The 115,343-nt window shown below is 42.6% G+C and carries 113 protein-coding genes and 2 pseudogenes (1 of these 115 running past the window's edge); 19 read left to right on the top strand and 96 right to left on the bottom strand.

The window, feature by feature from the left end; all coding sequences use genetic code 11:
* The 3 genes in view from DWX43_RS16500 to DWX43_RS16490 are tightly spaced (at most 48 nt apart) and all read right to left on the bottom strand, a layout consistent with a single transcriptional unit that may run on beyond the window.
* On the bottom strand, positions 1–1,035 hold the 5' portion of the coding sequence (locus DWX43_RS16500; RefSeq protein WP_118621073.1) for a hypothetical protein. It extends 186 nt beyond the left edge of the window; the window shows 1,035 of its 1,221 coding nt (coding positions 1–1,035); its start codon is at positions 1,033–1,035; the stop codon falls past the left edge of the window.
* 48 nt (positions 1,036–1,083) lie between these two features.
* Entirely contained in the window at positions 1,084–2,070 is a 987-nt protein-coding gene (locus DWX43_RS16495) for a hypothetical protein (protein WP_182440737.1), read from the bottom strand.
* An 11-nt stretch (positions 2,071–2,081) separates the two neighbouring features.
* The gene (locus tag DWX43_RS16490; RefSeq protein WP_118621071.1) at positions 2,082–3,587 is read right to left on the bottom strand and encodes a sugar ABC transporter ATP-binding protein; all 1,506 of its coding nucleotides are present in this window, start codon (positions 3,585–3,587) and stop codon (positions 2,082–2,084) included.
* Positions 3,588–3,817: 230 nt separating this feature from the next.
* On the opposite strand from DWX43_RS16490, the gene DWX43_RS16485 reads away from it, so the two are divergent.
* Complete coding sequence (locus DWX43_RS16485) at positions 3,818–5,044, top strand: helix-turn-helix transcriptional regulator (protein WP_118621070.1); 1,227 nt, start codon at positions 3,818–3,820, stop codon at positions 5,042–5,044.
* 76 nt (positions 5,045–5,120) lie between these two features.
* Here the strand turns inward: DWX43_RS16485 and DWX43_RS16480 are convergent, their stop codons facing one another.
* From DWX43_RS16480 to DWX43_RS16380, 25 genes and pseudogenes are all read right to left on the bottom strand, one after another.
* A complete protein-coding gene (locus tag DWX43_RS16480; protein ID WP_243099348.1) occupies positions 5,121–5,624 on the bottom strand; it encodes an aminotransferase class I/II-fold pyridoxal phosphate-dependent enzyme in 504 nt (167 codons plus the stop codon).
* Positions 5,573–6,172 carry a cyclophilin-like fold protein gene (locus DWX43_RS16475; RefSeq protein ID WP_243099347.1) on the bottom strand — a complete coding sequence of 200 codons (600 nt, stop codon included), beginning with the start codon at positions 6,170–6,172 and terminating at the stop codon, positions 5,573–5,575. Before DWX43_RS16475 ends, DWX43_RS16480 begins: the two co-directional genes overlap by 52 nt.
* A 3-nt stretch (positions 6,173–6,175) precedes the next feature.
* Positions 6,176–6,304: a hypothetical protein gene (locus DWX43_RS27670; protein ID WP_330582273.1), complete on the bottom strand. Its 129-nt coding sequence runs from the start codon at positions 6,302–6,304 to the stop codon at positions 6,176–6,178.
* Positions 6,301–6,846, bottom strand: a pseudogene (locus DWX43_RS16470) (DUF3737 family protein). The gene DWX43_RS27670 and the pseudogene DWX43_RS16470 overlap by 4 nt, the downstream one beginning before the upstream one ends.
* A gap of 138 nt (positions 6,847–6,984) precedes the next feature.
* Positions 6,985–7,542 carry a hypothetical protein gene (locus DWX43_RS16465; RefSeq protein ID WP_118621068.1) on the bottom strand — a complete coding sequence of 186 codons (558 nt, stop codon included), beginning with the start codon at positions 7,540–7,542 and terminating at the stop codon, positions 6,985–6,987.
* On the bottom strand, positions 7,539–8,171 hold the full coding sequence (locus DWX43_RS16460) for a hypothetical protein (protein WP_118621067.1): 633 nt from the start codon (positions 8,169–8,171) through the stop codon (positions 7,539–7,541). Before DWX43_RS16460 ends, DWX43_RS16465 begins: the two co-directional genes overlap by 4 nt.
* A gap of 225 nt (positions 8,172–8,396) precedes the next feature.
* Positions 8,397–8,774, bottom strand: a complete 378-nt coding sequence (locus DWX43_RS27665) for an ATP-binding cassette domain-containing protein (RefSeq protein WP_330582272.1) — start codon at positions 8,772–8,774, stop codon at positions 8,397–8,399.
* Complete coding sequence (locus DWX43_RS27660; protein WP_330582271.1) at positions 8,734–8,946, bottom strand: hypothetical protein; 213 nt, start codon at positions 8,944–8,946, stop codon at positions 8,734–8,736. The genes DWX43_RS27665 and DWX43_RS27660 overlap by 41 nt, the downstream gene beginning before the upstream one ends.
* A gap of 608 nt (positions 8,947–9,554) precedes the next feature.
* Entirely contained in the window at positions 9,555–9,887 is a 333-nt protein-coding gene (locus tag DWX43_RS27415; RefSeq protein WP_243099345.1) for a hypothetical protein, read from the bottom strand.
* Positions 9,888–9,970: 83 nt separating this feature from the next.
* Positions 9,971–10,429, bottom strand: a complete 459-nt coding sequence (locus DWX43_RS27410) for an AMP-binding protein (RefSeq protein ID WP_243099344.1) — start codon at positions 10,427–10,429, stop codon at positions 9,971–9,973.
* Entirely contained in the window at positions 10,404–10,733 is a 330-nt protein-coding gene (locus DWX43_RS27405; protein WP_243099343.1) for a hypothetical protein, read from the bottom strand. Before DWX43_RS27405 ends, DWX43_RS27410 begins: the two co-directional genes overlap by 26 nt.
* A 15-nt stretch (positions 10,734–10,748) precedes the next feature.
* On the bottom strand, positions 10,749–11,270 hold the full coding sequence (locus DWX43_RS16445; RefSeq protein ID WP_243099342.1) for a carcinine hydrolase/isopenicillin-N N-acyltransferase family protein: 522 nt from the start codon (positions 11,268–11,270) through the stop codon (positions 10,749–10,751).
* 124 nt (positions 11,271–11,394) lie between these two features.
* Positions 11,395–11,631, bottom strand: coding sequence for a hypothetical protein (locus DWX43_RS16440; RefSeq protein WP_147356310.1), 237 nt, complete (start codon positions 11,629–11,631; stop codon positions 11,395–11,397).
* 91 nt (positions 11,632–11,722) lie between these two features.
* Complete coding sequence (locus DWX43_RS16435) at positions 11,723–12,793, bottom strand: uroporphyrinogen decarboxylase family protein (RefSeq protein WP_118621064.1); 1,071 nt, start codon at positions 12,791–12,793, stop codon at positions 11,723–11,725.
* 50 nt (positions 12,794–12,843) lie between these two features.
* Complete coding sequence (locus DWX43_RS16430) at positions 12,844–13,650, bottom strand: carbohydrate ABC transporter permease (protein WP_118621063.1); 807 nt, start codon at positions 13,648–13,650, stop codon at positions 12,844–12,846.
* Positions 13,643–14,512: a sugar ABC transporter permease gene (locus DWX43_RS16425; protein WP_182440740.1), complete on the bottom strand. Its 870-nt coding sequence runs from the start codon at positions 14,510–14,512 to the stop codon at positions 13,643–13,645. Before DWX43_RS16425 ends, DWX43_RS16430 begins: the two co-directional genes overlap by 8 nt.
* 103 nt (positions 14,513–14,615) lie before the next feature.
* The gene (locus tag DWX43_RS16420) at positions 14,616–15,935 is read right to left on the bottom strand and encodes an extracellular solute-binding protein (protein WP_118621061.1); all 1,320 of its coding nucleotides are present in this window, start codon (positions 15,933–15,935) and stop codon (positions 14,616–14,618) included.
* A gap of 326 nt (positions 15,936–16,261) precedes the next feature.
* Entirely contained in the window at positions 16,262–17,188 is a 927-nt protein-coding gene (locus DWX43_RS16415) for an AraC family transcriptional regulator (RefSeq protein WP_118621060.1), read from the bottom strand.
* A 191-nt stretch (positions 17,189–17,379) separates the two neighbouring features.
* On the bottom strand, positions 17,380–20,112 hold the full coding sequence (locus tag DWX43_RS16410) for a glycoside hydrolase family 2 TIM barrel-domain containing protein (protein WP_118621059.1): 2,733 nt from the start codon (positions 20,110–20,112) through the stop codon (positions 17,380–17,382).
* A gap of 392 nt (positions 20,113–20,504) precedes the next feature.
* Positions 20,505–21,050, bottom strand: coding sequence for a ribose 5-phosphate isomerase B (gene rpiB, locus DWX43_RS16405; protein ID WP_118621058.1), 546 nt, complete (start codon positions 21,048–21,050; stop codon positions 20,505–20,507).
* A 6-nt stretch (positions 21,051–21,056) separates the two neighbouring features.
* Positions 21,057–21,698 (bottom strand): DUF4867 family protein, encoded by a 642-nt coding sequence (locus tag DWX43_RS16400; protein ID WP_118621057.1) that lies wholly within the window; start codon positions 21,696–21,698, stop codon positions 21,057–21,059.
* Positions 21,699–21,716: 18 nt separating this feature from the next.
* Positions 21,717–22,829, bottom strand: coding sequence for an ADP-ribosylglycohydrolase family protein (locus DWX43_RS16395; RefSeq protein WP_182440736.1), 1,113 nt, complete (start codon positions 22,827–22,829; stop codon positions 21,717–21,719).
* Positions 22,830–22,865: 36 nt separating this feature from the next.
* Positions 22,866–23,696 carry a carbohydrate ABC transporter permease gene (locus tag DWX43_RS16390; protein WP_109733609.1) on the bottom strand — a complete coding sequence of 277 codons (831 nt, stop codon included), beginning with the start codon at positions 23,694–23,696 and terminating at the stop codon, positions 22,866–22,868.
* Positions 23,693–24,577, bottom strand: coding sequence for a sugar ABC transporter permease (locus DWX43_RS16385; protein ID WP_109733608.1), 885 nt, complete (start codon positions 24,575–24,577; stop codon positions 23,693–23,695). Before DWX43_RS16385 ends, DWX43_RS16390 begins: the two co-directional genes overlap by 4 nt.
* An 18-nt stretch (positions 24,578–24,595) precedes the next feature.
* Positions 24,596–25,951 (bottom strand): ABC transporter substrate-binding protein, encoded by a 1,356-nt coding sequence (locus DWX43_RS16380; protein WP_118621055.1) that lies wholly within the window; start codon positions 25,949–25,951, stop codon positions 24,596–24,598.
* Between the two features lie 285 nt (positions 25,952–26,236).
* Between DWX43_RS16380 and DWX43_RS16375 the strand changes: the two genes are divergently transcribed.
* Positions 26,237–28,018 carry a sensor histidine kinase gene (locus tag DWX43_RS16375; protein ID WP_182440735.1) on the top strand — a complete coding sequence of 594 codons (1,782 nt, stop codon included), beginning with the start codon at positions 26,237–26,239 and terminating at the stop codon, positions 28,016–28,018.
* The gene (locus tag DWX43_RS16370; RefSeq protein ID WP_182440734.1) at positions 27,990–29,564 is read left to right on the top strand and encodes a response regulator; all 1,575 of its coding nucleotides are present in this window, start codon (positions 27,990–27,992) and stop codon (positions 29,562–29,564) included. The genes DWX43_RS16375 and DWX43_RS16370 overlap by 29 nt, the downstream gene beginning before the upstream one ends.
* 360 nt (positions 29,565–29,924) lie before the next feature.
* Here the strand turns inward: DWX43_RS16370 and DWX43_RS16360 are convergent, their stop codons facing one another.
* The 15 genes from DWX43_RS16360 to DWX43_RS16295 all read right to left on the bottom strand — a co-directional run bounded on the left by DWX43_RS16360 (position 29,925) and on the right by DWX43_RS16295 (position 42,174).
* A complete protein-coding gene (locus DWX43_RS16360) occupies positions 29,925–31,181 on the bottom strand; it encodes a hemolysin family protein (protein ID WP_330582270.1) in 1,257 nt (418 codons plus the stop codon).
* Between the two features lie 334 nt (positions 31,182–31,515).
* Positions 31,516–31,860 (bottom strand): hypothetical protein, encoded by a 345-nt coding sequence (locus DWX43_RS27015; protein WP_182440733.1) that lies wholly within the window; start codon positions 31,858–31,860, stop codon positions 31,516–31,518.
* 142 nt (positions 31,861–32,002) lie between these two features.
* Positions 32,003–32,131 (bottom strand): hypothetical protein, encoded by a 129-nt coding sequence (locus DWX43_RS27565; protein ID WP_279220799.1) that lies wholly within the window; start codon positions 32,129–32,131, stop codon positions 32,003–32,005.
* 67 nt (positions 32,132–32,198) lie between these two features.
* Positions 32,199–35,129 (bottom strand): glycoside hydrolase family 3 C-terminal domain-containing protein, encoded by a 2,931-nt coding sequence (locus DWX43_RS16350; protein ID WP_182440732.1) that lies wholly within the window; start codon positions 35,127–35,129, stop codon positions 32,199–32,201.
* Between the two features lie 214 nt (positions 35,130–35,343).
* Positions 35,344–36,645, bottom strand: coding sequence for a GHKL domain-containing protein (locus DWX43_RS16345; protein ID WP_118621051.1), 1,302 nt, complete (start codon positions 36,643–36,645; stop codon positions 35,344–35,346).
* Positions 36,645–37,352, bottom strand: a complete 708-nt coding sequence (locus tag DWX43_RS16340) for a LytTR family DNA-binding domain-containing protein (RefSeq protein ID WP_118621050.1) — start codon at positions 37,350–37,352, stop codon at positions 36,645–36,647. Before DWX43_RS16340 ends, DWX43_RS16345 begins: the two co-directional genes overlap by 1 nt.
* A gap of 65 nt (positions 37,353–37,417) precedes the next feature.
* A complete protein-coding gene (locus tag DWX43_RS16335) occupies positions 37,418–38,062 on the bottom strand; it encodes a DUF4405 domain-containing protein (RefSeq protein ID WP_243099355.1) in 645 nt (214 codons plus the stop codon).
* Positions 37,971–38,348, bottom strand: coding sequence for a hypothetical protein (locus DWX43_RS27400; protein WP_243099353.1), 378 nt, complete (start codon positions 38,346–38,348; stop codon positions 37,971–37,973). The genes DWX43_RS16335 and DWX43_RS27400 overlap by 92 nt, the downstream gene beginning before the upstream one ends.
* A complete protein-coding gene (locus DWX43_RS27395; protein ID WP_243099359.1) occupies positions 38,246–38,542 on the bottom strand; it encodes a hypothetical protein in 297 nt (98 codons plus the stop codon). Before DWX43_RS27395 ends, DWX43_RS27400 begins: the two co-directional genes overlap by 103 nt.
* 107 nt (positions 38,543–38,649) lie before the next feature.
* Positions 38,650–39,132, bottom strand: a complete 483-nt coding sequence (locus DWX43_RS16320; protein WP_118621047.1) for a flavodoxin — start codon at positions 39,130–39,132, stop codon at positions 38,650–38,652.
* 101 nt (positions 39,133–39,233) lie between these two features.
* On the bottom strand, positions 39,234–39,911 hold the full coding sequence (locus DWX43_RS16315; protein WP_118621046.1) for a flavodoxin: 678 nt from the start codon (positions 39,909–39,911) through the stop codon (positions 39,234–39,236).
* Between the two features lie 65 nt (positions 39,912–39,976).
* Positions 39,977–40,510 (bottom strand): flavodoxin family protein, encoded by a 534-nt coding sequence (locus tag DWX43_RS16310; protein WP_118621045.1) that lies wholly within the window; start codon positions 40,508–40,510, stop codon positions 39,977–39,979.
* A 234-nt stretch (positions 40,511–40,744) separates the two neighbouring features.
* A complete protein-coding gene (locus tag DWX43_RS16305; RefSeq protein ID WP_118621044.1) occupies positions 40,745–41,320 on the bottom strand; it encodes a sugar O-acetyltransferase in 576 nt (191 codons plus the stop codon).
* Positions 41,321–41,396: 76 nt separating this feature from the next.
* The gene (locus DWX43_RS16300) at positions 41,397–41,936 is read right to left on the bottom strand and encodes a flavodoxin family protein (RefSeq protein ID WP_118621043.1); all 540 of its coding nucleotides are present in this window, start codon (positions 41,934–41,936) and stop codon (positions 41,397–41,399) included.
* Positions 41,937–41,952: 16 nt separating this feature from the next.
* Positions 41,953–42,174, bottom strand: a complete 222-nt coding sequence (locus DWX43_RS16295) for a hypothetical protein (protein ID WP_118621042.1) — start codon at positions 42,172–42,174, stop codon at positions 41,953–41,955.
* Between the two features lie 222 nt (positions 42,175–42,396).
* Here DWX43_RS16295 and DWX43_RS16290 point away from each other — a divergent pair, with 222 nt between their 5' ends.
* A complete protein-coding gene (locus tag DWX43_RS16290) occupies positions 42,397–43,284 on the top strand; it encodes a LysR family transcriptional regulator (protein WP_118621041.1) in 888 nt (295 codons plus the stop codon).
* Position 43,285: 1 nt separating this feature from the next.
* Here the strand turns inward: DWX43_RS16290 and DWX43_RS16285 are convergent, their stop codons facing one another.
* The 13 genes from DWX43_RS16285 to DWX43_RS16235 all read right to left on the bottom strand — a co-directional run bounded on the left by DWX43_RS16285 (position 43,286) and on the right by DWX43_RS16235 (position 57,407).
* Positions 43,286–44,044, bottom strand: a complete 759-nt coding sequence (locus DWX43_RS16285; protein ID WP_118621040.1) for an ABC transporter ATP-binding protein — start codon at positions 44,042–44,044, stop codon at positions 43,286–43,288.
* A 3-nt stretch (positions 44,045–44,047) separates the two neighbouring features.
* Positions 44,048–46,366 carry an FtsX-like permease family protein gene (locus tag DWX43_RS16280; protein WP_118621039.1) on the bottom strand — a complete coding sequence of 773 codons (2,319 nt, stop codon included), beginning with the start codon at positions 46,364–46,366 and terminating at the stop codon, positions 44,048–44,050.
* Positions 46,367–46,400: 34 nt separating this feature from the next.
* Entirely contained in the window at positions 46,401–47,030 is a 630-nt protein-coding gene (locus DWX43_RS16275) for a TetR/AcrR family transcriptional regulator (RefSeq protein ID WP_118621038.1), read from the bottom strand.
* 179 nt (positions 47,031–47,209) lie between these two features.
* Positions 47,210–48,046: an alpha/beta hydrolase family protein gene (locus tag DWX43_RS16270; RefSeq protein WP_118621037.1), complete on the bottom strand. Its 837-nt coding sequence runs from the start codon at positions 48,044–48,046 to the stop codon at positions 47,210–47,212.
* Between the two features lie 32 nt (positions 48,047–48,078).
* Complete coding sequence (locus tag DWX43_RS16265) at positions 48,079–49,233, bottom strand: MATE family efflux transporter (RefSeq protein ID WP_330582269.1); 1,155 nt, start codon at positions 49,231–49,233, stop codon at positions 48,079–48,081.
* Positions 49,234–49,262: 29 nt separating this feature from the next.
* Entirely contained in the window at positions 49,263–49,469 is a 207-nt protein-coding gene (locus tag DWX43_RS27655; protein ID WP_330582268.1) for a hypothetical protein, read from the bottom strand.
* Between the two features lie 107 nt (positions 49,470–49,576).
* Positions 49,577–50,422: a CPBP family intramembrane glutamic endopeptidase gene (locus DWX43_RS16260; RefSeq protein WP_118621036.1), complete on the bottom strand. Its 846-nt coding sequence runs from the start codon at positions 50,420–50,422 to the stop codon at positions 49,577–49,579.
* Positions 50,419–51,006, bottom strand: coding sequence for a TetR/AcrR family transcriptional regulator (locus tag DWX43_RS16255; protein ID WP_118621035.1), 588 nt, complete (start codon positions 51,004–51,006; stop codon positions 50,419–50,421). Before DWX43_RS16255 ends, DWX43_RS16260 begins: the two co-directional genes overlap by 4 nt.
* A 175-nt stretch (positions 51,007–51,181) precedes the next feature.
* Positions 51,182–52,249 carry a family 43 glycosylhydrolase gene (locus DWX43_RS16250; RefSeq protein ID WP_118621034.1) on the bottom strand — a complete coding sequence of 356 codons (1,068 nt, stop codon included), beginning with the start codon at positions 52,247–52,249 and terminating at the stop codon, positions 51,182–51,184.
* A gap of 51 nt (positions 52,250–52,300) precedes the next feature.
* Entirely contained in the window at positions 52,301–54,610 is a 2,310-nt protein-coding gene (locus tag DWX43_RS16245) for a family 78 glycoside hydrolase catalytic domain (protein ID WP_118621033.1), read from the bottom strand.
* Positions 54,611–54,632: 22 nt separating this feature from the next.
* Entirely contained in the window at positions 54,633–55,496 is an 864-nt protein-coding gene (locus DWX43_RS16240) for a family 43 glycosylhydrolase (protein WP_279220797.1), read from the bottom strand.
* Positions 55,483–55,995, bottom strand: coding sequence for a family 43 glycosylhydrolase (locus DWX43_RS27560; protein WP_279220796.1), 513 nt, complete (start codon positions 55,993–55,995; stop codon positions 55,483–55,485). Before DWX43_RS27560 ends, DWX43_RS16240 begins: the two co-directional genes overlap by 14 nt.
* 29 nt (positions 55,996–56,024) lie before the next feature.
* A complete protein-coding gene (locus tag DWX43_RS16235) occupies positions 56,025–57,407 on the bottom strand; it encodes a glycoside-pentoside-hexuronide (GPH):cation symporter (RefSeq protein WP_243099341.1) in 1,383 nt (460 codons plus the stop codon).
* Between the two features lie 188 nt (positions 57,408–57,595).
* On the opposite strand from DWX43_RS16235, the gene DWX43_RS16230 reads away from it, so the two are divergent.
* Entirely contained in the window at positions 57,596–58,615 is a 1,020-nt protein-coding gene (locus DWX43_RS16230; RefSeq protein ID WP_118621031.1) for an AraC family transcriptional regulator, read from the top strand.
* A 76-nt stretch (positions 58,616–58,691) separates the two neighbouring features.
* Here the strand turns inward: DWX43_RS16230 and DWX43_RS16225 are convergent, their stop codons facing one another.
* A complete protein-coding gene (locus DWX43_RS16225; RefSeq protein ID WP_118621030.1) occupies positions 58,692–59,561 on the bottom strand; it encodes a LysR family transcriptional regulator in 870 nt (289 codons plus the stop codon).
* Between the two features lie 128 nt (positions 59,562–59,689).
* Between DWX43_RS16225 and DWX43_RS16220 the strand changes: the two genes are divergently transcribed.
* Positions 59,690–60,484, top strand: coding sequence for a PhzF family phenazine biosynthesis protein (locus tag DWX43_RS16220; RefSeq protein ID WP_118621029.1), 795 nt, complete (start codon positions 59,690–59,692; stop codon positions 60,482–60,484).
* A gap of 39 nt (positions 60,485–60,523) precedes the next feature.
* On the opposite strand, the gene DWX43_RS16215 is transcribed toward DWX43_RS16220, so the two are convergent.
* The 4 genes from DWX43_RS16215 to DWX43_RS16200 form a co-directional block, all read right to left on the bottom strand.
* A complete protein-coding gene (locus tag DWX43_RS16215) occupies positions 60,524–60,970 on the bottom strand; it encodes a helix-turn-helix transcriptional regulator (RefSeq protein WP_118621028.1) in 447 nt (148 codons plus the stop codon).
* A gap of 102 nt (positions 60,971–61,072) precedes the next feature.
* The gene (locus tag DWX43_RS16210; protein ID WP_118621027.1) at positions 61,073–62,191 is read right to left on the bottom strand and encodes a metallophosphoesterase; all 1,119 of its coding nucleotides are present in this window, start codon (positions 62,189–62,191) and stop codon (positions 61,073–61,075) included.
* A gap of 88 nt (positions 62,192–62,279) precedes the next feature.
* The gene (locus DWX43_RS16205) at positions 62,280–63,185 is read right to left on the bottom strand and encodes a HipA domain-containing protein (protein ID WP_118621026.1); all 906 of its coding nucleotides are present in this window, start codon (positions 63,183–63,185) and stop codon (positions 62,280–62,282) included.
* Positions 63,182–63,601 carry a helix-turn-helix transcriptional regulator gene (locus DWX43_RS16200; RefSeq protein ID WP_118621025.1) on the bottom strand — a complete coding sequence of 140 codons (420 nt, stop codon included), beginning with the start codon at positions 63,599–63,601 and terminating at the stop codon, positions 63,182–63,184. The genes DWX43_RS16205 and DWX43_RS16200 overlap by 4 nt, the downstream gene beginning before the upstream one ends.
* A 316-nt stretch (positions 63,602–63,917) precedes the next feature.
* Between DWX43_RS16200 and DWX43_RS16195 the strand changes: the two genes are divergently transcribed.
* Positions 63,918–64,235, top strand: coding sequence for a hypothetical protein (locus DWX43_RS16195; RefSeq protein ID WP_118621024.1), 318 nt, complete (start codon positions 63,918–63,920; stop codon positions 64,233–64,235).
* A 332-nt stretch (positions 64,236–64,567) separates the two neighbouring features.
* Here DWX43_RS16195 and DWX43_RS16190 read toward each other — a convergent pair whose 3' ends face one another.
* From DWX43_RS16190 to DWX43_RS16165, 6 genes are all read right to left on the bottom strand, one after another.
* Entirely contained in the window at positions 64,568–65,518 is a 951-nt protein-coding gene (locus DWX43_RS16190; protein WP_118621103.1) for a putative ABC transporter permease, read from the bottom strand.
* Positions 65,519–65,576: 58 nt separating this feature from the next.
* Complete coding sequence (locus DWX43_RS16185) at positions 65,577–66,161, bottom strand: sugar O-acetyltransferase (protein WP_118621023.1); 585 nt, start codon at positions 66,159–66,161, stop codon at positions 65,577–65,579.
* A 157-nt stretch (positions 66,162–66,318) separates the two neighbouring features.
* Positions 66,319–67,593, bottom strand: coding sequence for an ATP-binding protein (locus DWX43_RS16180; RefSeq protein ID WP_118621022.1), 1,275 nt, complete (start codon positions 67,591–67,593; stop codon positions 66,319–66,321).
* A 2-nt stretch (positions 67,594–67,595) separates the two neighbouring features.
* Complete coding sequence (locus DWX43_RS16175) at positions 67,596–68,306, bottom strand: LytTR family DNA-binding domain-containing protein (protein WP_118621021.1); 711 nt, start codon at positions 68,304–68,306, stop codon at positions 67,596–67,598.
* Positions 68,307–68,398: 92 nt separating this feature from the next.
* Positions 68,399–68,803 carry a hypothetical protein gene (locus DWX43_RS16170; protein ID WP_118621020.1) on the bottom strand — a complete coding sequence of 135 codons (405 nt, stop codon included), beginning with the start codon at positions 68,801–68,803 and terminating at the stop codon, positions 68,399–68,401.
* A complete protein-coding gene (locus DWX43_RS16165; RefSeq protein WP_118621019.1) occupies positions 68,784–71,930 on the bottom strand; it encodes a glycoside hydrolase family 3 C-terminal domain-containing protein in 3,147 nt (1,048 codons plus the stop codon). The genes DWX43_RS16170 and DWX43_RS16165 overlap by 20 nt, the downstream gene beginning before the upstream one ends.
* A 225-nt stretch (positions 71,931–72,155) precedes the next feature.
* On the opposite strand from DWX43_RS16165, the gene DWX43_RS16160 reads away from it, so the two are divergent.
* Complete coding sequence (locus tag DWX43_RS16160) at positions 72,156–73,457, top strand: alpha/beta hydrolase-fold protein (RefSeq protein ID WP_118621018.1); 1,302 nt, start codon at positions 72,156–72,158, stop codon at positions 73,455–73,457.
* Here DWX43_RS16160 and DWX43_RS16155 read toward each other — a convergent pair.
* The 5 genes and pseudogenes from DWX43_RS16155 to DWX43_RS16130 all read right to left on the bottom strand — a co-directional run bounded on the left by DWX43_RS16155 (position 73,454) and on the right by DWX43_RS16130 (position 80,727).
* Positions 73,454–74,413: a glycyl-radical enzyme activating protein gene (locus DWX43_RS16155; protein ID WP_118621017.1), complete on the bottom strand. Its 960-nt coding sequence runs from the start codon at positions 74,411–74,413 to the stop codon at positions 73,454–73,456. The two genes, DWX43_RS16160 and DWX43_RS16155, sit on opposite strands and share 4 nt — an antisense overlap.
* A gap of 15 nt (positions 74,414–74,428) precedes the next feature.
* On the bottom strand, positions 74,429–75,379 hold the full coding sequence (locus DWX43_RS16150) for an ABC transporter permease (protein ID WP_181368837.1): 951 nt from the start codon (positions 75,377–75,379) through the stop codon (positions 74,429–74,431).
* A gap of 13 nt (positions 75,380–75,392) precedes the next feature.
* Positions 75,393–76,913 carry a sugar ABC transporter ATP-binding protein gene (locus tag DWX43_RS16145; protein ID WP_243099340.1) on the bottom strand — a complete coding sequence of 507 codons (1,521 nt, stop codon included), beginning with the start codon at positions 76,911–76,913 and terminating at the stop codon, positions 75,393–75,395.
* Between the two features lie 97 nt (positions 76,914–77,010).
* On the bottom strand, positions 77,011–78,120 hold the full coding sequence (locus tag DWX43_RS16140; RefSeq protein WP_109733470.1) for a substrate-binding domain-containing protein: 1,110 nt from the start codon (positions 78,118–78,120) through the stop codon (positions 77,011–77,013).
* Positions 78,121–78,183: 63 nt separating this feature from the next.
* Positions 78,184–80,727: pseudogene (locus DWX43_RS16130) on the bottom strand (pyruvate formate lyase family protein).
* A 266-nt stretch (positions 80,728–80,993) separates the two neighbouring features.
* Between DWX43_RS16130 and DWX43_RS16125 the strand changes: the two are divergent.
* The 6 genes from DWX43_RS16125 to DWX43_RS16100 all read left to right on the top strand — a co-directional run bounded on the left by DWX43_RS16125 (position 80,994) and on the right by DWX43_RS16100 (position 88,495).
* On the top strand, positions 80,994–82,607 hold the full coding sequence (locus DWX43_RS16125) for a response regulator (RefSeq protein ID WP_182440731.1): 1,614 nt from the start codon (positions 80,994–80,996) through the stop codon (positions 82,605–82,607).
* Positions 82,608–82,623: 16 nt separating this feature from the next.
* Positions 82,624–83,625 carry a histidine kinase gene (locus DWX43_RS16120; protein ID WP_243099339.1) on the top strand — a complete coding sequence of 334 codons (1,002 nt, stop codon included), beginning with the start codon at positions 82,624–82,626 and terminating at the stop codon, positions 83,623–83,625.
* On the top strand, positions 83,622–85,022 hold the full coding sequence (locus tag DWX43_RS16115; RefSeq protein WP_118621013.1) for an ATP-binding cassette domain-containing protein: 1,401 nt from the start codon (positions 83,622–83,624) through the stop codon (positions 85,020–85,022). The genes DWX43_RS16120 and DWX43_RS16115 overlap by 4 nt, the downstream gene beginning before the upstream one ends.
* A 93-nt stretch (positions 85,023–85,115) precedes the next feature.
* Complete coding sequence (locus DWX43_RS16110) at positions 85,116–85,832, top strand: LytTR family DNA-binding domain-containing protein (protein ID WP_243099338.1); 717 nt, start codon at positions 85,116–85,118, stop codon at positions 85,830–85,832.
* Position 85,833: 1 nt separating this feature from the next.
* Positions 85,834–87,189 (top strand): GHKL domain-containing protein, encoded by a 1,356-nt coding sequence (locus DWX43_RS16105; RefSeq protein WP_118621012.1) that lies wholly within the window; start codon positions 85,834–85,836, stop codon positions 87,187–87,189.
* Between the two features lie 91 nt (positions 87,190–87,280).
* On the top strand, positions 87,281–88,495 hold the full coding sequence (locus DWX43_RS16100) for a hypothetical protein (RefSeq protein ID WP_118621011.1): 1,215 nt from the start codon (positions 87,281–87,283) through the stop codon (positions 88,493–88,495).
* Between the two features lie 392 nt (positions 88,496–88,887).
* Here DWX43_RS16100 and DWX43_RS16090 read toward each other — a convergent pair whose 3' ends face one another.
* The 6 genes from DWX43_RS16090 to DWX43_RS16065 form a co-directional block, all read right to left on the bottom strand.
* Positions 88,888–89,745, bottom strand: coding sequence for an MBL fold metallo-hydrolase (locus DWX43_RS16090; protein WP_182440730.1), 858 nt, complete (start codon positions 89,743–89,745; stop codon positions 88,888–88,890).
* Positions 89,746–89,767: 22 nt separating this feature from the next.
* A complete protein-coding gene (locus tag DWX43_RS16085; protein ID WP_118621008.1) occupies positions 89,768–91,210 on the bottom strand; it encodes an MFS transporter in 1,443 nt (480 codons plus the stop codon).
* 44 nt (positions 91,211–91,254) lie between these two features.
* On the bottom strand, positions 91,255–92,166 hold the full coding sequence (locus DWX43_RS16080) for an alpha/beta hydrolase (RefSeq protein WP_118621007.1): 912 nt from the start codon (positions 92,164–92,166) through the stop codon (positions 91,255–91,257).
* Positions 92,167–92,371: 205 nt separating this feature from the next.
* Positions 92,372–93,541, bottom strand: coding sequence for a helix-turn-helix domain-containing protein (locus DWX43_RS16075; protein ID WP_118621006.1), 1,170 nt, complete (start codon positions 93,539–93,541; stop codon positions 92,372–92,374).
* Between the two features lie 179 nt (positions 93,542–93,720).
* Positions 93,721–94,917: an iron-sulfur cluster-binding domain-containing protein gene (locus DWX43_RS16070; RefSeq protein WP_182440729.1), complete on the bottom strand. Its 1,197-nt coding sequence runs from the start codon at positions 94,915–94,917 to the stop codon at positions 93,721–93,723.
* A gap of 1 nt (position 94,918) precedes the next feature.
* Positions 94,919–96,445 carry an NAD(P)/FAD-dependent oxidoreductase gene (locus DWX43_RS16065; RefSeq protein WP_118621004.1) on the bottom strand — a complete coding sequence of 509 codons (1,527 nt, stop codon included), beginning with the start codon at positions 96,443–96,445 and terminating at the stop codon, positions 94,919–94,921.
* Between the two features lie 247 nt (positions 96,446–96,692).
* On the opposite strand from DWX43_RS16065, the gene DWX43_RS16060 reads away from it, so the two are divergent.
* Positions 96,693–97,403 (top strand): GntR family transcriptional regulator, encoded by a 711-nt coding sequence (locus DWX43_RS16060; RefSeq protein ID WP_118621003.1) that lies wholly within the window; start codon positions 96,693–96,695, stop codon positions 97,401–97,403.
* An 18-nt stretch (positions 97,404–97,421) separates the two neighbouring features.
* Here DWX43_RS16060 and DWX43_RS16055 read toward each other — a convergent pair whose 3' ends face one another.
* From DWX43_RS16055 to DWX43_RS16005, 11 genes are all read right to left on the bottom strand, one after another.
* The gene (locus tag DWX43_RS16055) at positions 97,422–99,212 is read right to left on the bottom strand and encodes an adenine deaminase C-terminal domain-containing protein (protein WP_118621002.1); all 1,791 of its coding nucleotides are present in this window, start codon (positions 99,210–99,212) and stop codon (positions 97,422–97,424) included.
* Positions 99,213–99,289: 77 nt separating this feature from the next.
* Entirely contained in the window at positions 99,290–100,036 is a 747-nt protein-coding gene (locus DWX43_RS16050; RefSeq protein WP_118621001.1) for a GntR family transcriptional regulator, read from the bottom strand.
* 81 nt (positions 100,037–100,117) lie between these two features.
* Entirely contained in the window at positions 100,118–100,945 is an 828-nt protein-coding gene (locus DWX43_RS16045) for a Sir2 silent information regulator family NAD-dependent deacetylase (RefSeq protein ID WP_109733550.1), read from the bottom strand.
* Entirely contained in the window at positions 100,926–101,699 is a 774-nt protein-coding gene (locus tag DWX43_RS16040) for a protein-ADP-ribose hydrolase (protein WP_118621000.1), read from the bottom strand. Before DWX43_RS16040 ends, DWX43_RS16045 begins: the two co-directional genes overlap by 20 nt.
* A gap of 156 nt (positions 101,700–101,855) precedes the next feature.
* Complete coding sequence (locus DWX43_RS16035; protein ID WP_118620999.1) at positions 101,856–102,077, bottom strand: hypothetical protein; 222 nt, start codon at positions 102,075–102,077, stop codon at positions 101,856–101,858.
* Between the two features lie 201 nt (positions 102,078–102,278).
* Positions 102,279–102,650: a hypothetical protein gene (locus tag DWX43_RS16030; protein ID WP_118620998.1), complete on the bottom strand. Its 372-nt coding sequence runs from the start codon at positions 102,648–102,650 to the stop codon at positions 102,279–102,281.
* 609 nt (positions 102,651–103,259) lie between these two features.
* A complete protein-coding gene (locus DWX43_RS16025) occupies positions 103,260–103,808 on the bottom strand; it encodes a hypothetical protein (protein WP_118620997.1) in 549 nt (182 codons plus the stop codon).
* Positions 103,809–103,812: 4 nt separating this feature from the next.
* Positions 103,813–104,919, bottom strand: coding sequence for a HAMP domain-containing sensor histidine kinase (locus DWX43_RS16020; protein ID WP_118620996.1), 1,107 nt, complete (start codon positions 104,917–104,919; stop codon positions 103,813–103,815).
* On the bottom strand, positions 104,916–105,587 hold the full coding sequence (locus DWX43_RS16015) for a response regulator transcription factor (RefSeq protein ID WP_118620995.1): 672 nt from the start codon (positions 105,585–105,587) through the stop codon (positions 104,916–104,918). The genes DWX43_RS16020 and DWX43_RS16015 overlap by 4 nt, the downstream gene beginning before the upstream one ends.
* Positions 105,584–106,288 (bottom strand): hypothetical protein, encoded by a 705-nt coding sequence (locus DWX43_RS16010; RefSeq protein WP_118620994.1) that lies wholly within the window; start codon positions 106,286–106,288, stop codon positions 105,584–105,586. The genes DWX43_RS16015 and DWX43_RS16010 overlap by 4 nt, the downstream gene beginning before the upstream one ends.
* A 21-nt stretch (positions 106,289–106,309) precedes the next feature.
* Positions 106,310–107,329 carry a zinc-binding dehydrogenase gene (locus tag DWX43_RS16005; RefSeq protein WP_243099336.1) on the bottom strand — a complete coding sequence of 340 codons (1,020 nt, stop codon included), beginning with the start codon at positions 107,327–107,329 and terminating at the stop codon, positions 106,310–106,312.
* A 214-nt stretch (positions 107,330–107,543) separates the two neighbouring features.
* On the opposite strand from DWX43_RS16005, the gene DWX43_RS27010 reads away from it, so the two are divergent.
* The 4 genes from DWX43_RS27010 (at position 107,544) to DWX43_RS15985 (ending at position 110,792) form a co-directional block, all read left to right on the top strand.
* Positions 107,544–108,113, top strand: a complete 570-nt coding sequence (locus DWX43_RS27010) for a TetR-like C-terminal domain-containing protein (protein ID WP_182440728.1) — start codon at positions 107,544–107,546, stop codon at positions 108,111–108,113.
* 148 nt (positions 108,114–108,261) lie between these two features.
* On the top strand, positions 108,262–109,290 hold the full coding sequence (locus DWX43_RS15995) for a MerR family transcriptional regulator (protein ID WP_118620993.1): 1,029 nt from the start codon (positions 108,262–108,264) through the stop codon (positions 109,288–109,290).
* Between the two features lie 72 nt (positions 109,291–109,362).
* The gene (locus tag DWX43_RS15990) at positions 109,363–110,088 is read left to right on the top strand and encodes an ATP-binding cassette domain-containing protein (RefSeq protein WP_182440727.1); all 726 of its coding nucleotides are present in this window, start codon (positions 109,363–109,365) and stop codon (positions 110,086–110,088) included.
* A gap of 2 nt (positions 110,089–110,090) precedes the next feature.
* The gene (locus DWX43_RS15985) at positions 110,091–110,792 is read left to right on the top strand and encodes a hypothetical protein (protein ID WP_243099334.1); all 702 of its coding nucleotides are present in this window, start codon (positions 110,091–110,093) and stop codon (positions 110,790–110,792) included.
* Positions 110,793–111,063: 271 nt separating this feature from the next.
* On the opposite strand, the gene DWX43_RS15975 is transcribed toward DWX43_RS15985, so the two are convergent.
* From DWX43_RS15975 to DWX43_RS15950, 7 genes are all read right to left on the bottom strand, one after another.
* Positions 111,064–111,525, bottom strand: a complete 462-nt coding sequence (locus DWX43_RS15975; RefSeq protein ID WP_118620990.1) for a YbhB/YbcL family Raf kinase inhibitor-like protein — start codon at positions 111,523–111,525, stop codon at positions 111,064–111,066.
* A gap of 263 nt (positions 111,526–111,788) precedes the next feature.
* Positions 111,789–112,613 (bottom strand): nitroreductase family protein, encoded by an 825-nt coding sequence (locus DWX43_RS15970; RefSeq protein WP_118620989.1) that lies wholly within the window; start codon positions 112,611–112,613, stop codon positions 111,789–111,791.
* 92 nt (positions 112,614–112,705) lie between these two features.
* Entirely contained in the window at positions 112,706–113,500 is a 795-nt protein-coding gene (locus DWX43_RS15965; protein ID WP_118620988.1) for an MBL fold metallo-hydrolase, read from the bottom strand.
* A gap of 63 nt (positions 113,501–113,563) precedes the next feature.
* Complete coding sequence (locus tag DWX43_RS15960) at positions 113,564–113,974, bottom strand: VOC family protein (protein WP_118620987.1); 411 nt, start codon at positions 113,972–113,974, stop codon at positions 113,564–113,566.
* Positions 113,975–114,029: 55 nt separating this feature from the next.
* Positions 114,030–114,302 (bottom strand): hypothetical protein, encoded by a 273-nt coding sequence (locus DWX43_RS15955; protein ID WP_243099332.1) that lies wholly within the window; start codon positions 114,300–114,302, stop codon positions 114,030–114,032.
* The gene (locus DWX43_RS27390) at positions 114,281–114,433 is read right to left on the bottom strand and encodes a hypothetical protein (protein WP_243099331.1); all 153 of its coding nucleotides are present in this window, start codon (positions 114,431–114,433) and stop codon (positions 114,281–114,283) included. The genes DWX43_RS15955 and DWX43_RS27390 overlap by 22 nt, the downstream gene beginning before the upstream one ends.
* An 88-nt stretch (positions 114,434–114,521) precedes the next feature.
* Entirely contained in the window at positions 114,522–115,175 is a 654-nt protein-coding gene (locus DWX43_RS15950; protein ID WP_118620986.1) for a hypothetical protein, read from the bottom strand.
* Positions 115,176–115,343 lie beyond the last annotated feature (168 nt).

Raw genomic sequence — 115,343 nt, 5'->3', positions numbered from 1 at the left:
TATGGCTACATATACACCATCTAACACTTCAGATTTCTCGAAATCATTATACTGTTTTCCCTGAATCGCATTATCCAGCATGGCAATTGCAAAGAAAATTTCCTCATAGTTGGGAAGGTATGTCTGCTCAACTATTCCTGTTCCAACATCATCAACCAGTTCTTCTGCACCTTCCAGACCAAATGTGATAAGCTTTGTATCAGGGTCTGCTGTACCGTTACCAATTGCATTTGCCAGTGTCGGATATACAAATGCCTGACCTCCGCACAAGCCTACAATTACATCTAAATCTTTATGTTCCGGTTCATTGAAGAATGTATCGTCCAGGGGTTTGAACATCAATACGGTTGCTTCCTCACCTACAACTTCAATCGGCTCCTGGGCACTTTCATTGTAAGCTTCGATTTCTGTACGGATTGTCTGATCAGCAACTGCATACTGCGGGTAGGCAAATGCCGGAGACATACAGATTGCGACTTTTTTGTGTCCTGCTTCAATAACCTTCTCGGCAAGCATTTTCCCTGTATTTACGCCATCTGCGAATCCGGCGGCAACAGTCCCGAGAAAATGATCGTTGTCAGCTGCTGCAGCACTTGCACCCTCCTCACTGTAAACGGATGCCATATCCGATCCTACACCAGCAATATAGAGATCCGGATATTCTGTCATAATGTCAATGATTCCGCCATCCTGCATTGCAATCAGACCGACAACATCACTGGTCATTGCATTTTTTACTGCCGCCAGGTTTCCTGCCGGATCGTTTGCTGCATCACCGTAGATTGTTTCATATGTATATCCCAGTTCCTGAGTCCACATATCCAGATATGCCAGAGTGAAGTCATATACAGGACCGCTGCTGGTATTTGGCATAAAAAGGATTTTCCCTCCCTTTGTTTCAGTACCTGTACTCTCTGCTTTTGTGCCCTCTGACTTTGTGTCGCTGCCTCCACAGCCAACTATGGATGTCACCACAATACCGGATAATAATACCACTGCTGCTGCCTTCTTTGCTGCTTTCCTTAATAAACTCATCTTTTTCCCTCCATTTTGAATTTTTAATAAATAGGTTTCCCTATATTATTACTTTGGTAATATACTTGTATTTTTACTCCTGCTTGTAATTAATACAACAATTAAGAATACGACTGCCTTTACAATAAATGTCATTCTGGTCGGAAGTCCTACCATCGGCAGCCCCACATCCAGCAATGAGAATGTAAATGCTCCGACTACTGCTGCTGAGATTCTGGATCTCACGCCACCGGAAATCGGCATGCCTCCGAGAATCAAGGCAACCATGATATTCATCTCAAAACCAGTTCCTGTAGAATCTGATGCGGAACCCGTATATCCCATCTGGAAGACCGCTGCAATTACAAAACAGATTCCGGCAATGATATAGCACAGCACACGTATTTTCACTATACTGACACCACTCTGGCCTACTGCTGTTTTATTCGAACCAAGCATTTTTGCCTGTTTTCCTATAATGGTATAGTTAAACAGGAATACTGCTGCAGCCACTTCGATTAATAATACCAGCAGCATCAAAACCGGAGATTTGAAGGCGCTGTAATTAATGGTTTTCAATGTAATACTTCTTGTTCCCATAGATGAGAATATCACTGTAATAATTCCCGAAAGTACCTGCATGACTACTACTGAAGGAATAATCGGAATAATATTCAATATTGGTCCGGACGCTCCGTTCACAACAGCAATAAATACAGATAATACAAGACAAATCAGGATTCCCGGTATCAGTGTTCCCCACAGATTTCCGGTCACTACCATAACTGCTGCATACAAACCGATCTGTTTACCAATGCTGATGTCCAGATTGCCCAGTGCGTAGATGAAAACCGCACCTACCGACATCAGGGCTGTTACGATTACATCGGACATCAAGGTTGCCAGTTTTGCTGGTGACCAGATGCTCTCTCCATATAACGGAGTCACAATCGTAAACAACACAATACAGAATATCAGACCTCCATAGGAGGCAGCTGCCGACACATTTTTGCCCCACCAGCCTTTTAATTGTGAAGCATCACGTTTCTTTTCCACTTTCATCCCTCCTAAATCATGTACTCAATGATATCGGTCTGTTTTAGATCCGGAGACCGCATAAACTCTTTTGCTACCTTAAAATCTTTCATAATCAGAATCTTGTCTGCCATACCTACCAGCTCTGATAACTCTTCGGAAATCATCAGGATTGCCTTTCCCTCTTTTTTCATTTCTTCGATCAATGCGTACATCGCCTGTTTTACACCGATGTCAACACCCCGGGTCGGGCAGTCCATGATAATGACATCAGAACCTTTTGCATACCACTTTGCAAAAGACACCTTCTGCTTATTGCCACCGGATAACGTATTAACCAATTGTTTTCCACTGCGGCATTTGATTCTTAAAGATTCAATCTCCCGATTGGCCAGTGCATGTTCATCCTTTGGTAATACTGCGATGCCTTTCTGTAAAGAAGAAAGAGACGGCAGTACAATGTTTTCTTCAATAGATGCATCCAGTATCAATGCCTCCAGGTCCCTATTTTTGGAAATATATCCCATTCCCTGTCTGATTGCCTGTACGGGATTTTGAATCTTTTTCCCGTTGCAGATGACCTCTCCGGCATCCAGTTTTTCTAATCCGTAAGCAGCACGTCCAATTTCATGCATTCCACATCCTGATAATCCTCCAAATCCGAGGATCTGCCCCTTATACAGCGTCATGCTGAAATCTCTGATTCCCCCGAAAGTTAGATTTTTTAATTCCAGAACAGCCTCTTTACCGTGTGAGGTATCATAATCCTCACGGTAATACTTTTCTCCAATTTCCCGGCCTACCATCAGATAACGGATTTTTTTAACCGAACCTTCTGCATCCATCTCTTTTCTGTTTAATTCACCTACGATATCACCGTCACGCAACACGGTTAGCACAGAGCAGTGTTCTAGAATCTCATCCATATCATGTGATACAAATACGACTGTTTTGCCCTCTTCCTCTGCCATTTTATGGATCAGCCTGTACAGGAGCTCCCGTCCTTCAAGCGATAATGCAGTAGTTGTTTCGTCTACAACCAGAATCTGTGTCTCATCAGTCACACAGCGGACAATTTCAATCAGCTTTCTGTCTTCAAAAGTATAATGATTAATTGAATCACTAGCTTTGATATAATCTATTCCAAATTTCTTTAACAGTTTATCAGCTTCATTACACATCTTTGCCATATTTATAATTCCGAATTTAGAAAATTCTTTTTCGCGTCCCGCAAAAATATTTTGTGCAACGGTGACTCCCGGAATCGTATTGGCTTCCTGAAGAATCATAGATATTCCGGCTTTTTGTGCCTCAAGCATAGTTGCCGGATTCCACGGCTTTCCCATGTAAGTCATGTTACCGCTGTCCGCCGGCTGTCTTCCGCTTGCAATCGACATGATAGTAGACTTTCCAGAACCGTTTTCTCCAATCAGTCCACGGATTTCTCCTTTTCTCAGAACAACGTCTACATCTTTCAGTGCAACTGTCGGACCAAACGTTTTACGCATGTGTTTGATTTCTAATACTGCTTGTTTCATCTTGAACCTCCACTGTGTGTTTGCTTCTGCATTTCCTCTCTCATATGTTTATCATGTGCTTATTCTAACACTTATTTTTCTAATTTGTTATGATTATACGGTCTTTTTTTAGTATGATTTTATCCTGCTATGCGTTTTGGAGTATATTTATTACATATTTTCGTTTACATTCGTATAGAATTTATGATAAAATTTCGATATCAGGAATCTTTTATACGGGAGGATAGCTCATGGACAATGCATTGATTTATTTTTTACAGCGAATGTTACAAAATACGATTTCTTTAAATTTCAATTACTATCTCACGCCTTATGGTGATATTTCTAATATTGATATCGGATTACGGCGGGGGTTGAAAAATAAAGAACAATTATATGATAATATCCGTGAGATGTTAAATCAGGTAGAACATAATCATTTTTATTTTTACAGTGACTGCTTTGAAATCAACTATATCTTCTTTCATCCTTACCCGGACAGGGAAGATCTGGCCGTCGTTGGTCCGTTTCTGCGCCGCCAGCTAGATCAGCCGTATTTCGATTTTTTAATTACGCGCCACCATTTAAATCATACCGAACTGGAAAACATTCGTGGACTTTTATACCAGTTTCCTGTTTTAGATGATAATTTCCGTCTGGTTACCATTTTAACCGATATCATCAATTATGTAAGTCCTGGATATGCGTTTACTCCCCTGCGCCTTACAAATACCAGAGAAATTGAAGAAAACACCACCTATGTCCCTATTGATGATTACAAAATAAACATGACTGTCTGTGAGCAGCGCTATGCGTTAGAGGAACCTCTTTTGCAGGCAATTGCAAAAGGTGATGTTACAGAAGCGATGTTTATTACGAGACAGTTTATGAGTATTGTTTACCCGCCCAGGATCAATGATTTTGTGTCTGACAAAAAAGCATCACTTTATTCAACAAATACAATGCTGCGGCTGGGCGCAGGACGAAGTAATGTACATCCGGTATATCTGCACGAGCTTTCCAGTAAATTTGTAAAGATGATCAGTGACAGCAGTTCTTCCGTAAAACTGGACAAAATCCATGAAAAGATGGTTCGGGAGTACTGTATGCTGGTACAAAATAAATCGCGCAGCCAGTATTCAAAAATTGTTCGCGATACACTCAACTATATTGATTTCCATTTGAGTGATATGCTGAATCTTTCGGTACTCGCTGAATACTGCCATGTCAGCACCCCTTATTTATCTAAAATTTTCAAAAAGGAGGTTGGCTCGACTATTACTGATTACATCATGAACTGCCGTATCCACAGTTCACTCCGTCTGTTGAGTACTTCAAAAATTCAGATTCAGGAAATTGCAGCGTTTGTGGGGATGCCGGACTTTAATTATTACACAAAGATATTTAAAAGAATCATCGGATGTTCTCCAAGTGAATACAGAAAAAAACTGCTTGATTCAAGCAGTCCCTCTCTGTGAATAGGATAAAAAAGAAGTTATCGTTTCTGGCGAATTTATAAGTATAGGGAAAGAATAATAATTACTGTGCTTTTTATTAGCACTGTTTACTCACCCATGCTTCATAAGCTTCCACGCTTTCCTTCAGACGATTCAGCCCATCTTCCACCTGCTGTCTCGGGCAGGCAAGATTCATACGCAGAAATCCTTCCCCATTGCGGTATTCATTTCCGTCGGAGAGATACAGGCCGCTGTGTTTTCTTATAAAATGGCATAAATCTGAGGAATTCCCAATGATTCTTCTGCAGTCAAGCCATAACAGATAGGTTGCCCTTGCGGAAACGGCTGATATGCTTTTGATTTCTTTTTTGATATAGTTCTCCGCGAATCTTCTGTTTTCCCACAAATATGCCCGCAGGTCATCCAGCCATCCCCCACCCCGGGAAAAGGCTGCAACAGGCGCAATTGCGGCAAACACGTTTGGCTCTGCGACTTCATCGGTATTCAGTCCTCGGCTTACCTTATGGCGCAGGCTGACGTCCGGGACAATCACTGCAGCCGTCTGGATTCCGGCCAGATTAAATGCCTTTGTGGGAGCCACGCATGTAATGCTGTTTCTGAGGCAGTTTTCGGATACGGAGGCAAAGGGGGTGTAGTCACTTCCACGGTGCCGTCTGCCAGTGCATCAGCAAATCCCTGTGAATCGTCTATATGTCCTATTCTGGTATAACTGTAAGATGTGCTGAAATCTTCGAAAAACAGGACGAGGCAGTCAGAACCAAAGAGCATAATATCCCCGGTCTGAATACTGCCTACATTTTCGGAGTCTGCAGGCAGCCTATCGTCCAGATAATAGAATTTTTCGTTTCCATTCAATTCATCCATATTTAGTGTCATGGGAAGCCGTTCTAATAATGCCTTTGCCGTCTCATTGTTATACAGGCCGGTCTTAAAGCTTTGACCGTTAACTTCGATAATTAGCGCCTGCATCTGTGCACCTCCTGATTCAGTGTTCGCTGTGGGGTTCCTTGTGAGATCTTCCGTACTGTTTCCGATTTTCCTGTCAGTGCCATTTCCACAGGCTGACAATAGCACTACGGCTCCAAACAGAATCAGGATGATACCGAATCCCCGGTTCATGACTGCCATTTGTTACGCTCCCTTCTTTGATAGGTGGCCCATTCTGCAGGTAACGGCTGTCTTATCCGGATCTACTTTGTCTTTTTCAATAATCAGCTCCTTGATATAATCAGCCCGGATCGTTCCGCCTGACGGGTTCATAACAACGAATCATATACCGTTACGTTCTCGCTGTTCCAGAAAGCGTCTTTGGAAAGCATTTTTGCCCGATGGATTTCCATGTTCTTTACCCCGTCAAAGGAATAATTCCCTGTCAGCTGGAAATCATAAAGCTTCATGTTCCGGCTGTTCATGGCGAAGTAATCACCTTTGGCAGTAACCTGCTCCATAAGTACCCCGTTGCAGTGCCATAAAGTTTCAGCGGCATTAGGAAAACTGACGTTTTGAAGTGTTACATCATGGCACCAGCGAAAATTCTTTGGCGCCTCGATGACTGAATTTTTCACCGTGATATGATCTGTATACTATACTCCTGCACGGCCCATCTCAAACCAGGCATAGTCCTCGGCCAGAATGTTCTTTGCATACCACAGCGGGTATTTCCATTTGAACATGCTCCGGTAGAGTTCAATATGGTTGCTTTCCTTCAGAGGGGATTCCCCATCCGTGAATGTCGTGTCATATATTCTTAAGTTTTCACCTTTAAAAAGTGGGCGTTCTCCGGTTAAATATTCCTGTCTGATTTCTTTCCTGTTTGATCTCCTTACTTAATTCTGATTTTCTTTATGGCTGCGCTATCTGAACGATTTTATTTCCCCATCCTTCTAATACAGGGTTTTCCTCCACTGCCGTTACAAATTCATCTGTTGCATCGAATGTTCCTACCCGGGTATATTCTCCGGTGATTTCTGCATCTCGGTAAAAAAGTACGATGCGGTTGGGGGGCTGAGTAGTATACCTCCCCTGCTAGTCAGAATCTTGCTTCCGGCCATGATGGTTACAATAAATACAAATACTACAATCATCCCGTACATAAATGCCAGAAGTGCCTGCATTGCCGAAATAATTCCGATTAGTCCCGGCCAGGAGTTCTCATGGACATGTATATCGCCTCCGTAAGTCTGTGTAAGCCCCTCTGTGATCGCTGCCTTTTGTGATGTGTCCGCAAGAAAATAATGGTGACACCAAATCTGCGGGTTATCCTGCCCGATCGTGAGATACCCTTCCCGGTTCATCCCGATGTTTGCCCTCATGTCATTGGCACAATGGTAGATGCCGGAAACTGTGAATTCCCCGATTCCCGCATCGCCGCGGATGGTCACTTTATCTCCGATGGATACTCCTGAATCTAATGCAGCTGTTTCTGTCAGCACAACCTCATCCGGCCGTTGGCTGGTCTTTCCCTGACTGATGTGGAACCGCTCCGGTTCAGTAATCACATATTCATCCGCCCCGCCAGAGACGCGAAGAATACAAGCAGTACAGCAATCAGGCAGGCACTTAAGTACCGCCTTTTCCAAGACACGAGCTGGCGCATGGCTAACCGGAAAGGAAGCCCCCCGGCTCTTATCGGGAATCTCTTTCCCGGTTTCCATCCTGCGTCTGATGCTTCACCCCGGATGGCTCCCATTGGCGTAATAGCGGTGATTTTCTTAAGCTTCAGTACTGTGAATCCCGCAAGCAGTATTAAAATGACTGCGAAAGCGGCCAGACATGGCAGTACCGGTAAATCGGAGATCCAGGGAATCAACTGTCCTTCACTGTCTGACTCCACACCGTTTGCTTCATAATCCGAGAAGATCAGGTTCTGTACCCCAGTTCTTCCGATCCCATCCTGTGTCTCGATGCTGTCTGTAAGCGCATCCATATCCGGCACACCGGATACCCATGCAGTAAGGTTTCCAAACCCGGCCCGTCGTATCTCCTGACGTATGTAACTGCCGCCTCCAAGATATACGGTGAGAACGGTGGACAGGGAAATGGAGATTAAAAACAACAGGATGGCAATTCCCAGAAGGCTGCCCTTATGTTTTGGGATTCCGGCCCTGCATAGCATTCTGTTTTCCATGTTTTGCACCTCCTCACCACTGTAATCCGGAAAGCCAGTCCTGAAGCCTGCATTCCCGGTCCCTGTCCTCTTCGGGCCGATAGACTGGCAGTTCCATCTCATCCAGAATCTTCCCGTCTTCCAGATAAAGGATCCGGTTTCCCCTCTGGCTGCACGTAGGTCATGGGTTACCATTAGGATGCTCTGCCCCTTCTGGTTCCTCTCACTTAACAGATTCAGGACCTATTATGTATTAGATTTATTCAAGGCTCCTGACGGTTCGTCGCAGAAAATTATATCAGGTGCATTAATTATTGCCCTCGCGATGGCCGCCCGTTGTGCTTCCCCTCCTGAAGTCTCTGCCGGCAGACGGTCTGCGGCATCCAAAATGCCCATCTCACCAAGCAGCATTTCTGCCCGTTTCCGTATATCACCGCCTTTTCCGATGCTTCCGACGTAACCTGCAACAAGCACATTTTCGAGTAAAGTCAGGTTGCTGACTAAGTGAGACTGCTGGAATACAAATCCAAATTTCCTCGCCCTGATATCGGCCATTTCCTTCTCGGAAAGCCTGCATATATCTTTACCTCTGTAGACCACACTGCTGCCGGTCACACTGTCCATACCGCTTAAGAAATACATGAGTGTTGATTTTACCGGCGCCGGATGCCCCCATGATAATCGTGAAGTCCTTTTCAAAGATATCTACATCAATGTTGTTCAGCACATTATTTTTGGCTTTTCTCCGGAAAAAAACTTTACAAATATTTCTCCCTTGTAAAATTACTTTTTTCATTCAGATTCTCCTTTTCTCATCTGGATTAACTATAACCAGTGCAAATAACATGCATCTAACAAAAAAAATAAATAATTTCTAAACGATGTATCGAATGTTTCTTAACTACTTTAATGATATCAGGGGATCATATAGATAGCAAATACTTATAAATAATAGATTTGGATATATTTTATCTATAGAAAAAACGATGTGAAATGAGAAAATAATAGGCATCTGCCTATTTGAAATTGAAGAAGGACCTTATTGTATTTTATAAAGCCCCATGTTAAAATTATCGGGTATAATTGAATAGAAGTTAGAGGATAGTCGGGTGATCTCCTTCGGAAATAAACGAAGGAGGAAATGTAAAATGAATACACTTGAAGTGTTAACATTAGTGCTGGTGATTTTTGCGGCATTAACTTACATAGATAATCATCATGACAAAAAATAGCTATCCTCTATTGCCGTAGAGGATAGCTTGTAACTAAAAATTACACCGCAATCCGAAGTGCGATCATCAGACCACCAATGTCTTTTGATTACTTCTAAATAAATTATACACGGGGGACTTGAATTTTTCAAGTCCCCTTTTAAATTAATTTGTCAGTATAAGTGCCATGATTTTACTGCACAGCATCCCCCGCATAAATCAGTGACTTTTTACCTGTCCGTGGATCTGGGAATATCTTGTCCACAAAATTCACATAGAACTGCACATATTCTAATTTTTTCTCAGAGAGTATTTTTTTCATCTGATAGAGCATTTCTGTCCTTATGTACTCTTCGGACGCAGAACCGGAAATTTCAGCATACATTTCAAATGCGTCTTTTGCGATCTGCCGGAACTGGTAGTCCAGAAGTCCTTCGATACAGAACCCTTCGATCGCAAGTGGATGCAGGAACTCTTTGTTTCCGGCGCTGTCTTCGAACCAAAGGATATCTTCGTTTCTCCCCAAAAGGCTGACGGCCCTTGTGAATGGGTATGGGCTGCTCTCTTCTGCCGCTTTCAGTACCAGGCTGTCGGTGATGCGGTAGCGGATTATGGCTGGGCGAAATTATACAGGCAGGTGAGATACATCCCGCCGTTTTCGACCTCAATGAAATTCATATCATCGAAGAGAATCATGCCATTTTCCGGATCTATTTCGACTCCCAGTGTGAGTGATTCGCTTGCACCATAGAAATTAACCACTTCTGTGCGGAAGGTTTTCTCAAGATAACTTCTAAGGCTTGCGCCAAGAGGCTCTCCGCAGGAAATGACCCGCACTGCATTTACCTCCACGCTGCCGTTTTCCACCAGCTCGGCCAGTATTTTGACAGCAGAGGGATAGCCAATAATAATATTGGGGCTGAACTCTTTGACCTGCTGTATCCATTCCTCAATGGGGGTCTTGATATCCAGATACATCTGGCTCGCTTCGCAAGCAGGGACAGGATCTGCGGCATGGACATGTTCCAGAGTGCTGCACGGATCATGCCAAGCAGCATGCTGTTCCATGCGGATTCATCGTATGCAAAATAACCGGGTTTCCCGGTAAATCATCCGGAACCACCAGTTCATCAAAATGCTCCAGAAATACTTTTTTGTCCATAGTCGGGAAACAGGAAAGAGGCAGTTCATCCAATTGTTCCTCTGTGATTCCGGCAGCCTGAAAGGTCCTTTTGTAATAAACAGAGTTTTCCCATGCATAGTGGAACATATGTCTTAGTTTTTTCTCCTGCAGGGCGCGCATTTGTTTTGTATTCAGCCTTGCCTGTCTCTTTAAACGATACAAATCTACCAGTGTTTTTACATAATTCATTGTGCTTCTCCTTGCTTATTCCACCGAAAGGGTATATCCCTGATCATAGTTTTCTCTGTGATAATAGGTCAGTTCTTTCGTTTCCTGATTCATGACGATGCTCCATTCTGTAGATTCAAATTCTCCAAAATTGTCTTTGCTTACGCTGTCAAGGGCATCCCTAAGACCTGTTTCTGTCATTGTTTCCTGTTCTGTAAGTGCCTTATTCAGAATGTCGTATCTGGTATGGGACTGTGAAGTTCCGATCCCGTATTTCTCCCCCTCTGCCAGATAGAAGTTTGTGACAATGGGAGTTTCTGTGACGACCATTTCATTGTTCACATATTCCACAACGACACTGCGGCCTTCCACATCGGAAAGGGCCAGATGTACCATCATCCCCATAGAAGCATGCAGGTCATACTGTGAAAGCAGGACCAGCGCTTCTTCCACATTTGCCGCTTTGTCAAGGAGGAGGCGGATGGCCGTCGTTGTTGTGATATCCGGCTTTCCATGTGGGAACCCAGTCGATAAAGGACCAGAATTTTCCTTCCCCATGACGCTCTCCGGTCTTACATACAAGTCCATTTGGACCAATGTATTTTTCAAAGAAGCGTAAGATTCCATCTACCGCCGGCATATGGTCCTGAATTAATTCTTTGTCCCCAAATATATCATCTGGTCATGCAGCATCAGAATGTAAAAAATAGAAAATGCCGGAATCACATTTGGCTACCATGTTTGGATAGGCACTATACAGCAGGCCGTCATAGCGCTGTGACCTGCGGAAATCATCCATACATTGTCTGGCCAGCCTGTCATCTGCAGCAGCCTGATAAGTGAACAGTATTTGTGCCCTTGAATCCATTGCATATTGAAGCTGTTCATAAAAAGTCCTCATATATATGGAGGGGTGCAAATCCTTCTGCCTCCGAAATGATTTCTCTGGATAATATTTCTCATATCATAATATTGTAGATAGCCTACCAGCAGTTCCCGGCAGAGATACTCTAACGCCTTCTTACTTTATACTCATGACAGGCTTCCACATACGCAAGTATATTTTCTATCGGTACCTCCGGTTCCAGCATATGTGTCGGAGCAACCATCAATCCGCCTTTTTCTCCTGCTATATCTAAATTTTTCCACACCGCCGTCTTTACCTCCTCTGGTGTTCCAAAAGGCATGACGGTTTGTGTCCCTATTGTTCCATGAAATGACAGCCTGTCCCCATATTTATTATAAATTTCTTTAAAATCCATGCATTCACTCTGAATTGGATTTAATACATCCACACCTGCATCAATCAGATGTGGTATAAAGGGTTCAATAAAACCACACGAATGATAGAAAATGATAACCTCAGGATTTATTGCCTTTACATGATCAATTAGTGCTTTCAATCTTGGCTTAATCCATTCACAATACAGGTTTTCACTCATCATAATTGTGTGTTGCATGCCAATATCGTCTCCGAAGAAAAGTGCATCCACGCCGGCATTTACATAAGATTCCGCACGTATTTGGGCCATTTCCAATGCCTTATCAAACATAAATTCTGCAATTTCATTGCCCTCCATCATATCGCAGAATAGTTCTTCCATTCCCCTTAAGTACCAGGAAATTTCCCAAAGTGTAATCTGCATATCGCCCAGTGCAACCAGATCATGTTTTTTGGCATCTTCCACTTGTTCTTTTTGATGCTCCTTATATCCATTTGCAAAATCAGGAAATGGATAAGCCTGCAGGTCCTCCAGACATTCTGCATTCTCCAGCGGATGCCGCATATAGGTCATATGCATACTGTTGGGAGAGTGCTCATGCCCCACTCCCCACTGATCTATATCCCCGTTTTCTGCCAAAGGCGGATTAAAAAATGAGCGGTATTTCTCAGTATCGTGATTTTTTAAACGAATGTCTTCAATCTTTGTCCATGGAAATCCAAAATAATCTTCATAATCATCTGTTCCAAAGCGCTCTTTTATTTGTTCCTGCAGAGAGGGACAAAGCACAAATTCGACCGGCACATATTCATACCCTTTTCTTCTGATCAAAGATATAAAATTTTCTCTTCTTGTCATGATAATTCTCCTCACTATTTGTTTTCTTTCTTATCTGCTAAAATAAATGCTTATTTAACGGCGCCTGTGATTCCTTCTGCAAAGCTTTTCTGCAAAGCAAAGAAAACGATTACTGTAGGCAGCGTACATATAGATACCGCAAGCATAAGCATACCATAATCTGTTACATATCCAGCTGTCAGATTTGCTACCAGCATCGGCATTGTGATACTCTCTTCTGTCAGCATAATCACTTTGGGCCACAAATAATTGTTCCAGGCGTTCATAAAAATAATTGTTGCCGCCGCCGCATAGGTGGAACGCATAGTCGGCATGAACATTCGATAAAAAATTTGAATTGCATTTAATCCGTCAATTTTGGCAGCCTCGATAATATCACAAGGAAATGAACGTGCACTCTGTCTGAAAAACATAATCATAAGAGGTGTTGATATCGTAGGCAGCACAAACCCTAATGCTGTATTGAGCAGTTTTGCGTTAGAAAACATCTGAAACAGAGGGATCATTGTTGCCACAAATGGCACCATCATAGCCAGCAGAATTATGGCCATTAGCATATCTTTTGCCTTGTCATGATAAATCTCAAAACCATAACCAGCCAGAGAGCAGACCAGAAGGCTAATAAAGGTCAGGATCACTGCATATTTAAAGGAGTTCCATAAAGCAGTGCCCACTGACTGATTGGCCAGTAGATTTTTCAGGTTCTCAATAAGATAAGTTCCGGGCAGTAATTTACCATTTATGATATCTATACTTTTATTCGTTGCTGATATACCCATATATAGGAATGGAAATATACTGACGATTGTAGCTATTATTAATATTATATATGGTACTGATCTTTTGGCCTTAATCACGTTTATCACCTACTTTCATCTGAACAAATGCCATAACTGCAACCAATAACATGATCAGGAAGGACATTGCAGCCGCATATCCAAAGTTCGGCACATACTTAAAAGAAACATTGTAAATGTAATGAGACATGGATAAAGTTGCATTTCCGGGGCCGCCGTTTGTCAGGTTCACAGATTCATCAAATAGTTGGAGAACTCCGTTTACGGACATAATTGCTGTCAGGACAATTGTCGGCTTCAATAATGGAATTGTAATTTTCCAAAATTGCTGGAAAGAATTAGCACCATCGATTTTTGCAGCTTCATACACCGAAGTTTCAATATTTTGCAGACCGGATAAATAAAAGACCATATTATATCCTGTCCAACGCCATACCATTGCTGCGACAATAATAATCTTTGCACTCAATGGATGCCCCAAAAAATCATATGGTATATCAAAAATTCCCGATTTCAGCAGGACCAGGTTAATCAGGCCGTCCGCTGCAAACAATGATTTAAACACAAGAGAATAAGAAACCAGTGAGGTTGCGCATGGAAGGAAAATACAGGTTCTAAAAAATCCTTTGAACTTTAAATTTGGTTTGTTCAGTATTGTGGCCAACACCAATGCGAATAAAATCATTACAGGGATTTGTATTAAGTAGAAAAGGGTATTTGTTAAAGTCTCCATAAATACTTTATCATGGAACATTCTGGCATAATTACCTATTCCGTTAAACTTCATTCCCTCTCCGACTCCTGTCTGAAATGATATCAGTAGTGCTTTGAAGATTGGAATGAAACTCATAAACAAAATCAAAATTGCTCCAGGTGCCAGAAACGCCCATCCCGTTAGGTTCCCACGCATGCTCAGAGTCATTCTTTTTCTTTTTTTCTTATTATCCACGCCACTGCCTCCTTTAATTTGAGAATGGATCAGTCTGCCCCCAAACTGATCCATTTCTAAGCATATCAGGGTTCTATTATTTACCCATACTGAAATTTACTGTTTCTTCTGCGGTCTTTAGTTCCGAAGGTATGTCAGATCCGTTAACCACATTGCTGAGAGCGGTTGCTATTGCATCCCTCGCGTCAAAATAATACATACCTGTAATATTACTTGGAACCTTGCCTGCATACTGTGTTATCTTTTCATAAATCTTATCCCCGCCAAAAAACTCTTGTGGTTCTGCATAGACATCACTGTCACCTGCCGGCAGATAAGTAGTTAAAGCACCTGTAGATGGAAGAATTTTCTCATAAAACTCTATGCTTCCTGCAAAAGTATTTTTTAAGAAATCAATTGTAAGCTCCGGATTATCAGAGTTAGATGTTACTGCCCAACTGGAGCCGCCATTGCTTGAATAATTAGTCGCATTAGCAACACCATCCAATTTTGGCATATTGGTAATGGCCCAGTTTCCAGCCTGATCCCCCGAGCTTTGAATCGTACCCAGGATCCAACAGCCGTTAATAGTTCCGGCTACATTACCTTTTGTAATAGTTTCCACATAAGCATTCCAATCATTCACCTGCTGCAATACACCAGTCTCAACAAGTTCTGCGTATATACCCATTGCTTTTTCTAAGACTTCATTATCAGATAAAAATGCACTGCCGTCTTCCTTAAACATGGACTCGCCTGCAGACTGGAGCATTTCGCAGATCAGATCCGGCTCTCCGCCATACTGGGTCATCAAAGGTTTTCCTGTTGCTTCTAAAACTTTTTTGCCGTTTTCTATGTACTGCTCCCATGTAATATCTGTAAAATCATCAATTGTAAGGCCGGCCTGTTCCAAATAATCTGTCCTGTAACCCCCGATACATGTCCCATTATCAAACGGAACCCCGTAATTCTTTCCGTCAATTGTAGAAAAACCTACTTTACCAGGGCTGAATTCGTTAAAATCAATCCCCGAGTCTGTCAGTTCTACAAAAGCATCTGGATAGCTCAGTTGATTTTTTTGGAATGCATTATCCTGTATTAGCAGAATATCCGGCAGTGTGCTTAAATCTCCGGATGTTGCAGCAGTAGTTAGTTTTGTCTGTACGTCCTCCCAAGGTGTCTCAACAATATTTAGCTTAAAATCCGGATTCTCTTTCTGGTAAATCGCTTCAGCTTCTTCAAGGGCTACAATACTAAAAGCCGGGTCCCAGCACCATACGGTTATACTATCCCCATTTCCGCTCTCTTCACTGCTTTTTTCTTCTTTTGGCGTGTCTGCCTTTTCACTGCCTCCGCATGCTACAAGTCCACCTGCCATAGCAACTGTCAGTAAAAGCGCAACAATTTTTCTTTTCATCCTTTTTCCTCCAATAAATTCGTACATTACTTTTATCCATTTAACTTCAGTTGTAATAACATTTATAACTGTAATACCGGTATATATTTAGAACAGCTTTATTATGTGCAGATTGTTTATATTCTCACATGTTTTCTGTTCTTTTATAGTGATATTATATCATCAGCTACATCACTATTGTTATCAATAATGCCCTTAAAAAGAGCAAATTTGACCATTTTCATTTTGAGACAATGATAAATGTATAAAAAGCCGCTGCCCCATAGAGACCCTCTCTATGCAGCAACGACTTCTGCTAATATAGAAATTTTCTTTTCAGCCCAGTTTCAAAATTCCCATCCCTTTTTGGCGCTTACCCGATATCCACCCTCTCTGGATGCTCCTGCATTAATCTGTTTCTTCCATTGATACGGGCTTATTCCAACTATCTGCTTAAAGTTTCTGTTAAAAGTAGACATTGTCTGATAGCCTACCCTGTCGGCCACTTTTTCCATATGGCAGTCTTCCTTTTTCATATAATCACAGGCCGCCTGTACACGGATTAGATTAATATATTCTACTGGTGTCATATTCATATCATTCTGGAAAAGTCGTCGAAAATGCGTTTCACTTAAGTGACAGCATTCCGCGAGATCAGAAATCATAAGATCGTCCCGATAGTGATCACTAATGTATTCCAGTGCAGAAACAATCTTACTCCTGCCCTCCGTGTCTGTTGGCTGATCATCCTTACATTTTATGCGCAGTATCTGCAGTATAATATTAACCAGTGAACATCGTATAGAATCTTTTGAATAATTTCCGCCCTGACTAATTAGATCAAAAAGCATCAGCACAAGATTCCCCAGATAAGGCACATCTTTCGAGGAAAATACAAAGGCATTCTTATTAATACTTGTGCGTATCTTTTCTGCTTTATATATATTTCCTTTAAAGGCTTCCCAAATAAGCTCTTCAGCATCAAAATACAAAAACCCCCAGTGACTGATTATCCTACTATTGGTTGTATGAGGATAATTTTGAGGAATAAATGTAAAAAATCCATCGTCATAATCATGATGTTTTTTATTTAGTATAACCTGCCCTTTCCCATGAAAGCAGTACCCAATCTCAACCATATTATGAAAATGAAGTTCCTCGTTTCCTTCTCCGTATTTACGATTCCAACACTCACCTGTCAATGCCAGTACCGGTTCTTTTCTGGGTTTTTCGTAAAACCGGAATTCGGCATATTCTTTTTTTCTACTCCCCATAAAAAACGATCTCCCTCTCAGCAGATTTTTCTGAAATTCCTTGATGTTCCTTGACTGGACAGATACTAATCCAATTCATCAATTTCATAAGATTTCGATTTGTTTTCCTATATGCTTGATTTCTTATTCATATATTATATATTTAATTATACTTTATATGGATCAGAAAGGAAAGATCCTATATTGAGATGTTATGGAATGAGCAGCACCGGTTCCAAAATTCCTGCTTTCAGGTCAGTTGCCGTGTTTTTCACTATGATAGAAAGCACATAATTTTCCTGTGTTATAGAGGGGAGTGTCACCGTCACTTCTCCCGGCATTCCGAAAGATTTTTTTGTCAGACATTCTTCGCCCAGATAAACTTCAATATCGCCTGCCACTTTACTAAAAAATAGCGTTTTCCCTGAATCAGCCTGAGAAATATCTGTTGTCCGATAAAGGCAGTACCACCCTCCTTTTCCGTCCATCTGTGACTGTGCCTTTCCTTCAAATTCAACAGGCTCCAGCGTATTCATATCTGATTTGTCCATAACAAGGAGCAGTTTCGGTTTTTCCTTTACTGCTTTGTGGGACATTCTCCAACCGCTGACAAAGACTGTCGCCGCGCTTAATATCTCCTTTTCGTCCTTGTCTCTGCGTATTTCCCATTTCCCGTTATATTTTCCCAGCTTCTCTGAAAATAACTTTACACGCAGGAAGTCCTGATCCGCCGCTGCCTGCAGAATAATCTGGCAGCGTCCCCGGAATAGCCTGACTCTGCTAATATCCTCGCGTTCATGGCTGTTAGGATTGCCGTTTCCTACTCCTAGAAATTTTGCCCCGGTTGCAGTTATTTCTATATAGCTCTCTTCCAAAGGCTGGAATTCACCGTATGTGTCGATTGCTGATATATTTAAAATTAAAGCATCCTTTGTACTGTAATTTACGTAATCACGATTGGAATCCACCCGGATTGAAACGGCTTCCCCTGCCGTTTTCCTCTCGGCCATGATAACAGGCTTTCCTGAAATGTACCCTGTTGCACACAGCGTGCCTGGCTCAAATTTAAGCTCCCAGGTGCATTGTATATAAATCTCATTTTTCTTTCTGCCCATAGAACGACCATTTAAAAAGATTTCCACTTCCTCGCAGTTACAGAAAGTCATCACCCGCACATTTTCTCCTGTTTTATGGTTCCAGTGTGGCAGAATATGAAGAATCGTTTCTTTTTTCCAGTATGACTGATACAAATAATATGTATCTTTTGGGAATCCACATACATCTAGCATTCCGAAATGGGAGCTTACACTTGGCCATTCATAGGGTGACGGTTCTCCCCGGTAGTCAAATCCGGTCCAAATAAACATTCCCATTACGAAATCTCTCGACAGAACAGCCTTGTTAGCTGCACGTACCGTTTCCCCCCAAGGTGCTGTTTTTTCATCATAGTTACTGAATACTTGATCTTTCTCATTATCAATGTAAGTATCTCTTGTGGAATAGGCAGAAACTAATTCTGATGCGACAATGGGCTGCAGTGGATATTTTTCATGAAAAGCATCGTAACTGTCTGTAAAATAATTGATTCCTGTGATGTCAAATACTGTGGCTGCCCCTTCCGCCTCCATATATCCGCCGTTAAATGCACCCAGAACGGGCCGTTCCGGATCAAGCGCCTTAATTTGGGCAGCCATCCTTTTTGCCAATTTCCTTCCTTTAGCTGTTCCTTGTAGTGGTTCTTCATTAAAAACAGAATATATTGTAACACATGGATGGTTTCTATCTCGTTTTACCATTCCTCTGAGCCGGCGCATCACATCTTCTGCAGTACTAAATGCCCTGTTTTCATCCATGACCAGTATCCCCATCTGATCACATAAGTCCAGTAGTTCCGGGGGTGGGGTATTATGGGCACACCTGTATGCATTACACCCCATATCTTTCAAAAGCTGCAGACGGTATCTCTGAACCTCATCCGGCAGTGCCGCACCGATTCCCGCATGATCCTGATGGTTGCATGTTCCTAGCAGCTTCACCTCCCGGCCATTCAGGAAAAATCCTTTGTCCGGATCAACCGCAATAGTACGATAGCCAAATGGGATATCTGTTTCATCCATATTTTCTCCATTTGTCACTTGCACCTTACAGTGATATAGGTATGGGTGGTCCACATCCCATAATAAAGGATCCTCAATGGCCATTTCACAGCAAATCCGGAACTTCTCGAACGATTTTGCAATTCCTTCGGTGCTGTACTGCATACCCTGCAATATGCGTCCTTTGGCATCATAAATTGTTACGGAATACTGGTACTGTTGTTCTTCACCTGATGCGTTTTCAAGCTCAGTTTCGATATAAGTATTCCAGAACTCCTGATCAAGCTCAGGGTGTACATAGATACCATTATAAGCCGGGTGAACAAGTGGATTTTTCTGCAGCCAGACATGCCGGTAAATTCCCGAGCCTTCATACCACCATCCTTCCCAGATACTGCAATCAACCTCCACTGCCAGAATATTGGGCTTTGCTCCGAAATTCGCAATGTCTGTGATATCTACACTAAAGCTATTGTAACGACTTTCATTATGAAACACCTTACTTCCATTTAGGTATAAATCAGATATTCCTGCAATCCCGTCAAATACTATGTTAAGTGCACGCCCTCTGTCGGATTCATCTAAACAGAATTTCTTACGATACCAGCCCTTGAGTCCTTTGCGATATCCGTGATTTGCAGATGCTGCAGGGTCAAAATTTTGATTATGCTGCCAGTCATGAGGAAGATCAACAGTATCCCAGAGTTCATCATCAAACCCCAGTGCTGCAGCTCCAGTAATTCCTCCCGCCTTAGTAAATTCATAGGTAGCTCCATGTGTTACTGCTTCCGGTATTATACCAAAATCCCCCAGTGAGAATTTCCATTCTCTGTCGAAGTTATATCTCATATGTTTCTCCTTTAACTGTTATGTTAGTAATGTCGTCCAGATGCACCGTTACTGCATCGGTGCCGGGTCTGCATTTCAGCTGCTTCGCATGTTTACAGCCTGACAATATTATTTATGGGGACATTATATCATCAGCAGTTGCTCGATTGTTGTTATTAACGTCCTAAAAAAGAGCATATTCGACCATCCAAAATGAATAATAACATTAATACCTGCCAGACTAAACCATGCATACTTGGAGAACGAAAATGAGTGCTTTGAATATTATTTCAAATGCACTCAAAAATGGTTTGTATTAATATAAAAGACTCTTCTTGAACTCATACCGCCATTTCATCTTATACTTGCGGTTAAGTTTTAAATTTTTCACTTGGAAAGCTTCTCTGGCTGTCTTATCCCAAGCTTCTGTCAAATATCTCCGCATCCGCCAACGATCCTGTAGAGATCTTTCTAGCCTCCTGTTCCCATATCTTTCCGTTATACATATATTCCTCGGCCTCTTTGATTAAGTTCAAAGAGCCATCATGAAAACCGCCGTCATATTCTGTATTTAAAAATGTTTCTAAAATATCAAGCGCTTCCCATTCTCCTATAGTTTTGCCTCCCATACATAAGATATTTGCGTCATTATGCATTCTTGTCATCTTTGATAAGTAAGTGCTTGTGCACAATGCGGCCCTGACACCTCTAAATTTATTTGCCATCATGCTGATTCCAATTCCGGTCCCACAAATCAGGATACCGCACCTGGCTTCTCCCCTTGAAACGGCTGCAGCTACTTTAGCGGCAAAGAACGGATATCTTGTAGATTCAATGTCTGGATCATTTTCTGAGCCGCAGTCTGCATAAGGAATCTTTTTTCCTTCTAAATATTCTATACATTTCATTTTTAATTCATAACCCGCCGTATCATTTCCTAAATAAATCTTTTTTCCCATTCTCGTTTACCCTTCCTGATAGATCCTGATATTTTGACCCTTCAAACCAATAAATGCCCCTTCTCCTGCTTCCGGGGAATCAGGATGTGCAAGCAGCCATTTATTACAGCCTGCCAGCAATTGATCTTCTCCTTTTTTGTCAAGTGCCGGACACTGGCCGTTCGTCCCAAGGAGAAGTCCGTTTGCCACATGATAGCCCTGACCTGCATGAGCATTGCACGGTGCATAGTGCAGCGTTGTCGCATATAATTCAATACCTGTACCAGCCGGAACAAAAAAAGCTTCTGCTTTACCTGTGTCATAAGTATAGTCTGTTCTGTCAATGTCAGAGCGCTGCCCCAGCAAAAGGACTACATCCTCTGCCATAACACATAGTTCACTGCAGGTATGATATTCCAAACAATTCAGTGTATTGTTATACCCGTTGCAGTATCCTAATTGCATTGGCAGCCCACCAAATGCACGGTTCTGTAGTTCCGGAAATACGGTCAGTGCTTCCAGTTCCTTACATGAACTAAGATACACAAACCCTGATTCAGGAAGAGGAGTATGGTTTCTTAATGTGTTAACTAATTCTGTGAAATCATACTCCGACAGTATCCGCCCATAATTCTGGAATTTCTTCTCATATATATTGTGGCTTTCCATCTCTTCCCTCTCTCTGATTTATTCCATATGCATCTTAGTAATTATGTTGCAATTTTCCAAAGACCTTTGTGTTTGTTTCACCAGTGCCTCTGTCATTCCAACCGCCAGCTGTTCTAAATCGGGGTCTGGATTTGCTTTGAGACAAGTATCTGTCCATTTTGAGGGAATAGCCTCGATACCCCCAAAGGCTCCTGCTATGTACCCTGCCATGCATGCAATCGTATCGCAGTCTCTTCCGAAGTTAGCTGCACCGATAATTGTTTTTTGGAAGTCACCTGCTGTGTTTAAGAACATTCCGATGGCACATGGAATGGACTCGTATGCTTCGCAGCTGTCATTATGACGCCCGTCTGTACAAAGAGGCTTGCCTCTTCCGCACCAGTCAATCAGAAGCTGGTCATAGTATAATTTTGTGAGTTCTTCCGTGTCCTTTGCCTCTTTTGCCAGCTTTACCGCCAGATGAAGCGGCTGATACATCTTACTGCACTTTCCGCCAGATACATTCTCCAATGCAGCGGTAACCACGCTGTCCACAGTGCTGTCAGGATTCATCGCCTCAGCCACGGCTGCCGCAATAATTCCCGCTGCATCTCTGGAATGGTCATGATGTATAATAGACATCAAATCATAGGCATCCAAAGAGGCCTGTCTGGGGTTGCAGGCATTTATGATTCCAACTGGTCCGATGCACATAGCGGAGCTGTTTTCCCCGATATTCCCTGCACCTGCCTGACGTGCCGGCATATAGGTCATCACAAGCCGCCAATAGGAAGCTGCACTGCTGTACCAGCATCTGTTCACATCCAGATGCTTTACCCAGTAGTCTCCCAATTCATCACAGGTTATCCTTCCCTCATGTTCAATCATGCATTGCGCATTTACAGTTGCAAAATAGCTGTCATCCGTATAAGTTCCCGGCTGGTCCGACCAGGCATACGCGCTGGGCGATTCTGGCATGAAAAAATCGTCCGGACGGGTCTTGTAGCTGATTAAATCTGTTACCGGACCGTCATGAAGCTTCCTTATAAATTCAGCATCCATCCCTTCCACAGGTCCGCCGAAAGCGTCTCCCACTACGCCTCCCATGATACATCCAAATACCTTTTTATATAACGCTGTCTGTTTGTTCATAAATACCATCCTTTCTTTTTACAACTTAGGTTTCTGTTATCCTTTCACACTGCCAGATGTCATTCCTTCGACAAAAGTATCCTGCATCAGCATATAAATAATGAGGATAGGAAGCACGGAGATTACTGCCGCTGCATAGATATACGCTGGATCACCGCTATTTTTGCCTACAAAATTATAGAACCTGAGTGCCACTGTCCGAACGTTCTCATCCTGCAGGAATGTATTAGCAAATAAAAATTCGTTCCATACATTTACAAATACGATCAGCATAACTGTAGATAGTATGGGTTTCGCCAATGGCAGCACATTATACCAAAAATTCTGTATCTCTCCTGCCCCGTCTATTCTGGCGGCTTCATCCAGTTCTTTAGGCATTCCCTGAAAAAAGGCATGTACAAACATGAAGTTAAAGGGAATATTAATAGCTGTATAGATGACAATCATTCCCAGACGGGAATTCACAAGCCCGATTTTGTGGAACATGAAGAATAAGGTAGCAATGATAGCGAATCCCGGTATGGACAGTCCCGCGGTAAAATATGTACGGAATGCATTTTTCCCAAATGCTTCCAGTTTTACGATTCCGTAAGCTGCCAGTCCCGTCACCGTCAGTACAATCACTGCCGCCGCCAGACCGATAACCAGATTACTCAAATATGCCTGCAGATACCCTCCTTTCCTCCAGGCTATCATAAAATTTTCCAAATGTATGCTTTCCGGAAATGCAATCAGCTTCTTTTTTATATCCTCATTAGACCTGACAGAGTTGAGGAACATTACTAACAAAGGGACCATTTGTGCTACCGCAATCATAATCAGGACTAAGTAGGAAACTATTTTTACAAGTTTTTTCTTTTTATTCAAACTTCTCCCCTCCTTCTCAACTTCTGGACCAGTGTAAAGAGCAGATATATAGCCAGACATCCCCCGCAAACCGTAGTGCATAATGCGGATCCATAGCCTACTTCATAGGATATGAAGCTCTTTCTGTAAATCCATGTGGATACCAGTTCTGTAGCGTTCGAAGGTCCCCCCTGGGTCATAATCCACACATAGTCAAAAGTTGTAAATGATGCGATAAGAATAAAAGTAAAGTAGGAAATTATTGTCGGTTTAATCTGAGGAACCGTCACGCTGAAAAATTTTCTTAACGGACCGGCGCCCTCCATAGTTGCCGCCTCCAGAAGGGAGCGGTCAACCTGATGAAGTGCTGAGAACATAAGCACCAGTACGAATCCCCACCAATGCCAGTTGTCCACAAAAGCCACTGCATAGAGCGCCAGTTTTCCATTCCCAAGAGGAGCAAAATTACTGAGGCTCTCTATGCCCAATGCTTTAAAAACGGAGGCAATTCCTGAATAAGGGCTGTAAAAGGTTGCAAAAATCTTGCCTGCAATAGCCGCCCCTACAACATAAGGCAGGAAATAGATGGTACGAAGAAGCATCTGCCCTCTGCTGATGTTGGATAAAATCACCGCCAGTATAAGCCCTATAGCCAAAGGGATCACCAGAAACATCGCCATCCAGATTAAATTATTTTTTAATGCGTGGAAAAAGGAAGTGTCCGACAGCATAGTTACATAATTCTGAAGCCCTATAAACTTAGGTGCCTTCAGGCCATTCCAGTTAGTAAATGAATACCAGACCATTCCCACTGCAGGTATCAGTACAATGCCCACATGGATTAAGAACGCCGGCAGTACAAATACCATTCCCTTTAATTTCCTTCTGTCAAATTGTTTCATGATTCTCCCCCCTTAAGCCTACCCTACAAATACAAATCCTTCTGCCAGCTCCTTGTCCAATACCTTCTGGGCTTCTTCGCAAAACTGTTCTACCGTGTAATCCCCGTAATAAACCTTATCCAGATTGTTCATCATGTAAATATTTGTATCAGACGGATAAGAGGACCAAGGTGCATACCCGACTGTGTCCTGCCCCAGGATATCTCCCAGAGAATCCAGAGTCTTCCGGATATCATCGGCCATATCAGCCGGATACAGGTTCTCATCCACATCTCTGCATAGCGTAGGATATCCTGCTGCAATGGCATCAGCAAGCCGCTGCTCATCCTCATATAGATAATTGATCAGTTCCGCACATAAATCTGCCTGTTTTGTATTTGCATTCACTGACATAACTGCGCCAATCCCTGCAGAACCAGATGCCGGAATACCATCCTTCATCGAAGGCCATACCGTGCATTCCCAGTCAAATTTCAAACTTCCCGGTGAGATAGTTTCCAGTGTAAGCCATGTGCCTTCTGTGCAGAATACAGCCTGTTCGTTCTGGAAAAACGTTCTAGCCTCATCGTTGGTAATGGCACCGCTTTGGCCCTGATTAATCCAGCCGGCATCCCAGTCCTTTTTCAGCAGTTCAAACGCCCCTTTAATCTCGTTATCCGTAAATTTAAGTTCTCCGGTAAACAGTTTCTTTATATTATCTCTACCGGCATAGTTCCCCAAATAATGGTCATAAATCCATTGCTGGAATTCATTCGCACCGGAATAGCCATATTCAATCGGGATATATCCCTGGGCTGCTGCCTTTTCACATACTGCTTCAAATTCAGCCCGGGTCTTTGGAACATCACAGCCCAGTTCTTTTAAAAGGTCCAGATTACAATACATGGAAGTTGCCTCTGAAGAATGAGGAACACCGTATAGCTTTCCTTCCACAGTAGCCGCATCCAGTCCCCAGTCATAAATTAGGTCCTCCCATTTATACTGGTTTTTATAATTGCTGAGATCTAACAGAGTTCCCGCCTCAACGTAATCCGGAATATCAAAACAGTCCAACATAAAAATATCCGGGCCGCCTCCGGCAGCAAGCTGTACGCGCAGAGTTTCCTGAACATCAGGCAGACATTGGAAATCAATATTCACCCCGGGATGTTCTTCCATAAATGGTTCGAAAAAGTGGTCGAACCACACCTGCCGCATATCATCCTCCAGACTTCCCCAGTAAACGGAGATTGTAGTTTCCCCATCTTTGTCACCGGACTTTGCCTTATCATCTCCTGTTGTGCTGCTGTTTGAATCACCTCCACATGCTGTTATGCCACCTAATATTGTCACAATAAGCATCATGACGATTGTTTTGCGAAGCATGTTTTTCATACTCTCACATCTCCTTCCTCTTTTTTAGAGTTTTTATGGTTGACGGTTTTCTTATATCCCTATTATAAAATTCCTTTTATAGTTAGTACATTTACAATTTTTGGTAATATTTTATATTATTTTTAGATACTTGATAAATAGTAAAATTTTATAATTTACCTGATTATTCAAGATTTATACGTTTATTTTCACTAAATTCATTTATTTTATGGAATTTATTTCACTGATATGGTACAATACATTCTAATATATCTGAAAAAAGATTTAATAGGAGGCAGGGGTTTTATGAATCAAAAAAAGTTCAGAGTCACTTTCAGAATACGGTTTTTCCTTTTGGCATTCAGTTTTTTATTTCTACTCATCATCTCTGTCCTATTGTTTATAATCCCCTATGCGCTATACACGCAGCTATATATATCTCAGGCAGAGTATTATTGCAACAACTTTTTAGCTCAGGCCAATGTAGGTGTAGAAAGTGCCCTGGAAGAATTTAACCTTAAAATTCAGGAAGTGATGGACGATGAGGATATCCTGACTATGTTAGCTCACAAAGAGCCGCAATCAGACTGTCAATATCAGTACCAGACAGCGGTAGCAAAATATTTTCAGCCAAAAACTCTGGATGAATATTATCTGCAGGAGTTGGATTTATATATCAAAGACACCGGTGAATCAGTATACTATGGCACAAAGCCGACCACATTATCGGACCCTTTTAACAGTATTTATTATGAGAGAGCTCTGGCCTATCCCACCCGGGTAAACTGGCTGCGCTATAATCCTGAAAATGACTGTTTAGAGCTGTCCGCCTTAGTTTACAATAAAGAAAACTATCAGGTCACAGGGCTGATGATTGTACGGCTCTCCACGGACTTCCTTATGTACAGCTTCAATGTTTACAACACACTGGATATTGACCGACTTTACATAGCTGATCAGAATGAGCAGATTCTCTGTACCACAGAATCCGGATTTTTAGGGTGCTCTCTTAAGGACTTGGAATTAGAACCTGATATAGGGGTGCAGAGGACTGACACCGGTATCGCTATACTCCGGCCTCTCTCCAGAATTAATACCAATTTTCCCTACGGTGAATGGAAAAGTGTAATTCTTTTGGACCGTCAGACACTATTGAAGCCATTTCACCAGATTGCATGGGTATTCTATGGAATTGCTCTGTGCCTGCTTGGAATATCCATTTTCCTGATACTTCGTTTCTCCAGTTTTATTACTAAACCGATTACTGCACTGGTTTCTGCCATGAAGGAGGTGGAAAAGGAACAGCTGGATATTACTCTGCCGGAAACCAGTCCCCTCAGGGAGATGTCCGAGATTAACCAGGGTTTTAATAAGATGGTTTCTCGTCTGGATATGCTGATTAACAGTGTATACAAAAGCCGTCTGGCCAGACAGGAGGCCCAGCTTAAGTCCCTTCAGTCACAGATCAACCCCCACTTTCTGTTTAATACACTGCAGCTGATTAGTTGGAAAGCCTACGAATATGAAGCTACGCCTGTCTGCGATATGCTGGGCAGTTTAAGTTATATGCTTGAGACAGACCTCTATTCCGATGACAAGAATACTTTTACTCTGGCGGAAGAGGTGGAATATATACGCCAGTACAGTAAGATTATCAGGTGCAAATATAACGATAAGATTCGTATAATATTAGATATACCGGAAGAATTGCTGGACTGCAGGATTCCAAAACTGATTCTGCAGCCGTTTCTGGAAAATTCTATTACGCACGGACTCGCTCCGAAACCATCCCCCGGGCAGGTTTGCCTTTCTGTCCGGCGTGAAGGCCTTGATATAAACATTACTATACAAGATGATGGAAGCGGTATCCGAAGCGGTATCCTGCAGACAATAAAACAGCCATCTGCATCTCAAGGCGGCCACCATATCGCTTTGAACAATATACAGGACCGTATTCATCTCCTTTATGGAAATGCTTATGGGTTCACCATTGAAAGTCAGTTAAATGAAGGAACTACTATATATTTAAAAATACCTTATATCAAGGAAGGGAATGAAGATGATAAAAATATTACTGGTAGAAGATGAAGACGGTATCCGCACCAGCATAGCTAATGCGTTCTCTTGGAACAAGCTTGGCTGCGAGCTTTACAGAACAGCCGCATCCGGACTGGAGGCTCTGGAAATATGTATTCAGAATCCCCCTGATATTGTAATCTCTGACATTGTCATGCCGGGCATTGATGGACTTACCTTTGTAAAATACATAAAGGAAAAGCAGCCGGATATGCAGTTCATCATTCTTACGGGTCACCGTAATTTCGATTACGCGAAGGATGCCCTTAACCTTGGTGCCGCTTATTTTATGCTGAAGCCGGTTAATTATAACGAACTAAAGGCGGCTATTGCCTCCTTAGTGAGCCGGATTACAGACACACAGGAGGGAAGGAAATTAGAAATCCAGAAAGAACAGCTTCTCTGCGGGCTTCTTTCTGGCCGTCTCCGGCCAGAAAATCTCCATGAAACACCGCTTAGCTCATGGTTTCAACGTGTATCCTGTTATCAGGTTTTAACCCTTGCCTTTGATAATGGAGAGGAGGCGGCTGATAACGTCCTAAGGATGGAGAATCTTTCCATATTTGCCGGCCATATGCTAAAGGACTATTCCTGCCTTTTTACCAAAATGGACTCAGGATATTTCATTATTATATTTCCTTATTACCAGAAGGAAGAAAACATGTTTGCCCAAAAGGAACTATTCCTCCTTTTACAACGCAAAACTGCTGATTTTTTCCGGACTTCTGCTTCAATGGGGGTAAGCACACTGCTCACTGGTTTTTCTCAGTTACATGAAGGATATATTCAATCTATGCGGGCACTGGGGCAAAAGTTTTTCTCTGGAAATTCCAGTTTAAACTTCTTTCTTCCTACGCATTCAGAGGGGCTCTGCCAGATTACCGATTATAATCTGCCCAGCCTCTCTGCCCAGAAAACCGCAGACCTGCTCAAGCGGTCCAATGGCCTTCTGTTAGAGCAGCTGGCCAACGATTTATTCTTTGAGCTGTTTTCCCCGTACCACCAGAACATCGGCCTAATTAAAAGTTCTTTTATTATTGTAGCCATTTTATGCATCAAGAAAGTGGTGAGGGAGGATTCCCGCCAACTGGCATTGATTCTGGAAAAATACGGTAACTTCCAGATGGCAGTCAAGGCGCAGACACTTCAGGACCTGAAGGATATCTTTATTAATCTGGTACTGGATCTCAGTGAATATCAGGCATTGAAGCTCAGTCCGAAACAGACAGTAATAGATAAGGTAATCGTCTTTATCGAAGAAAATTACCAAACCAATATCTCTCTTAATGATATTGCAAAGACCGTATACCTTTCCCCCTCATACCTTAGTTCTATGATTACCCGGGAGACAGGAAAGAGCTTTACTGACATACTAAATGAAATCCGTATTCAGAAGGCTATCGAACTCTTGAAGGATCCCAAACGGAAGATAGCGGATGTTGCCTATAACGTTGGATTTAACGAACCACAGTATTTCAGTATTGTATTTAAGAAAGTTACTCAGCTGACTCCCAGAGAATACAGGGAAATGTTCCTCAACGAACCGCGGGATATCTGAATCTTGCGGTTCGTTGAGGCCAACTTTTCTAAATATCTAATGCCGCATGATACCTTAAGTATACCGAATCGTTTTCTTTTAGCTGGAAAAATACCTGCTCCTCATAAGCATACCGTTGAGTAGCAATATCCCATGAATGAGAAGTTTGTTCTGTAACACCACCGTTAACCACGGTCCAAATGCCCTCGAACGGCAGAGAATGCGGCTGCTCACAGATAAAGTTATCTTTAAGATATAGGTATTACACCGCCCACACATTTTTTAATATCAAACCTGAGTTTACTGCTATAATTTTTGGTTTTAGTACAAAATCAGGGGCTTTGCCAAAATAACTTTGTATATCATATATACTTTCTTTCTCTATTCTTCCGATGCAGTCTCAGGCAATACCGTTATGCGTATTTTTTCTACCCGCTTTCCGGCCATTGACATAACCTGTACTTTCAGGTTATCATACATAAAATTGTCCCCTTCCACCGGGACCTGACCTATCTGTTCCATGACCCAGCCACTTACTGATAAAACTTCAAACTCATCCTCTCTGCCAAGTATCTCGAATACTTTTTCAACATTGGCACTGCCCATGACCAGGTATTCTGTCTCAGATATTTTTGCGATTTCCTCAACCACTTTGTCATGCTCATCCCATATTTCACCGACTAATTCCTCTAAAATATCTTCCAGTGTCACAATTCCAATGGTTCCGCCAAATTCGTCTAATACAACCGCTATATGGGATTTTTTCTGCTGTAGCTCACCCAGCAATGCTCCAACATGTTTCCCTTTTGAAATGAATAAAGCGGGTCGGATAATCGTCTGAATATCCTTATCTGTATGAGCGATGTAATTATGGAAGTCTTTCTGGTATATAATCCCTATGATGTTGTCAATGGTTTCCTCGTAAACTGGCAGTCTGGAAAAACCAGTCTGCATAAACACTTCTGCAATTTTATTCTTATCTGCATCAGCAGGTACTGCCGTAACATCTATTCGTGGGGTCAGAATATCTGAAGCCTCCAGTTCTGAAAACTCAATGGCACTCCGGATCAAGGTTCCCTCTTGTTCATCTATACCACCCTCCTGCTCGGCCTCTTCCACAATAGTAAGTAGTTCTTCTTCCGTGATAGCTGGGTCATTAGATGTCTTGAATACAAGGGAGAGCAGTTTCTTCCACTGTTTAAACAGGAAATTGATGGGCGTGAGCAGTATAACAAACATGTTCAGAAATGGTGCAGAAAACATAGCAAACTTTTCTGGGGATTCTTTGGCAATACTTTTGGGTGATACCTCTCCAAAAATCAAGACTACAACGGTGGTCACCACCGTAGAAACGCTTGCCCCGGCTTCATCCCCCAACATTTTGACAAATATCACGGTAGCTAGGGCTGCACATGCGATATTTACAATATTATTCCCGATCAATATAGTTGACAGGAGACTGTCATAACTCTCAGAAAGACGCATGACTAACGCAGCCCTTTTGTTTCCTTTTTCCGCCATATTTTTCACCCGAATCCGGTTCAGTGAAGAAAAAGCTGTCTCCGTAGCTGAAAAATAGGCTGACATCATGATACAAAACACAATAATAATCAAAGATAAACTATCACTTTCCATCATTTAATCCTTTCTTGTTTTTCTTGACTTTTGCCTTAAATTTTCTATATCAAATAATAACTCGAAATGTATCTTACATGGCAGCCTCCTTTTCACGGGAGGAAATCCCCTTTAGAATCCTAAAACAAAAAGGCACAGCCACGCCCTGTGTGCAGGGCGCAGCTATGCCTTTTTCTTTATATTTATGCTTTCGTTTTTTACAACTGTGGTAAGGGGCAGCGTCGCTATCAGCGTTGTCCTTCATATATTCCTCCAATGATTTTGTACAGTGATTTTATCATATTATACTTGATAACTTTTCGTATTGCAATATGAAAATCAAATCTTCTTAATATTTTCAGGATGACTGGCTAAGATGAATAATGACATATTCACAATGTCCCTCAGTCCTTAGAGGATATCCCCATCCGGTAAAACCGGAAGAAACAATCACTTTACACTCTCCGCTTTGGTACTCGCCATAATTAAGAACTCCTGTCAATTCTGACAGCCATCCCACCGGCCATATCTGTCCGGATACTTCCAGATCTACTCCCTGCGCATCATTTTTTAGCTCTTCCACAGCTTTGTCTAATAGTTCCGTATCCTGGATAGTTCCATAATGGGTATCTGTGATCAGGGCTATTTTATAGTCATTTACACATACAACTGCCAAAGCTAACGCTGCACCGAAACAAATCATTCTTTTCGTCTCTCCTTCCGGAAAGATAATCTTAAATAGAAAGAAAAAGATGATCATGGAAACGCCGCCGGTAATAAAGGTTACCAGTAAATTGTAAATTGCCGGGGCTACATAAGCAGACGCAATCGGCATCCATAAATTGTTAAACCCAGCAGTATACAGACGGGATATTCAGACGCGGGATATCTCTGGTATCCCATTCCCCTTTTCCACTTAAAAATGCTGCTTTTTCTTCTGTTGTCATTTTATTGATCAAATCTTGATGTTTCATCTGCTCACCTCTATTCTACAAAGAGACCCGAGACTATATCTGTCTCAAGTCTCTTCTGACTTACCTGTTATTCTTCTGCGGTCTCAACGGTAATCTTAGAATTTTTCTTTCTTATATAGTTTCGAATTACAATGACTTCAAGTGCAATTAAAATCACTGCAAGCGCTGCATCTACACCATAGAATATCAGCATCCATACAGGAATCGTTCCAGGTGTGTAATCTTCATAGGCCACACTGTTTACCACTGTGTACATAATATTCTTGCTCGCCTGACGCATAGCCAATACAGAAGTAGCACTCTTCTGGTCTGTGATCAGTGCCTCTCCTCCAGTTGTCCCTAACATACAGTCGCTTCCGCCGCGGATGGCTCTGTCTGCATCCATATAACCATAGTTTCCAAAATAATCTGTCAGAACCATTCCCTGGAATCCCCATTCATCACGGAGGATATTGTTCAGAAGCGGAGCATAACCGCCGCCCCATTCATTTCCTATATAATTAAATACTGACATGACTGCCAACGCTTCTCCGTCATTATCTTTCACACACGCTTCAAACGGCTTCAGGTAATTTTCTCTTGCTGACTGCTCCGTGAGCCATGTGTTCAACATAGCATTACGGTTCGTTTCCTGTTCGTTGAAACCAAAGTGCTTCAGATAAGGATACACACCATTCTCATATGCTCCCTGAATGGTATTGACTGCCATTACAGCGCTCAGAACACCATCTTCTGAATAATACTCAAAGTTTCTTCCTCCAAATGCAGAGCGGTGAAGATTCATGGCTGGCCCGTACCATCCGGCAAATCCAAAGTCTACAGCCTCGTTGGTGATTCCAAGACCTACTTCATGGGCAAGTTCTTCATTCCAAGTCTGTGCAATCAAACTTTCTGAACAGTATCCAGTTCCATAAGAGCCAGTAAAGAAGGAATTAATACCTGCTGGTCCGTCAGTGTCCTGTGTAGCAACTTTTCCTACCGATGTCACTTCTACTGTCTGGAACCCGCCATATCCGATCAGGTTCACCATGTCATCTATTGAAAGGTTATCAAGAAGCTGTTCCCATCTTTCATCATCATAATCAGCATCTCTTAAATCAAACAGCTCAATCTCATTATCGGCACCTGTTGTGGGCATGACGTCTTCTTCTTTGTTGTATTCCGTTGGGTCATATGTACCATTTGCCAGTATCTCAGCTTTTGCTTCTCTGTCCGCATCTGTAGGGCCGGCTGTGGCTGATGCATAATTTGCAAACCCATCTGCACGTGACAGATATTCCACATCTCCTTCCGCTGACTGCATCTGATTGGTGGCAACGGTCACGTCATCCGTTCTTGGATTTGACTCATCATATATGATGGTTTCCGCCACATTGTAATTCTGTTCACTAACTACTGTATGGGAATCTGTCCTCAGACTAATTGCGTAGTCCCCGCGTTCCAAAACATAACAACCATTTCCATAAGTGTCATAGGACGCCATATCTTCTTGATTCCATGTAAGTGTTAAAGCTTCACTTGCACCTGGATCAAGCATCTGGGTCTTATCCAATGCGATCAGATTCACAGAGGCTTTTTCAATTCCGCCATTGGTGTAGGGCGGTGTATAATAAAGTTCCACTACGTCCTTGCCTGCAGAATTTCCTGTATTCGTAACTGTAACTTCTACTGTCAGATTTCCATCCCTATCTGTGGTGATATCACCCATTGACTGCTCAAATTCTGTGTAGCTGAGGCCATAGCCAAAGGGATACAGCACAGCTTCTTCATAATTAAGAAATCCTTCTGCATCTGCCGTTTCATAAAAACGGTAGCCTGTATAAATATTTTCAACATACCTGACAAAACCTGCCACTCCGTCAGCAGCTTCCCACTCTGCCTTTGCAGCATCCAGCATGTCCTGTACATTTGTGTAAGTCATACTTCCGATGTTATGAAAATATGGTGTCTGTGTAAGGTCACGTACCCAGGTATCCGCTGTTTTTCCGGATGGGTTTACCTCCCCTGTAAGAATCTTTCCAAGGGCATTGAAGCCGGTGGCACCTGCGCCTGGAATAAGGAATGCTCCCTTAATCTGCTCATAATCATCCAGCCAGTCCAGTTCAAAAGTATTGGATCCGTTATAGACCACAACTACATCCTCAAACCGGCTGCATACCATATCTATCATCCTCTGCTCTGTCTGACTGGGCTCAAGATAATGCTGTCCATCTTCAAAGTCTGCGTATTCCTCAGAATTGTTATCATACTTTGCATTCAGATATTTTGTACCCGGCTCATTCCATGAACCGTCCATTACAGCACCCATATCATGAGGCAGATCGGAACCTTCTCCTCCTGCACGTGATATAACAACTAATGCCGTATTTGAAAACTCCTGTGCATTGGCCAGCATCTCCTCGCTGTAATCCTCTGCCGGTATCTCCGGAAGTGTCCAATCCTGTCCCTCCTGGTTAATCCCTATGACCGGACGTTCACTGCGGTATTCTGTATACATATCAAATAATTCTGTGTTAAGTGAGAACCCGGCATTTTCCAGTCCATCTAAAAGACTCACTGCCGTACTCGCATCAACTGTTCCTGATCCGCTTCCGCCATATACCGGATTCGCAGATGACCAGCCAAATACGTTTAAGCTTCTTGTCTCAAGCGGCAAGGCACCGTCTTCGTTCTTCACCATGACAATTCCTTCTTCTGCCACACGTTCTATCACATCTCTTGAATTTGCCACAGATTCCTCTGTCAGCGTTCCCATCTTAGCCATCGCACCGTTAATTGTGTTGTGCATAGGTCCCAGACAAATTGCATTTACTGTAACTACCAGAACCAAAAGAAATGCAAATACCGACTGTAAACGTACAAACCCTTTTAACGGTTTTTCCAATTTCTTTACTGCCACTAAGGCTACTACTAAAGCTACAAGCATCACTCCGATAAAAATCAGATATCCCTTAATCTGTGTAATGACACTTATGACGTCTTCCCAAGCTATTTCCATAATGTCCTCTCCTTTTACTTATCATTACTGAACACACGGCCATGCAGTTCTTATGTAATAAAAATACCACTATTCTATTTAAAAAACGTGTTGTGGTATAGTTGGTTATTCTGGAGGTAAAACCGGTACATCTCTTTTATATATAAGACAAAACGTCTGCGCATAGAAGAGAACTTTCTTGTTTCTTCCATGCGCAGACGCTCATCAAAACCTGTTAATAAAACATAATATCTACCCGAAAACGGTTATCCACTTTCTGCATCAGCACATCTCCCTGATACTTTTCTACAATGTATTTAATACTTTTAACCCCGAACCCGTGATATGCTTTATCTCTTTTTGTTGTCACAGGAAGGCCGTTTTCAAAAACCAGTTCTTTATTACAGTAATTTTCCACATGAATATGGCACCCCTCGTTTCTTCTTGAGATATGGATACTAATGATGCGCTTTTCCCGGTTTTCTTCCTGAATCACACTTTCAATCGCATTATCCAGCAGATTTCCAAACAACGCATACACATCCGTTGTTTGCATAAAATTCAAAAGCGTGCCATCCACCATAGAACTGACTTTTATACCATTTTCTTCACACATCAGACTTTTTTCCGTGAGTATCAGGTCCATTGCACTGTTACCAGTCTGGTAAATATTATCGTAAATCGTAACTGCTTTTTTAATTTCTTCAATATATTCTTTTTGTTCCTGATCATCTTCAATCTTCGCAATTTTTGAAATTCTGTATTTTAGATCATGGCTTTTAATATTGATGATGTTTACTGTTTCCTTTGACAGTTTCTGCTGCTCACCCATATTGTGCAGCATAGTCTCCATCATCTCATTTTCATGCGTGATCCTGTTCTGCCAGGATAGTGAAAATGCTATAAATATAGAAAGGACGCTACAGATGATCGCATATACTTTACACAGAACATTCCGTAAAATGCCTGCTTCATCGCCAAACGTGCCCGTATCCACTAATACACTGATAAAAATGACCGTAAGCAGTATCACGAGCGCAAGGACGATCATCCGCATATCCTTATCCACCAGCTCCCCCCTTCCTTCGTATCTCCTTATGAGCAGACAATACACAATCACTGCTGCTAATATATATGGAAAAAATCTGAGCAGCAGGAAATCCCATACAGCCGGCAGCCTCAGGTTTGTCAGCTCATGGAAAATAGTATACGCTGCATAAGCGATGTGCTGTGTCGCATAGCCGCACACACCTGCAAAAAGAACTTCCTTTTTCTTTACTTGAAAACAGAAGAACATAACCATAAGGGTGAGTACAAATAAAGCAATATAATATGACATATATGTAGCCGGATTATTTCCCGGAATGGAACGAAACGCAGTAAAAGCCGACAACGCCATGATAAAATATCCAACCAATGCCAATATAAAGCGTCCAGCAAAAAAGTCTTTTTTCTTCCAGTAAATCACAAAAACAGACTCAGCAATCATAAGCTGCATGGAAAAACGCACGCAGGAAATATACTTCATTCCCTCCATCAATACACACCCCCTATATATTTCATAAAATCTTCCCGAAACTCTTTTTTCTGCTGCCTGCTCAAAGGAAGGCAGATCTGATCCAGCCATACAGTATCCTTCTCAATTTTTGTAATGTGGCGTACATTCACCAGACACCCATTAATACACTTAGAAAATCCTTCGGACGCCAGGACTTCTTCAACCTTTTTTATCGTTCCCCTGACACGATAATCTGCATCTTCCGTATGATACACCACATAATTCTTATCCTTCTCTATATAGAAAATCCTGGACAAATTAATTTTTTCAACGGAATCCTCCGTCTCAATTATAATATTCCGCTCTTCATTCAACTTTAACAGCTGTATTGCTTTCTTCAATTTATCTGCAAAAACATAATACTCCAAAGGCTTTACGATAAAATCAATGGCATTCACTTCATACCCCCTGATGGCATACTGCGCCATATTTGTCACAAATACAATTCCTGTCTGGCTGTCCTTCCTGCGGATTCTCCTTGCCGTCTCCAGACCGTCCATATGGGGCATTTCGATATCAAGAAAAATAACATCATAGTTTCCTTCATAATCTTCTACAAAATTAAGACCATTGAGAAATAACGTTACCTTACACCGTATTCCTTCTTCTCTTTCATAACGCTTAATGTATGACTGCATTAATTGAAGATACCCTGTATCATCATCCACCAAAGCAACCTTAAGCATACTTATTCCCCCTCAAAAAAGTGGACATGGCCAGTGCCATAAAAATGCCAATGGGTATTTTTTCATTATTTTCTCCTTTTTCTGTGAAACAATTTGTCAGTACCTGCCTGTGCTTTGGTCAGCAGCTTAGCAGCATAATAGCCCAAAATGACAAACAATACCATGATAGCCAGATAATCCAGAAAGAAGAATGCAAGTGGCTCTAAAAAGTCGAAAAAGACAAACTCAGTCCGCAGCAGCATATAATCAGCCAACCCGCGCTGTACAAAAGCATAGATTCCATAGACGGATAGCAATGCAGCGGCAATGTGTAACATGATCCGCCGTTTGGAGGATGCCTTTTCCATACGGAATGCCTTTCTCAGCATCCCCATTATCATCCCTCCATGAAGTCCAAGATGGACAGAGGTCAGCACATAGCACCAGTAGGATGCAACCAAATGTACGGTTCTTGCAAGCGAAGCGCCGCCTTCAATGGTGAGGAATGGAAACACATAGTGGCTCATTATAATACCACTTGCCATAAGGGAAAGCATCAGCAGGAATATCAGAAGGTTCACCGTAGTCCCCAGTATCCTTACACCGCTGTATTTTCCCCGAAACAAGTTCTTGTGCCACTTAAAGTTCAGTACATGATGGAGTATAAACAGCAGAAACATGGCAACTCCTGCCCACTCGTGGATGTCTTTTCCCAGCAGCGAATAGGCCATTAAGACGGGAAGGAGCACTGTCATGAGGATATCTATTATTTTTTTCATTGGCCATCATCTCCTTTTTGGTTTTCAGTTGTCGTAAGCGTTGTCGTGAGCTATCCAGATGGGCTATTGCAATCCAAGCCCATTTGTTTAACCATTCTTCGACGTCAGCCTGCACACCATCCACGCTGGAGCCGCTTACAGCCAGGCTGTCAAGAAGGACGTCATCTGGTACCAGGCTGGCAATATCACCCTCACTTCTCCCCAATGTACTGCCGCCGTGGGTGCAGAAGGGAACGATTGTCTTACCGGAAAAGTCGTATTCTTCCAGAAACGTGAACACCCTGTCTTAGTATTCCTGTCCTCTGTATCATTCTTTTCTGTTGACTGTATCCTTTGTTCCTGCTCTTTTTCCTCTTCCACATCTGTCCTGCCATACGCTCCCAGCAGATTCATCAGAATCACTGACGCTAAAACAAATGCTGTTTTTTTCATATCCCGCCACCTGCTTAAAAGAGAGCTGTTTTAAACTGTACGAAATCCAAAAACATATCGCAAACATCCCCTTTATTTTCTGCCCCTTTTTCTCTCATTCTTATATATTACAAAGCCAACCCGCTAATCCACCTTGTCAGTTCCTCTGCCGAAACACTGCCTGAAAATCTTTTTCCGGGAATCCATTTTGCTGTATCAGCTACACAAGCCTCTAAGTTTTTCTGACTGTTTCCAAGCCCGCTTCCCCCTGATGTGGCAAACAAAATTATATTTTTCCCTGCAAAATCATAACTTTCCAAGAATGTATTTATGATAGTCGGTGCAACATACCACCACACCGGAAATCCTACAAATATGGTTTCATATTGTTCCATATCCTGTACTTCCGTTGCAATGGCAGGACGTGAAGCAGGATTCTTCATTTCTATTGAGCTCCGGCTGTTCTGATCGTTCCAGTTTAAGTCAGCCCTTGTATAAGGCTTCTCGGGTTTGATCTCATATAAATCTGCTTCCGCTGCCTCTGCCAGTTTTTTTGCAACTCCTTCTGTCACTCCGCTTGCTGAAAAATACGCCACCAATTTTTTACTCATCTGTTCTTCCTCCCTATTGATAAATTTGTAACTGTTCAGAATCATGAACTTACATGGTTATTCTAAAACAAGGGGCACGTCAGTCCCTTGTATATTGTTGATCATTCCTCCAGACTTCCCAGCCATTCAGTGACTGCACCATCTGGATTCGCCGCACCGGAATCATTGACAGAAAGTCCATTTTCAATTACTTCTGCATCGGGTTCCATCTCCTGTATCGTTGTTATAGAACCGGAAAAACCACTTCCTCCGCTGGTGCAGAACGGCAGAATTGTCTTGCCTGATAGATCATATTCATCTAAAAAGCTGTAAAGGATCATAGGCATATCGCCCCACCAGTTGGGGAAACCTAAGTAAATAGTGGAATAGGCATCCATATTATCAATGGTTCCGGAAATTTCCGGTCTTGCATCGTTTCTCTGTTCATCCTGGGCAATGTCCAAAAGATCATTGTAATCATCTGTGTAAGGATCAGCAGGAACAATTTCAAAAATATCTGCGCCAGTCTGGGTCTGAATTGACTCCGCCACTGCCTTTGTGTTTCCGGACCAGGAAAAATATACGACTAATGTACCGGATGTCTCCTCAACTTCACTTGGCTGCTGTGATGCCTCTTCCTGAACCGCTTCTTGCTGATCTTGTGTATCACGTTCCTGTTCTGTTGCCACGGTCTCTTTTGCTCTGCCTTCCTTTTGTTCTGTATTATCGCTGTTTCCACATGCTGCAAGCGACATCATTAATATACCTGTAATCAAAATACTTACTAATTTTTTTACCATAAGTCCTCCTGTTCGTTTTAACGATTTCTTTTTACTTCCTGAATCCTTGTGTTCTATTTGAATTGTCATAGATTTTTGCCCATCTCGTATGCCTTCTGTGGAAATTCGGAATGTTCAATCCCTGATCTGCTTCCACAGCCAGCTGCAAGGATCATTCCTGCATCTTCCCATTGCATATATCCGGCAAGGGTTTTGTAATAGCCAGTCAACGCCTGCATGGTCCATTCGTTACTGTCAAATGCGGTTGCCATAAGTATTGATTTTTTGCCGCCTGTAAATTTGTAGGTATTCGCATAAAAACGGTCAATCACTGTTTTTAACTGTGCGGAAACCGTAAAATAATAAAGCGGGGTCACCAATACTACCATATCAGCGTCTGCCATATGTGGATTCAATTTTTCCATGCCATCTTTCCAGACACATGGCGCTGAACCCATGCCGCATTTATCACAGCCAAGGCAAGGATGCAGTTCTTCAAATGCTGCGTCAAAACGATAGATTTCATGCCCGGCCTCTTTTGCCCCACGGATAAATTCATCCGCCAGCAGCGCCGATGTCCCCTTTCTATGAGGACTTCCTGTAATCACTGTTATCTTCATCTTTTTCCATCTCTTTTCTAAATAAATAAGACTATTTTCCTAAGGTCATACACTTTGTAATTACATCACCAGCAGCCAGATAATTATAATTTGGCATTTCAAAGTGCACCGGTTTAAATTTTGTGTAATCGGTCTTTCCGTTTTGATTGATGATGGACTCTTCCACAAAGGTATGCTCAATTTTTGCACACTTCCCGAAATAGCAGGGCGGGCAGCCGGATCATTTTGATCTTTTCATCGTGTCACCTCAATCCTTTTGATTACTTTTGCCGGTACCCCACCTGCAACCGTATTTCCCGGAACATCTTTTGTCACGACTGCACCGGCTGCAATAACTGTATCGTCACCGATAGTAACTCCTGCAAGAATCGTTGCATTGGCCCCGATCCAGACATTTTTACCGATATGGATCGGGGCTGGGACCATGTCTGCCCTGTGTTTTGGGTCCAGACTGTGATTTAGGGTTGCAAGGACTGTGTTGTGCCCGATCAGGGCCCCATCTCCGATCGTGATCCCACCCTGATCCTGAAATTTACAGCCGGAATTGACAAATACATGCTTACCTATAGTAAGGTTTTTACCGCAATCAGTATAAAAAGGTGGAAAAAGCGTGAATGTCTTATCCACTGGTTTTCCGGTCAGCTTCTCCATAATCATCCTGATTTCTTCTGGTGAATGATAACTGCCATTCAATTCGGCTGTAAGCCGCAGTGCTTCCTGAGATAGCATATGCATACACTCATGTACTTTTGATTCCGCAGTTATGGCTGCACCGCTGTTCATCACCTTTATGAATTCTTTTACTTCCATATATAAATTCTCCAGTATCTACTTCTTCTCTTTCTCTATGCGGAGATCATTGTCAGCTAGAAATTATCGCTGAAGTTTATAACCCTCTCCCCATACGGTATGCTCTTTCGAGTGCCGGATGGCCCTCAATCTCCCCCGCTTTGTCTGCGCCGCCTGCAAAAATGCTTCCTGCAAGCCGTGCTTTTTCAAAGCAGGAAATCCATCCTTTAAGTCCTGTAAGTGCTCCGTCCACAGCATGTTCGTCTTCGTCAGCCGCTGTAGCCAGTAAATACACATCTCTAAACCGGTAGTCCAGGAAAAAGAGCGGGTTTGCCCGGTCGAGCATGGTTTTCATCTGGCCGCTCATCTCGTAATAATAGACTGGTGTAGCGAAAACAAGTACATCAGCCGTCAGCATTTTACGTGCAATTTCATCCCCATCATCTTTGATCGCACATCCGCCTGTTTTCTGACAGGCAAGGCAGCCCCTGCAGAAAGCAATCTCCTTATCCCGGATACATACTTTTTCCACATGATTGCCGGCTTCCTTTGCCCCGCATATAAGCTCATCAGCCAGAAGTTCTGAATTGCTTCCTTTACGTAGGCTGGCTGTAATAACTAAAATATTTTTTTCCATCTTTCTTCCTTCTTTCTTATTTTTTTATCTGGTATACTAAATAATCCAAACAGTAAATCTTCTTCTCTTCCTTATGCACTACGTTTAATAACTCTTTTCTGTGTTTTTCCAACAATGCAAGCTGCTCCTCCTTCTTGTTGCTGTCTAAGTATAAAAGAAAATCTTTAATGGTATCCGGACTGCACCCCGCATCTTTTAAGTTTTGAATGACCGCTTCTCTGGATTCTAAATACATCATTTACTTCATACCATCCTCCTGATTTTTTATTTGCATGCTTTAAAAACACCTTTGAAGGTTTCCAATGCATTGTCATCTCTTTGAAAACAGTATAAATCCCGTTATTAAAAATAACAAATACTTATATTTAATTCATTTGTATAATTGAAACCTATTGTATTTTGTGATAAACTACTGTCAGATAGATACGAAACAACAAATACAAATCAAGGAGGAAGTCAAATGGAATTACGGGTTCTCCATTATTTTCTTGCGGTCGCAAGAGAACAAAGCATTATACGGGCTGCGGAATCCCTTCATCTTTCCCAGCCCACACTTTCCACCCAGATAAAAAATATGGAGGAAGAACTGGGCAAACAGTTATTGATCCGCGGTACAAAAGGATCGCGAAAGGTAACATTAACGGAAGAGGGGATGATTTTACGGAAACGTGCAGAAGAGATTCTCGATCTGGTAAATAAAACAGAAAAGGAAATCACCCTCGCCAATGATATTATTCTGGGAGACATTTATATCGGAACAGGAGAGACCGATGCCGTGAGAATTTTAGCAAAAGCTGCAAAAAGTCTGCAGAACACCTGCCCCGGAATCCATTATCATATTTCCAGCGGAAACTCCACCTTTGTAAAAGAACGACTGGATAAAGGTCTGCTGGATTTTGGAATTGTATTTGGAACCGTAGATTTAACGAAATACAACGCGTTGAAAATACCCGCTAAAGACATCTGGGGCGTTCTCATGCGTAAAGATTCGCCGCTTGCAGGAAAAGATATGATTTCTCCGGAAGATTTATGGGACAAGCCCCTTATTATATCCCAGCAGGAAGACAAAGGCGGTGCATTAACACAATGGCTGAAGCGGCAAGTAGCAGATTTGAATGTAGTTGCAACTTACAATTTAATTTTTAATGCTTCCCTGCTGGTAGATGAGGGCCTGGGTTATGCCATTTGTTTTGATAAGATCATTAATACCACTGGAAGCAGTAATCTCTGTTTCCGCCCATTGACACCGAAACTGGAGGATGACATGAGCATTATCTGGAAAAAGTATCAGATGTTTTCTAAACCGGCTGAAAAATTTATTGAAGTGCTGCGGGAAGGTTTAGATTAACTCAAATCCCAATAGCACGCATCTGCCCCATGATTTTTTCTATCCGCTCCTCATGTTTTTCCGGCTGATACTTCGGAAAATCCAGTCTGCTGACAATTTCCCCGTCCCGCATGAATAGCACGCGGCTGGTTCTGGCTGCAACGCTGGCATCATGGGTGACCAGCAGGACTGCCGTGCCTTGTTCATTTATTTTTGAAAGAAGTTCCATGACTTCTTTTGCCGACTTAGAATTCAGTGCCCCGGTTGGTTCGTCGCCGAAAATAATCTCCGGGTCACTCATCAGTGCCCGGCAGATCCCCGCCCTCTGGAGCTGCCCGCCGGACACCTGGGTGATGTCTCTTTGTTCCAATTCCCCGATTCCCACCTGCTTCATCAGAAGCCTTGCCTTTTTCGTAAGTTCCTTCACATTTTTACGATGGTCCCGCATAAGCGGTAAAATAATATTATCCAGTATATTCAGATTCTTTAATAGTGTAGGCTGTTGGAATACAAATCCCATTTTCTTTCTGCGCAGATCAGAAAGTGCGTCATCTGATAATCCTGACAGGTTCTGATTTTCAAAGACTACATTTCCGCTGTCTATTGCATCCATGCCGCTGAGTGCGTAGAGCAGGGTCGATTTTCCGGAACCGGAAGGCCCCATTACAGATACAAACTCTCCGCTTTCTATTTCCACCGACACGCCATTTAACACATTACGCTTTTCTTTTCCGGCACCAAAAGACTTTATGATATTATTGCCGCATAATAATTGATTCATTGTTTACTCCTTTATTGACTCGAAAATATGCACCCTGCCCGCCCGGAATGTTCCGCACACAGTAGCAAGCAGCGCTGCAAATGCCATGATGACCGGAGACAGTAAATAGGTGAATAGTGGGTTGACTGTAAAATGGAAGGCGGCTGCACCAATGGAGGACATCGCCATGCCGGATATTTTTTCTCCAAGCGTGCCTGCCAGTATTGTACCGGCGATGATTCCGGCTGCCAGTATAAAAGCAGCGCGCCATGCATACTGGGCCCTGATATCTGAGCCTGTGAAGCCGGAGGCTCTCATGACGGCAATCGAATAACGGTCCTTTACCGCCAGCAGCTTCATGAACAGCAGTGTTACAAGCAGTGTGACAGCAAAAGCCGCCAGAGTGGCTACCAGTGACGCTGTCTTTACTGAGTGAAGCGTCTGCCCGAATGTCTGTGCCATATATTCCTCAATCCCGGATATCTTTGCAAAGCTGAATTGATTAGAGAACATCTCTATCTTGTCAGAGAGCAGCCTCTGATCGGCCAGTGTGACACAGATCATACTCCATGCCGTTTCAGCAGTATCATCCTGAAAAACCGCTTTGGCTGTTTTCCCGCCATTGGTGATGTCCGGGTAAATTCCGCAGACTGACAGTTCTTTCCCGCCATTTGCTGTCAAAAGTATGAGTCGGTCCCCGATATTTTTTCCCAACTCCTCTGCATTCATTGAGGATAATGCAATTTCATTTTCTTTTACCGGCATCCTGCCAGAGGAATATTGGAGTGGAAAAACGGAATGATCCCCAAGTTCAATTTTCATATTTTCTGCGGTATCACTGTCCGTCTTTACTCCATAAGTTTTGGTGGTAAACAGGGCATATTCTTCCACATCCTGATCACCATTCAGATATGTTCCGATATCCTCTGTCTTTTGGTCGATCTGGCTGGTCTGCTGGATGTCAATCCGCATATCACAGCGGCCCACCCCAATATACGCAACAAAGTCATCTCCTGAAAGTGTATGATACAGGTTCTGCGGCACGATTATAATAAAGCTTGCAAGTATAATGACTGCCAGCATTGTAAAATACAGACGCTTTCTCGACAGGACATCCTTTATCCCAAGAAATAAATTCGTAGATAGCAGACGATTAGCTGATAATTTCATCCTTCCGAACCTGCTGACAGGTTCCTGTACTGCGCCGAAGCGGAGTGCCTGCACCGCCGATATTTTACGGAAACGCCGCAAATTCATATTTACATAGAAAAGAACCATTAAAAACACGAGGGCCGCACCTGCTGACCCAAGCATCACGGTGAAAGCGCTGCTGCTGCCATTCCCAAAATTCAGACGAAAGCTCTCCTGCATTGGTTTATTCAGCAAAAGTGATAATAAAAATCCTGTAATGCTCCCCAGCGCTGCTATGGATGCATAGATTGCCAGATAGATCTTTCGGATATCAGATGTCCGCATCCCGACTGCCTTCATGGTCCCGATTTCCCGGTAGTCTGCCTCTATCTTTGCAAGGAGTGTAAATCGTATGCATAACAATGCAATTAGGATGACAAGTAAACCAACTAACATGATCACGGCGATCATGATGCCGTCAGAAACAGCGCTGATCATTTTAAACAGCGGCCACGTGAGCACTGGTCCGCCGGCCGGGAGGCCAGCGGCATTGTATGCTGTTTCAAAGGCGCTTAACTCAGATAAATCATGCAGGCGGAATTCTATCAGATATTCCACTCTTCCAATCTGTTCCAGCAGGTCATAGTCTGCTTCACTCACAACAAATCTTTTTGAGGACGCAAGTGCCGAGTTCATCTGCGAATCCCGGACAAAGCCAGCTACTGTAAATGACCGGCCGCCGATGCTGGCCTGGTCCCCTTCCTTGACAAGACCGTCTTTAAAATAGCAGACAGGAACATAAACTTCCCCGTCTTTAGGGGCAATCCGCCTGTTATTCAGATCAAGCAGAAAATCAAACCTCTTGCTCTGCACGCAAAATCCGTTATCCTGTACACTGCCTGCAAGAGTATTCTTCCCCAGAGTAATCTTGCTGTTGTCCACATTCAGGAATTCAATAGTCTGATAGTCTTCCACATTGCTGTTATTCTCCGCAAATTCTTCCAGTTCTGATCTGCCAATTGTTCCGGAATGCATCTGCATGAAATGGGGCGTTTTAGCGTCCGCCATGAGACTGTCAATTGCTCCGAGCATATCCACGGTGAGCATCGCAGCCAATGACATCAGCATTGCCGCCACAGTGACAAAAAGCACCGTGGTAAACGAGACCACTTTATTTCTCAAAATATTTTTATAAATAATCCTACTATTCATACACGCCCCTATTCTTATTTACATATTGATTTTTTCAAAACATTTGCCTGAAATAAGTAAGCTGCCCTTCCTCTACGCCAAGAAGCCTTTCCAGACAAAAGATAAATGCTTTGATTTTTTCGCGGCTTTGCTCCTCTGTCAATTCAAATACGTCATCATCAAGCATTAGATTCAGATAGCACACCGCAATTTCCATACACTCAAGAGGATAGGGGGTATCATATAACCCTTGTGCAATTCCGTCGTTAACAATCCCGGCCATGATCGGGGGGACACGCTGCAGGATGATTTGCTTTGTTTTCTGATTCATTAGTGCATTCTGTGGTTTATGCAGGTGATCTATGATTTCATTCCCTCCCGTTTGGTCAGTATCTTCTATATGAAGTGCTGAAATTGTGGCAATCATACGTTCCTCTACAGACAGGCTTGTATCTCCGGCTGCTTTTCTGGCCCTGTCTAAAATTTGTGTTGTCTGTCGTTCAATGAGTGAATCCATGATATCTTCTTTGGATTTGAAATGGTGGTAGAGAGTTCCCTTCGCAATTCCTACGGCCGACATAATGTCGCTGGTGCTGGTATTGTCAAATCCTTTTTCTGCAAATAGTCTTGTAGCAGCATCTAATATCTCATTCTTCCTGACATTCGCTTCTTTAACGACTCTCATAGTAATGCCTCCTTTTTCTCATAGACCGACCGTCGGTCTATAAAGGGATAGTAACATAAGTATTGATCAATGTCAAACATAATATTTCGCAGAATCAAAATATCCATAATAAAATAAGAGTGATTGTAATTCTGTCATAAATCGAATCACAACACTCTTATCTTGTTTTTTATCACTTGTTAATCCAGCCCGACATGCCCGCTGTTTATTCCGTCAGCCCCTGTCGCCAAAGGAAGCCATTCGAGTACTTTTTTCAAATGGGTATTCCAGAAATCCCATTCATGCCCTCCGGCCGATTCTTCATATGTTACATGATAGCCCAGATCTGACAGATACCTGCTCAGATCCCGGTTTGCTCCCAGCAGCGAGTCTTCTGTTCCGCAGCACAAATAAATATCTGGTTTACATGCTTCCGTTCCTGCTAATCTGCGGGCCAGCCACTTGGGGTTCATATCACTTTCCGGCGCTTTATCCAAATCACCAAAACAGCTTTCCGCATAATCACGCCCCTCTATCCAAAACGGTACATTATTCGTTCTTTTTTCGATGCCATCCATAATACTGGCTGCTGACAGGCCTGCTATGTATCCAAAAGTACTATGGTATTTCAATCCATTCCTGATGGCCCCAAAACCGCCCATTGAAAGTCCGGCAATAAATGTATCCTCTCGCTTTGTAGATAACGGAAACATTTTTCTCGTCAATGAGACTAATTCCTGTCCGATAAATTCGCCATATAAGTTATGTGCTTTTTGGTTATCAACGTAAAAACCGTTCTCCCCAGCGGGCATTACCACTGCCAGATTTCTTTCCTCGGCCCATCTTAAAATATTGGTTCCTGTGACCCAATCCATATGGTTTCCGAAGATTCCATGCAGAAGGTATAAGGTTTTAAACGGTTTCTCTTCCCTTTTTGGCATTCCCGGGAAATCGATCTTATCTATTGGAAGGATTACATTTACCGGGACGGTTCTCATTAATGACTGTGACATGATATTCATCTGTATAAAAGCCATGACATCTTCTCCTTATTTTCAGAAATTTTCTCCTAGTTTTTAACATCCTGATTTTCCACTGCTGCAGCAGGCACATCCCCTGACTTGAAGATCCTCCTGAGCATCACGATCGAAGCGATCGACAGCACGAACTCTGCAACGAATTGTGCATATGGGAGACCATACAGAGGGAACAGGTAATTCAGCACATACAGCATCGGGATCTCTAAAACGATCTTTCGCAGGATGGCAAATGCAAGCGCTGACCGGCCGTGTCCCACTGCCTGAAATACACCAACTGCGATAAAATCCATACAGAGGAACGGCAGACAGAGGCAGGCGCCCCGCAGGAAACGGGTCCCGTAAGCGATAATACTCTCATTATTCATAAAGGCATTGATAATCGGCCCGGCTCCTACGCTGAAAATAACGAGCACCGCTGCCATCATCGGGACAACTGTCTTGATCGTGAACATGATGGATTCTTTCATTCGCGTCCGGTTGCCGCTGGCATAATTATAGCTGATTAATGGCATAACTCCCTGGGAAAATCCAAGAGCAACCTGAAGCGGCACCATATTCACCTTCTGGGCGATTCCCATTGCCGCTACTGCATGGGCACCAAAAGGTGAGGTGAAATTGTTTAAAATCGTCATACCGGTCACATTGAGCAGATTCTGGATTGACGCTGGAATTCCTACGCCGCAGATTCCCAGTACAATCTCCTTCTGAAAACCGAACTTCTTCGGAGAAATGCATACCACGGTACTCTTCCTGCGTACATACAGCAGGACAAAAAAGTAACAGCACGCCACACAGTTTGACAGGAAGGTGGCAAGGCCGGCACCGGCAGCACCCATATTAAGCCCCCACGGCAGGATGAAAATCGGGTCCAGTATCATATTTAAAAAGCATCCGCTCATCGTTCCGATACTGGCATGCAGGGATGAACCTTCCGCCCTCACCATATAGGCCATAACTACATTCAGAATCGCCGGGGCCGCGCCGCACATTACCGTCCAGCGAAGATACCCTAGAGTCGCCCCCGCCGTACTGGTATCGGCACCAAGTAAGGAGAGCAGGGGATTCTGTAAAGAAAAACAAACAAATGAAAATAGCAAGCCGGAAAGCAATGAGCAGTAAAACCCGAAAGCAGAACTCCTGCTGACCTTATCATAATCCTTGCTCCCCAGCGCCCGGCTCATCATACTGGAGCTTCCGACTCCGAACAGGTTGTTTACTGCGTTGAATGCCGCAGCACCGGCCCCGCCAGTGTCACCGCAGCGTTCTGCACCGGGTCATTCAGCATTCCAACGAAATATGTATCTGCCAGATTATAAATCACCATGACCAGCGAGCTGAGCACGGTGGGAATCGACATTTTCATGACGGCTTTCGAGATAGGCATTTTTTCAAATAGCTGTATTTTTTGGTTATCTTCCATTTTGATAATTCCTCCTCTATTAAACCATCATAAGACTTATAGCTTATGATTTCAAGGAAGATTTTTTTCTCAGAACTGTATATATCGACCAGAGCGTGTTTGATAAATCAAGTCTTTTGAAGGTGTTTCTTTTTATAACGATTAACAATTAATACAATTGTCAGTGAAAGTATATTCGACAGTACAATTCTGGCAATTTGTAATTCATCAGTTCCGCTTTCTGTCACGACGTGAAGTGTGTTCCCAATGAAATTATTAAAAAAGTGTTCGGAAATTCCTACCCAGAGGGTGCCAGTCAGGGATACACACAATCCCCATTCAAGGCCTAAAATACCGGCCAATATCACATATCCGACTGCCATAATTACAGCCGTAGGAATTTCCATTAGTCCGTCATATACACCAAGCACCACCATTACGATATGCCACATTCCAAACAGTGCCGCTTGTATCCAGTTGGCTTTGGAGAAACCGAAACAGTCTTTCCCGAGTTTTAGAATGATACCGCGAAACAGACCTTCTTCCGCTAATACATTGATAATATTGACAGCTACACAGATGGCCAGTGCTGCAAAGGTGGCTGTAACCTGCGTGGTTGCGCCGGTGAGTGCAAAGTTGCTTACGAAGAACTGTAAAGAAACATGATGCCCCTGTAATCGCAAAATCAAAATTTCAACAAAATAAGATATCCCGAAGGTAATTATGCCAAGGGCCAGTCCCGACAAAATACTTTGCCGCATTCGTTTGGTGCGAAAACCAATATCAGACAACCGCAATTGGGAACGCCTTAGCACAATGAAGACTGCGAGTATGCAAAAAAGTTTTGTTCCGATATTGTCTGCAACAATAGTTTGGTCTGTGCGAATATATAGAAATTCTATATACTCCGCAATAGAGCAAAAACCAAAAAGTGCTGCGATTTTTAAAACGGTGCCGCCCTTTTTCTCTATCATTTCAACAGGCCTCCCTTTAGTTGTGAAAGGATATAATCCATTTGCTGTTCAAGAAATTCCTCATCTAACGTAAGTACAGTACTGGAAATGCGGAGTCCTTCCAACAAAAGCACGATATTTTGAGCGGCAGCATCGGGGTCTGTCGAGAATTCGCCATTATCCACACCGCTTTGAATTATTCGCCTCAGCTGGCTGCCCGCATGATTAAAGTTGTTTTGCATTTCTGCTTTATCAAGTACCTTACTGTGCGCAAACAGATATTCATAAGTAGCAATAATCAGGCTGTCAGCCGGATTTAGAAGTTCCCTTTTTTGCGTGTTTAAAAACTGTCTCATTTGCTCCTCTGCACAGAGAGTACCTTCTGCCTGCCTAGTACAAAGGTTTTGTTCTGTCTTTGTGCGTAATTTTAGTACAGCTTCAAAAATTTCCGAGGTATTGTTAAAATACAGGTAGACGCCACCGCGGCTAATGTTGCAGGCTGTTACAATGTCCTTCATAGTAACGTCCTTAAAGCCTTTTTGTGCAAATACTCTCTGTGCCTGTTCAAGAATGTATTCCTGTTTTAAATCTGATTTTTTACCCATTTAAATTCACCTCCACGACAAAACTGACACAAGTGTCATGTTTATAATATGACACTTGTGTCAGTTTTGTCAAGCTTTATTTATTGCTGATATTCACCTGTTGTTAAGTCAAAGACCCCGTAGCAAGCTACTGGGCATCAAATTTTTACTTATTTTCTTCGCCTCTCCAACATTATTATTCGAATTCTTCTAACGTCCATTCATCCCTCCACTCAATATACGCCCTTTCTCCCTCAAACCGTATCGGGAGCCATACATAATCTGAAAGGGATGAGTTTATTCGCATTGCCTTTGCGTCTTCTTCTGTAAAGACAAACTCTATTTCAGGATCAAATATTTCATGAAATTTTTTATGTATTCTTGCATATGCCGCACCGGTATAGAAGTCTTCCCCCTCCTCTTCCGCCAGATTTGGCAGCCAACGGTCCCCCAAAGCAATATACAGGTCCTTCTTCTTGGGATGTTTAAACACAGAGGTTATCTGGCAATTAAAAGAGGTGCGTGATTTATCGTTTACATGTGGGTCGCCCTGTACTGTATATGGGCCATGCCATAATTTAGAAACTGCCACTTCTGATGGATTTGGATGATACCCGGTAGTTCCTGATGTAATAATGTAATGGAGTCCTTTCCGTATGAAGTGTGCCGGAGCCTCTCTTGTTTCCGGTGGTGAAATGTGTCCGAAGTGTTCGGAATACATACCGCTGGCTTCTGTATAGTCTTGATTTAAATCTGCAATATACATACTGCTGTGGGGCCGTTCACTGATGAGATAGGCTTTATGATCTTCGGGCGCTATCCCGATATCGAAATCTCCTACTGCCATACCACATGGATTGACTTTAGGATTCACCATCTCATACGGCCCTAAGATATGATCCGCTGTCAAAACGGCAAAGCAGGGTGGTTCTCCCATAATTTTAAGCCATGCAGTATATTTTTGCGTGTTCTTGTTAAATACAATATGAGGACGGTCCATCATTGCTTTCGGGTGGAGCGGGGATGTTTCATCGTCGATATCCGGCGGTATAATAATCCCTTCATTTTTCCAGTTATATAAATCTTTGGATGAATAACAACGCACACCCCAATGCCAGATATCATCCCGGCCTGTTGTCTTTTCTTTATTTTCACCATACCAATAGTAGGTATCGTCTACTGCTATGATACTTCCGCCATGAGCCTGAATTCGTTTTCCTTCCGTATCAAGCCATATCTGGCCCGGTTTTATAGATTTATACATTTTTTTCTCCTTTTCTCAGTTGTTTGACCGGCAATTTCATAGATCAAAATCTCAACAATTTACGACCTGCGGATGAGACGGGGTCTTTAGGTTCCTGACATCAAAAGTATATTCAATTTCCTGCGGCACTTTAAGTTCTGCTTCCACTGTATTGCCCTTCGCCTTAACTTTAACCGAGATTTCCCCGTATTTTGTCTGATAGGTACAGCAGAATTCGTTCATCGTTTCAGGTAAATAAGGACGGATTACGATTTTCTTAAAACCGGGCTCTATCGGAATGATTCCTGCGATTCCGTTATAGTACCATTCAATGATATGTCCCATCATATCATGGCAGTGGCTGCGCGGATTCTCTTCCCAGTATTCTCCGAGTGTCGTTTCTCCGGCCAGTATAAAGGCATAATAGCTCGGATGCTCCGGTTTCAGAATATACTGACAGATTAAATCGTTCATGCCATATCTGCGTGCAGTCTGAATCACATAGGGAAGTCCGACTTCTCCGGCAATGAATGCCCCCTTTTCTTCTAATACATAGTGGAATGCCTTTACAATATCCTCTTCTTTATCTTCCGGAACCAGCCCCCAGTAAAGAGGGAGCGCCTGTCCGGCCTGTGTTAAGTATAGTTCGTCAGGATGGTCCCATGTCCGGTAGCACCAAAACCCTTCGGGATGCTGTACAAGCAATTTTTTATTGTAATTATCCCGGATGTCCGCGGCATCCCGCTGAAGCATAATCAGGTCCTGTTTTCTGCCGGTTATTTCGGCAAATTTAATTAAAACCACGGCGTCTGCATAAAGAAATGCAGTTTCTATATTCTCTCTTGCCAGTGCCCCATCTTCCGGGTTTCCCCAGTCACCCAGCCCGTGGTTGATAAAGCCATCTTTATTTAGCTTTGTTTTCAGATACTTAAAGTAACGTAATCCGGCATCGTAATTTTCTTCAATGATTGACCGGTCCCCGTAAAACATATAATGCCAGTATGTTCCCAGAATACATGTGCTCCCCCAGGGTATGATATCGTAGAAACTGCCCATCCCCGGCACCGGCAGGACATTGGGAATATAGCAGGGTGCCTGCCCCGGCATCATTCCGTCACCCGGATAGAACTTATTTCCTGAGAAATCAAAGAAATAATCCTCCTTGGCATGCTGTCCCACACGCATGTCCTGAAGAAATTTTCTCCACAGGCTTTCCCCGTTTTTCATATACATAATGGAAGGGGCCATCAGGTGATTCGGTTCCTGCCATGCAAATCGTTCGATTGTCGGACAATCCGTATGCACACTTACCATATTGGCTTCTACTGTTTTTTCAATCATGTGATAAATCTGATTGTATCTCTCATCATCACAGGAAAATGTTCCGCTCTGTTCATATGCACTCGTAATGGCATATGCCCTTAAATTGCGGATCTCTGTCGGGCCAGTATCCTCATCAGTTAATCCTTCGACAGCAATATATCTTCCGGCAAAATAGGTGAATTTCATCTCACAGGTTTCCCACTGGTTTTCCTGCCCGATTATGTAGGTAATGCAGGAGTCTACAGTAACCCATTCCTTTGCAATCTGGTCAGCATCTCCTTCCGGCGTCAGTTTTTCAGCCGGATAGATTTTAATGATTTTCCCTTTTTCCCCCTTTACCTCTAAGGAAAGTATGCCGGACATGTTTTGTGAAAAATCATATATTTTCCGATTGTTGAAATCATGCAGGTAAAGTCCTTCGTATTCCTTAATGATTCTTATCGGGGGCTGGGACTGGTTCTGCAATTTTCCCACGGGTGCTTCACATGCCGGGACAATATATGCATGTTCCCATCCGGAATCATCAAAGTCCTGTCTGTTCCATCCATTCTGGGCCTTAGAACCGTCTATCGTTTCCGAACCGTATACATTGGAATGCTGTACCATGTGTTCTTTTACTTTCCATGTGTCATCGGTTTGAACGACTTCCCAGCTGCCGTCCTCATACTCGATCTCCATTGAAACGGCCAGTACCAGACTTTTGCCGTAGGGCTGATAGGGGTTGGGATTGGGCGGCATGAATCCGGGGAATGTAAATGTGTAATGTTCGTCATCTTTGATAAACCATCCATTTCCAACCTCTGCGCCAATTACATTTTCGCCTCTTTTCAGATAAGAGGTAACATCGAACGTAACATATAAAATGATTTTACGATAGTCTGTCCATCCCGGGTCAAGGATATGGTCATCCACCTTTTCCCCATTTATATAGAAGTTAAACTGGCCTAATCCGCATACCTTTGCCGTAGCTTTTTTGACTTCTTTTGAAACCTTTGCTGTTTTTCTTGCATAAAATGGAGTTTTACTGCCATTCGTAATCCACTGTTTTAGTTCACTCATCTTTTCGCCATACCCCTTGTGCCTATTCTTTCGCTTCGTGAAATATAATGCTTTTTATATGCAGTTCCTGTGCTTTGAGGAAATGAAGTTCTGCTTCTATCTTATCGCCGCTGGTTCTAACAACCGGGGCCTCTGTTTTGCCGCTTTCTGTAATCCGCACATTTCCAACGCAGTTTCCATCCAGAAGCACTTCAATCTCTCCGGTTCCTTCCGCCTCAATGACGATGTTTGTAAAACCAGGTTCGCTTTTTACATATCGGAAAACTGCACGGTCACCCTCTGCAATATGGGCCAGATGTTCACTTCCCTGTCCATCCGTATCAATATACACACTTCCGCTTAGTCCGCACGCCTGATATCCATAAATGATTTCTCCGGCTCCAAATGGTTCACCGGGGCCCTGAGAAGTCATCTTCACCTCATCAATCGTTCCATCGGCATTGATTGTGATTGGCTCGATGCAGAGTCTCCGATATTGCTGCACACCTCTGCTGCACCGGTGGTAAAATACATACCACTGTCCATTCACGCATTCGATAGAACCATGATTATTCCAACTGGCCGGGTCACAGCCGTCATTATCAATGATTATTCCCTGATATGTAAATGGTCCCAGCGGTGATTTGCCCGTAGCATAGCCCAGTGAAGTCGGTTTCCCGCGTTCCATATCTGCATAAACATAGTAGTAGGTATCGCCGATCTTACGCATGGAGGATCCTTCATGAAAGAAGTGTTCTTCCTCTGTAACTAAGTCATCTATAATTGTGTCAGCATCAAAGGATACCATATCCGTGTTCATTTTCACGCCATGTGAGAATAATTGCCCCCAGTAAAAATATGCCTGCCCGTCATCATCCATAAAGACGGCGGGATCAATCCCCCCCACAGGGCAATTGAACCGGATTCACGAACGGTCCTTCCGGGGAATCTGACACTGCCACGCCTTCACTGTCGTCCGGCATGCAGAAATACAGATAATATTTTCCGTTCCGGAAGATACAGTCCGGTGCAAAAAGAAGCGGCGGCCTTACTTCATCTTCCTTTGATTCAAACTTTTCTTTCTCCCCGGCCATATCCATGTTCTCCAGCATTTTCCGGATAAACGGAGTCGGACATGACCAGTCAATCCCCAGATATTTGGGCGCATCCGGATCATCAAACCAGGGTACATCCTTTCCTTCAAATGAAATATCATGGAGCGTCCACTCCTTCATGTCAGCAGTTGAAACTACATGGTATTTTTCACTGCAATAGATATCCCCACGGTCATCAAAACTTCCATAGATATAGAGTCTTCCATCCGGCATCACATGCCCCTCACTGTCGGGAATGTGATATTCCAATGGCAGGATTGGATTGTGGGTGTTATTAAATTTAATAGACATATTGTCCCTCCATCTTAAAAACTGTATGATTATTTACTATTTTCTTTTTTTCTCTTTTCCAGTTCGGCCATAACCACAGGTTCTTCTTTGTCATAGTGGTAGATGAACTTAAAACAGATGATGACTACAATAAGCATAATTGCCGGAAGCCATGCGAACATTGCCGTAATCCCGAAGATGGTTGCCTGACTCTGTACTCCGTTTGCCACATATCCTGTCAGTGCCAGAATCCATCCGACACAGCCTGCCGCTAATCCTGAGCATACTTTCTGGGAAAACGAAACAACTGCAGACCCGATTCCTTCAATTCGTTTGTTTGTCAGATACTCACCGTAATCTACAGCATCTGCAGATAATGTATTGACCGGGACTGAAAGCGGGCCGGTAGCAAGTCCGCAAATAATCGTTCCTGCCACTAAGAGCGGAATGTTCGTGGCTGAAACGGCAATTCCCCTAAGGACATAGCCAACAATCTGTCCCGCTGCACCCACATATACACTTCTTTTCTTTCCAAAGAATTTCAAACTCGGTCCTGCGAGAAAAACGATTCCCAGTACTGTTGGAATTAAACTCACCATGCTGAGAGAAGTCATTAACATTGCGTCGTTCATTGCATATGTATAGAAGTAAGTCTGGGAACTTGAGTTTATCTGAACAGAGAAATTCACTACTATAGTCATTGCTAATGCAAAAATAAAATATTTATTTTGAAAGAAATTTTTGATTCCTTCTGTAAATGACATTTTTTCTTCCGTATCTTTTTTTACTACTGATTCTACAGACTGTACATTTTCCTTAGTAAATGCGAAAGCTAACAGAAGTCCTATAGTTGTAACAGCGCCATAAATCGTAAACAAGATTCTCCATGCAGTGATGTCTCCGCCAAAAAGATTAATTAGAGGAAATGTTGCTGCTGTCCCTAAAATTGCCCCGCCAAGCCCAAATATGAGTGAATATTTTGCCAGTGCACCTCTTTGAACGCCGTCCTGTGTCATAAGCGGCATCAACGCTGCTTTAGCCACGCCGACAAGTGTATAAAGAATGGAGGTAAATAGGTTATATGTAACAAACGCATAAATCATCTTTGCTGTCCCGGATGCATTTTGCGGAACCATAAAAATCAGAATTGCTGACAAGCCAATCGGAACAGAAAGCCATAGCAGCCACGGTCTTGCCTTTCCCCATTTAGTTTTCGTTTTATCAATCAGGCAGCCTGCTATTAAATCTGTGATTCCATCGAATAACTTTGAAATGAAAAACATGGTACCTACTGCCCCCGCAGCCATCCCCACATTATCTGTGTAGAACATAGTCAGGAATGCAGCCAGAATCGAATTCATTGTCCCCGGCAGTTCTCCTAAGCCATACCCCAGCCTGTTTTTGAATGTTAGTTTACTTGCGTTTCCCATCATCTTTCTCCCTTCACTTTGCTTTGGTTTAATTTACTTTGATTTATATCAACCTTATCATGGTTTTTCTTTATTAGCATTTGTATAAAAAGACAACTACATTTGCATTATCTGACATCGCCAACATTTAGTATCCACAAATTTCTTTTATCTGTTATACTGTTACTGACCATATAAGGAGGAGTCACGTCATGGCAATAGATGAAATGAAAGAAGTTGAGCAGCAGCTGAAAAGCTTGTATATGAAATATCCGGAGCTAAACCTGCAGAACCCAATGACAGAACAGGATCTGGCCTCCATTTCTGATACTGTTCATATGGATTTGCTCCATTTGATGAATATCCCTTTAGATACAGACCTGCTGGAAAAATCTTTTTTTCGCAGTAATGAGGACATCGCAATATACCAGCATGTCCGTTACCTTCCGGCATTGTACCATCGTCAGAAGTTTTTCGAATTAGTATATATCATGTCTGGATCATGTACTAATTACTTTGAGGACTCTTCTATAACACTCAAGGAAGGGGATATCTGCGTCATTGCGCCTAACGTAACACATGCAGTCAGCGCCTTTTCGGATACGGCGGTCGTTTACAACTTTCTCATCCGGACCAGCACGTTTGACACATCTTTTCTTGGCCTGTTAACCGATAAAGACGTATTATCAAACTTTTTTTCACATGCGCTCTATGCAAATGAGAAGAATTCATATCTGCTTTTCCAGACTAATGGTGATACGCATTTGCAAAGTTTTATTCATTTTATGACAGACGAATATTCTCATAAGTATAAGTACAAAGACCGGATGATGAATTCTTTATTAAACTCCTTTTTCGTTACTTTATTGAGGAATCATGAACAGAATGTCATACTGCCGTCAAAAGACGGACAGAAGATGGACGAGAACCTGATGTACATTTTAAACTATATTCAGTCAAATTATACACATCTGACACTTTCGGAACTGGCGGAATTTTTTAACTACAGTGAGCGCCAGATGGCCCGTATTATTAAAGACAATACAGGGATGAATTTCAGTGAGATGATTCGTGAACTAAAGCTGCATAAGGCTGCAGATTTACTTCATAATCCGGATATTTCGATTGCAGAAATTATGGAGAGGGTTGGATATTCAGATTTGAGCAGTTTTTACCGTTCTTTTAAAACGTATTATAATATAACACCTGTAGAGTATAGAAAGAACTTGTAGGAAAATACATGTGCCATACACGGGCTGTGCTCTACAGGAATTGTTGTGTCAGCAAACGGGTTATGTATAGTCTATTTTAAGGAAGCTTGTCTTTATTCTCTTTCAGGAACTCGATAAAATATTTGCTCGCGATCGGCAGGCTGTCCTTATCTTTATACGCGATTGCGAGGGTCCGGAAGATTGGCGGGTCAATCGGCAGGCAGACAATGTTAAAATTGGTCCGCCGCAGCATAAGCCCGGCTAAAATACTGACACCCAGCCCGGCTTCGGCCATTGTCATTATCGCGTAATCATCATGGATTGTATATTTAATATTCGGTTCCAGACCTTTCTCATGAAAGGCATTCAGTGGTTCATTAAACTGACCCTCTTCGAGCAGGATGAACGGCTCCGGAGCCAAATCTTCCAGTGCAATTCTGTTCCGGTCTGCCAGAATGTGGTTTTGCGGCAGAACCGCAAGCATCTCTCCATCCTTAATCGGGATGGTCGTCAGATCCGTAACCGCGGCCGGCGCGACGAATCCAAAATCAACGGCGCCTGTCCTGATCCATTCCGGAATAGAGGTATAGTCTCCCTGATGAAAAAGGAACTGCACGTGGGGGTATTTTTCCTGAAACTCTTTGATGAGCCGGGGCATCCAGTGACACGTTATGCTTGATATCGTGCCGACACGAATAATACCTGTTTCCAGTCCCCTGATCTCATGCGCCTTTTCCTGCATGGCGCGGTACTGGATAATGCTGCGCTCAATAAAAGGATACAGTTCGGCTCCTTCCAGCGTTAACTTAACACCTGTGCGGGAACGGGTGAGCAGCTTGATTGCAAGTTCATTTTCAAGTGACGCTATCATCTGGCTGATGGAAGACTGTGTATAACCAAGAGCTTCAGCCGCTTTTGTAAAACTTCCCAGCTCAATTATCTTTTGTAATGCAATATATCTGTTCATCCTGACAAATCGCCTTTCCTAATGTAAGTATTAGAATAATTCGTTTTACTTATTATATTGTGAAAGATATAATAAAGTCAATTCCAAAGCAAACAAATATTTTCTTGATTTATGGAGGTAGAAAAGAAATGAAATATTATGTAGCAGACGCTTTTGCGGATAACTTATTTGAGGGGAATCCCGCAGGAGTTTGTGTTTTAGATAAATATCTGCCGGACAGGCTCATGCAGAAGATTGCGATAGAAAATAATCTTTCCGAAACCGCTTTTACGCTGAAAGAACCGGATGGTTATCATTTACGCTGGTTCACGCCCGGTGGTGAGATCGATCTTTGTGGTCATGCTACCCTTGGGACGGCTTTTGTTTTATTCCGCTTTTATGAAAAAGATAAGCAGGAAATCACATTCCACACAAAAGGCGGACAATTAATGGTAAAACGGATTGAAGATCTTTACGAAATGGATTTCCCGGCCTATAACCTGAAGCAGGTGGAGGTTACAGATGAAATGGAGGCCGCCATTGGAGTACGCCCTGTTGAAGCATGGAAAGGCCGTGATTTAATCTGCGTACTCGACAGGGAAGAGTACATTTATGCCGTCAAGCCTAATCAGGCAAAAATAGCTGGTCTTGACGGTCTTTTGCTTCATATTACCGCAAAAGGTAAAAAATATGACTGTGTCAGCCGTTCATTTGCTCCCAAAATGGCTGTCCCCGAAGACGCGGTCTGCGGCTCCGGGCATTGCCATATTGTGCCATTATGGGCAGAAAAGCTGCATAAAGAAAATATCATAGCACGTCAGGCATCCGAACGCGGCGGCACACTTTATTGCAAACAGTATGGGGAACGGATTACAATGGCCGGAAATGCGGTGCTTTACTCAGAAGCAGAATTATTCATAGAAAGCCTTCTGGAATCAGAGTGATGGAATCATCTGAAAGCTTAAGCATATTGGCACATATGCTTATCTTTCCTTCCACATTTTCCCTAAGATATCTTTCAGAACAAGAAAAGCATCCAAATCATTATATCCGTATTCTTTTTTCAGGTCATCGAGCATCCTTTTTAATTTAACTGCATAGGCAGGTACATTTACCTGCTCCTGATACTGGAGCAGAATCGGATATTTCTTCCCCCATGCACTGGTCCAGTCGATTTTTGCTTCCAGTTTTGGATTCGACTGCTCAATCACCTGCTCGATCTCCTTCAGATCAATATCAAATGTAATCAGTTCGTCCAAAGTTGTGTGATAGAGTGACGACATTTTCTTAGCCTGATGGACGTCCGGAAGTGTTTCATTCGTCTCCCACTTCGATATTGTCTGTCTGCTCACGCCTAATTTTTCGGCTACATCTTCCTGTGATAAACCACTTTTCTTTCGTGCATGAAATAAACTATTTCCTAAATCCATATTTTTCTCTCCTTCCGTGTGATACCTATATCATAGAATAATACAGAAGAATAATCTATCTGGTTTTGTTTGCAATTCTGCACGTTTTCTTAACAAACGTATTTAATGGCCTGTTCCTGTTAGTTTTAGTATGACATACTCACAATGTCCTTCTGTCCGAAAGGGATAACCCCACCCTGTAAATCCGGAAGAAACAATTACTTTGCAGTTTCCCTCTTGGTATTCCCCATAATTAAGGACCCCGGTCAATTCTGACAAAAGTCCTACCGGCCAGATCTGTCCGGCATGGGTATGCCCGGATACTTGCAAGTCTACTCCCTGTGCAGCATTTTCTTCTGACTGTGCCGGCTGGTGGTCGGCTGTAATAATGTAATGGTCCCGGTCAGCACCCTGTAAGATTTCTTCCATAGATTTTCTGCCATAAGCATAACTCCACAAGAAATCTTCCCGTCCGGCAAGGATGAGCTCTTCGCTTATTTCCACATAGGAATCCTTAAGAATGGTGATATGGTTTCTTTCTATAGCCGCTGTAAGTTCTTCATCTGTGTAAGTACGATTTTCCGTATACGGCTGCCTGTCATGATTTCCATAGACATAATAAATACCATATGAGGTTTTTATTCCTCCCAGTACCTGAAAGGCCTCCTGCATTTTTTCTTTGGAAGTATCCTCTTCCACAATGTCGCCGCCCAGAATCACCATATCTAAATCTTCCTGATTCAGTTCTTCTACGGCTTTCTTCAATATTTCCGGATTCTGGATAGTTCCATAGTGGGTATCCGTGATCAGGGCTATTTTATAATCATTCAGTTTTTTCTCTGTTGTGACATGATACTCTGTTTTTACAACGTGGCACATATTATAGAAGCCATATGCCAAAAGGATTGCGGTAATAATGACGGGAATCAGCCCACACCTATAAACAGACAGGATCCTTTTTTCAATCCGACTATCCTGCTTTCTATATACTTTCCTGAAAATCATAAAAATTAGATCACAGATTACTGACAGGGCCATTATATGCAGAATGATCATGGTTGTTATGCTCCACACATTTAAACATCCAGCTGCAACTGCCGCCGCAATACATAAACAAATAACTCTGGAACTTCTGCGGGTCATATTTACGCCCCAAAATGCGAGGATTCGTTTTATGTAAAAGTATGCGTATATTACTACGATACCGGCCAGCATAATCCCCATAATGCTATAAATATTCATAGGTTGATTTTATCCTCTCTGATCTGTATCTATTATCCATTGATTGTGAAAGGGGCAGGAACCTACTTTCAATTCCCGCCCTGCTCTGCTATTTTGGGCAGACAGATTGTACTATGTCCAATGCTGGTTTCAAAATTTTCTCATATCTCGCAGTAATGTAATATTTATAAAACTCTCTTTGCAAATCTGAAATATAGGGAACTTCCTCAATAAACTTTTTAATTTGTCCCATATTTATTTTAGGAACGATTCTTTGCAGTGCTTTATTACAGTCTGAATTTTCTGCCGATATCAGGAAATCATAATAGTTAAGTTTCCTGCCATTTTGTTTTACAGCGGAAGTTGGAAATTGAAATACTCTGGCATTCAAAATATCTTCATTTTCTAACACATGTTTCATAATATTTTCATCTGCTTGTGGCAACAGGCAGCTTCCGCAGTCATAAACCGGTGATGGTTCTGCTTTTCCGGCAGTATCATCAAAAAGAAGGCCCCAGTTTCCATTATGGCGGTCAAAGTTTCCAAGTAATGCATCTGTCACAAAAACATCCCAAAAATATTTAAGTAATTCTTTTGGGGATACATATTGTTGTTTTTCAATTGTATCAATTATATCCGAAAGTTCTGTTCCAGTTCCTCCCGATTCCGATTCCAAAACTGTATTCTTGATAGAACAAAAGTCAAATAACCGGCGGCCATCGGCTGTAAAATCTTTGCAGGCACATACTATTTTTGTTTTCCCCCCCACAACAAAGGTGCCCAGCATAGTCTCCTGCGCCGGGATGCCCAGCATATTAAAGATACTGCTTGCAATATGTTCACTGATACAACTGTTTGTGTAGGATAGCTCCGTTGGTTTTGCGGCCCCGGAAGGCGGAAACTTTAACATATATTGGTTACCTTTGTATTCAACGGCAATCTTTTTCCCATTTGCACCATTATAGACTTTCCCAAGTATCCGTCTGCATTCTGTAAAATCTATTTTATTTGTCATTTATTTCCTCCAAAAAGATATTTTTTTCGCAAAAAATCGGCATGTTCTTTTGTAATAGCTCCGTCATCAATCTCTGCCGCATTGATACTTCCATATAACTCCCCCCAAAAACAATCGAGCAGATCCGAGTCTTCTTTCAATCCGTTCTTGTAGGCATCCAGATCATGCTGCAAATATTCCGGCAAACCATATTCATAAGCACGCTCTCTTTCTGTCTGCCGGATAGCGGCTGATGTTAGCAGTTCCATGGGAACAGACAGTGCTTTTGCTATTTTATATACTGTCTCGGCACTACATTTTTCCAATTTAGTTTTCCCACTGAAAATATCATTCAATGTGGTATGGGGAATTCCGGCCTCTACAGCAAGTCTGTATTTTGTCATATTCTGTTTCTTCAAAAGATCATCAAGTATCATATTCGCCACCTTACCTTTTTACAATTGTCTGCACGTAATAATTGTATGTATTTTCATTATATCGGCACACCGAAATATTATCAAGCATCTATACAATTTTTCATTTAGTTTACTGTCACATCTGTTACTGTGTACAGCACGGTCTGAACAGTAATATACTGGCCTCCTGCTTCAATTTGATGCAGGATATACAAATTTGGACCTTTTGTATGGTAATACTAGATTGAAACAGTACGGAACTGCGTATATAATAAAAAATAGAAGAGTACATCTAATGTGGCATCTGGCATCTCCACCGGAAAGAAGGAGGACATTTATGTCAGAAGAAAGTCATGTTGCGTATCAAAACAAAGACATTGCGGCAAAGTATCTGGCTGAGCATTTTTCAGACAAGTCTTTTGCTGCCTATGGGGTGAAGGTGCCCCGGATAGAGGCCGCTGAGAAGGCCGTTAAGAAAGCGGCTAAGAGGGCGAAAGAGGCCACTGAAAAAGCCACGAAAAAAGCTGCTAAAGAAAATGAAACCGAGATTGTAAAAAGAATGCTGGCTAATAATATTCCTCTGGAACAAGTGAAAGCAGTCGTGATTATTTTAACGGAGGATGAGATAAATAACCTGCAAAAGGCAATATTATAAAATAGAGTTTCGCTTGCGAAACTCGCGCCTGCGACGGTCGCATTATCTGTCTTTTCTATCTTGCAGGTCAGTTCTCTTCCAAGAGCAGGATTTCTCAGGCAGGTAACCTGTGGACACTCTGTATCTGCAAGCTCTGGTGTATTTCTATTGTCAGACGAGGGGAGCGATTTATACCGGCGGCTTAAAAACACCTACGAAGATAACCTTCAATTAGAAACCGCAAATCACGGGATGTTAGAGGGTTTGGTCAATCTCTCGGATTTCTCTGATCAAATGATATTAACCGATTGATCTTTAAAACATTGCTCGGCTGCTTCTACTTTCTTGTTTCATTATCTTACACGGTATAATTTTTTCCGGTCTTCCAGATACTGTTTCTTCTCCTGAATCTCTTTTTGCAATTCCGCTATCTCTTTATTATCTACAGTATCCTTTTCCAGATGTAAAATTAGCTGGTCTTGTTTCTCTATAATTTCCTCTTGTATTTGAGCGGGTGTTACTTTCATCAACTCAAAACTATATGTTACCTCCTGCTTAATGCGGTCCAGATTATCGGCCGTTTCTTGCTGGATACGTTCCACTTCCTCTTTAATTTCCTGCAGTCTTTGATTGATACGGTCAGTCCGGTAGATGACATCTGGATACGCATCTGCAATTCTCTTATAAAAAATCGATTTATTGCTCATAAGAAGCTTAATTTCTTTGCTTATACTCTCCGTATTGTCAGCTTCACTATTTTCTACACTGCTTTTCACAAACTTCATGACAAAATGAGAGGTCAGATAATCTGCAGACATAACAAGTATAATTATAATGGTCAGCGTATATAAGCCTCTCACTGGAATCCTGTCAAACAGGGAATACATAATTGGATTGATTACCTCAATCACCAATGTGCCCCCGATTCCAAACAGAATCAGATTCCCAATCCAGATACGTCCATGAAGATTCATTGGTTTTGTACTATAATCCCACCATCTGGCATGAAACCTCTTTTCCAGATAATAACTGACGGCATATTCCAAAATTCCACAGCCAATAAAGGAAATACTGAATGTTGTTCCGACAGATGACTCCACACCAGATAATATACTTACTATTACTGTAATAAATACAATACCAGAACCATAAATTGGACAATAGGGGCCAATCAAAAACCCCCGATTTATAAAATGATGATATTGTATGTATTTAAGAACCACTTCCATACACCAGCCTAATACTGAAAATACAAAAAATAATAAAATTAAGTAACAGATTTGCTGCAAAAATGAATATTCCATTATCAATTTCAACCCTTTCATCAATGGTTATTCTGTGTATATTGCTTCTTCTAAAGGTTTATTTATTCTGCCTCACAACACGGCAGGGATTTCCATATGCTATTGTATTATCCGGGATATCTTTTGTAACGATACTCCCCGCACCAATTACCACATTATCTCCTATTGTAATGCCGGGCATAATAATGGCCCCGCCGCCAATCCAGACATTATTTCCTATCGTAACCGGTGCTGTCTGCGTTTTACAGAACTCAAATGAACCATCCTCTCTGGGTTCCCCAAAACGGTCAAGCGCATTTGTCGGGTGAAATGCTGTATATATCTGTACATTGGGAGCAATGAGTGCATTGTCTCCTATGCGGATAATATTGTCATCTAAAAACGTACAATTCATATTTACTTCACAATTGTTTCCAAAATAAATATTATTTCCATAGTCTACAAAAAACGGGGCAGTTATCCAAAGGTTTTTGCCTCTTCCTCCCAATAGTTCATTTAAAATTTCTTCTTTTCTCTTTATGTCAACAGAATTGGAATTGTTATAAATCCTTATCAAATCCTTCGCCTTGTGCCACTGTTCCAGCAATTCCGGATCACCACAATCATAAATTTGTCCCGCTAACATTTTTTCTCTTTCAGTCATAATCTACACCTCAAATTCTAATTGGTATTTCTTCCGTTAAAAGCAATACAGGTTTTTCTCATCTGCCCCTGTTTTGTATTTTTCCCCGATTCTTAGAAAACTACTAATATCAACCTTCCATAATTCCAACATATTACCGGATTCTGCTCTACTCTTTTCAATACGGGAATATGGTATCCAGGCTAAAAATTCTATCCTCAAAACTCACTACAATATTCCCGCCATATTTTTCTACCACATGCCGGATACTTTTGAGTCCGAATCCGTGATAATTGGCATCGCCTTTTGTACTCAGCGGAAGTCCGTTCTGAAAACGCAGCTCTTCTTCACAGTAATTTTCTATATGTATCCCCAGCACGTCCTTCCGTGCATAGCCGATCAGGCTGATAACTCTCTTTTCATCGGGTAGGTTTCTGGCACATTCTATGGCATTATCTAGGGCATTGCCGAAAATAGCCGCGATATCGCCGGGGCTGATGTGCTCCAATTTTGTTCCGTCTACCATATAGGAAAACTTGATATGATATCTCTCACACAGCAGATTTTTCTCAGATAAAATGATATCGAGCGGTCTGCAGCCTGTCTTTGCCAGTCCGTCATATATATCCACTGCCTGCCGGATTTCCTCCAGTTGGGACTTGTCTGTACTTTCTTTACTCTCTAACTCTAAGATACGATGCTTCAAATCATGGCACTTCATATTAATGATTTCTACTGTCTGGCGGGACAGGTTATATTGCTTTTCATTTTCTTTCAGCAGTTGTTCCAAAGCTGCTTTTTCCTCACCCAGCCGGAACTGTTCTAAAAATCCAAATTGCACGAACAGGCTTAAGATACAGCAGAATACAAACGGTGCGCGGCAGACTACCATCAAATCCAGTCCTTCTTTGATCAGCCTGTCCTGCAGAACCCAGCACACAATTAAAGCCATAAAGGTCATTGCCAGAATTTTTTTCCTGTCCGTGCTGATGTCCGGAAGATTCTCGATTCTTTTGACACAGCAAAAATAACAAACAAGATAGACGATTCCGAAGACGAGGAACATTTCCCATGAGACCATCTGGAATGTAGTTCCAATCAATCCACAGAATATGACATTCAGGTTATTGGCAAGATTCTGCACTGTAAATGCCCCTATAGTGCAGAATAAAATATCTGCAAAAGAACGCTTAAAACACAAGAACATATAGAGCAGTAAAAACAGAAGAATCAGTATGGTCCGGAATCCGGTATAATACTGCATTACGAAAGCAGGCCCTAACACAGATAACAGATAAAAAAGCACACCGCCGCCCGTCAAACGCAATATAAAATGCTTTCTTTTTTCCATATGGCAGAAAAAGAGAAACTCCGCCAGCAATAACTGCAGAATAAAGCAGGTGATATTGATGAGATGTTCTGAGTTTATTCCTAACACCTGTAAAATAAACATGTTTAATATCCTCCTCTGTTTATATAGGTTGTCATCTTGTCAAGAAAGGATTTCTTATAGGTACGTGAGATTCTAAGCTCCACATCATTCACTTTCACAAATTCACTCCGAAAGCAGGTGATACAGCCCATGTTCACACAATAAGATTTACTGCAGCAGCCGAACCTGTCCTCAGGCAGTTTTTCCATAAAATCCGACATAGTACTCCGGATTTTAAATTCTCCGCGTTCTGTATGCAGGAACAAATAATGCTTATAACTTTCAATGTATAAAATTTCATCCACATCCAGCTTCATATTCCCCTCGTCGGCAGGAATAAATATATATTTACTCTGCTGCCGGTCACAGATACGGATGACTTTGTCCAGCTTCAATGAAAAATTAAAATATCCAACCGGCTTCACCATGAAATCCAGCGCCTGTACCTCATACCCGTTAATTGCATACTGTGCCATGTTTGTAATAAAGATCAGGCATACGTGCATGTCCATCATACGCAGTTTTCTGGCTGCGTCCAGCCCATTCAGATGAGGCATCTCGATATCCATTAAAATCAGGTCATAGCAGGCTTTATACTCGCTGATAAATTCCAGACCATCCCTGAAATACTCCGTCGTGATTTTTCTCTTTTTTTCCTTTTGATAGCGCCCGATATAGTCCTCTAACATATCCACACTATTTTTATCATCTTCCACAATGGCAATCCGAATCATATTCCCCTCCAGGCCGTAACATTGTTAAATCAGGAAATGTCAGGGCCCCAAAACCGGAACCCTGACACCATTGTACCATATCTTTTTGACGACTACATTGCTTCTTTTTCAAATCCGTGGTAAGACGCAATCCAATACATGATTAAAGAAACTAGCATGAAAACTGCTGAAAATACGTAAGACTTCACTGTCTCAAATCCGTACAGCCCGGATACTACATAACCAAGGGCATCTACCTGTGTACGGAAGCTTAACACAAGCGCGGCTGCCACAAGAACGGCATCAGCCATTATCACCAGATTCACCGCTTTCCTCCCTCTTACAAATACCAGAAACACAACTGCGGCGGCCTGAAGCAAAACAACTACTGCCAGCAGTGTCACAATAAGGGGTTCTGTATTTTTGGCCTGCCGGTATATAATGATACCTGCCAGCGCCAGTACAGCTCCCAAAATACTGAAATAAAAACCAATTGCTTTATTCTCCAGATATTTCATTTACGATCTCCTCCTTTTTCTTACCTTTTTGTACAGAAGCTTTGAAAAACAAGAAAGCAAACACGACTGTCAGTAAACCGAAAGCAATCTGCACTCCCAGCAGTGTTCCCTGCCACCAGGTCATAACCTTTACATAACGGGTAGAGCTTGTAATCGAATTCATGGTATTGCTTTTCACGGTATTGTAGACAAAATATTTTATATTATCTTTCATTCTCTGCTGGAAAGCTGCATCCCCTGCAATCAGTTCCAGATTCTCTTTGGAAGTCATGGAGCCAATCTCCGAGGTTTCATATGCGGAAGTTGTCAGGCACCCGCCGCCGCCTCCAAATACATTGTCTCTCCAGTTCATGTAATCCGCACCATTGACCATATCGGTTACGGTATAGCCTTCATATCCCCATTCCTCACGTGCAATCTGCATCTGCAGCCCTGCATGGGCCCCGGAGAAAACAGAGCCTGCGCGGTTGAAACCAGTCATTACGCCCTGTGCATAATTGTTGGACATGACACCCTGGAAACACCGCAACTCGTTTTCCCTTGCAGCCTGTTCTGTAAAGAATGTCGACGTACCGGAACGATTCAGTTCCTGATGGTTAAATGCATAATGCTTTGGCATCATCATTATTCCCTTACTTTGTCCGCCCCTGCACACCGCCTGCCCTAACAGGTTTGTCAGCATTGCATCCTCTGAATAGTACTCATGGTTTCTGGAGCAGTAAGGAGACCGGTGCAGATTCAGTCCCGGTCCTGCAATAGAGTTCACATTCGCCCAGAGACCGTCTTCCCCGAACAATTCGCCTTCTCTTTCTGCAAGTTCCTTGTTAAATGTTGCCGCAACAACAGGTTCTGTAGGCATAGAACTCATGGAATACTGTGCGTAAGGATTATCCTCTGGCACATAAGTCGGCTCATCTTTATTCGCATCTGTCCACCTGGTCTTATAACCTGCGATCTGGTCATAGCTGAAACCGATTGGGCCATCATACCAAATCGCTTCTGTCAGGCCAATGGAATCTAATTTTTCAAAATTCTTGTCTCCGGCTTTTTCGAGGAAATTTGCTGCTTCCTCCATAGTTAGCTGATCCAGAAGCTCATCCCACTTAGGATCTGACAGCGGCAGTACCCCCTGATAGTTTCCGTCATTATCCGTGATAATAAAATCTACGGCACGCAGTCCGTTATCTGCACCCCATGTCACATCACCCGCACTGCCATTTTCGGTAAGTTCATATGTAGAATTCGTCAGACCCTTCATCATTTCCTCGGTAGGAGTCAGTCCTTCTACACTTTTCCAGCCTTTTGACCAGTCTGTTCTGGTTGTATATTCTGCCGCATCCGGAATCTGTTTATTAATATCCGCATCCTGAAGTGTGTTCTCCACATTCACGGAATATGTCTCCTGATCTTCCTGCAGCGATACCTTTACAACATTTTCTTTTTTTATTGTCTCATCCGTAGTTATCCGGGTCAAATTATCCGTTGTTCCGGTTTTATCCGCCAGAATGTTGTTCAATGCCTCATGGGCGCCATTCCCGACGGTAAAATAATATTCTCCTTCATCCAGAACCCATGCACCCTGTGTGCCATTTGCTTTCACGGCATCTTCGTCATAACTTGCCAGATACTGCGGGTCAAAAGTGATCTCCAGCGTCTCGGATTCACCCGGTTCCAGCACCTTCGTTTTTCCAAAATCCAAAAGCTGTACGGCTGCCTTTTCTACGCCATTTTCCGTATACGGAGTCTGGACATAAAGCTGTGCCACGTCCTTGCCAGCCACGTCGCCGACATTGGTCACTGTAACTTTTGCCATACCTTCTCCGCCTATGGATACATCAACCGACTCCAGCTTCTGCTCAAATTTTGTATAAGAGAGTCCGTAACCGAAGGGATAGGTGACTTCATCCTCATAACTCCATGCGTTTCCGGTAGAAGCGCCTTCCGGTGAATCTGCATTTCCTTGTCCGAGAACTGTATCTTCATAACGTGTCTCATAATATTTATATCCAACATAAATCCCTTCTGTTTCTACTACATACCAGTCTGCTTTATTCGTCTCGGTAAGCTCTGCGTCTGCTCCCGCTGTAGAATTGTTACTATATAAATACAGGCCGAAATTGTTCATAGACGGGGAAGAGGTAACATTGGATGCATAGGTATCAGAAATATGACCCGATGGATTCACATCCCCTGAAAGCACATCGCATACCCCCAGAAATCCATTCATTCCCGGCAGTCCTGTCCAAAGGATGGAGTCAATGTCCTGATCCTGTTTCAGTTCTTCAATTTCCATAGGCATATCCGAATTAATCAGGACAATGACTTTCCCATTGCTGTTTTCCTTTGCCAATGCAATCATTTCCCTCTCATAAGCAGAGATAGCCAGCGGGCGCTCAAAGCTGTCCCCATTGGGATCCTTCATATTGATGCTGTAGTCAGCCGCTTCGGAACTGTCACGTGATAAAACAACGACCGCCGTCGTGTCTTTGGCAGATGCCAGCACATCATCCGTGTACAGACTGCCCGGTGCCTCTCCTACTAAATAGCTGTCTGCCTCTTTATAAGATGCTGCAAAGGCAGGTGAAAGGCTGTGTCCCGGAACTTCATTTCCGAAGAAGGATGCCTTGCGGTAATAAGGCGCACATACATCACTTGCGTAAAATGCTTTCATACTCTCATTTACCTGAAAGCCCCTCTCCTCCATAGCCTCCTCAATTCCATAGGCGGTCTGTCCATGCTCTGCATCTGCCACAACAGAGGACCCGATCAATCCTGCCAGCCCGGGCAGATGGCTGTTCAGCCCCCATAAAGTCACTTTCTCCGATTCTTTATTTAACGGAAGAGCCTGATTCTCATTTTTGAACAAAACAGATCCCTCCGAGGAAATCTCTGCGGCCAGTTCTTCTTTTGCCTGTACCAGTTCTTCCAGACTGTCAAATTCGGAATCGTAATAGATACCGTCGCCGCTGCTTTCAGACTGCTCCATCCGATACCCGGTCGTCCCCAGCCGCGAATTAATAAAATCTGCTCTGGCATTTGCAATAGAACCCCCGCCCACAGCAACTGCCATTAACGAAGCAGTAACGGTTGTCAGGCACCGCCAGCGTTTTTCTGCACTTTGTTTCATTTCCTTTTTCCTCCTTTTTGCTTTGGTTTTCCTACCTTGTGCCCATTGTAGCAGGAAAGCACGGCCGTGCACGTTTCAGGCAATTTTGACCAAAAATCAGGCAAAAATGACATTTACAATCCGATTATGCCAAAAATGCGGTCACTTTTGCCAGCAACAGCATACCGCGGCGGTTTGTGATACAATGTCTATGTACTATTTCATTGAAAGGAAAAATAAGAAAGTATGAAAGACAGAAATATTATTTTACAGAAACTTACGACAATTGCCTTTACCGTAATACTTCTGGCAGGGATTTATATTATAATAGAACAGCTACTGCTGAAAGAAATGGTTTCCGCTCTGAATATTTGTTTCGTTGAATCTATACTATGTTTGACTGCCTATTGTGCATGGAAGAGTCATGTTTCCTATTTATTTCTCCCAGCAGCCATCGGCAGTGTTATTTTATTGTTCTGTACCTGTTTTCTGGGAGTCACCCCTATAGATAAACGTTATCTGGTGCAGGCTGCCGCCGCAATTACAGCCCTGATATCCGGTACCGCAGTCTGGCTGCCCAAACGCAGAGTTTTGTCCCTCCGGTCTGTACCAAAAGGCACAGCCGCTGCCGTACTTCTTCTCACAGCATTTTCTCTCTGCTTTTGGGGCATCAATACATATCTGCACAAACAAGACATGACAGGTGCAGGAAAAAATATCTGGGCAGTACCTTCCGTATATGACCATACACCGGAAGAACAGGCCGGAACTCTTGAGAAAATCGATTACCAGACCAAAGCCTATGCCACCGATCACAGAACGGTAACAAAAAGCGCATATGTATATCTGCCCTTCGGCTATGATCCTGAGAAATCTTATAACATATTTTACCTGATGCACGGGACCGGTGATGACGAATCCTACTGGCTGGAGAAAAATGCCTATAACAAACTTATGGTGGACCGGATGACGGCGGATGGCATTATCGGGCCTATGATTATCGTAACACCCAGCTTCTATGTAGAAGACGACTGCGCCGGTGATTTGGACCAGCTCACTTATTCCTTTCAGGACGAATTGCGAAATGACCTTATGCCGGCAGTGGAAGGCACTTATTCCACCTATGCCGAAAGCTGTGATACGGATGGCTTTACCGCCAGCAGGGACCACCGGGCTTTTGCCGGATTATCCAGAGGAGCTGTAACAACACTCCACTCTGCCCTGTGCGGCAGTTTGGATTACTTTTCATGGTTTGGCGCATTCAGCGGCAGCCGGACAGACGGAGCCTATTTGCAGGAAACCATACAGACGGACAGCATGAAAGATTACCCCATCCATTGTTTCTACACAACCAGCGGCAGCTATGATTTTGCACTTTCAGGTCAAATCGCGGATTACCGCTCCATGCTGGATACAGAATCACGGCTAAAAGAAGGCGTAAATACCACTTTTGACGTGTTTCCCATGCGGTATCACTCCACGGGGTCATGGCATCTGGCTTTATATAATTTCCTGCCGCAGATATTTCTTGACTCTTTAATTAATTAATATTTACACATTTCCACTCCGCAGCTGTCTGCCACCATATTTAATTTCTCCATTTTTTCATCTGACAAAGCGGCTGTTTCTCCCATGTCATACTCCCTTCCCAATGCCTGATACTTGCCTCGTCCCAGCTTATGGTAAGGGAGCAGTTCATATCCGGCCACGCTCCCTTTTGCACCTCCTATAAATGTCCCGATCCTTTGTATCTCATCCTCGGAATCGTTAAACCCCGGAATAACAGGTGTTCTGGCTACTAATTCAAAGGAATACTTATCTGCCAGTTCTGCCATTAAGCAAAAATTATCCAGAATCTGACTGTTCCCAGAACCTGTCCATAACTTATGTTTCTCGTCATTCATAGATTTTAAATCAAAAAATACCATATTTACATAGGGTGCGATATTTATAATATCTTCTGCCTTCCCTGTTCCGCATGTCTCAATTGCTGTATTTATCCAATTAGCCTGAAGAGATTCCAGTAATGCAGCGAGAAAATCCGGCTGTGACAGAGGTTCCCCACCCGAAACAGTCACGCCGCCCCCGCTTTTCAGATAGAAAGCCATATCCCGTTTTGCCCGGGTGACTACTTCTCCTACTGTCATCTTTTCACCGCTTATTTTTCTGCATCCTGCATAGCATTGAGCCACACATGGAAATGCAGTATCCCGGTCTGCACATTTTCCGCAGATTTCCCGGTCAGGCACAGGGGAATCTGCAAGCGCTCCATAAGGACAGCTTTCTATGCACGCACCACATGCGATGCAGGTATCCGGGAAAAACATCAGTTCACGCCCGGACTTTTGTGTCTCAGGGTTACAGCACCACCTGCACCGCAGGGGACAGCCTTTTAAAAATACAGTCGTCCGCACTCCTAAACCGTCATTCAGGGCATAACGCTCAATATTTGCAATCAGGCCTGTTCTTTCTTCTATGCTCTTATTTATTCTGGTCTGAACCATCACTTCACCGCTTTCTTAATCATTGCGGTTGGCAAGTACAGCCGCCACAATAATAATCCCTTTAAATACCATCTGCGGATATGAGGCAATTCCCAACAGATTCATCACATTCATCAGGATCCCCATTAAAAATGCCCCGATTAAAGTCTTAACTGCACTCCCTGTACCGCCTGACAGGGCGGCTCCTCCGATTACAACGGATGCAATCGCATCTAACTCATAGCCATCCCCTACTGTGGCCGTTCCCATACTTAAACGTCCTGCAAGAATCATTCCTGCCATCCCGAAAAGAAATCCCCCGATTGCATAGACTGCCACAAGATATCCCTTTACATTAATTCCTGCAAGCCTCGCTGTCTCCTGGTTTCCGCCGATTGCATACAGTCCCCTGCCATACTTGGTCTTATTTAAAACGAAAAGTACGATAAGGAATACTACAATCATAATAAAAATCGGGGTCGGTATGAACAGGACAGACCCTTGGATAAACTCTGGCCAGAATGTCCCGTCAATTCTTCGGTTTTCCCCAACCTGATACATGTAAGCAAGCCCTTTTAAGATAGAAGTCATCGCAAGTGTCACAATGAAGGGGGCCACCTTTGCATAAGCTACAAGGACTCCAGTGATACAGCCAAACAGGACTCCCAAAGCTCCAACAGCCACGATCGCTGCCGGTCCCATCCCATTCTGGATAAATCCCGCCGTCAGACATACGCAGATACATACATAAGAACCTACAGAGAGGTCAATTCCACCGGTAATGATAATCATGAGCATACCCAGTGCACAGATTGCAGAAATGGAATTCGTTATGAGTACCGATGTGATATTCCCAACTGTTAAGAATACCGGTGTTGCAAAACAACTGAAAATAAATATGATGATAAATGCAATAATTACAAAATTATTTTTTATAAATTTTCCTGCTTTAAAATGATCCGTTTTTCCGCCGCCTATTTTCTCCATACCCTGATTCCTCCTAACAATTTGCCGTATTCGTTGCATATTTCATAATATTCTCTTCTGTCAGCATTCCTTTATGAAGTTCCCCTGTCAGACTGCCCTCATTCATGATGTACACCCTGTCACTCATGCCGATGACTTCAGGCAGGTCAGAAGAAATCATAATAATTGCCACACCTGCTTCTGCCAGTTCTTTCATAATTGTGTATATCTCATATTTTGCTCCCACATCAACGCCTCTGGTCGGCTCGTCCAAAATCAGGATTCTGGGGTTTGTTGCAAGCCATTTTGCCAGTACTGCTTTCTGCTGGTTACCGCCGCTCAGGCTTTTTACTGGATGATACATACCCGCCGTCTTAATTTTCAGTTCATCTATAAACTTTTCCGTAAGTGCGGCCTCCATCCTCCTGTTGAGCATATGGCGGGCCCGTACTTTATCCAATGCTGCCAGGCTGCAGTTAAAACACAGTGACTGGTCAACGATTAATCCGTTTCCTTTTCTATCCTCTGTGACAAACCCGATTCCTGCCCGGATTGCTTCCTTTGGGCTCTTAAAATGAACCTCCCGGCCATCCAGCAAGATCTTCCCTTTGCCGGTTATCCGGTATCCGCCTGTTACCGCCATCATTAGTTCTGTCCTGCCAGCCCCAAGAAGCCCTGATATTCCTACGATTTCGCCCCGGCAAAATTTCATGTTGACATGACTGACTATATTCTTTCCCTCATATTCAGGATGGCGTACGCAATAATCCTGGATTTCCAGAATGACCTCCCCAGCCTTAGTTTCCATACCCGGATACATGTTCTTCAATTCCCGCCCTATCATATAAGAAACAAGGCTATCTGTAGTCAGCTCAGATGTCTTTTTTGTCACAATCATTTTTCCATCTCTCATAACAGATACGGTATCTGTCAGTTTGAATATTTCCTCCAGCCTATGACTGATATAAATAATCGTAATGCCGTCTTCTTTTAAATCCTTTAGAATACGGAACAGGATTTCTGTCTCTCTGTCTGTAAGGGGGGCCGTCGGCTCATCCAAGATCAGGACCCGCCCGCCCATCATGATTGCCTTTGCAATCTCAACCAATTGCTGCTGCCCGACGCTTAAATACTTTACCTTCGATTTCACATCAATTGAAAGTGACAACCTTTCCAGTGCCTCTTCTGCCTTCCCATAGATTGTTTTCCAGTCAATCCCCGTGCGGTTTTTGGGCAGATGTCCCAGAAATACATTCTCCGCAACACTGATTTCCGGTATCAGTGCCAGTTCCTGATGTACCATGACAATGCCAGCTTTATTTGCATCATCGGGGCTGGTAAGCTTTACCTGTTTTCCTTTTACCCACACACTGCCCTCATATGTATGATGAGAAAAACTGCCGCTTAAAACGTTCATCAATGTAGATTTACCCGCGCCATTTTCACCTATCAATGCATGGATTTCTCCTTCTTCCACTTTAAGGGACACATCATCTATCGCTTTCACTCCGGAAAATGCTTTTGTTATCTGCTTCATTTCAACTGCAAGCCCCATATCCATCCTCCTTTTCAACTATGCTCCGTTTGTTCCACTGCTCCATTTACGAAAAGACCGTTTTTAGGCGGTCTTTTCCTTTACCCGTTCAATAGGGTTAATATGTGGAGTCCGCGTCGTACACATCATCTACATTACTCTTTGTGTAACATGTATTCGGCACGTTGAAAGTGGCCGGAGTGGTAACGCCCGATGCCTGCTTTGCTGCAAGATATACCGCCCATTTCCCCATGATTCTCGGGTCATTTGATACTGTTGCAACAACACCTTTATCACCATCTTTAATCCATTTCAGGACTGATTTTCTGCCATCTATTGACGTGATCATGATTTTGCCTGTTTTTCCAGCCGACTCTATTGCAGGAACAACTCCCTGACATCCACCGTCACATGCACTGAAGATAATATCCAAATCAGGGTTTGCCTGCAGGACATCCGTTGTAACTGTCATTGCAGGTTCCGGCTGCCAGTTATAATACTGGTATGCAACGATGTCCAAGTTAGATTTTCCATACTTCTCAAGCATATAATCGTTGTAACCATTAATCTGTCCCCATCTTCTTAAATCAGATTCTTTTTCCTGGGCGGCAGCGGATAAAACCAACGCTTTTACAGAATCTTTCCAGCCATATTTTTCATCAAAAGCTTTTGCAAGCTCAAAACCTCCCTGATATCCACTATTTTCTACATCTGCCGAAACAAACGTAAACGGGGCAGCCTCTTCGCTCATTGCACTATTTACGACTGTCAGAGGAATACCGGCGTCATGTACCTTCTGGATTGCAGGGAGAAGACCTGAAGAATCCTTCGGGTTAACAATGATTGCATCCACTTTCATATTAACTGCCGTTTCAATGTCCCCCATCTGCTTCGTAATATCGTCTTCTCCATCGTATACAGTCAGTTTTACTCCAAGATGGTCTGCCTCAATCTGTGCTACCTTGACAAGCTGCTCATACCACTCGGAACCAGCGATATTTCTCTGGGAAAGTGCAATCTGCAGCCCTTCAAACTCATTTTCTTCCCCCACAGGTTCTTCCGGAAGGGTATTCAGCATCTCATTCGACGGTGTAAAACTTTCCCCCGTTGATTTACTGGCTGCTGTATTTTTTGTGTCAGCATTCTTTTTCTCGCTGGCGCTCTGGCATGCAGCTAAAGTTCCCATCATACATACACACAGTAATACACTCAATATCTTCTTTTTCATATTTTTTACCTCCTCGTTTTGCAGAACTCTTTTTTCCTTCGTATTTTTTCATGTACAAGATCCCTATAGTTTTTCTTCTGTCCTCTCGATAATATCCTGCTGGACATCCTTTGATAACTGTGTAAAATAAGCGCTGTAACCGGCCACCCGCACCAGCAGGTTTGAATATTCCTCCGGATGCGCCTGAGCCGCCAGCAGGGTTTCGCGGCTTACGATATTAAATTGCATCTGTGCTCCGCCGGATGCAAAATATTCATCAATCAGGCTCACAAATCTTTTCAGGCCATCATTCCTCATAACCCGTTCCATAACACACCTCCTAAATTTTTATAATGTACTCATTTGCTGTTTTATATCAGAACCCACTCAATACAGGTCCGATGGATTAAATTTGAGATTATAAAGCGACCCGCATGAAAGCAGTATATTGTTAATCTTCGATACAGAGCGGATTGCCGCTGTTGGTCCATTCGTGTCGGTTCCTTTCATTGGGGACTGCCCGTCCGCAACCGGGGTATACGCATTACGTCCATCCGGGGTAGCACCGCACACCTTTCCAAACGGAGTATTGCTTGACACTGTACTTGTAGAACAATGCAGTGTGCCGCCAATGGGACCCCGCCCATAGCGTGTATTCTTGTAGGAGCACAATTCATTTGCCACAAATGCCAGCATCTCCCTTGCCAGATCATCCACTTCATCGATATCATTGCCATACTTCCCTACATTTTTGCAGAGAGCCTGTATCTGGGGGCCGGACGGTTTTGTCTCCCTGTCAGTGAAGTCTGTTTCCAATGCATGTTTCATCTGTGCTCCAGTTATAAGCTTATCGTCAAAAACTAATTTCTTAATCGCATAGAGGCTGTTAGCAATATTGGCCGTTCCTATGGTCTGCTGCCCTGTAAAATCGTATTTTGCCCCACCCTGCTTGAAAGTTTTCCCTCGTTCAAGTGTCGTCGTGGGACATCCAAATACGGATGTCATAGGCTCATTCATATGCTCTTCCCAAAGCTGGTCAATCGTATTTTCCAGAATAGCTTCCATTTTTATATAATATTTCATCTGGTCCTTATATGCTTCCTTTGCTTCTTCAAAGCTTTCAAATGCAGCAAGGTCCTTCCCGCTTTTATTAGGATGCAGGCAGATACCGGTTCTCGGGTCCTTTCCATTATACAGAGACATCTCCAATGCTTTTGTACAGTTCAGCCACGCTCCACCCGTCCTTCCGCCAAGCAGCCCGGCAGGTCCGGGTTCCACACAGCCTATAATGCAGTAGTTATACGCATCATCCAGCTCATACCCCCTATTCAGAAGTGCAGGGATATAAGTCTCATCATTAAAGATGGAGGGCAGCCCTGTTCCAAGACGTACTACCTCAGCCACCTTCATTTTGAACTCAAACGGTGTGTTTTTATGGAAACGGACTGTCAGGGACGGCTGCGGAATCCTTGTATTGTAGATGGCATCCAGACAAATATAACTAAGTTCATTGGTTGCATCACATTTTTTTACAGGGTCCTGACCGCCAATTGTTAAATTCTGGAACATCGGAACGCCGCGGAAATAATCTGTATCCTGCCAGCTCCTTACTTTGTTGCTTGTATATATCTGCAGGAAGAAATTCTCTACCAACTCAGTTGCCTGCTCCCTGTCCAGAATTCCGTCATCCACATCCTTTTTATAGAACGGATACATAAACTGGTCAAACCTTCCAAAGGAGATTCCCACGCCGTTATCTTCTATATGCAGGCAGATATGGGTAATAATAATAAACTGAAGCGCTTCTTTAAATGTACGTGCCGGTTTGGCAGGCACATGGCTTAGCATATCGGCAATGTCTTCAAGCTCTTTTTTCCTGCCTTCGTCTGTTTCTTTCTCCGCCATCTCTCTTGCTAGCCTTACATATCTTGCTGCATAATCCATTACAGAAGCTGCCGTTACGGCTGCTGCCTCATAGAAATCTTTTTTCTTCACCACATCCGGATCGTTTCTCCAGTCCAGACTATTAAGTCCCTCCTCTGACAGCCTGATGATTTCCTCCAGACCGTGATGGAGCAGCCATTCATGGGCCGTGGCAAAATGCCCGTCTCCGCCCTGGAAGTAAGCTCCGATATCTGCAGCTTTAATTTCATAATGTGTCTGAAGCGCTTCCTTCGGAAGCCGGCTCCTCAGTCTGTCTACATGCGTCTTTCCTTTCCACCATCCGCAGATATGGCGGATATCTTCCATATCCTCCTCACGCAGGGTGTATCTGTCGGCCGGACGTTCGGAAGGAAAATAAGGATTTCCTTTGATAAACTCTTCTTCCATCCATTCCACTTCAAACTCCGGAAAAATCGGCGCCCACCGCGGTTTAGATGTCTGGTTGCCTGCAAACAGGCTCCCCGGCATAATATAAATGCTCATATTTTTTAGTACATGTTCGATTGCACGCGCCCTTTTCAGTACATTTGGCAGATCCGGCTCCTTCTCATAAAATTCAGTCAGATATTTCCCTCTTTCTACACAGATGCCGCTTTCGAAAGAAGTAATATACCTGTATAACTCGTCAATCCGCTTTGTTCTGACCGGCTGCGTGCTTATTTGATATGAAAGATTCCCTTCCATTTTTCCCTCCTGTTTTTATAATTTTTTTACCATGGTTTCTGACATGCCAGTTAATCTACCTCTATTCTATTTTTTAACGGATCTAGTTTCAACTCATTATCTTTAGGCAAATGAGTATTATCTTTAGATTTTTATACCTTTTGTATAGTTTTGAAAATCTTTCCATTTAATTTTTGTGTTTTTTCACTATAACTCTTGAAATCTAAATAACAATCCTTTATACTGATTCCCATCTTGATATAGCCATGAGACAAGGGGAGGATATTATGTTAAAGGTTCTAATTATTGATGATGAAGAAAAGGTCTGCCGGCTGATACAATGTCTCATCGACTGGGAGTCCCTCGGGCTTCAAATTGCCGGATTCTGCCATGATGGAATGGCTGCACTGGATAAAATCAAAGAGACATCGCCCGATATTATTATTACTGATATCAGGATGCCCGGATGTGACGGCCTTGCCTTAATCAAGGCCGCACAGGAGTTCAATCCGAAAATCCATTTCATCATTATCAGTGGATACGGGCAGTTTGATTATGCACAGCGTGCAATACAATACGGCGTTTCCGACTATATTCTAAAACCAATAAAGGAAAAGGAGCTTAAAGGGGCATTAATATCTATTGTAGAGAAGCAGCAGTCTATGGAGTCACACAAACAGCAGGATGAAGCAATCCGTCAGGAATTGAATTTCACACAGGAACGGATTAAATCAAACTTCATAAGCGACCTGCTTCTGACCCCCCAGCTCATGCGGACCTTCCATTCTGCAGCGGATATCAACCGGGCTTACTATACAGATTTTACGGAATCTGCATTTTCTTTTATCTGCGTCTTTCTGGACACACCATCAGAAAATGGGCAGGCTCTGGTTAATGATTTCCTGCTCAATAAAGCCGCGGGAATCATAGAAAATGAAACAAAACAATACCATGACTGTACGATTGCAGTATCCGGCAGTTATATTTACTGTCTGGTAAACGATGGTACAGAAAAACTTTCTCTTTTATACCAGACAATGAAGAACATACGTGGGGCCTTGCTGGCTTTAAAAGAAATATTTCCAGAGCTGCACGTTATTCTCCTGCAAAGCGGCATCAAAGACTCTTTCGAGGATATCCCTGCCTGCTTTGGGGAAATCAATTCTGCGCTTTGTGAAAAAATCCTGTCTGGAAACGATGCCATCTATTCCTACTCCAGACTGCCGCAATGCAAAAGCCATATAGCGGATTTTATTACGCCTACATTTAGAAACCAATATTTAACCTGTGCTGAAACCTTCCAGTATGAAGCTCTTAAAGAACAACTAAGCAGTCTTGCAGACAGGCTTATACACCTTGTTCCGGTGACAGGTGAATTTATTTGGCAGGTATACAAAGAGCTCATCTCATTATTTTTGTTTTTCCTTAAGCAGCATAAAATCGATGTATCTCTGGAAGAACTGACTAATAAATGGTACGATACTTTTCTTTCATTTACTTCCGTTTTGGATGCTTTTCATTATCTGGCTGAAGAGCACTGCCTCCTGTTGGAAGACTGGCGTTCCCATAAAAAGAAGTCCCAGTCCAAAGCAGTCCTTGCCGCGAAACAATATATCAACGAAAATTATGCAAAGGGGCTTACATTAGAGTTGATTGGACAGGAGGTTGGTCTTAACCCGTCCTACTTTTCTAATATTTTCAAGAAGGAAACTGGGAACAGCTTCGTAGACTATCTGACCGATATCCGCATACAGAATGCTAAAAACCTTCTTACGGAAACAGATTTAGAGATAATAGAGGTTTCAGAACGTACTGGTTTTAACGACTTAAAATATTTTAACAGGTGCTTTCGGAAAATAACGGGAATGACTCCCGCCGCTTACCGCAAACTTTTTTCCTGACAGGCAGGTGAATAACGTGAAAAGAACATATTACCGCATACTATGTATTATTCCAGTTACTCTGGTGCTGATATCTGACCTTGGCATTTTCCTCATGGTCTGTCTCCGCCAGACCTCCTTTTTCATGATTTTTATCTTGCTGGCCATAATTCACGTGGGATTGTCCGTGTACATCTGGTTCTGCCTGCACCGGCCTCAGAAGATCATGGAGGAGGCTGCCGCAGATTACCATTCCATACAGGACTTTGATGCTTTTTCGACATGCGCCTCGCCCTATCTGTCCGAAAACCTGCTGAACATGATGCGTGATTTTAAAAACCAGAAGATAGACTTTGCCTCCTCACAAAAACAAGCTGAATATCTGGCTTTGCAGAATCAGATTAACCCACATTTTCTGTACAACACACTTGAAGCTCTGCGTGGTGACACCTTATATGAGGGGCTGAACACAGTCTCATCGGTTATTGAAGCGCTTGCCACATTCTTCCGCTATACAATTACTGATACAGGCAACCTGACTACCCTTGAGAATGAGCTGGAGCATACGGAGAATTATTTTACTATCCAAAAGTACCGCTTCGGAGACAAGATCAACATGACAGTAAACTGGCCGGATGACAGGAATGAGGTTTTAACACTGCTGATTCCTAAGCTGACACTCCAGCCCATTATTGAAAATTCTATTTTTCATGGTTTGGAGAAAAAAAGCGGAAATGGAGAAATTACAATTTCTATCGAAACGACAGAACGATTCCTGTTCATCAATGTTTCCGATACAGGAATCGGCATGTCGCCTGCTATCCTGCGCCGGATTAATGAGTCGCTCCAAAACCTCGCCGGGTCTCCAAGAACTAATGACAGTCAGGAACATCAAAGTATTGCACTTCAGAATGTCGCCCGGAGAATTAAGCTTTTGTTTGGCAGTGAATATGGCCTGCATCTTTACAGCACGAAAGAAATCGGAACGGATGTACATATTATCCTTCCCAAAATACAGAAAAGGAATCTCACCCCATGAAAAAAGAATTGTTCCGCATCTTTAACCTGACTATCAGGCAGAACCGCTCTGCTATCCTGTCAAACCTCTATCTGCAGGTTTTCAAGGGAGAACATATCGGAATACTGTTCAATAGTTTTAATGAAAGAACCGCATTCTTAGACTTTATTGATGGTAAAATGCCTGATATAGAGGGGACAATTTATTTTGAAGAAACAGCTGTTACATATCCTGAGTATATCCGTTCATACAAAAAGGACATGGCAATTATTTTTGAATCCAGCCGCCTGATGGACCGGCTTTCTGTATATGAAAATTTATTTTATGAACAGCTTTCCTTTGTCTGGCTGACTGCAGAAAAGTATAAAAAGATGGCAGAAAGCCTGCTCGATTTCTTCCATCTTCCTCTGGATGTAAGCCAGAAAGTAAAGACATTGACAGACTTTCAAAGAATTGCCGTTGAACTAATAAAAGCATTTCTGCAGAAGAAAAAACTGATTTTTTTGTCGAATGCTGCCTCCCTCTTAGATTCCGGGGAATTTGAACAGCTTCTTACTATCCTCAATATATTGGAACAGCATGGGATTACCTTCCTGATTGGAGAAACTTTTGATATCCGCCTTTTTAAACTTACAGAATCACTTCATCTGATCAAAAATGGGCAGATTATCCGGATTCTGCCGCGTGCACAGATATGTCAGGAGGAGATACAAAAATCACTTGGCTCATATGCCATTCTACATAATCAGAAAAATCATTGTCAGGACAGTGATTTACAAAATTCTGTCCTGACTTTTGAAAATGTACGGGACCAGCTTCCTGTCCCACTTTCATTTACGCTGAAAAAGGGGCAGATTTTAAAAATAATCTGTACCAGCAATCGGGAAACAGAATATCTCTTAGCACTGCTGAGACGGAAAATATTATCTGGCAGCGGAAAGATTTTCTTTAAAGGACAGCCACTTACCAAAGTCAACCCCAGACAATATCTAAAAAGCTGCAAAGTGATTGAATCAAATCCCCGCCAGAAGGTACTTTTCCACAACATGAGCGTACTCTATAACTTATGTGTGCCGCTGGACCAAAAAGTTCACAACTTCTGGGGGAATCCAAGCAACCAGAAAGGTGTGGAATACACCCTGCGTGATATTATCGCCCCCAAATATCTACCGATGAATATTGACCAGGTGCCTATGGAAATCGTTCAGAAAGTCATCTACTGCCGCTGGCTTCTGTATGTACCGGATTTGCTTGTCTGTATTAATCCTTTTTCGATTATAGATACCTCTTTAAACCAGATTACGCTTGAGATGCTCCGTCTTCTGTCTGCAAAGGGGATCAGCATACTCATAATCTCCAATCACTGGACAATGGATACAGAAATAGACGGGGAAGCCGTTTTTCTGACACAAATCTAAATTTTCTTTTGCGCCTAGAGCTATACAAATATGATAAGATATAAAAAGTAAACATTATATCAAACTGTTTTGATTTTGAGGGAAAAGGGGACGATGAAAGAGATGCTTCATGTATCAATCTGTGACAATGAGCTATTTGCTGCTGCAAAAATAGAGAGCATTGTGAAAAGTGAGTTGGAGAAACAGCATATTCCGTGCGTGGTGGAGCTGTATAATAACGGAGAGGATTTCTTAAAGCAGTATCAGATCAGGGATAATGAATTGATTTTCCTTGATATCGATATGCCGGGGAAATCCGGTATTGACGTAGTGAAGGAGCTGGAACCCGTACATAAGAATAAGAACATTATATTGATTACAGGGTTTGACAATCTGATCCTTGAGTCTTTATCTTATTGTCCGTTTCAAATCATCCGTAAGGCAGATATGGAACGAGATATCCCCATCGGGCTTAAGCGGTACCATGAGAGACGGAGACGGGATGAGGACCCGCTGGAGATAAGCAGCGGCGGTAAAGTGTACCATATTAAGAAGCAGGAAATTACTTATCTGGAGAAATGGCGGAATTATGTAGTAATTCATAGAAACGTCGGGCAGGAACTGAAGATGCGGGGCAGCATACGGCAGTTCGAAGCAATGTTATCAGGCGGCGGATTTGTCAGGGTACACGCAGGATGCATTGTAAATATGAATTATTGCCAGACCATTGAAAAAAATGAGGTGCTGCTTACCGGTGAAACAAAAATTCCAGTCAGCAGGGACAGAATTAAGATCGTAAGGGAACAGTTTATGATTAGCAGGAGAGATTGAGATGGAAATTGCACAGGTAATTATAGGGCAGTGTCTGACTGTTTTGGAGAATGTGATCGTATTAGACTTTGTGGTGAAGGTTTTGGGATGGAAAGAAAATGTCATCCGCAGGAAAGTATGCTTTGGGGCAGTATGCGTACCATTGCTTATGATCTCACAGTTTAATGCATTTCTTATCCCCTATAGCTTTGCGGCAACTATAACAGCTGATATTATAATCATCTGTTTGTTTGCCGGACATTTTTTGCAGGGCCAGAGACAGATGCAGATATTCTGGTGTCTGGTTCCATTTATCATTGTAACTATAGGAAGTACATTGATGACGCAGATAATAGAAAGCCTTGTCGCAGAATCAGCGAGGGGATTTATTGGCGGCGGTAGTATGCTTTTGATGGTTAGTGCCATACTATCCAAGTTGTTTTTATATGTGGTATTATCATTAATCAGAAAAATGGTGATCGGACGGATGATCCGGCTTACAAGGCTGCATTGGATGATGACCAATACGCTGAATATCATTGTACTTATCATAGAATATCTGCTGCTTCAGACAATTTACCTGAAAAATGTCAGCCAGAACATAAAAGTTATGCTTATACTAGTGTCAGTATCATTTGGGATGTTAAGTATCTATGTCTGTTACGCCGTATTTGTTATTGGTGACAGGAATGAAAAAGTACTTCGCTATGAGATTGCCCAGATGCAAAAGTCAGAGGTCCAGCGGCAGATACAGGAAATAAAGCAGGAGGAATTCAAGATCAGGTGCCTGCGGCATGATTATAACAATCATTGTCTGGATATGCAGTATCTGCTGGATAAAAAAGAGTATGATCAACTGAGGATGTATCTGGAGAAACTGTCAGGCCGTTATTTAAAAGAGGATACTGACAGTATCCAGACACACAACCCGTTCGTAGATGCAGTGGTAAACCGTGCCTTTGTAAGATGCAGGGAATGTAAAACTGACCTTATATGTACCATTACAGGTAATATCTCAGGACTTACAGGGATCGAAGCGGCGATCATTCTTTTTAATCTGTTGGACAACGCGGTGGAGGCCTGTGAAAAGGTAAAAGACGGAGGAAAAATAGAGCTTACGGTAAGAAGCGAGGCCGGAGGTTATAATCTGTTTCTGAAAAATACGACGGTAAGTCCGGTACTTCAGGAAAACCGGTATTTCCGTTCGGATAAAAAAGAAAAAGACCTGCATGGAATTGGGCATTTTAGTGTAGAGGATGCGGTAGAAGAGTCTGGTGGAATGCTGGAATATTATGAAGAAGGGGATTTTTTCTGTACCCATGTTTTCCTGCCGGATAAGCAAAGTATACCGGATTTACAGCAGACTGTACCACTCTAATTGAATCTTCACAGCCTTGTGATATATAATAAGCCCGTATATTAATCGTGACGGTTTAGACACGTTCGATAAAAGGCAAGGAGAATGAAGAATGAAAAAGGGAAGAATCATAGGGGTATTCACACTGGCTTTAACACTACTGCCAGGGATGCAGGTGCATGCAGAGGAGAACAGCCCCGCACTTACGCTTGATGTCAGCGCACCGGCAGGAATGTCAGGGACAAGCGCAAAAGCAGGGGATACGCTTACATTTAGCATTAATCTAGGCGGTGTAAAAGGGAAAGATAATTTGGGCGGTTCTTATCTGCGTTTCCGGGTGGCGTCGACACAGAATGTGGACGATGCAGTAGACAGAATTGGGGATCCCGAGATGACATCAAACTGCAGTTATATCTCAAATGGCGGAAAAGCCAAAGGGCTTACGACTCTGCGCTTAGATGCAAATATCAAGGATCTGGATGGTAATGCAGAGGTAGTGGTAACCCTTCCAGTTACGAATGATATGAAAGGTAAAACGCTGTATTATAAAGTGGATCTACGGCCGGATTCAGGCGGTATTCCCGGCATCGCGGCATTTGCTGAGACAGATGTCAGGAGTGTCAGCGTGGAGGACAGCGCCGACCCTGAAGAAAGCGATCAGCAGATTACTCTTACAGCCCAAGCCGGAGCAGATATGAGTAAACTGGAAAAGGGGAAGGTATTTCCCATAGAGCTGACAGTAACGAATCCAAACCCGGAGGCTCTGCCGCATGTCTATATAGCTGCAGGCTACAGTGAAAAGGGCATGTATGATGAAGAAGGAAATGACACCGGAGTGGAACCGGAACCGTTAGGGTCATTTGCGGGCCTGCCCAACGGAGTAACACAGCCGGAGGCCGGGGCAGCCTATATTCCCACATTGGCAGCAGGGGCTTCTGTTACGTTGAAGCTGAATGCGGTAATCCCTGAGACTTACGGGAAAGAAAGTATTGTATTTTCCTATGCTGCAATATCCTTTGCAGATGAGAATCAGGAAGAACCCCTTGCAGCGGCGATTATAGAAAATAAAGGAACAATTGTAAAACCGGCAGATGTTCCACAAGATCCGGAAAAGCCTGCACCGGGTAAACCTGATCCTGAAACCACGAAGCCAATTGCGGGTCCGTCCGGTCAGAACCAGCCTGAAAAACAGACGCCCGTGTTTAAAACACCGTCCCCAAAAACCGGAGATACAATGACAACTGCCGGAGTACTGGCAGTATTGATTGTATTAATGGGCAGCGCAGGCGTAATCGCAGAATTGTCACGAAAACACATCAGAAAATAAGTAGACAGATAGATGGCGGATTTGTAAATCATTTCCGCCATGTAGCTTTACGATCTTTTTTACTATCGGAAGTCCGAGCCCTATGCCTTCTTCTGGCAGTCTGGCCGCCTGCTAGCAGGAAGTCTTTACACTTTGGGGATTTAAGCGACGGTCAACTCATGATTATGACACGCGGCAACAGCAAAATCAATGTGTATAGAAAACAATGCAGTCCTGCTGGGCCTGGAATGTTGGAAGCAGGTTCATCCGGGACTGGACACAATTCAACTAAATGAAAACTATACCCTTCCGTATGGTACCCCCACCGCAAAAAATATCTCAACGGATCTTGATGAATTTATTCTTGCACCGCAGGAATATCTTAAAACATAAACTTAACTTTTAGGTCTGCTCTATATGCCTGTCCTGTTGGGATTAAAAATAATTCCTCCGGCTGAAAAAGTAACCTTCCTTTTGGGAATATCTTTTGAACTTTTTTCATGTATAATTCCATTATATTTAAACGCTTCATATTCATAATTCCCAAGTAATATATCTGAAATGCCATTTCGATATATGTTTAGAATATCAACCGGAAGCTCAAATCTGCTATATCCATCCAGTTTCAATTTTTCCTGCCCATGTGACGGAAATAATCTTTTTATGCAGTGATTCATCTTACAGAGTAGATTTACGGAATCATAATATTGTTTCAGCGTTGCCGAATTGGGAAGCCATGCCCATGCCTCCCATGACAGTATCATATCACCTGAAAAGAGCCAGCCTTTATTTGCCTCATATAAAGCAATGGACCCTAGGGTATGTGAAGGAATCTCAATCACTCTCATACAAAGATTTCCCAGATCAATAGTATCTCCGTCTTTTACTGGTGTGATATGTTCTGCCGGACCAGGATTCCATCCTAGCAGATCTTTATTACTAATACCTTGACGAAAATATGCCATCTCACCACTCTTTTTATATATTTCTTCTAAGAGATGGGATTCTGGTTCATCGTATCTTCCAACATATACAGCAGGAAATTGGTTATTTCCTGCTGTGTGATCGAGATGTGCATGTGTATTAATGACAGCTATAGGCTTAGTCCCGCACAAATCTCTAATAACTTTTTTTAGATTTATAAGACCGCTTCCTGTATCAATTAATAGAACCTTTTCACTTCCGTTTATAATAAATAATGTTACTTTTTGCTGTTCATCCACCGCCCACAATTGATCATCTAATTGTTTTATACACGTAATCTCTGACATTTGTCTGCTCCTTAATTTATCACTATTCCTCATCTCCTTTATGTCTGCCGTTCGTCAGATCTGCCGATATCTTGTCATATTTCTTATCTAGGTTGTAAAAGATCATGGCACCCAGAGTAACCAAGGTACATATTGCAGGTACCCAGATAAATGCAAAATTAATTGATGTCAGAGAAGACGGCGATGTCGGAGCGGAACTAAAATTACCTGCTGCTAAAATCCATCCAAGAATCGCAGCCCCCAGACCGGATCCTATTTTCTGACAAAAGGAAGCTGCTGCATTTCCCATGCCGACGGCAGAAAATCCATCTCTCCATTCACCATAGGTAATCGAATCCTGAAGCATACCGTACATAGGTGCTGCAATTGCACCGAACCCAATCCCCTTCACAACTGACATAACAATAAGGAGTGTTGTGCTGTCCATCGCAAACGCAGTTCCCCCGAATCCGATAACTGACAAAATTAAACCGGTGATGCATAGATTTCTTTTTGATAATTTCTTCATGACAAATGGAGTGATAAACATCGTAATAATCTGTGCCATTGAAACTGCATTTGCCAAAGGCGTATATAGATCTGTATTATTTAGTCTGTACTGTGCAAAATACACCCCTGAGCCAAAAAATGTTGACATCATGATATTCAGCATAAACATCAGGACAATTACTATAATCCAATATGGATTTGTGATTAGCCCCTTTACAATTTTAGAAACAGATACGTTTGCATCCATATTCCCAGCTCTGTTTTCTGTCTGATTTCCACCCACAATATCATTTATAACTTCTGTTTTCTTTTCTAAACCTTCTGTAACACGTTCTCTGCAAAGCATAAAACACAGTACATTGCAAACAACTGCAGCAGCCATTAAAATTGCGATAGAAATTCTCCAACCGTCATGTGTATACTGATCTCCATTTCCAAAATATCTTGTCATTTTAAGCAGAATTGTATTTAATGTCATTGTTGCAGCCGTAGAAGTAATAAATTGTAAATTTCCCAGCAGACCTCTTTCATATTGGACCAGTGTCATAAATCCATTCATCGAATTAAAAGGCACACTCATCCCTGTATAAAATATAGTGGCTACCAAATTATATGTGATAAACATATAGGCAGTTAACCCTGCTCCGTTAAGGCTTGATGGTGCTCCAAACATCAGCACTGTACACACTGCAAGCGGCAGACATAATCTGAATATCCAAGGCCGCGCCTTTCCGAATTTACTTTTCGTGTGATCAACAATATAACCCATAATCAAATCTGATACGCCGTCAAAAACTCTAGATATTGCAATCACACCTGCCGCAACTGCAGGATCTGCACCTGCGACACTGATATAATAGACTAACAAAAATGAGGATAATAGTGAAAATGTAATATTAATACCATAACCCCCAAAACTATACCCTGCTCTTTCACTAAAAGTCAGCTTACCACGGGGATCCAATTTACCATTCATAGTTTTTACCTTTCTTTATTCATGTTATTTAAATAAAATTTCCATTATACAAATCTGACAATTCTTTTAAGCCATCTGTCAACCAATGGAATCCATTGCGCTACTGTATTATTGATATCATCTTCGTTCTGCGATGTAGTTATGTCCGCAAGTGCCAGTCCATGCTGTCCTTCTCCAAATATATGAAATTCGTAAGGAACTCCGCATTCTGCCATAGCACTGACTAAACGTATTGAATGTCTTGGGTCAACTGCCTGATCTGTAGATGTGGTCCATATAAAAGTCGGTATTGTCTTTTCGGTTACAAGATAATTTGGGCTGCATTCTCTCATTCTTTCCGGAATTGGATCTGCATCGCCAAAAAAATCAAAATACATCCATCGGTAAGCATTTCTTGTTGCTTCATCCAGACCCAGATTATATTCCAGTTCCCAATCTACAAATGGATAACCGGCAATACAGAACGCCGGGTGCAGTTCTTCTTCCATTGCATGCAATCCTTTTGTTAAGACACTGCGAAACCAACTGGATGCATATAGAGTGCAATTGTGTGCGCCTGCTGAGAAACCGCAGATTCCGATCTGTGTTATATCAATATGCCATTCTTCTGCCCTACATTTAATCAAAAGTATGGATTTTCCCAGTTCCAGTAATGCCGCAGGATATTCTACAGTCTTATTTCTGGCCGGAAGGATGTCCATATTCTTAGGCCATGCATTTTCATTTCCATTGATCACAGAATACTTAAGCACAAAAGTTTGAAATCCCATCCCGCAAAATTTCATTGCAACGGGTTCTGCCTCCCTGTCTGAAATAGTGATATAAGCACCTCCGGGATTAATAATTATTGCCGGTCTTTTTGCACTGGCGGACAGTTCAGCAGAATCATCCAATATATATGACGTGAGTGTAACATCTTCCCTGTCTTCGTATAACCGCAATGTTTCAATTTTCATTCCAGTATCCCTCCCTCTATTTTATATTTTCTATCTGATGAACATAAGTATATCAAGCCTGGGGAGATTTTTTTATCAGTATTCTTCGATGTTTATCAGTATTTTTTACTATATATATAAACACAAAATAATATGGCGGTTCTGATTTCTCAAAATCGCCATATGCTTGCCATGTTTTGTATAGAAAGTAAACTTGCTTTTACTTTTATGATTCTTTAAAAAACTCTTTTATCCGATACTGGTCTCTGTATTGCTTAGGAGTCAGACCGGTAATCTTTTTGAATACTGAGCCGAAATGACTTCTTGATGAGAAGCCAAAATAATATGCAATTTCATCATAATTATATTCTGAATAAGTCAACAGGTTCTGCGCATAGTATATTTTCAACTGCATAATATAATCCGTAATTGTGATATTTTCTTCCTGACGGAAAACATTCGAAAGATAGCTCTCCGTCAACCCCATCTCATCTGCCATATCCGCAACAGATATTCTTTCGTGCAGATGCTTGTAAATATACTTTTTGCACTTATCAATATAAGGACTGATTTTCGCCGACTTTTCCTTTTTCCTTCTGGCTACTAGTTCTGTCAGCTCAAATTCAGCATTTCTAGTAATTCTAACCAACTGCTCTATATCATTTTGATTTTCTACCTGAGCCATAAAAATATCACTTAAGCGAAAAGCTTCTTCGGAATCTAATCCACCTTCTATTGCTGAACGCACTGACAATACAATTACAGTAAGACAGTTGTTTTTTACGGAACGTATTCTGTTTTTAGAGCTTACACCTAATTTTCCAATTACCGGCTCGCTTAAAGCGCTTTCCAGTTTTTTAATATCACCTTCACGAATCGCGTTTTGCTCTCTCTTCTCCTGCATATAAGAATTATGAATCCATCCATTTTCCTGTTGATTAAAATGATACCTGGTTCGATGCTCTTCTATGATTCTTCGGTATTTGGCATTCTCTCCCATTTGAAAAAACTCTATAAAACTAACTTCTATGCCCGTAAGATACTCATAAAGCATTAACATTGTTTTAATTATTGTTGTAAAAAGACAATAATAGCTTCTGTTTTGTGTCAGTTTTCTTTCATTTTCCATCGGTCTAAGCGGACCTATAAGAAAAACATTCAAGTCCAGATCAGTAACTGTGCCATATAAGCTGTCATCATCACGCTTCATAATTCCGATTTTTAAGTCAATCGCATTTGTAATCTCTTCTTTAGAAAAATCCGGACAGGTACTTTCATGAATTTCCGCATATTTTATTAAAACATTTCCATTTTGATTCACTTTTACAATTGGAACATTTAATATAGTTTCCAAGTATCTACAAAACTTTTCTTCACTAAGGCCCGGTATTTCCATTTATGCAGCTCCTTTTCTTTTTCTATATTATAAATGAACACTTTGCAAAAGCACAATAGTTTTTTCTGTTGCTATCTAAACTGAACTAAAAAAGAAGAAAACCGAAATTAATTTTTACGTCTAAAACAAATAGCAGAGGATACCACAACTAAGGTGTCCTCTGCTGAAACCTCTATCACTTATTTATCTGCCGGAATCTCAATTACAAGGTCAGACAGTGGAAATGCCACACACGGATGGATATAACCAAATTTAAAGTCTGCCAGCCTGCGGCCATCCACACTCTTAGGAATATAGATATTCCCTGATTTAAGCAGGGAATGGCAAAAACCACATTCCCCGCTGCGGCACCTTGACGGCACAGCAATTCCATTTCTTTCAAGGGTCTGCAGAACAGAATCGTTTGCACTGCCTACAACTGTCTTTGTCTCATCACGGATGGAAACGGTAATCTGCACCGTACTGTTTTCGCAGCCCGGATAATCCTCCTGTTCTGCCGGATTGTGAACCTCACCAAACAATTCATGCCGGATATATTTTCTTTCCAGATTCATACTTTCCAGCTCTTTGTCCACGAATTGGTACATAGCCTGGGGACCGCATAAAAATACGGAAAATGGTTCATTAGCCGGTGCATACTTATGTATTAATTCTGCATTCACAAAACCGTGCTCATAACCTTCCCTTTTTTCATCAGATAAAACATGTACCACCTTCACACGGCTGCATGCCGCTTCAAGGGCATCGAATTCTGCCTTATAAAGAATCATATCCTCTTTCCGGCTGCCATAGAGCAGGACCATGTTAAAATCTTCATCCTCATTTACAATAGCACGGGCCATAGATAAAAACGGGGTGATTCCACTTCCTCCGGCAATTCCGATGATTGTCTTAGCATCTCGGATTGGTGAATACGTAAAGAAGCCTGACGGTCCTGATACTTCGACTTCATCTCCCTCTTTCCAGTGGTCCAGAATATAGCAGGATACCAGCCCGTCATTCACGGATTTAATGGTCAGCTCATAAAAGCCCTCCAGTGCACTTTTCGGAGAGGAGGAGATGGAATAAGCCCGGTTTACCTTCATTCCCTGAATATCCATAAACACATTTAGGTACTGGCCTGCCTGAAAATAGGCGCATTCTGTAGTCCCGTGTGACGGGTCGGGAACAAGGCGGTAACATTTTGCATCCGGTGCCATCTCAGTAACCTTTTCAATCTTCATATACTGGCGGTTTGGATGGAGCCGTTTTGCCAGTTCATTGACCGGAAATGTTTCCGGAATGGAAGCGGCAGAAGCATTGTCGATTCTTTTCTGTCTTTCAGCTTCTATTTCTTTGAATGTATTTGGATCTAATTCTGCGAATGGTTTACTCATCTTACAACGCCTCCTTTTCTTTTTGTGCACGCATAATTTCTGACCCGGCATCAAGCCCGGATAAATACGCACTGCTGTAACCGTCTCCGCGGTGTGTAGACGCGCCTACAAAATACAGATTGTCTATAAACTTCTCTTTGTCTCTTGCGACAGTTCTCTGGATAAAAGCATCCCACATATTCATCTGATATCCGTAAGGTGTTCCCTGTGGCGTGTTCAGATACCGGGCAAAGGTCGGCGGTGCTGCAATCACAATTTCTTCAATATATGGCTTAATCGTAATTCCGAGCCCCTTTTCACAATCTTCAATCATTTTCATTGCTATATCATTTTTTAACCGGTTATATTCTTCCGGTGTTACATCATCCCATCCATTCCCAAAAAAGAAAGTTGTGAAAAACAGCTGGCTCGTGCCCTCCGGAGTACAGTCAGGAATAATCTTATTCAGACAGTTCATGATGGAATATCCGCAATATTCGTGGGTATTGCTTGCCAGCCGCTGCTGTTCATTCGAGTCAGAAACAGGTGCTACGAAATTCGAATAAGCAGTGATGCCCAGTTCTTCAGCCGTTTTGTTCATGCCCAGATAGACCGTGACAAATGATAATCCCAGTTCCCGGCTGTTTACCAACTTCACGGCACGCTCCGGCACCTCTTCTGCATCTATCATGGAACCATATACTTTATCGGGATAAGCACTGCTGACAATGTACTCTGCATCATATTCCCTGCCGTCAATGATCACGCCGTAAGCCTTTCTGTCTTTTACAAGAATCCGGGTAACCTCTGTGTTATACCACACATCGCCGCCTTTATCTCTTACCGATTTCTCCAGTGCCAGAGAAATCTCATGAGAGCGCAGCTTCGGCTGGCCTGCCCCGTATATAACATAGGTGAGGAGCATGGTAGCATAATTCATAAAGTCCATCTGATCTTCCGGTGCTCCGAGATAGCACCAGTAAGAGGACAGAATGTGCTGTGCCTTTATTGGCATCCCAATGCTGTCTAGTACTTCATGGATGGTATGTCCTGCCATCCGGTAAAAGTCCTGATACTTTTCTTCGAATACGTTTGAATCATAATCTGGTGACATCAGGTAGTCCCTTGCCTCTGTTCCCAAAGCAGCCAGCCGGAATACCTCCCTTGTACTTTCACCGCTGCCCGGAACAAGCTCCTCCATCTTTCTGCAGAAATTATCAATGCCGCAGGGCATATCCGCATCAATTCCTTCATTTGGTACCACTAAACGGAAAGTTCCCGCCATATCAGTGAACCAGTCAACGTCAGCCCCCAGCGCCCCGATCAGCCTGCGGATCGGCCCGGGATTCGCCTCTGTCCCTACTGCGGCTAGCTCATGCAGGGACGTTTCAAATTCAAACCTCCCCCTCACAAAACTGGTGGCACTGCCGCCCGGAATGTTGTGTTTATCCACAAGCAATGTTTTCAGTCCGTTTTTCGCCGTAAATGCCGCAGCAGACAACCCACCATTTCCCGCTCCGATTACGATCACATCATAATGTTTACTCATTTTAGCCGTTCTCTCCTTTCTTTTACTCCTGTTCACTGTTTATAACAGAGCGTGTTATAACACGTTCTTTATTTAGATGATATACCCGGAAAACAAGATTGTCAAGATAATCACGCATGATATCGCATAAAATGCCAGGAAAACAAGCCGCCTTCCATAATTCCCTTGACATATCACGCTGTAGTTTCATATAATTGTTCTTGTTATAAACAGATTTTTGAACGTGTTTTGAAAGGAGAAAATACCCGTGGGATTTAAAAAACTGGTCGCCCCAAGCCTGACTGATCTCTTTGTCAATGAATTGAAGCGTATGATTTTATCCGGTGATTTACAGATTGGAGACAAGCTGCCGCCCGAACGTCAGCTTGCTGAAGAAATGAATGTAAGCCTTGCAGTGATACATGGGGGGATTACCCGTCTGACTGACCTCGGTTTTCTGAATGCAGTGCCGCGTCAGGGGGTATTTGTCTCAGACTATATCCGAAATGGAAATATGAATACGATGAAGGAGATTATGGAATATACCGATGATAATCTGAGTTTTGATATTCTTGAACCGATTATCAATTTCCGTCGCAGTATCGAATTAAAGGCCACCCTGCTGGCCTGTGAAAATGGGACAGAAGAATCTTTTGTCATCCTTTCAGACCTTGTCAGGCGTGCAGAAGATCCTGAACAATCTGAGCACCTTCCTGAGATTGGATTTCAATTTCATCATGAAATCGCTGTTGCGGGCAAAAATATCTATTACCCTATGATCATGCAGACATTTAAACCACTGTATATCTTGTTTTATCAAATGACTATTGAAGCAGAACCACAGGCAAAGTTTGCGGAGCCGCTGACCCTGCTTTTATCTGCAATAAAAAAGAAGGACACAAAAGATGCTGCCCTTCTTATTAATAAATCAATTGATCATTGGATAGACATACTAGCTAAAAATTATCCTGCCGGATAGCGGTGTGCAGGAAGCACACTATTCTTCTTTGAAAATAGGAATGAACTGCTGTGTAATAATATCTATCATTCCAAGGTCTGTCAGCCGGGCATTCGGAACAACCGGTAATGGCAGGATGGCCATGACGAACAGTGGGAATTCGACGCCTGTCATTCCCATCGTTTTCAGTGCCTCTTTGAAATTTTTGCTCTGCGCGGCAATCACTTCAATCGGGGTATTGGACATCAGCCCTGCAACCGACAGTTTCATTTCTGCAAGTACTTCACCATTCATCACACTTACATAGCCGCCCGCATTTTCTTTTAAGCGTGTGATTGCTTTCAATGCATTTTCCGGCTTATCATAAATAACGACAACATTATGGCAGTCGTGTGCTACAGTGCTTGCCACCGCCCCTGTCTTAATACCATATCCGCGGACAATGGCCTTTCCCATCGTTTTTAGTCCATAACGGTTAATAACGACTGCGTATTTTAAATCTTCATCTGCTGAAATATCCACATAACCATCTTTTATGTTAATCTTTTCTTCTCTGAACTCCGTTAAGAACCCTCTTTCGTGGTCAAACAGAATGATATTGCAGTCCATCTCCCCATTCTCAATCGGAGCTTTTATCCTCAGGTTTTCTTCGCAAATGTCACCTAAGTTTACTGTATTTCTGCTCTCTACGTCATACTGTTTCTCCGCAATCTCTACTTCCATTCTGCCGTCTTTGGCAACCAGTCTGCCGCCAAAGAATACCGCTTTCGGTTCCATTTGTTTCAGATCATCCATTACAAGCAAATCTGCTGCATACCCGGGAGCGATTGCCCCAATGTTCTTGATTCCGGCTTCTCTTGCTGCATTAATTGTACCAATTTTAATAGCGTCTACCGGGTCCAGGCCCGTCTCTACTGCCATTCTTGCAATATAATTCTCATGCCCCCTCTTCAGGATATCATCCGATTCCGTATCGTCTGTCGCAAATGTAATGTTATCGAAATACCGGAAGTCTTTCACGCTATTGATGATACTCTTAATATCCTGTGATATGGAACTTTCCCTTGCATCTACATTAATGCCGATACGGATTCTGTCTCTGGCGTCAATTCCTCCGATCGCCTCATGGTCGCTCATTGGACCGCCGCATGCATAGGCAGATAATTCACGTCCATAAATACAGAATGCATGACCCTGGACAAATTTTTCCTTTCCCAGGCATTCCCCTAACAGGCTGACCATCCTCTCAGCATTATTCATAACCCCATAATAATCCATGACTTCCGCAAGTCCGGCCACACGTTCTAATTCAAATAGTTCATTGATTTCCTTTGTCCCAAAAGTTGCCCCGCCATTTTCTTTCCCAGGCAGTGAAGGTACGCAGGATGGCGCAAGTATAAGCTGGCGCATCGGCAGGTCTTCACTGCATTCGTGCATGTACTTAACCCCTTCTACCCCGAGTACGTTACCAATCTCATGAGGGTCTGTAATGACGGTTGTCGTCCCATGCGGCACGACCGCCTGCGCAAAATATCTTGGAGTCATCATTGTACTCTCAATGTGGATATGCGCATCCACGAATCCGGGTGTAAGATAAGCCCCCTCAGCATCATAGTATTCTTTGCCCTCCATTGGTTTTTCTTCTCTGCCCAGATGGTCCGGGTCACACTGTATATGTGCAATAAATCCGTCACAAATACCCACTTCTGCTTCATAAATCTCACCCGTAAACACATTCACCATCTTCGCATTTTTGATTACCAGATCACATGGGATACGCCCCATTGCTGCATCGACAAGTTTCCTTCTGTCCTTTGGTTCTACTCGCATACGTTTCCTCCTTTGAAAATAGGTATTAAGGTATTACCTTTGATAGTTGCTATATAAAAACAGGACAATGCCTGTTTTTATTTTTTGATTCTATACAAATCAAACTGTATGATATTTGTATCGAAAAATGCCTCTCCATAAATTACCGGAACTACATTCTGGTCAAATCCTACTGATGAGAGCTGAAGGACTGTCTGATTCATAATCTTTGTTTCATGTCCCAGATATTCTTCCATTTCCTGCCTGCTTACAGCCTGCAGCTTCACTCTGTCACATTCCACTAATGTACGCCCGTATTGGGCTAATATCTCAAAACAAGAATGTGCATTCCAAACCTCATCTGACGGAATGTCATCTAATATCCTCTTCGGAAAATATCCCCTTGCGATAATTGCCTGAACTTTACCGGCATACAATGCATACTCAACTTCAACCAGAGGTTCCCCCTGTTCCACATCAAGTAACTGTGCCATGTCTGCATCTGCACTCTTTTCACAGAGTAAGTTGATCTCATGGCTGGGCTTCTGTCCTGCCCGGCGGATAATATCACTGAAATCAATCATCTCCGAGAGATTCACTTTTACTTTCAATGCTTCTTCGTTCACGAAAGTTCCCTGACCATGCTTCCGCATAATCATACCTTCTGATTCCAGCTGACCTAACGCACGTCTCAGTGTTACACGGCTGATACCAAGCGCTTTGGATAAATCATTCTCTGACGGAAGTTTACGAATACCGTTCTTCTCATTATTCTTAATATAATCAACAATCTGGTGTCTGACCGAATCTGTCAGACTATTTTTTCTTACCGGTTCAATATTCATGTAACGATTATAGCACTGGTCTAAATGGCTGTCAATCAGCTTTTCATTTTTAACGGATAACCCCTTACCGGATAAACCTTATTAGATGAAATCCACAATATCTCCATTAATGCAGATGGACTGGTGCCTGATTTCATTTGGCACGATGGCTTCTCCCAAATTAATACAGACATAAGTGGCATTTGGATTCGCGGCTGTCATCTGCCAGAAAGGATATTTGATCCAGACCGGCGTATTTGCCCCAACACCCAATTCTAAAAATAAAACCTTCATTTCTTCGTGGCTGCGGATAAATTCATCATAACGGTTCTTCGCCTCATGCCATCCTGCATCTTCCACAAAAGTTCCGTCACACCGCAGATTCATTGTCATAGGTTTCCCACAAACCGGACAATTTGGTATTAAATCCGTGGGAATTTTTCTGTTTTTCTGCCGCGCAATCATTTCCCGGACAACTGCCTCGTTGTCATATGTTTCCTGATGGCATGGTACACTGCACTGCCACAGACCGTAATCCCCCTGCATATAAAACAACCTCTTTTTATCGAACCCGGCTTTCTGGAACTGGTGGTCCACATTTGTAGTAATTACGAAATAGTCCTTATCCTTTACAAGCTCTAACAGATTTTTGTATACGGGCTTTGGTGCATCTACATAACGGTTGTAGAAAATGTGACGGCTCCACCATGCCCAGTATTCTTCCAGTGATTCATACGGCCAGAACCCGCCGCTGTACATATCCGGCATATGATATGCTTCAATAAAATCTGCAAAATATGTCTTAAACCGTTCCCCCGAATAAGTCAGACCGGCAGAAACGGACAGACCAGAGCCGGCCCCGATTACTACCGTATCGGCTTCCCGCAGCTTTCTTCGAAATATTTCCGGATCACCGGAGCAATCTTTCATAGAGGTTTTTGTCTGTTTCTTTGAAAACATTAAAAATCACCTTCTTTATACTGGTTTTCTTCTCCATAAACTTTTTCACGGTCCGCACTGCAATTTCCGCTGCTTTTTCATTTGGGAAATGAAATTCCCCTGTTGAAATACAGCAAAAGGCGATGCTTTCCAGTTCTTTTTCTGCTGCCAGTTCCAGACAGGATTGGTAACAGCCTGCCAAAAGTTCACAATCTTCCTTTGTCAGAATTCCCTGGATAATCGGTCCGACTGTATGCAAAATATAGCTGCAGGGCAGATTATAGGCCTTTGTTATCTTCGCTTTGCCCGTTTGTTCTTCATGCCCCTGCCGCTCCATAAGCTCTGCGCACTCCAGACGGAGCTGGATTCCACTGTAGGAATGGATACAATTGTCTATGCAGCGGTGGTTAGGCACATAGCAGCCCGTCATGCCGCTGTTCGCCGCATTAACAATCGCATCACAATGCAGGGTTGTAATATCTCCCTTCCAAAGGTACAGGCCATCCGACACAGGTCTTAAGTCATCCAGCTCAGTCACGCCTTTTGCTTTCGTTTCGGCCTGTAAGTACTTGTCCTGCACCGCAAGAAATTGTGGGCTGATCTTTTTAGGGCTTCGGATATTCATGAGTCCCCGCAGGAGCTGTTTCTGATCTTCTTCCTGATCTGGTATGCTCATGCCGCTGTATCTGTCATCCTCCTGCAAAAGTTCCCGGATTAAAAACATTCTTCTCTCACTCTGATTCATTCTTATCCTCTTCTCACAATAACCTGTTTTGCATCAATATACTTTTTTGTATCACGTCTCACATCTTCTAAAGTAATTGAAGCAAGCTCTCTTTCTATATTTCCTACACACTCTACTGCCTTATAATATACTTGGGGCTCGTTGTAATGTCAACGGTTACATTTTGAGAAGATCACTTTTCCTATACTTCCTTACTGGAAGGACTTCGAGCATAACCACTGCAAGAACAACTGTTACCGGCATTGCTTCCATTTGTTTCTGAATAGATTCAGGCTTTGTTACATTCTTAGCAACATCATCTCCTAGATACCATCCATAGTATAGGTTGTAGGATCGAATATCAGGAATACTTAACATTTCACTTTCCATTTCTAACATGAATACATTCCATTATATGCGTATACAAAAATTCCCGTATAGGTGGTTCCACCCCTAAAACCGTTGTAAAATGGAAGAATATGCCCTTATTTTTTTCCCTCCATTTTTGTTTTATTTACGTCACATCCAGAACAAAGCTTCTTATATGATAAAAACCGCCACATATCTACTCAAAATGCAGCGGCAGTCAGGTTCAATACCTTAGTCTCGAATCCCTTTCATAAGTGGAATCAGCATCAGCAGGGCAACAATTCCTATCAGCCCGATTACGATGCCAAGGATCATTTTATTAAATACCATCGTCAGGCACATGCCTATACCCAGCAGCAGAGCACCTATAACACCAACCGCTACAGAACCTACTGTTTTCGCATTCAGCTTAATGGGTTCTTTCCCTTCCATTTTTCTCCACGCAAGCAATGTGATCAGCAGGATAACGAGACCGGCGACACCAACGATAATCCCCTTGTTTAGCATGCCCCATTCCTCGATCAATGCCATGCACATACCCAGTGCAAAAAACACACCGCCGATTGTTCCCAGGATCAAGGCAACAAAATTACTCTTTTTCATAATATCTCCTCCGTTTTTATTTAGGTTTTATTATTTGGCTATTAACTGTACTAAGGATATAATTACAATTACTCCTAAGATAACACCAACTCCCGCTCCAATACCTAATACTGCTTTCTTCATGATAAAATCCTCCTTTTTACATGTCTTCAATACCCATTACCAGACCGCCTGTACCCCATTTATTTCTTTTTCTTTACAAACACTGCCACGACACCTGCCGCTATTACAACAATTGCTGCTACTACAACCTTTAACATCCCATTTCCTCCTTTCCCATTCTGTCTGCAGTATCATGATATTATTGCAGACTTTATCTGTTTTCTGTACCAGATTTCCTGTCACTGTATTGATCTGATGAAAACAGAATACAGCAGAAATATTTAACTTTTAATTGAATCTTGTTTCTGTAATATTAAAAACAAAGGAATAAAAACGAGTTTCGCTTGCGAAACTCGCGCCTGCGGCGGTCGCCTCGCGACATCTACCTTGTACGCCGCAGTGTGCATCCCGCCGGGAGGGCTTTTTATCTTATAGGCGCACTTTCCTATAAGATAAAAAAGAACCGCCGGCTTTGACGATTCTTTTTCTTACTTTCAATTACACTCCCTATATCAACAGATCTTTCCCTTTCCTGCACACCTCATAAAGTTCTTCCATTTCATCTTCGATCAATGGCTGTATCTTGGCCGACCTTTTTCTGATAAGCACCCGGTACACAAACCAGGGGGCAATCCAGCCGGCAAATCCCGGAATGGCAAGAATGATACACAGCGTAATAAGCGGTGGATCTACAGTCACTGCAAATACGGAGCCTGCCATACAGGCAGTGCCCGTAACGCCAATCACCATTGCTGCAATTGTTGCAAGGGTGGCTTTCGACTTTTCCAGCCTGTCAATTTCCAGAATACAGCCGTCAAAATTTCTCTGCAGCCTGGTCAGTTCCACCTTATTGCATATCTTCCTGTCCCGCCGGAAATTTAAGGTCACATACCCTCCCGGCTGGGTCCGCTCCTGTGCGATCCCTGTATTTGGATCCTCTTCCCATCCGAAACAGGGATAACTGTCCAGATATAAAGAAGCATGTTCCTTCAATATTTCCTTTCTTTTATACTCGTAACCCACATATTCGGATCCGACTTTACTGACTTCTGCCATGCGTTCACTCCTCCTGTTCTTTACCTTCCTGTTCCTTTTCCGTCATAAGGGAAACCGGGAACCTCACACGGAAAACAGTTCCTTTCCCTTCTGTGCTTTTCACCGTGATCGTCCCTCCGCTCATCTGCAATATACGGAGAATTAACGACAGCCCCAATCCATTTCCTTCCGTTGCATGGGAAGTATCCCCCTGATAAAACTTATCAAACATCCGCTTCATGGTCTGTTTTGACATACCACATCCTGTATCAGATACCTCTGCCGTAATATATTCCTTGTCAGAATACTGGCGTATGCCCACTGTACCGCCTGCATCCGTAAATTTAAACGCATTAGATAAAAGGTTGTTCCACACCAGTCCCATCAGCTCCCTGTCCGCCTCCACATAAGCACAATCTTCCATATCCGCTTCAAATTCAATCCCTTTCTTTTCCCAGACCGCCTCAAACCCAATGGCACACTCGGCCAACTGGCCGCACAGGTCATACCTTTCGGGCTTCGGCTGTATCTTCTGACTTTCCAGTTTATTGAGTTTTAGAACATTAAAAATCAAGGTAGACAGGCGTTTTGTACTTTCCAGTATGGCGTCTGCATACTCCCGCTGCACAGTATCCAGTTTTGTTCCCTGTAATAGCTGTACATAATTATTGATAGCGGAAAGGGGCGTTTTCATTTCATGGGACACATTTGCTGCGAAATCATTCTTCAGCGTTTCAATGGAACCAAGCTCCGCCACCATCTTATTAAAATCCATATACAGGGTGTCAATATAATCCATATCATTGGGCGCGTGGCGGAGCGGGAGGTATACGGAGAAATCTCCCTCCGCGACCTTCTTCGCAGCAATGCTCAGCCTGCGGATCGGGCGCTCCACCGTCATGTACTTATGCAGATTGAGCGCCGACAGAATCACAGCCGTAACTACAACACAGTAAATAAAATACCATTTTACATAAGGCCCGGACTCATCCCGGATCAAATGGATGCCCCCATACAAAACAGTGGGCAGCATCATCAAAGTACCCACTGCAAAAAACAATGCGAGATAAATGGGGAATACAAAATAGCTCCGGGATATTCTCGGATCTGTTGTTTTTTCCTCCTGCTTCATAGGATCACCGCCTTATATCCCAGACCTCGGATTGTCTTGATCTGTATGTTCTTACAGACAGAAAACTTATCCCTCAGCTTTGTCACATAAACATCCACTGCACGGAGCCCTGTGTCACTATCCACACCCCAGAACTCATCCAGAAGCTGCGCCCTGAAAAAGGTATGGTTCGGATAAGACAGCAGCTTAAACATAATATTAAATTCCCGTGTCGTAACGGTAATCTCCTCATCGCCGTACATGACCGTCATGGCGTCCGCGTCCAGAATTAATTTCCCCACCACCAGCCTCCGGCTTTCCTCAATATTGGCACGCCGAAGAAGCGCCCTGACCCGCATCAGAAGTTCACTCATGTCAATGGGTTTAACCATATAGTCATCAATCCCTATATCAAACCCTTTCTGTTTCGATATCATATCATCTCTGGCGCTCATGAATAGAATTGGAATCCGTCTGTTGAGCCTGCGGACATTCTCCGCAAATGCAAATCCATCAGTCCCCGGCATCATGATGTCAGAAATAATCAGGTCATAAAGCGCTCCGTACATTTCTTCATAGGCACGCTCCACTGAAAGTACGCCTTTTGCCTGATATCCGCTGTTATTCAGATATGCACAGACACTCTGCGTCAATTTTGCGTCATCATCTACCACAAGTATAGAAATCATCTTTCCTCTTCCTTTCTTTCCAGACAGGCATTTTTCTGCGCCTCCATTTTCACGATCCGCCAGATCAGATATCCGCCCAGCAAAGCGGCCACAGCCCCCATGATAGAACCAAGCAGCCCGTTCACGGATGGATTCTGCACATCATCTGCAAATGCAAGAATCGCTGATTGGGTCAGCACCAGAGAGATCAGGGAAGTTCCAAGGCTGATGGTCTTAATCGCATGGAGCACAGGGGATTTTGCTTTCCTGTATTTCATGACTCCCCGCAGATTCACCCCAATTTCAGTAAAAGTGATCGTAGCAATGGTGATCGCAGTAATTTTCCCATAATACACCATTTTGGGATGCCAGATTGTCCACAGGGAATATGCTACATAAAGCAGGCTTGCCGCCACCATAACTGCACCTGCCAGACGGTAATAATCATACTGGCTTCTCCGCCCGTCCTTCTTCACTAAACCCGCCAGCGCACAGTACCGCGCTAATGCCATCCCCAGGGTATACCCGCCATTCATACAGACAAACCCCGACAGGGAAAACAACCCTGACGCAATCTTTCCCATGCCAAGAAGAATGCTGAAACCGCCTACAGCCCCGGTAATATGCAGGGAACGGCTGTCGGACGCATTATTATTTTCCCGGACCGCACTGCTGATCTCCTTTATCGCTTTTTTACCTGAACTCAGCCAATGTAAACCCATCTGCAGCTCCCTCCTGCATGATTAAAACCGGATTGCCACATTCAATGCATGATCTGCATCCGATGCCGTCCGGATTGCCTCGTCAATCTCATCAATCGAAAATTCATGGGTAATGACAGATTCCAGATTCCATCTTCCGCCTGCCATCATGTCCATGACATCCTTTACATCTTCGGGAAAATATCCGCCGGAACCAATGATGCTTTTCTGTGCGTAAGTCATATGAAGCAGGTCAAGCTGACGCATTGAATTGTTCACTGCCACGGACACAAAGCGGCTGCCTATTTTCCCATGCGCCATAAAATCCTCCAGAATACTTTCATGGCCTGCGGCATCCAGAAAGATGTCCGCATCCGCCGTATCCCCCATAAGAGCCGGCGCCGTGCCAAAATATTCCTCTGCTTTTTCCCACACAGGTTCTTTTACTGTATTGCAGACGTCAAATCCGAGTTCTCCTGCAATATGCAGCCGGTAATCTGATAAATCACAGACCATTACCTGCTCCATACCAAAATGTTTCAGAGCGACTGCCGCAGCCAGACCAATGGTTCCGCAGCCAAACACTATAGCTTTTTCTCCCGGCTTCGGCTGTCCCCGCCTGGCCGCCCTGCATCCCACCGTAAAAGGTTCAATCAGACAGGCCAGCCGGTCTGAAATCTGTTCCGGCACGTCATACAGGGAATAATTCTTTTTCGCCTGCGGTACAAGGATATATTCGGAAAATCCGCCAATGGTACCCGCCCGTCTGGTGTCATTTTTGGCGTAGCGGGGATATGGATAAACTCTTTCCCCTATCTGAAATTCCGTCACATTTTTACCTACCGCCGCAACCCTGGATACTGTCTCGTGGCCAAATTCCCCTCCAACAGCAATCCTGTGTCCTGTATTCGCTCCATGCTGATAGACCGCCACATCTGTTCCGCAAATACTGGAATAAATATTCTTGATCAAAACATCATTTTCCCCGCATTCCGGCAGGGGAAGTTCTCTCACCTCTACCTGCTTTCTTCCTAAATAAATTGCCGCTTTCATCTTTTCCATTCCTCCATATCAGTACAATGCTATCTGAGAATATCATCTGTTCGTTTTCATTCTGTTTGAGTTTTGTTTTAGAAATATTAAAAATAAGGCATTTTCGTTCTTTTTCCCAACGCGTGTTGCTATTATACCTGTTTTGTATTATGATTTTATCACCAGCTTCCGCACTGTTCAATCATCAATACGTCAATTCGTGTTGGAATAAAGGAGATTTTTGATGAATACAAAGAATAACAAAAGATTTCGTGATATGGATAAGAAATTGAAAGCCACAATGCTGGAGCTTTTAGAGACAACTGATTTTGAAAAGATTACCGTAAAGTCCATATGTGAAACTGCCCATGTAAACCGATCCACCTTCTATGCCCACTATTCCGATGTCTATGAGATCATGGAACAGATGGAAGAACATCTGAATGAAGAACTGTTGGAAAGCTATTCCGGCAGCCCACAGGAAAAGGACAGCGTATTCCCCATGTGGCCGTTCATCCCTTTTCTGCGCCACATTAAAAAGCACGCCTGCTTTTACCGGACAGCATTAAAGCAGCGCAGGGACTTTCCACTAAAACAGGGATATGAGCCTATGTGGAACCAAATCATAAAACCCAAATGTATTGCCGCAGGTATCACCTCAGAATCAGAAATGCTCTATTATTTTGTCTATTTCCAGGCAGGCTTTACAATGGTTCTGAGGCGTTGGGTAGATACCGGATGCCATGAGTCAGAGGAAGTGGTTGCCCAGATTATAGAGAACTGCGTACCTGCTATATGGAGCACAGTACGATAATGCGGGTGCACCGTGGATAGGTTATTAATTCCCCCTATTTTCAGAGGTGCAAAAATATACCAATTGCGGAAATTGCAAAAAACCTCTATTGTAGCAGTCTTGTAAATTTCAGATATACGAAGTATCATGGCTGTAGGAGGGAAACAAAATGGGTTATTTAACAGCCAGTGAAATGGCACAAATATGGAATGTTTCAAGCCGCATGGTGGCTTACTACTGCAAGGCAGGAAAAATTGCAGGGGCAATGAAAAAGGGCAAAACATGGCTAATACCCGCATACGCTGAAAAACCGGTGGACAATCGGTTTTCTACAAACAAAGTTATAGTTGATGATAATCCCGAATTGCAGGGAGAACTACATAAAATTAACCGCATGGATTCAGAGAACAATGCTGTTTATCGTGCCAATGATATTTATAAAAACCTCGGACTTACGAGGGAAACACTGCGTTATTACGAGGAAATCGGGCTGATAGAGCCACAAAGAAACAAAAACAGCCAATACCGTGAATTTACCTTTGAGGATGCTTCCCGCTTAATGTCCATTGATTTTTACAAGAAGCGCGGTTTTACGCCGCTTGAAATAAAAGAACTTATGGAATCCGGGGAGCGTAACGGTATCACCTCGTTAAGTAGAAAAATAAGCGAGGTAGAAAATAATATCCGCATACAACAGCGTATTCTAAAACGTCTTGCCGAAACAAAGTTTTTTTGTGAGTATGCTGCCCTTTCGTCTAAGTTATTCACGGTGAAAGAGCTGCCGCTATATTTGGTGCTTGAAACTTTTGATGCAGTATCTTCCCTTAATGATTACAAGGATAGAGTGCTTGCATTCATGGATTTGCCAGAGGACGATATTTTATCAAGTCTTGTTCGTGCAGTTACCTTTGACCAAACCGGGTATAAAGGGACAAAGATGTGCCTTGTAAGGCGTGCTGTAAAAGAAGTGCAAGCTGGAGAAAAAACATATCTTGAAAGCGGTAAATGTCTGCATACTATATTGGAAGCAGACAGTCACGACGATTCCATTATGGAAAAAATGTTTTTTGCCGCCTATGGCTGGGCAGAAGAACATAAAGAAACCTTCAAGGGTGTTGTCTATATTTTCATTCGTTTTGTTGAGCTTTCAGGGCATACAGAGCGCAATTTTTACGAGGTGTTTATCCCTTTGGAATAAAGAAAAATCCCCTATTGACTTGGGGGTTACCACCACCCTTAAGCTTATTGGTAAAGGGAGGAAACAATCATTATGACGAATACAGCAGTAGAAATTTGTAATTTGACAAAGGTATTTGACGGCAAGGAGGTTTTGCAGGGGTGTAATCTAACCGTGCAAAGCGGTACGATTTACGGACTTCTTGGTGCAAACGGCGCAGGCAAGACCACCATGTTTAAGTTAATCACAGGCTTGCTATCCCCGACTGCCGGAAACATAAAAGTGCAGGGGGAAACATTGTCCATTGACAAAAAAGACTTCCTGAGAAAAATGGGGATTTTGATTGAAACGCCCGTCTTTTATGACCATTTATCCGCAAGAGAGAACTTGGATATTCATTTAAGTTACATGGAACACAGCTTTGAGAAAATCGAGCAAGTATTAGAAATGGTGGGGCTTGGCGATACAGGAAAGCAGCCTGTTTCTAAATTTTCTCTTGGAATGAAACAACGGCTTGCTATCGGACGGGCAATCAGCCACTCTCCGCAGGTTTTGATTTTAGACGAGCCAATCAACGGGCTTGACCCTATGGGAATCCGGCAAATACGAAATTTGTTCTTATCTCTGGCAAAAGACGGCATGGCACTCCTTATTTCAAGCCATATTCTGAGCGAGATTGAGCATATCGCGGATGTGGTTGGCGTTCTTACAAACGGAAACGTTGTGCAAGAGGTGGCTTTATCCGAAATCAAGAAACAATACCCGAACGGCTTGGAGGAATATTTCTTTCAGATTATGAGCGGAGGTGCAGGAGCATGAACATGCTAAAATTAGAGCTAAAAAAAACAAACATAAAGCCTTATTTTCTTTCTGCTATTGCCATATTCGTGTGCATTATGGGGCTGACATACATACTTGCATGGGTGCCCCATTTGGATTCAGGAGACAAAAATGCAGCTATCCTATTCTCCACCTATCAAGGAATCGCGGCAATCTGTAATGCGATTGCTTTAATGTCTTTTTCGATATTGGCTTCTGCTATGGGTTATCGCTATTTGACAAAAGAATACTGTGGCGTGGGTGCAATCCTCTTATTCAGCTATCCCATAAACCGCAAATCTGTTGTATGGGCAAAAGCGGCGGTAATTTTGCTTTTCATCAGCACCACAATGTTCTTAACTGAATATGGTGGCTTTCTAATTTTTATCGGGACAGATTCAGTTCTCCAAATGGTAAATGATACCCTGGTACTGGGCGATTTTATGTTAGCGTTTAGGAACGCTTTGGTACTGGTGTGCCTTGCGGACGGTATAGCGTTATGCGCGATCAGCATCGGCTTTATCAAAAAGTCAAATTCTGTAACCATTATTTCCGCTGTTATAATAAGTATGCTTTTGATAAATCCTGTAGCGGCAATCAATGAGCAGTTTCTACCAGTTTTATTCCTCGCAGTAGCGGCTCTGATTGGAGGTATTCTGCTCACCATTAATGTCTCCCACAAAGTAAACCGCATGGAAATATAGTGGCAAAGTTTGCCTAAATAAAACAGTGTATCAATAGCAGGAATCCACAGCCTGCAGATCCATCTCCTGCTTTTCGGGACTGCCGGGTACATCAAGATCAGCACCGGCAATTCCGTACAAGCTTTATTTCAACTGATCTAAACGGCCGTTTTGAATTGCTTTTATGTTCTTTGCAATTCTTTCCTCCGGCCAGTTCTTCCAGTTCCCTGATTTCTTTTTCCTCCTGAGCAATGATTCGTTCACCAAATACCTTCATCCAACAAGACGTACTTCATCTATAATGCCCTGATAAAACAGCTTGCTGCAAAATATGTCCTTGCATAGCTTCCGTTAAATCCTTTTTCTTGGAGGTACTAGGCAAATCCAGAAAACAATCCACCACAAACACATTGAAGTGATAAATATGCGACCACCGAAATGGTGGCTTTGGCCCTCGATATCTGTGCTTACCATAGCCAAGTCCTTGCACAGCACCACCTAAAGAATTCACATGCTCCCCATGTGGGATATTCCCTGGGATTACAGATGTGGCGGGAATATTCCAAATGACCCAATGATTATAGGCTGATATTGGATGGTCCATATCATTCATAATGATTGCGATAGATACAGCATCTTTGCTTAACCCAGTCAACACCAATTCGGGAGAGCTATCCGCTCCATACCCGGTATACTCTATTGGAATCATCCCCCCGTGTTCAAAACAGGGGGATGTAATCATCAAATGCTCCATTCGCTTACCCTCTCAAATTCGATACGCCTTATTAGCCAAAAGCGCTCGTTGTCTTTTACCAACAATGCGCAGATATATTTATAAGATACATTCCGCATTTATAGTCAATCTCCATTATCTTCAACAGTAACATTTTTCAATTATATTACATTTTTTCATCTTATTTTCTTTGGCAATCTCCACATATTTCAAAATAAAAACCGGCCTGCATCTTCTACACTTAAAGTAGCATTTACCAATACGACAGCAATTCTGTAAACGTGCTACCACTTATCATAATGAACCTTTGCCGTTTCCCATCGGGGACACAATTCCTTTTCTTCGTCCGGCCAGCCAAATGCAATCACGGAAATGGGTTCCAGCTTATTGGGGAGTGCCAATTGTTCAATGAGCAGCTTTCGCCAATCAGAATTGGGTACTACCCCACACCAAACGCCTCCAAGACCTAAGCCGTGAATACAGAGCAGTATGTTTTGTGCAGCGGCGGCACAATCTGCATACAGGAACTCTTTGATCCCCTCCCTGTTTTTATCGCCGCAAACTGTAATTGCACCTGCGGAGTGCTCCAGCATAGCCGCATTTGAATTGTGCCGGGCCAATATGGATAGCACACATCTGTCTCTTATCACAATAAAATGGTATGGGCGCTTATTCTTTGCCGTAGGAGCGCACATACCCGCATAAAGAATGGCGGATACCATATCCTGGCTGACTGATTTGGCCGTGAATTTTCGTATGCTCTGCCGTGTTTTTATGGCGTTGAATACATCCAGACCGCACTTTACATCGGTAATCTTATCAGACTTACCTGCAACGGACTCCAAATCTTCGGAGGACATCGTGATATTCGCAGTCATTTCCTGCCCGTCAAACCCTATAGACTTTTGCATCGCTTTATCTAAAACCATAACAAATTTTCCATTGCCGCGGGAAAGCAATTTACTTCGGTATTCGATGCCATTGATTGTACCGCTTACATAAACGGTTCCCTTGGGTTTATGAAATACCTCTTTTGCATTGAATGGGATTTCAACGATAGTCAGCCTGCCTGAACCGTCCTTTTTGATCAGTGCATCAAATTGTTCCATTTTACCCCTCCATGTATAATCAGACAGTCAATCATTCCAACTGGCAGCATCCTGTGGCAGCGCCACATTATAATATCCAAGTAAATATATACTTAGATTTCGATAACATTACCGCAAGACATATAATTCATATTATCCATTTGTTGAGATAGATAATGATATGCCTTTTCACCAGTGCAATGACAAGTATAAAATTCAATATCTTTATACTTTTGTAATTCCATAGCAATACTGTTTAACAATTCTTTTGATACTGTTTTCTTTGTAAGTGGGTTGAACAAATGAAAACCACCAATACAAAAATGTGGTTGATACTTCTTTGCTTCTTCCATGATATTTACAACACCAGCATGCCCACACCCCATAATAACTACTACTTTGTTTTCTGAAATAATCAAGTTTTGTTCGTGTACAAAAGTATCTTTGCCCTTTTTATCATAAAGAGCATTATTGGCAGGAGAATAAAATTTATTTGTTTTACTCACTGTAAATAACGATAATTCTTCATCAATTTTATAATTACCATTCAATAGTTTGATTTGCCTATTAGATTTAAGCTGACTATCAAGTCCAACTGGTATTTTAAGGAATAAGGTTTTACTGTAATGTGGTTCAAAGGCTTCCTTTTGCACATAGATATTTGCCACAGAATTAATATCTAAAAACTTTTGCAATGCTCCTCCGTGGTCAAAATGCCCATGAGAAATAATAACAGTATCAACTTTTGAAATATCTATATTTCTTTTCATAGCATTTTCAAATAATGTGCTATCTGATCCTAAATCAAATAAAATTTTATGTGATTTCGTTTCAATATATAAGGAAAGTCCGTGTTTTGTTTTAAGTTCTGACTTAGTCGTATTTTCAACTAATGAAGTTATTCTCATAAAATCTCCTTTACAAATTCAGATTTTTCAGTCTGACAAGCTGGAATTTGTAGAGTTTCTAGCCTATGTTTCACTTGTACTTCCAATTTCAAGCAAATTCCCCTCTGGGTCAGCTACATAAAAATTGCGGATACCGAAAGGATAAGTGATGGGTTCTCCCGTAGGAAACTGCACACCCAACTTTGACAGACGCTCATACTCCAAATCTACTTCAGCAAAATTGGATAGCCAAAGGGAGATTTCAAATGTCTGATTGATACCCTTTGGAAGTACATAGTCTTCTCCTATTGCTTTTACAAATTCTTTCCTGCTATACATAAATAACGATAGTTCTCCACTTGCAGTTTCAAAATCCGCAAAAGGTCCACCACTCCATTGAGTTTGAAAGCCTAGTGTATCTCTATAAAATTGAACCATATTTTCTATGTCACCGACCAGCAGACTCACACCGATACGTACATCTTTTCCGTTCATTATCAATACCTCCTCTCATACAAATTCTAATTGAACAGTTCTGCAGACTGAGTATTTACTTTTCAATAGATATAAATGGAGGAAATGTATCTGGACTGTCGACGCGCTGCATTGATTTAGTATCCACATCAAAACACCTGCCATCATACTCATAGTGCAGCTTTCCGTCCTTATTATAAAAACGATGCTGCGATTGGAATGCTACCGGCTTAAAACGCCCGCCTTGTACAGGCTGATCCCGGTATAAAGCCTGATCCTCCGATAATTTCAGCACATCATGTTCAAGACGCACATCATAAATACCGCTTATAATGGCCTCCGCCGCCACATGTTTCCCCGAAGCAGATATAAAACGAAAACAGCCTGTAATGCTCCATTCTCCAGTTCATAAACTAATTCCTTTGTAAACAGCGTTTTGCCATTCACATTTGCTTCTAAAAAGTCAATGATCGTTTTCACAGTTGCCCCTCCTTTCCGCGCCAAAACTTAACCTGCCACGGCTAAAATAGTATTTATCGGCCTCTTAATCTTTTCATTTATGTGTTCCTTAAAACACAAACATGACAAATAACAGAAGATATGTTTTCTTAATATCTCTATTGACCAACAGATAGGTAACCCCATATATAAATCCGCCAAGGATAGTCAATAATCCCGCAAAGAGCGACCCTTTTGTCAAAATATGCCCTGCCCCCCAGGTCAATGCAGCCACGATTCCGCCATATGGAAATTTCTGATTCCCAAACCATTTTTCAAATGCCTTTTGCCCAAAAACGATGATGAGTGTAAACAGCCCTGTTTCAAAAACATAATATATATACTGAAATATAAACTTCAGCACTCCGTTGTAATAAAACTCTTTTACAACCTTTAATCCACCCCAGTCAATATATGACACGGACAATGTAAATATCAGACATGCGCCCACAGCGATCCACTGAAACGGTTTCATTCTCTCCGTTTTCTGAAACAGATCAAAACCATATTTACATTTTGCCTCTTTAATCAGCAGAAAAATAACAATGCCCCAAAGAATACATGTTATGACCCAATGAACAATATTTTGTAAAACTGACCACTCACTCAAGGCGCCTCCGTATAAAAACGGTTCTATAAGAAATGCAAGAAGCGCTTCTATTCCCAGTCCCGCAAATGCATACAATGCAAGACACATATAATCCCATCCTCTGGTTTTATCCATACCTCATACTCCTTTTCTTGCTTATCTTGCAAGGTGGCTCTAATATCCAATTCCACTCCAAAAAAACATAAAAATCAGCACACATCCCCATGCATTACCAGTGTAACGGTAAGATACTAACATTCCATAAATTAATATAAACTCAGTTACAGCACCTATCATACTGTA

It is taken from the genome of Clostridium sp. AF19-22AC (assembly GCF_003479085.1).
GTDB classification, from domain to species: Bacteria; Bacillota; Clostridia; order Lachnospirales; family Lachnospiraceae; genus Faecalicatena_A; species Faecalicatena_A orotica.
This window is presented reverse-complemented; position numbering and strand designations above follow the sequence as displayed.

Excerpts from the sequence above, each read along its gene's own strand:
- DWX43_RS16490 (WP_118621071.1), bottom strand. The coding sequence starts at position 3,587 with ATGAAACAAGCAGTATTAGAAATCAAACACATGCGTAAAACGTTTGGT.
- DWX43_RS16485 (WP_118621070.1), top strand. The coding sequence starts at position 3,818 with ATGGACAATGCATTGATTTATTTTTTACAGCGAATGTTACAAAATACG.
- DWX43_RS16475 (WP_243099347.1), bottom strand. The coding sequence starts at position 6,172 with ATGGCAGTCATGAACCGGGGATTCGGTATCATCCTGATTCTGTTTGGA.
- DWX43_RS27670 (WP_330582273.1), bottom strand. The coding sequence starts at position 6,304 with ATGAACCCGTCAGGCGGAACGATCCGGGCTGATTATATCAAGGAGCTG.
- DWX43_RS16460 (WP_118621067.1), bottom strand. The coding sequence starts at position 8,171 with ATGGAAAACAGAATGCTATGCAGGGCCGGAATCCCAAAACATAAGGGC.
- DWX43_RS27665 (WP_330582272.1), bottom strand. The coding sequence starts at position 8,774 with ATGGACAGTGTGACCGGCAGCAGTGTGGTCTACAGAGGTAAAGATATA.
- DWX43_RS27660 (WP_330582271.1), bottom strand. The coding sequence starts at position 8,946 with ATGAAAAAAGTAATTTTACAAGGGAGAAATATTTGTAAAGTTTTTTTC.
- DWX43_RS27410 (WP_243099344.1), bottom strand. The coding sequence starts at position 10,429 with ATGGAACAGCATGCTGCTTGGCATGATCCGTGCAGCACTCTGGAACAT.
- DWX43_RS27405 (WP_243099343.1), bottom strand. The coding sequence starts at position 10,733 with ATGAATTATGTAAAAACACTGGTAGATTTGTATCGTTTAAAGAGACAG.
- DWX43_RS16445 (WP_243099342.1), bottom strand. The coding sequence starts at position 11,270 with ATGGGGAAGGAAAATTCTGGTCCTTTATCGACTGGGTTCCCACATGGA.
- DWX43_RS16435 (WP_118621064.1), bottom strand. The coding sequence starts at position 12,793 with ATGACAAGAAGAGAAAATTTTATATCTTTGATCAGAAGAAAAGGGTAT.
- DWX43_RS16425 (WP_182440740.1), bottom strand. The coding sequence starts at position 14,512 with ATGACTCTGAGCATGCGTGGGAACCTAACGGGATGGGCGTTTCTGGCA.
- DWX43_RS16420 (WP_118621061.1), bottom strand. The coding sequence starts at position 15,935 with ATGAAAAGAAAAATTGTTGCGCTTTTACTGACAGTTGCTATGGCAGGT.
- DWX43_RS16415 (WP_118621060.1), bottom strand. The coding sequence starts at position 17,188 with ATGGGGAGTAGAAAAAAAGAATATGCCGAATTCCGGTTTTACGAAAAA.
- DWX43_RS16410 (WP_118621059.1), bottom strand. The coding sequence starts at position 20,112 with ATGAGATATAACTTCGACAGAGAATGGAAATTCTCACTGGGGGATTTT.
- rpiB (WP_118621058.1), bottom strand. The coding sequence starts at position 21,050 with ATGGGAAAAAAGATTTATTTAGGAAATGATACGGCGGGTTATGAATTA.
- DWX43_RS16400 (WP_118621057.1), bottom strand. The coding sequence starts at position 21,698 with ATGGAAAGCCACAATATATATGAGAAGAAATTCCAGAATTATGGGCGG.
- DWX43_RS16395 (WP_182440736.1), bottom strand. The coding sequence starts at position 22,829 with ATGAACAAACAGACAGCGTTATATAAAAAGGTATTTGGATGTATCATG.
- DWX43_RS16385 (WP_109733608.1), bottom strand. The coding sequence starts at position 24,577 with ATGAAACAATTTGACAGAAGGAAATTAAAGGGAATGGTATTTGTACTG.
- DWX43_RS16380 (WP_118621055.1), bottom strand. The coding sequence starts at position 25,951 with ATGAAAAACATGCTTCGCAAAACAATCGTCATGATGCTTATTGTGACA.
- DWX43_RS16375 (WP_182440735.1), top strand. The coding sequence starts at position 26,237 with ATGAATCAAAAAAAGTTCAGAGTCACTTTCAGAATACGGTTTTTCCTT.
- DWX43_RS16370 (WP_182440734.1), top strand. The coding sequence starts at position 27,990 with ATGATAAAAATATTACTGGTAGAAGATGAAGACGGTATCCGCACCAGC.
- DWX43_RS16360 (WP_330582270.1), bottom strand. The coding sequence starts at position 31,181 with ATGATGGAAAGTGATAGTTTATCTTTGATTATTATTGTGTTTTGTATC.
- DWX43_RS27015 (WP_182440733.1), bottom strand. The coding sequence starts at position 31,860 with ATGATTTGTTTCGGTGCAGCGTTAGCTTTGGCAGTTGTATGTGTAAAT.
- DWX43_RS27565 (WP_279220799.1), bottom strand. The coding sequence starts at position 32,131 with ATGAAACATCAAGATTTGATCAATAAAATGACAACAGAAGAAAAAGCA.
- DWX43_RS16350 (WP_182440732.1), bottom strand. The coding sequence starts at position 35,129 with ATGGAAATAGCTTGGGAAGACGTCATAAGTGTCATTACACAGATTAAG.
- DWX43_RS16345 (WP_118621051.1), bottom strand. The coding sequence starts at position 36,645 with ATGGAGGGAATGAAGTATATTTCCTGCGTGCGTTTTTCCATGCAGCTT.
- DWX43_RS16340 (WP_118621050.1), bottom strand. The coding sequence starts at position 37,352 with ATGCTTAAGGTTGCTTTGGTGGATGATGATACAGGGTATCTTCAATTA.
- DWX43_RS16335 (WP_243099355.1), bottom strand. The coding sequence starts at position 38,062 with ATGGCCTATTCGCTGCTGGGAAAAGACATCCACGAGTGGGCAGGAGTT.
- DWX43_RS27395 (WP_243099359.1), bottom strand. The coding sequence starts at position 38,542 with ATGAAAAAAACAGCATTTGTTTTAGCGTCAGTGATTCTGATGAATCTG.
- DWX43_RS16320 (WP_118621047.1), bottom strand. The coding sequence starts at position 39,132 with ATGAGTAAAAAATTGGTGGCGTATTTTTCAGCAAGCGGAGTGACAGAA.
- DWX43_RS16315 (WP_118621046.1), bottom strand. The coding sequence starts at position 39,911 with ATGGTAAAAAAATTAGTAAGTATTTTGATTACAGGTATATTAATGATG.
- DWX43_RS16310 (WP_118621045.1), bottom strand. The coding sequence starts at position 40,510 with ATGAAGATAACAGTGATTACAGGAAGTCCTCATAGAAAGGGGACATCG.
- DWX43_RS16305 (WP_118621044.1), bottom strand. The coding sequence starts at position 41,320 with ATGGAAGTAAAAGAATTCATAAAGGTGATGAACAGCGGTGCAGCCATA.
- DWX43_RS16300 (WP_118621043.1), bottom strand. The coding sequence starts at position 41,936 with ATGGAAAAAAATATTTTAGTTATTACAGCCAGCCTACGTAAAGGAAGC.
- DWX43_RS16295 (WP_118621042.1), bottom strand. The coding sequence starts at position 42,174 with ATGATGTATTTAGAATCCAGAGAAGCGGTCATTCAAAACTTAAAAGAT.
- DWX43_RS16290 (WP_118621041.1), top strand. The coding sequence starts at position 42,397 with ATGGAATTACGGGTTCTCCATTATTTTCTTGCGGTCGCAAGAGAACAA.
- DWX43_RS16285 (WP_118621040.1), bottom strand. The coding sequence starts at position 44,044 with ATGAATCAATTATTATGCGGCAATAATATCATAAAGTCTTTTGGTGCC.
- DWX43_RS16280 (WP_118621039.1), bottom strand. The coding sequence starts at position 46,366 with ATGAATAGTAGGATTATTTATAAAAATATTTTGAGAAATAAAGTGGTC.
- DWX43_RS16275 (WP_118621038.1), bottom strand. The coding sequence starts at position 47,030 with ATGAGAGTCGTTAAAGAAGCGAATGTCAGGAAGAATGAGATATTAGAT.
- DWX43_RS16270 (WP_118621037.1), bottom strand. The coding sequence starts at position 48,046 with ATGGCTTTTATACAGATGAATATCATGTCACAGTCATTAATGAGAACC.
- DWX43_RS16265 (WP_330582269.1), bottom strand. The coding sequence starts at position 49,233 with ATGATGAGCCGGGCGCTGGGGAGCAAGGATTATGATAAGGTCAGCAGG.
- DWX43_RS27655 (WP_330582268.1), bottom strand. The coding sequence starts at position 49,469 with ATGGAAGATAACCAAAAAATACAGCTATTTGAAAAAATGCCTATCTCG.
- DWX43_RS16260 (WP_118621036.1), bottom strand. The coding sequence starts at position 50,422 with ATGATAGAGAAAAAGGGCGGCACCGTTTTAAAAATCGCAGCACTTTTT.
- DWX43_RS16255 (WP_118621035.1), bottom strand. The coding sequence starts at position 51,006 with ATGGGTAAAAAATCAGATTTAAAACAGGAATACATTCTTGAACAGGCA.
- DWX43_RS16250 (WP_118621034.1), bottom strand. The coding sequence starts at position 52,249 with ATGTATAAATCTATAAAACCGGGCCAGATATGGCTTGATACGGAAGGA.
- DWX43_RS16245 (WP_118621033.1), bottom strand. The coding sequence starts at position 54,610 with ATGAGTGAACTAAAACAGTGGATTACGAATGGCAGTAAAACTCCATTT.
- DWX43_RS27560 (WP_279220796.1), bottom strand. The coding sequence starts at position 55,995 with ATGTCTATTAAATTTAATAACACCCACAATCCAATCCTGCCATTGGAA.
- DWX43_RS16235 (WP_243099341.1), bottom strand. The coding sequence starts at position 57,407 with ATGATGGGAAACGCAAGTAAACTAACATTCAAAAACAGGCTGGGGTAT.
- DWX43_RS16230 (WP_118621031.1), top strand. The coding sequence starts at position 57,596 with ATGGCAATAGATGAAATGAAAGAAGTTGAGCAGCAGCTGAAAAGCTTG.
- DWX43_RS16225 (WP_118621030.1), bottom strand. The coding sequence starts at position 59,561 with ATGAACAGATATATTGCATTACAAAAGATAATTGAGCTGGGAAGTTTT.
- DWX43_RS16220 (WP_118621029.1), top strand. The coding sequence starts at position 59,690 with ATGAAATATTATGTAGCAGACGCTTTTGCGGATAACTTATTTGAGGGG.
- DWX43_RS16215 (WP_118621028.1), bottom strand. The coding sequence starts at position 60,970 with ATGGATTTAGGAAATAGTTTATTTCATGCACGAAAGAAAAGTGGTTTA.
- DWX43_RS16210 (WP_118621027.1), bottom strand. The coding sequence starts at position 62,191 with ATGAATATTTATAGCATTATGGGGATTATGCTGGCCGGTATCGTAGTA.
- DWX43_RS16205 (WP_118621026.1), bottom strand. The coding sequence starts at position 63,185 with ATGACAAATAAAATAGATTTTACAGAATGCAGACGGATACTTGGGAAA.
- DWX43_RS16200 (WP_118621025.1), bottom strand. The coding sequence starts at position 63,601 with ATGATACTTGATGATCTTTTGAAGAAACAGAATATGACAAAATACAGA.
- DWX43_RS16195 (WP_118621024.1), top strand. The coding sequence starts at position 63,918 with ATGTCAGAAGAAAGTCATGTTGCGTATCAAAACAAAGACATTGCGGCA.
- DWX43_RS16190 (WP_118621103.1), bottom strand. The coding sequence starts at position 65,518 with ATGGAATATTCATTTTTGCAGCAAATCTGTTACTTAATTTTATTATTT.
- DWX43_RS16185 (WP_118621023.1), bottom strand. The coding sequence starts at position 66,161 with ATGACTGAAAGAGAAAAAATGTTAGCGGGACAAATTTATGATTGTGGT.
- DWX43_RS16180 (WP_118621022.1), bottom strand. The coding sequence starts at position 67,593 with ATGTTTATTTTACAGGTGTTAGGAATAAACTCAGAACATCTCATCAAT.
- DWX43_RS16175 (WP_118621021.1), bottom strand. The coding sequence starts at position 68,306 with ATGATTCGGATTGCCATTGTGGAAGATGATAAAAATAGTGTGGATATG.
- DWX43_RS16170 (WP_118621020.1), bottom strand. The coding sequence starts at position 68,803 with ATGAAATATCTGGAGAATAAAGCAATTGGTTTTTATTTCAGTATTTTG.
- DWX43_RS16165 (WP_118621019.1), bottom strand. The coding sequence starts at position 71,930 with ATGAAACAAAGTGCAGAAAAACGCTGGCGGTGCCTGACAACCGTTACT.
- DWX43_RS16160 (WP_118621018.1), top strand. The coding sequence starts at position 72,156 with ATGAAAGACAGAAATATTATTTTACAGAAACTTACGACAATTGCCTTT.
- DWX43_RS16155 (WP_118621017.1), bottom strand. The coding sequence starts at position 74,413 with ATGGTTCAGACCAGAATAAATAAGAGCATAGAAGAAAGAACAGGCCTG.
- DWX43_RS16150 (WP_181368837.1), bottom strand. The coding sequence starts at position 75,379 with ATGGAGAAAATAGGCGGCGGAAAAACGGATCATTTTAAAGCAGGAAAA.
- DWX43_RS16145 (WP_243099340.1), bottom strand. The coding sequence starts at position 76,913 with ATGGGGCTTGCAGTTGAAATGAAGCAGATAACAAAAGCATTTTCCGGA.
- DWX43_RS16140 (WP_109733470.1), bottom strand. The coding sequence starts at position 78,120 with ATGAAAAAGAAGATATTGAGTGTATTACTGTGTGTATGTATGATGGGA.
- DWX43_RS16125 (WP_182440731.1), top strand. The coding sequence starts at position 80,994 with ATGTTAAAGGTTCTAATTATTGATGATGAAGAAAAGGTCTGCCGGCTG.
- DWX43_RS16115 (WP_118621013.1), top strand. The coding sequence starts at position 83,622 with ATGAAAAAAGAATTGTTCCGCATCTTTAACCTGACTATCAGGCAGAAC.
- DWX43_RS16110 (WP_243099338.1), top strand. The coding sequence starts at position 85,116 with ATGAAAGAGATGCTTCATGTATCAATCTGTGACAATGAGCTATTTGCT.
- DWX43_RS16105 (WP_118621012.1), top strand. The coding sequence starts at position 85,834 with ATGGAAATTGCACAGGTAATTATAGGGCAGTGTCTGACTGTTTTGGAG.
- DWX43_RS16100 (WP_118621011.1), top strand. The coding sequence starts at position 87,281 with ATGAAAAAGGGAAGAATCATAGGGGTATTCACACTGGCTTTAACACTA.
- DWX43_RS16090 (WP_182440730.1), bottom strand. The coding sequence starts at position 89,745 with ATGTCAGAGATTACGTGTATAAAACAATTAGATGATCAATTGTGGGCG.
- DWX43_RS16085 (WP_118621008.1), bottom strand. The coding sequence starts at position 91,210 with ATGAATGGTAAATTGGATCCCCGTGGTAAGCTGACTTTTAGTGAAAGA.
- DWX43_RS16080 (WP_118621007.1), bottom strand. The coding sequence starts at position 92,166 with ATGAAAATTGAAACATTGCGGTTATACGAAGACAGGGAAGATGTTACA.
- DWX43_RS16075 (WP_118621006.1), bottom strand. The coding sequence starts at position 93,541 with ATGGAAATACCGGGCCTTAGTGAAGAAAAGTTTTGTAGATACTTGGAA.
- DWX43_RS16070 (WP_182440729.1), bottom strand. The coding sequence starts at position 94,917 with ATGAGTAAACCATTCGCAGAATTAGATCCAAATACATTCAAAGAAATA.
- DWX43_RS16065 (WP_118621004.1), bottom strand. The coding sequence starts at position 96,445 with ATGAGTAAACATTATGATGTGATCGTAATCGGAGCGGGAAATGGTGGG.
- DWX43_RS16055 (WP_118621002.1), bottom strand. The coding sequence starts at position 99,212 with ATGCGAGTAGAACCAAAGGACAGAAGGAAACTTGTCGATGCAGCAATG.
- DWX43_RS16050 (WP_118621001.1), bottom strand. The coding sequence starts at position 100,036 with ATGAATATTGAACCGGTAAGAAAAAATAGTCTGACAGATTCGGTCAGA.
- DWX43_RS16045 (WP_109733550.1), bottom strand. The coding sequence starts at position 100,945 with ATGAAAGATTGCTCCGGTGATCCGGAAATATTTCGAAGAAAGCTGCGG.
- DWX43_RS16040 (WP_118621000.1), bottom strand. The coding sequence starts at position 101,699 with ATGAATCAGAGTGAGAGAAGAATGTTTTTAATCCGGGAACTTTTGCAG.
- DWX43_RS16035 (WP_118620999.1), bottom strand. The coding sequence starts at position 102,077 with ATGTTAGAAATGGAAAGTGAAATGTTAAGTATTCCTGATATTCGATCC.
- DWX43_RS16030 (WP_118620998.1), bottom strand. The coding sequence starts at position 102,650 with ATGAAAAAGAGTAATTTTGTTGCCTTGATCCTGGGAACAATCGGCGGT.
- DWX43_RS16025 (WP_118620997.1), bottom strand. The coding sequence starts at position 103,808 with ATGGCAGAAGTCAGTAAAGTCGGATCCGAATATGTGGGTTACGAGTAT.
- DWX43_RS16020 (WP_118620996.1), bottom strand. The coding sequence starts at position 104,919 with ATGAAGCAGGAGGAAAAAACAACAGATCCGAGAATATCCCGGAGCTAT.
- DWX43_RS16015 (WP_118620995.1), bottom strand. The coding sequence starts at position 105,587 with ATGATTTCTATACTTGTGGTAGATGATGACGCAAAATTGACGCAGAGT.
- DWX43_RS16010 (WP_118620994.1), bottom strand. The coding sequence starts at position 106,288 with ATGGGTTTACATTGGCTGAGTTCAGGTAAAAAAGCGATAAAGGAGATC.
- DWX43_RS16005 (WP_243099336.1), bottom strand. The coding sequence starts at position 107,329 with ATGGAAAAGATGAAAGCGGCAATTTATTTAGGAAGAAAGCAGGTAGAG.
- DWX43_RS27010 (WP_182440728.1), top strand. The coding sequence starts at position 107,544 with ATGAATACAAAGAATAACAAAAGATTTCGTGATATGGATAAGAAATTG.
- DWX43_RS15995 (WP_118620993.1), top strand. The coding sequence starts at position 108,262 with ATGGGTTATTTAACAGCCAGTGAAATGGCACAAATATGGAATGTTTCA.
- DWX43_RS15990 (WP_182440727.1), top strand. The coding sequence starts at position 109,363 with ATGACGAATACAGCAGTAGAAATTTGTAATTTGACAAAGGTATTTGAC.
- DWX43_RS15985 (WP_243099334.1), top strand. The coding sequence starts at position 110,091 with ATGCTAAAATTAGAGCTAAAAAAAACAAACATAAAGCCTTATTTTCTT.
- DWX43_RS15975 (WP_118620990.1), bottom strand. The coding sequence starts at position 111,525 with ATGGAGCATTTGATGATTACATCCCCCTGTTTTGAACACGGGGGGATG.
- DWX43_RS15970 (WP_118620989.1), bottom strand. The coding sequence starts at position 112,613 with ATGGAACAATTTGATGCACTGATCAAAAAGGACGGTTCAGGCAGGCTG.
- DWX43_RS15965 (WP_118620988.1), bottom strand. The coding sequence starts at position 113,500 with ATGAGAATAACTTCATTAGTTGAAAATACGACTAAGTCAGAACTTAAA.
- DWX43_RS15960 (WP_118620987.1), bottom strand. The coding sequence starts at position 113,974 with ATGAACGGAAAAGATGTACGTATCGGTGTGAGTCTGCTGGTCGGTGAC.
- DWX43_RS15950 (WP_118620986.1), bottom strand. The coding sequence starts at position 115,175 with ATGGATAAAACCAGAGGATGGGATTATATGTGTCTTGCATTGTATGCA.